Here is an 85993-nt window from a genome sequence, read left to right as displayed (position 1 = left end):
GATGTTGCTCAGTAAGGGGCTGATTGGGGAACCCTGAGGAACTCCTTTTCTACGCCTGTGCAGTTTTCCGTTGATCTGGATCGGTGCACGGAGCCATTTCCGGATAAGCCGGAGAGTAGTTGGGCATTTTACTCGCTGGTATATGAGTTGGAGAAGTGTGCAGTGATCTACTTCATCAAAGAATCCTTTGAGGTCAATATCCACTATGTCCTGATAGCCATCATTGATGTTTTTCAGGGCTTGTGTTACGGCCTTATGGATGTTCTTTTCGGGACGGAAGCCGTAGCTGTGTTCCTCGAACGTAAGTTCGTATTTGGTCATCAGCACCTGGCTTACCGCTTGTTGTAGCCACCTTTCTACTACTGTGGGAACTCCCAATAGTCTGGTCTTTCCGTTGCTCTTGGGGATTTCAACCCCCTTGATAGGTTTCGGTACATAGGTGTGGTTCAGGATGGATGTGGCAATCCTGTCCCTGTTGTTTTCCAGATAGGAAAACAATTCGGTGACCTTCATGCCGTCCACCCCTGCCGAACCCTTATTCCACACTACCTGTCGGTAGGCTTTGTAGAGGTTCTTACGGTTGAGTACTTTTTCTATCATAATAAATCTGTTAACCCTGTCCGCTTAAGATAGGGCTACACCAAAAAGGTGCTCCCCATCGAATTTGGACGTAATCCAGTGTTCAGTCCTTCGCTACCCAGTGAGACCTCTGTAGCTCTTACAGCTCGTTCCCGGTAACTACTATGACCTCGGCTGACTTCTCATCCTGTAACCCGTACAGGTCGAGATCTCCCCAGGTAAGGACATATTCCTTCCCCCAATATCCACTGGATCTACCAGACAGGTATTTGATGGTTTTCCACCCTTAGGACGTCGGTATGATGTGCTACCTCATCCAACCTGTCAGGCCTCAGTATCCAGTTCCTGTTCGTTGGAACCGGGGTTTGCAGTCTCGCTTCCTTCACTCCATGCTTCACAGCAAACGAGCTTGCGACTTGCTAGTGCTTCGGGGCGTTACCCCCGCACACAAGGGACTTTCACCCTTTGGAATAATTTGGTATCTTCGATACCAGATGCCCATGCTGGGCACACACAAGAGCTAAACTGCATTGAAACGCAGCTTAGCCAAAAGAGATGATTTATGGTGATAAATCTACAGCATACTTTGATTTTCAGTTCAGATTGAGATTCTGTAAATTTGAAATGGTTTAAAAATAATAAGATAGTTTAAATTGACACGATTAAAATCATCATTAAACACACAGGGCAATGATTATTTTAATCGTCAAAGATTCCCTGTCTGCCGACCTTTAAAAAACAAAAAATAAACACATGAAATCGAGCATGATGGAGGCGACACACAGAGGGATGATTATAAAGCATGCGAGATTCCATATGGCCGCTTAAAGACAATTATAAACATATGAAAATAAGTTCTCTGATTTTTCATTGACAGATGGAAATTCAAACTGGAACAATTTCGGCTTGATTTTCCCTATTTCTGATTTATATAATGGACAAATAGGAGCATAAAGATTGACTGTATGGTTTGCGTCTACAGCTTTTGGATAATACCTACAATCGAGCAACAAGGAGCTGCCAGAGTTACGGTCTTAATGAATTTATTTTTACCAAGGAATTAGTTTACTGACATGATAATGCCAAAAAATAAAAGCTTTCCCAGCAGAAAATACCAACGGCAAAGCAATACTGTTATTGAATCCGCAAAATTCCCCATCACCGCTTTAGCCAGTCAGACGCGGGTAAATTTCCCATTAAACGATTTTCCGTTTATTCACCGGAACATTGGGTGCATATTGCTCGTTTTTTTCGCATCCTTGCTGTGCGCATGTGCTCCGTCCAAAGTTCCTTCTGGTACGTTTTTTGACGGCCAGTCATTCAGGGGCTGGAATGCCCACACAGCATCGGTTTGGCGCATTAAGGATGGAGTCATTACGGGTGGCAGTTTGAAGGGGAATCCGCGCAACGAATTCCTAGCGACGGACAAGGTCTACAAAAACTTTCACCTGCGGCTCGAATACCGCCTTGTAGGCACAGAAGGATTCGTGAATGGTGGCGTACAGTTTCACAGCCGGCGAACCACCCATCCGGCGAACGAGATGAGTGGTTACCAGGCAGACATCGGTGCAGGCTACACGGGTTACCTCTATGATGAGTCTCGACGCAATCGCTTTTTGGCGGAAGCAGACTCTGATTTCGTTGCTTCGATTGAGCGGCCGGGCCAATGGAACCAATACGAAGTCATTGCCCGTGGCAAGCAGGTGACGATCATTCTCAACGGTCAGAGGACGATTACCTACCAGGAGCAGGAGGAAGCTATTCCGCTGGAAGGACACATCGCCTTGCAGATCCATGGCGACAGCAAGGCTGAAATCTCTTTCCGCAACCTGCATATTGAGGAGTTGGATGATACCGTCGTTCCTCCCAATGAGGCTATCCTGAGTCGTTTCGGAACCTTACAGGACCGGTTGCCGGTTCCTGCCTTCGAAGTGGGCAACTTCCAGTTGCAAGAAGATGATGTTGTCGTATTTGTAGGTCAGGAAAACTTTGTGCGTGAGCAAAGATCGGGCGAATTGGAGTCGCTGTTGGCGGCAGGTTTTGCCAGGCAACGGCCCCGTTTTCGTTCGATGGCCTGGGAAGGTGATGTGGTCTATGAGCAATGGCGTGACCTGAACTTCGGCGATTGGGGCGATCAATTGGATGCTGTGGGCGCTACGGTGATCCTGGCTCAATTCGGTCAGATGGAAGCACTGGATGGATCCGACCGACTGGCGGATTTCGAAGCAGCCTACCACCAATTGCTGGATCAATTTTCCCGCCGTACCCACAAGTTGGTGCTGGTGTCACCCATCCGTTTTGAAAAACCGCTTGCTTCCCATGCACCCGATCTTAGGGAAAGGAATGACGATCTTCAGATGTATGTGAAATCGATGGAAAAGATCGCAGCTCAACGCAATGCGCTATTCGTGGATCTGACCAGGATGCCTACCGGGAATCGGCTCACTGAGAATGGAATCCATCTGACACCGGAGGGACTGCGCCGGGTGAGCGCGGAAATTGCCAGGCAGTTGGATGTTGAAATCGGGGAGATACCTTCGGATCCGGTCCGTCAGGCCATCGTTCAGAAAAATCGCCTTTGGTTCGATTTTTGGCGACCGGCAAACTGGTCCTTTGTCTACGGAGATCGCGTGAATCAGATGTATGGGCAAGGTGCCGGGGCTGAGCCCTCGCTGCAGGTCGCTTTTGAGCAGCAGTTGCCACTTGTGGAAAAAGCAGATGGCGTTATTTATGATCGGATCGCAGGAAAAGAAGCACCGGTAGTATCGGTCGCTCCGGTGGTGTACAGTGAGATCGATGCGTTGACACCGGAAGAACAACTGGCGGGTTTCACGACCGCAGAGGGGTATTCGGTCAATCTGTTCGCTTCAGAGCTGGAAGGAGTAGTGAATCCCGTACAGTTCGCATGGGACGAGGAGGGAAGACTCTATGTCGCCTGTTCACCCTCCTACCCGCAGACCCTGGCCGGGATGCCTGCGCAGGATTACATTCAGGTCCTGGAGGATCGTGACCGTGACGGGGTAGCAGATAGCTCGTGGCGGTTTGCCGAAAACCTGAGCATGGTTCAAGGCATAGAACCGGGTGGAGATGGGGTCTACGTCTGCGACTTTGATCGAATTCTCTATCTCCGTGACACCGACGGGGACAAAAAGGCCGATGAGCGGGAGGTACTATTCTCAGGTTTCGGCGTAGGCGATACGCATCAAATGGTAAACAGCATTACGCATGGACCGGATGGGACACTGTGGTTCACCCAGGGGCTCCACGCCATTTCCCGCGTAGAGACCCCGCATGGAGTTGCCCGTCTGGACCGGGCCGGGGTTTGGCGATATCGCCCCCGCCGCCTGAAATTGGAGGGTTTCTTCGGAGGGGGAATGGCGGGCGCCAATTGCTGGGGCGTCGCGTTTGACGACTACGGCCAGGTATTTCACAAGACCGGAGACCGCCCGGAAGGTTATTGGACTGTGCCGGGTTTGGTTCCTTTTCCAGAACAAGACGATTCCCGCTACAAGGAAGATCCGAACACAGCCTACGAAAAGAACAATCCGGAGCAATATCACGATGTAGGACCTCTATTTGAGACCTCCCCTAAAACAACCTCCCTGGAAATCATTGGAACAGCAGCCATGCCCGAAGCGCTGCAAGGTGCGGCACTGATCGCCGGATACTTCGGATCGGTGGTGGAATTGCACCAATTCGAGGATGCTGGTTCCGGATTTGCTACCCAACAGCTTCCCAGATTGATCAGCTCGTCTGATAATTCCTTTCGCCCGGTGGATGTCTCTGTGGGGCCTGATGGGGCTATGTATGTGGCCGATTGGTTCAACCCGATCATTGGTCACTACCAGGCGAGCTATGCCGACCCACGACGTGACAAGTCACATGGCCGTATCTGGAGGATTACAGCGGATTCCAGGTCGTCCTTTAACTATCCCGATCTATCTGTAATGGATGAGGGCCAACTGCTTGCACTTCTGGATTCTCAGGAGCGATGGTTGCGCTACCAGGCGAAGCGCTTGCTTTTTTACCAGCCAACGGAAACGGTTGTGGCCGCAGCAGATGGGTTGGACCTTCAGGATCGGAAAGATCGGTTTCTCCTCGAATTGATCGGGGTCTACCAGGCCCATGAAACGGTCCGACCGGAGTTGCTCGATCGCCTGTTGCGGTCGGAGGATTTCCGGATTCGTGCCTATGGTGCCCGTGTGCTGGGAGACTGGGCATCGCGGCTGGAAGGTGGAGCGCTTGGTCGGTTACGGCAACTGGTTAATGATGCCCACCCCCGGGTCCGGTTGGAGGCAGTGATAGCCGCCAGCTACCTACGGGAGACCGCTGCGATCGAAGTGGTAACCGCAGCGCTCGAACATGAGTTGGACCCCTTTCTACAGTACGCGTTGAGGCAGAGTGCACGGTCCCTTCAGATTCTCTGGGAGACTCCTTTTCAGGAGGGGGAACTCCAGCCTGCGTCCAAGGTTCAGGAAAACTTTCTGCGGGAGCTGCTGGATCAGGGCCCTGCGCTCGTTTCAACTGGCGAAGCCTTGTATGAAAAGGCCTGCCTGTCATGCCATCAGCCGGGTGGTAAGGGTCTGCCAAAGGTATATCCACCCCTGCTAGGTTCGGAGCGGGTCACTGGAGACGAAACGAAGCTTATCAAAATCGTGCTCAATGGGCTTACCGGTCCCCTGGACGTAGCGGGAGAGCAATATGGTGCCGGAACCCAGTCCATTCCCATGCCTTCCATGGGTGGAATGAGCGATCAGGAGATCGCTGATGTCCTCACCTACATCCGCAAGGAATTTGGTGACGGATCACCCGCGGTTGCTCCCGAAACGGTTGCGAAAACCCGGGTGGAGGTCTCCGGACGAACCAGACCCTGGACTGCTCGGGAGCTGGACGAGTAAAAAGCCGTACGGGACAAGGACCTGGTTGCGACTTCAGTTTTGGAATGAGGGGCAGTTGGGGCCAATGCAAAAAAAGAGCACTGGCACCAATACGAAGCTAAAAGCAAGTGGGCGGAATACTTTTCATTTATCATTCATCTACAGGTACCTCTTTGACATATTGAACAATGGTCTGATAAGGCATTTTTTCTCCATATTTGGCTTTTAACTCCTGGTATTCAGCCGTATTTTTATCCTCCTCTTTTGGAACCAGAAACTCGGAATATTCCAGCTTTTTAACATCGAATTCATCTGTATCTTCCAGGTGAAAATCCCAGAACGATTTCATTACCTCTGCCCGGTAAACATCCGCTGTTAAAGGCTCAATCGAACTGGATGAGCTAAATTTTGAATTTTCGGAATTCTGCGAGCTGATGGTAATGCTCCTGCCTTCCATCTCAATTTTGTATTCTTTATTTAAATATGCTTTTTCAACCGTTGAAAGGTTACTTTCGCTGTAAGCGGAAAAATGTTTGCTGTGTTTTTTACCAAAAGCAACCACATCTTCATGAATAACCAGGTCCACCTCCGTCACTTTATATGCTTTCGTTGCATTTAGTATTTCAGCATCAGGATCCTGCTCTGATAAAGCCACACTGACGACAAAAGCCTCCACCTTATCACCATACCTGTCTTTTAAAATCCCATAGTTTTCAGTTGCACCAGCCTCCGGCTTTTCCAGCGGAACAAACCTTCCCGAAATCATAATTGGGGCATCTTTGCGCAAATCAAATCGGGTAAATGAACTTTCTCTTTTAAGTTCAAATACATCGGGATCATCCATTTGTTTAAATACCATGGGGCCGCGTTCCTTCTCCCCCTGAACCTGCCAAACCGCCAGTTCCTCGCCTTGCCTTTCAATCTTGTAAACCGGGCTTTTCATCTGTTGCTCCATTTGTGTTTTGCGCATTCCGTTCCATTGCACGGCTTTTTGATGGTTTTTCTCAAAAAATTCATCTACCACTTCATCGTTTTCAAATACTACTTCTCTCACCTCATAGTATTGGGCATTTATGAAAAAAGGTACTGTCAAGAAAACCATTAAAACGAGTGTCTGCTTCTTCATCATCAATTATTGGTTTTTGGTTGCACACAATTTTTAAAATAAAAAAAATAATGTTCTTTACCAACCCTAATCGAATGATGAAATCCTTGGCTCCATGCTGGAGAAATTTAAAAAAAAGAACTTTATGAATGCGTATTTGAACCAGTTACATACAAGATACTAGCCAGGATGCTAAGCTAACGGGTAGTTTTGGAAGCAACCTCTAAGTGGTTGTTATGGGTGTTTAAGCTTTTTTTCCCTGAAAAGGATTGGTGATTGATTCAGTTTGATTCTGAAAAATGAGCGATATTTTTTATAAAATCTCAAAAAACATAATTATATGTTTAAATATACGTAAATTGAAGCTAAATATTCTACTAATAAGAAAGGTGAATTCCTCAGAAAGTTCTGCTATTTTATATTCAGAAGGTGGGTAGGGTGTTATTTTTATTTCTGAGTAAGAACCCCTAAGTTAAAATGAGATGGGCTATAAAAATGAGTTGGCAGAAGCGAACAGAGAAATCGAATTTCTTTATCAGGAAAAAGAAAAAAGGGCGGGGGAGTTGCATATCGCTAATCTGGAGCTTATCTACCAAAATGAGGAAAAGGAAAAACGGGCGGATGAACTGGTATTAGCCAATCTGGAATTGGATTTCCAAAACGAGGAGAAAGAAAAGAGAGCAGATGAATTAATAACCGCTAACCTGGAATTGGACTTCCAAAACGAGGAGAAGAAGAAAAGGGCTGATGAATTAGCGATTGCTTACCTGGAACTTACTTTTCAAAATAGCGAAAAGGAAAGTAAAACCGAAGAATTGATCCTGGCAAACAAAAAGCTTTCGGTTCAAAAAGTCCAATTAGAAGATTTTTTCAATATTGTCTCTCACAACTTACGTGGCCCTTTGAACAATATTTTCATACTGGTGGATGATATTACCGAAACGAAAGAAGAATCAGAAGTTGCCACCCTTAAAGAACTTCTAAAAGGATCAACTGAAATCCTTAGGGATATCTTAGAAGAATTGATGGAATCTCTTCAGGTTAAATATGATTTAGAAATAAGATCAAAAAGAATTAACCTGAAAGCGTATTTTTTAAAAACATGTGCGGGCTTGAGAGGGGAAATAGAGCGTTCCAATGCACTGATTGAATGTGATTTTGATGAGTCGCTTTTTCTCTATTTTCCGCCTACCTATGTTCGGAGTATCATGCATAACCTGATTAGCAATTCATTGAAATACAAATCACCCTTACGTACGCCTCATATTTGCGTCAAAAGTAGACGAGAGGGAAATAAAATGGTACTTTCTGTTGCGGACAATGGATTGGGTATTGATTTAGACAATCATGGAAAGGACCTGTTCAAAATCCGAAAGGTTTTTCACACGCATCCAGACGCTAAAGGATTTGGTTTGTATATCACAAAATGTCAGATGGAGGCCATGGATGGCCGAATCTGGGCCGATAGTATCCCGCTGGTGGGCAGCACCTTTTATGTGGAGTTCAATAACCAACCTTGATGACCGTAATTTTACCGGCATATTCATATACTACGATAGATGCTACTCCTATTTTAAAAGCCATTATTGCGTTTTCTAGCGAACGCGCTGCGAATCAGGTAGGCAGGTTACAGATGTTTTTGAGAGACCGGTCCTGATAGCAATTAAGAGCTACCGGGATACAAAATCGGCCGGATGACTGAGATTAATCTCCTTAGTTGAAGGCTGTTTTCACAACAGAAAAATGCTCTTTTCGACAATCGTTAATGAAATAATTAGTAATATTAACTACTGATGCACAGGTGGATTTTGTGAGGGAGATCTATCCGGAGTTCGTTGTACAACCCTGATGTCCTTGGGTACCGGCAAATTTCAAGGACTTGTAGATGAAGGACCGGATGGCGAAAAAGTAGCGGAATTAGTGCCATTTGCTGCCTAATTAAAAAACGGTTGGGTCAATTAGTAGACAAAAAAACAATTTTTGAAAAATGAATAAAAAAGTAAAGGACTTTGGTCACTTTCAATGGATAGATATAGAAAATCCATTAGAGGAAAGTCTCACAGACCTTGAATTGCCTCTCCGTTTAGATATAAATTTTCTTGAAGACGCTCTTAAATCCGGGCATTTGCCTAAATTGGAAAATACGGCTGCCTATACCTTTATGATTCTCAGAGCCCATACGGCATCAGAAAATGAAAAAGCCATAGAAGTTGGTCAAATCAGTAATAAGATTGCCTTTTTTGTAAATAAGGAAGCGTTAATTACGATACATCGCGCTTCATTTTCTTTTTTGAACAATCTACCTGACAATTTTGACTCTTCAGAGGAATTGGTCTTGCATATTGTCAATGACTTACTTCAAACGTTTGAAGAACCCATCAAAACACAATCTGAAAGAATGGACGCATTAGAACAAAGTATTTTCCTTAAAGGAGGAGATAATCTGTCCATCGAAAAGCTCTATTTTGAAAAGTCTAAAGCAAGGTTAACCAAAAAACTATTGGTAATTATGCAGTCTGTATTCCATCACTTTAAGGTTGATGATTCTCTAAATACCAATCTGCAAGATATTAAGGATACCCTATTGGATTTAACATTACGAACGGAAGAGGTGGTAGACGACGCGAACGCCTTACTTAATTCATACATGACCTTCCAAGCCCAAAAAAGCAATGATGTAATGAGGTTGCTGACTGTATTTTCTGCGTTCTTCCTTCCTTTGACATTTATCGCAGGTGTTTACGGAATGAATTTTGAAAATATGCCCGAACTTCGCTGGGATTATGGGTATTTCCTGTCATTATTGGTAATGCTCATTATTGCTAGTGCCATTTTTATATGGTTCAAAAGGAAAAAAATAATTTGAATCCAGTAGAATCATGGAATCCATAAATGATCAAACATAGAAACCGGACGATTCATTATTAGCCCAGGTATGAAATCCTGCCTCCGGGCACCATCTAGTTTTTTTATCGAAAAAATGAGTGAAGAAGTAACAAATATTTTCTTACTTATCAAGTAATTTTTATGTGTTTAAAATTGTTTTTAGCGCCCTGACTCCCTTCGGTTAGATTTTATTTCATAAAATCAAATTTTACCAAACACTTTCACCAATAAATCAAAAGGAATTTGAAAGGCGGATCCTTGGTTTTATAAACAAACATAAAATCACCGGTATCGAAGTTGAAGTGACAGACGAAGACTAACTTTTAGTAGCTTCAAGTGCCATTATTCCAGTTTTTCATTTTCCATTTTGGGAGTATACCAATCTAAACGAAGTTTTGCTTTACCCTTTCGAATTTAATTCGTCATATGAGACTGCCGGGGAAAAAAGAAACACCATGGGGCAGGTAGGTTGGGGAGTTATGAATCGGAAAATGATCCTTTCTAAATCAGCTTTACATGAGGGATTTGAAAATGAATACTCGGAGAGTAATGTGGGCATACACGAGTTTGTACACCTGATAGACAAGTCGGATGGGGCTGTGGATGGTTTGCCTGAGGTGATACTGCAAAAGCAGTACGTCATACCCTGGTTAAAAATGATCCATCAGGAAATAGGAAAAATCAAAAAAAACCACTCAGATATATATCCTTATGGTTCATTCAGTGAAGCTGAGTTTTTTTCGGTGGTGGCAGAGTATTTTTTTAAACAACCAAAACACTTTGAGAAAAAGCATCCCGAGTTGTTTTGGATGATGGATAAAATGTTTCATTGTCAACATCAATAACAACCTCCGGCAGCAAACATAATTATGCTTCGCTCAAGGACGATTTTCTAAAATCTAATGCAGGGAAATTACAGAATAGAAAAGAAGTCAGGGAAGAATTAAGTATGTGACGAATTGGAAACCTTGAGCCCTTTCTTGATCTGCCACACACCCTTTCACCGGAGGAGGGAATTATCCGAAGGCAAGTGTTTGGCGATTTGGAAAAAAGTTCTCCTCAGCGACTCAATGAATGTTACCGTCAAGAGGTATTTTCTAAAATTCCATTCTGGGAAAAGGCACCTAAAAGAAGGGGAAACAGGATCATTCCAGCATCTCCTATGATGCTAAATACGTTATGGCAAATAGCGTTTCTATCCAATGGCTGACCTGTATGATTTATCGGAAAAAAGCTGAACCTAAGACTTCAAACAGGCAGTAAACCATAAGCATCGCCGTACTAACCTTCACATAGGTTTTTCCCTGAAGCCCTCAAAAGAAGGCCAGGAAAAAGAAGTAGGAGTAAACTGGAACCAATAGCCCCAATTTTTACTACTCCCAAAACCAGGCTGGCGCTGTTGCCTAAATAACTTATGGTTTGACTTTTCCAGTCGAAACAGGGAATAGGAGAGCTCAACCCGAAATTATATAATAAACTCCAAAAAAAAAGACCCCCCAAATGCTGATGGTGCCGGTTTTGATAATAATGGGTCTTGTCAAATTTATACCTACGATAATTTGTCATTAGTTGAGAGTCATCAGCCTCAGACAGTCACAAAAAAGTGACCAAATGTTCTTTTTGCTTCTAAAAAGAGACAACTAAAATGAATAAAGCCTGTGATTCATGTAATTTTTATTTTTTTTGTGTAACACTTTATCCTTTATAGCAATGAACTTTACGTTATAAACCTTAATGAAACAATGCTGAAGTTAGCAGGAGCGGTTTGTTTGTTAGCATTAAATCAGAGAACCAAATATAATTCACAAAGTACTAGTAGGGTAGAAAGCAGTACGGCAAATTTTTATTAAATTGTAGCGACGGGCAGGTTCTAAAACGTTATTGCGGATAAGGACGCTCACCGAAAACCATTAAATAAGTAGGTGCCAAAATGAGTAATTCTTTTGAACTGAATAATGAAGCGAATACCGGTAATATAACAAGCATACGCGGAAGTGTGGTCGATATCTGGTTTGACACTCATTTACCGGCTATCAACAGCTTATTGCTTACGGGAAAAGATATGCATATAAAAATGGAGGTTTATACCCAGCTGGACGCTCACCAGGTTCGTGCCATTGCATTAACACCTACGCAAGGCCTGGCCAGGGGTATGGAAGTGACCTCTACCAGGGAACAACTTTCCGTTCCTGTTGGAAAGCATATTTTAGGACGCATGTTTGATGTTTTTGGAAATACCATCGACCATGGGGAGCCATTAAAAGAGGGTAAGCGGAATTCTATTCATCAATCACCTCCTTCATTGTCCAGAAGATCCACGAAATCTGAAATTTTTATTACAGGAATTAAAGCAATAGATGTATTGATACCTTTGGAGCGAGGTGGAAAAGCTGGATTGTTCGGTGGGGCTGGTGTTGGTAAAACCGTATTGCTGACAGAGATGATTCACAATATGGTAGGACATGACAAAGGTATAAGCATGTTCTGTGGGATTGGAGAACGGTGCCGGGAAGGACAAGAACTCTATCACGAAATGAAGGATGCGGGCGTATTGGAGAATATGGTGCTATTGTTTGGTCAAATGAATGAGCCTCCGGGCGCACGTTTTCGGGTAGGACATGCAGCCTTGACGATGGCCGAGTATTTTCGGGACGAAGAGCACAGGGATGTACTCTTGCTTATCGACAATATTTTTCGGTTTATTCAGGCCGGTATGGAAGTTTCAGGATTAATGGGGCAAATGCCCTCCCGTCTGGGCTATCAACCTACCTTAGAGACAGAGTTATCAAAGCTTGAAGAACGGATCGCCAACACTGATTCAGGTGCTATTACTTCGATTCAAGCAGTGTATGTACCTGCAGATGATTTAACTGATCCGGCTGCTGTTCATACTTTTTCTCACCTTTCGGCATCGATTGTGCTTTCGAGAAAGAAAGCCAGTGAAGGACTTTATCCTGCCATAGATTTGTTACAATCGAATTCAAAAATGGCCACTCCGGGCATTATCGGGAAAAGACATTATCAATTGGCGCAGGCGATACGGAAGACATTGGCCCAATATGAAGAACTTAAAGATATTATAGCGATGCTGGGCATGGAGCAATTATCGAATAAAGATCATCGCATTGTCAACCGTGCCAGGCGTTTGGAACGGTTTCTTACACAACCTTTTTATACTACCGAACAATTCAGTGATATCAAGGGAAAAGAAGTTAGTTTAAATGATGCACTCGAGGGTTGCGAACGCATTCTTTCTGATGAGCTAAATGAAATCCCTGAAACCGCTTTTTATATGATTGGAACCATTGATGAGGCTTTAAAAACGGCCCCTTCCAAAGAAAAAGAGGGTACTGAGAATGTAGAAAAAGATGCTTCAATACACAAAGAAGTAAATACCACCGCATGACCATGCATCTAAAGATATTGCTCCCTTTTCGTGTATTTGAGGACATTCAGAACGTCCAGCGAATCGTCATGGAAACAAGTGAAGGTTCCTTTGGACTTTTACCTCAAAGGTTAGATTGTGTAGCAGCCCTGGTACCAGGGATTTTTACTTATGAAACAGAGAGCGAACACTATATTGCCATTGATGAAGGAGTGATGATAAAAGCAGGAGGAGAGGTATTGGTGTCGGTGCGTAATGCCATTCGCGGAGCAAGTCTTGAGGACCTGCACCAATCCGTAGAAAAGGAGTTTAAACGCCTCGACGAAAGTGAAAAAGAAATCCGAAGTTCAATGGTAAAGATGGAGAGTGGCTTCATTATGAGCCTTGAAAAACTTAGAGAAGATCGGCATGGTTGACACTGATAAAGGCAAGGTAAATGACTTAGGTCGCCGGGTCGGAGATAAGGCCCGCAGAAAAATAAAAGCAAAACGAGAAGGACACCGTGGTGTGTTGTCGGGTTTGGGAATGTTTGGACTAATTGGCTGGTCAATTGTTGTCCCAACACTTGCAGGAGCTGCAATGGGTATCTGGTTAGACCGGCAATATCCTCAAACTTTCTCCTGGACCTTGAGCTTATTGATTCTGGGTTTACTTATAGGATGCTTGCTTGCCTGGCAATGGGTGGAAAAAGAACATGAAGATATAAACGAAGAGGAACATGAATGAAACCCTTTTTATGATCATAGCACTGCTCACCGGAGTAGCCATGGGCATTCTTTTTTTTGGAGGGCTTTGGATTACCGTAAAGAAAGCCGTTTCGTCTAAGACACCCGCTCTGTGGTTTTTAGGAAGCTTTATTTTACGAATGGGAATCGCAATAGGGGGGTTTTACCTGATATTAAAAGGGGGAAACTGGCTTAGCGGCCTCATTTGTTTGGCTGGATTTATTGTTACCAGATATATTGTTATCCGCCATACCAGGGCTTATGATGAGAAAGTAAAATTTGTTACTAAAGACGAAAACGAAACAGTCCATGAAGCTTAGTCCCGATCAAACAATTTTCTGGGAATATGGATTATTTTCCCTCAATCTGACCATTGTTACGACCTGGGGAATTATGTTGCTATTGGTAATTTCGTCAATTCTCATCACCAGGAAGTTAAAAACGGAAATACGGATTTCGCGCTGGCAATGCTTTTTGGAAATGGTAGTGACGGGCATCAATCAACAAATCAAAGAAGTTGGGTTAAAGCAACCGGAACTTTATATTGGTTTCATAGGTACCCTATTTTTATTTATAGCCATGGCCAATCTTTTGATTATTTTCCCCTGGTATGAGCCTCCTACGGGATCACTTTCCACTACTGCGGCCCTTGCTATCTCAGTGCTCTTTGCTGTGCCTTTTTTTGGAATTGAGGAGCATGGCTTTTTGGGGTATTTAAGGTCCTATATCCAACCAACATTTATAATGCTGCCATTTAACATCATTAGCGAAATATCCCGTACGCTTGCCTTGACGATCCGCCTATTCGGAAACATCATGAGCGGTGGATTGATTGTCGCCGTTTTATTGAGTATTGCACCTTTCCTATTCCCCGTTGTTATGACCGTTTTGGGTCTTTTAACAGGAATGGTGCAAGCCTATATTTTTAGTATTTTGGCCACAGTTTATATCGCTGCTGCCATGAAAGAGAGTCAAAGAAAAACAAAAAAACAAATAACTATACAAAAGGAGGTAAATAATGGATAGTATAACGACAATTGCAATAACTTCAATGATAATGGCAGGATTTACTACAGGAATTGGATGTATGTTTCCTGCTTTAAGCGAAGGTAAGGCTGTGGCTGCCGCTTTAGGTTCTATCGCACAGCAACCCGATGCATCTCCGACAATCACCAGAACCTTATTTGTAGGGTTAGCCATGATCGAATCCACGGCCATCTATTGTTTTGTGCTATCGATGATTCTTATTTTTGCCAATCCATTTTGGAATCACATCACCGCAATATAATTCCATGGAAATTAATTGGTTTACCGTCATTGCGCAGATTATTAATTTTTTCATTTTAGTATGGCTGCTCAAAAAGTTTCTCTATAAGCCCATTTTGAAGGCAATAGATGAAAGAGAAAGCAAAATTGCGGCGCAATTGAAGGAGGCGGAAGTAAGAAAAGCCGAAGCAAAAAAAGAGCAACAAGAATTTCAGCAAAAGAATGTCAGGTTCGATCTGGAAAAGAAAGACCGGGCGGATAAGATGGTTTTAGAAACCAATGAAGAACGCCAAAAATTATTGGATCAGGCACGTAAGGATGCTGAGGCATTAGCTAAGCATCTGGAAAAGTCCGCAGAAGAAAAGCAGCTTAACCAATACAAGGAACTCAATCAAAAGATTAAAAAAGAAGTTTTTGCTGTTTCTCGGAAAACGCTGGAAGAACTTGCTTCGGTGGGCCTTGAAGAACAATTGACAAAAGTCTTTATCAAACGTCTGAACACATTAAAAGAGAAAGAGTTGAAACAATTGAAAGCGGCCTTTAAAGAAACATCTGATGCAATTTTGGTAAGAAGTGCTTTAGTTCTGCCTAAGAAACAACAAAATGAGTTGAAAAAAACAATTGATACGATATTAGAAGCTGATACCCCCTTAAGGTTTGAGGAAACTCCTGCATTGATTGGAGGGATTGAATTGAGCACGAATGAATACAAACTGGCATGGAGTATTTCGGAATACCTCCGTGCTTTCGAAAATGAGGTTTCTAAATAACGCGTTAAGTAGTAAGAAAACGCCAATGGTTGTAAACAAAATTGATCATACTGTCCCTGATGTTTTTACTCAATTACTTGAGGCCCGGAAAAAGTATACTTTCTCATTTGAACCGCGGGAAGTAGGTTATGTAACAAGCGTTTCTGCCGGTATTGTAAAAGTTTCTGGCTTACCAGCCGTAGGATTTGAAGAACTTTTACAATTTTCGGGAGACCTGTTTGGCATTGCTTATAATATTGATGAAGATGAAATTGGTGTGATCCTACTTGGTGATGACTCTTTATTAAATGTAGGCGATGAAGCGGAACGGACTGCGCGGGTAATGGATATTCCTGTAGGTAAAGAATTGATTGGAAGAATACTCAATCCACTGGGAAAAGCAGTGGACGGAGAAGGAGTTATACTACATGAGAAGCGACTTCCCATCGAGCGCACGGCGACAGCCATTATGGATCGCGCCATGGTATCTACACCCCTTCAAACGGGTTTGAAAGTTATTGATGCCCTGATTCCCATTGGTCGTGGACAGCGCGAATTGATTCTGGGAGACCGCCAAACAGGCAAAACAGCTATTGCCATAGATACCATCATCAATCAGGCTGACAAAAATGTAATTTGTGTTTATTGTGCTATTGGCCAGCGTGCTTCCACAGTAGCCAAGCTTATTGCCAACCTCAAGGAAAAAGGGGCCATGGAATATACTGTGGTAGTGGTTACAGAAGGAAACGATCCTCCGGGGTTGAAATACATTGCTCCTTATGCTGCTACCAGCATAGCAGAATATTTCATGGAGCAGGGGAATGATGTGCTAATTGTGTATGATGATCTCACCCATCACGCAAGAGCATATCGCGAATTATCATTGCTATTGAGAAGACCTCCAGGACGGGAAGCTTTTCCGGGAGATATTTTTTATATTCATTCCAGATTACTGGAACGATCTACGCATCTTAGCGAGGAACTGGGTGGCGGGTCCTTGACGGCATTGCCGATTATTGAAACTGAGGCCCAAAATATATCTGCTTATATTCCTACGAATCTTATTTCTATTACCGATGGGCAGATTTACCTATCACCTAAACTTTTTGAATTAGGTATTTTACCCGCAGTAGATGTAGGTAAATCAGTTTCTCGTGTTGGCGGTAAAGCACAGTTGCCGGGTTATCGTTCTGTAACTGGAAATCTGAAGCTCGCCTATGCCCAGTTTGAAGAGTTAGAAAACTATTCCCGCTTTGGTACACGACTGGATGAAGAGACCAGAAAAACCATAGAACATGGAAAAAGAATCCGAAGTTGGTTGGTACAGGAAAGGCTGCAACCCCTGTCTGTCGTAGAACAAATAGTGGTCCTGTTGGCATTGACTAAGGGTTATTTTGATACCATTCCCCTTGAAAAGACACGTGATGCCGAAGCAGCATTGCAGAAAGCCAGTGTAGAACTCGACGAAGGTATTATCACACGCATGTTTTCAAAAGACAAACTATCTGATGAAGATCAGGAGGCCATTTTGAAATTAGCTAACGAATCACTGGCTTCCTATCAAGAGGAATCGGGGTCTCCGGCAATCGAAACCACACAAAATAAGGAATAATGGATACCCTTGCCAATTTACAAAAGAAACTTAGCAGTGCAGAAGATTTGAAATCCGTGGTCCGTACCATGAAAGCAATGGCTGCTTCTAATATTGGACAATATGAATTGGCCGTCAGTTCTCTTGGCGAGTACAATAGAACAGTTGGTTTAGGCATTCTTGGCTATTTCAGAGAAAAACCAACAGTTGTCTTAAGTAACAAAGCGATTGTAGAAAGCAAAAAGGAGCGTCTGCATTGTGCAGTAGTTTTTGGGTCAGATCAGGGGCTGGTTGGACAGTTTAATGACATAATTGCTGAATTTGTGGCAGACTATTTGGCTGAATTACCGGGTAAGACAGAAATATGGGTTGTTGGCGAGCGTTTAGCGTCGAAATTACTGGACATGGGATACCCTCCCACCAAACGTTTTGTTTTGCCAGGTGCAGTGGAGGCGATCACGCCGCTGGTAAGTCAAATCCTGGTAAAAAGCGAGGAAAACATTGATAATGGACGATTCGAGGGGATCTACGTTTTTCATAACCAGCCAAAGAATGGTGTAGGCTATTCCCAGATGGTAGAACAATTATTACCATTGAATGAACAATGGAAACAGCGTTTTTTAAACCTTAAATGGCCGACAAATTTCATCCCTCAGGTAGCCGGTGGTATGAAAGATACGCTTTTAGCACTCATTCACGAATATCTTTTTTCTTCACTGTTCAAAGCATGCGCAGAATCTCTGGCAAGTGAAAATTCCAGCCGGTTGATTGCCATGCAACGTGCAGAGAAAAACATTGGCGAATTATTGGATAACCTGAATTACGAGTATCACCAACTGCGGCAAGGCTTAATCGATGCGGAGTTGTTTGATGTGATTGCTGGTTTCGAGGCGCTTAAAAAAAAGCGGTAGTTTGTGTTTCATACAAGACAAGAAATAGCTGAAACTGGGGCAAATATTAAGTCATCTTTTCAAACTATTATTCAAAAAGGGTTAAAGTTTACAGGGATTTAGTTCTAATAAAAACCATCAAATTATTGTATATTTAGGATAATTGAAAAAAGTAGCCAATGATACCCTGACTTTTTTCAAAAAGAATAAAGTGCTATGAAATTCAATTGACTATAAGTCATAGGTAGAATTATTTTTTCCGGCGATAATCGTGCGTGGTATTCTCAATGACTTTACTTAGACTGTCTTTTCTTCCGGTTAGACATAAGAGAATTACTTGTTGGATTAACAAGAATTATTTATGCCTACTATATGGATTATAAAAGAACAACTCCCAAAAAAATGAAGGAACAACTAACCGTATCATTTAACACGCCCTTTTTAAAAGAGAGTGCCATTGGCTTGGCCAAAATTCATAAGGCTTCAGCCACTTCCAACAATTTAAAACGGATTAAACCCATTCTGGAAGATTCCAAAGAGATACTTATCAAATACCATCCAACAAGTAGGAAAGGTGCTGTCAAGGGCAGCCTGTGAATCACCTGAGGCCCGGCCGTTCATATTACCCTGGAATGGGACCTGGTCAGTTGTTACCTAAGCCCTTGCCAGCTCCTCACAGGCTTTCACCAATACATCCAGCTCATCGAGCGTCGTATAGAGATTTGGGCTAATCCTACAGCCATGGACATTTGAACCGTCGATGGCAACGGTAAAAATTTTGTATTTTTCCATCAGGATTTTTGCAAAGTCTTGTGGTTTCAGGCCTTCAATGCCGACGTTTCCGATGCCACAATATCGCGCAGGATCCTCGGGCGTGTTTACAATTACCCCCGGGATATCCCTGACTTTGCTGGTCCAGTAAGTTTGCAAATACCGGAGGCGTTCTTCTTTTCTTTTACCGCCAATAGCATGATGGTAATCAATGGCATCGTTGATGGCCAGGTCGGTATAGGCCGGGTAGGTACCAATATGATTCAGGCGATGAATGTCGTTGGGGTCTCGCTCTCCTTCGGCAAGCAAGGGCCAGACATGCTCCGCATTCCCTTTCTTTACGTACAAGAGGCCGGCACCAAGCGGCGTGCTCAGCCATTTGTGCAGGCTGGACCCGTAATAGTCGCAGTTCAGATCGGGTAGGTTAAACTGGAAATGGGCAAAGGCATGCGCCCCGTCCACCAAAACCTGCACCCCTTTGCTATGCGCCATGTCACAAATCTTCCGTACGGGCAAGATCTGCCCTGTAATGTTGATCATGTGCGAGACCATTAGCAGCCGCGTCCTGGGGGTGATGGCAGCCGCGTAGAGCTCCACAATTTCTTCGTCGGATTGGGGCAGGTTCGGAACGGATACCACCTTGTTGACCACCCCGTACCGTTTGGCGGCCAATTTGAACTGATTCAACATGGCGCCGTAGTCCTGCTCGGCCATGACTGCCTCGTCTCCTTCCTTCCAATGAATGCCGGTAATGATCAAATCCAGGGACTCGGTGGCGTTTCGGGTGATGACCACCTCCTCGGGGCTGCAGCCTCCCAATTCCGCCAGGCGGGCAGTCGTGGCCGCTTTGTTTCCCTTCCGCTCGTTTCGCATGTACCAGGATCCCTGGTAATTTACCTCCCGCACGTGCCCGATTAAATTTTCAAGGGTTTCCTGTGGGACAAAGCAATAAAAGCCATTTTCCAGGTTGATGTAATCGGGTTTGAGCCGGTACCCGGCCCTGATTTCGGCCCAGAAGTCCTCGTTGGAGGCAAGTTGAGCGGGGGGTATATGCTCAAAACGGGTCAGGAGCTGGCCAAAGGAATTGACACCGGGGCTGGCCGTAGCACCCAGTGCCAAAAGGTTTTTCAGAAAGGTTCTTTTTCTCATCTTCTGGAACATTTGTATAAATGTAAGAAAAAAACGGCTAGGTGTAAAGGGAGTATTCCTCCCCTGGAAGGATTGAGGGTCTGGAAGTTATCCGGAGTTTGGGTAGGTGAAGCGGTTAAAAAAGCTGGTTTCTAAAAAAATTCAGTAGCGGTAATGCTCACTTTTACCAGTATTCCTGTGGCCAAGCGTAAACTCAAAAAAATCCATTTGGAGACATAATTTCATAAAAAAAACAAATAAAATTTGTTAATTGATCAAATTACAGAATATTTAACATTTTATAATTTACAATCAGAAACATGGTCATAGGCTGGAAACTGATCAAATAATTTTTTAGTGATTCATTATCGCGCACAGCGGATACCTCAGCCATTGGGATGATTATCATTGGGAGATCCGGGTTTAACTGGCTAAAATACCATACGTTTTAGATAAAATAAAGGACTGTTATTTTTTGCCGATCATTTAATTTTGAATTCTACTAACAAATTAAATAATTGTATTGTATAGAGAAATAATACAGGGTAAGCTTGTTCATTTGAATCTGAATTTAATTAAAAATAGGCAGTTCAAGTAGGGTTTGATACTGCCAATACTCTAGGCAGGGTTGCCAGGGATTTGTCCGTGTTACCGGGTGAAAAGTAGGTGCGCTGTTACCTCTAAATCCCGGATGGCAAAACCTGCTAAAAAGAAATGACTGAGGTTGCGTGCATGCTGAAGGCTGGATGGATACTGACCAGAATAGATGGATTTATTTTGAATTAATTAGGTTAATAAGTTAAGTGTCTGCTTTACAATCCGATTTTTCAGCATGTGCGGACTTTGGTTGGCTACAATTGATTCAAGAAAAAGAGCCCTGTCAACCTGAGTTCCATTTTAATGGATGGCAATTTGGTTCTTTTGAACGGTTTTTTGCTTGATTCCGGGCCTTTTTGGAAAAAAATATTCAACCCACTTCGGGGTTGCTAGAAGGATAGATTGGCTCCTAAACCCCGGGTTTCGCCCGGGGTTATTAGTGTTGAAGCCCTGCAGGCTTCGGATTCGAATAGGAGCTTGTTTCTTGGGAAATGATGTGGGGCTTCACTGCGTCTGATTGGGCTCAATTTGGATTGATCTTTCCAGATACCTTTCATGGTCGTTGTTAATTCCCATAAAGACACCAGGCCTGAAGGGCCTGAACAACAATAACCTTGAGTGCAACCCGCAGAAAGCTAGCAAAAACGAAGCTCCAACCCCGGTAGGGGTCGAACCTTTTTACGGAAAATAGATCGAACTTAGGTTGTCAGGTTTTGGAAACCTGAAAGGTTTTTTTTCTACTCTTTTAGAAACCGGATCCGGTCCGTAAATCCGCTGTTCTCCAACTTGATAATATACCAACCGGTTTTCAGGTGGGCTACCGGTAGGGGAAGTACCGTCTCGTTGGCGGGGAGTACATAGGTTCCTAGCACCTGCCCATCCACAGACAGCAGGGTCAATTGGCTGGGCTCCGGAAAGGCGCGTTTTACTTCCAGGGCAGCCAGGCCTATTGAGGGATTGGGGTTCAGGCTAACCTGGCTTTTGATTACAAAAAAAACCGCATTGGTAGTCAGCAACTGACCATCGGAACCTTTCACCACTGCGGACGTTTGGTAGGAGCCGGGAGGGAGCTGTTCCGGAAAGCTGTTCCAGGTGAGTTCATCGCTTTTTTCCCAGGATATATTTCCTAACTTTAGGTCTTGCGTCAAGGCGATGCTTTCCGCTCCATGTACCGGGCTGCCAGTCTTTAAAATCAATTTCACCTTCCCATCTGTTTCTTCTGAGCGTAAGCTGGCCTCTTGACGCAGCCGCAGGCTGCTTGGGGAAGATTTTCCCAGTTGGATAAGCAGTGGCTTGGAAGAGAGGGGCAGCAGCAGTTGCCCGTTTTCATACCTTACGGTAGCATTTTCCCCCTGTGGGTCCAATCCGGAAAGGTACCAGGCCGATGCTGCAGGTAATTCGTAGGGAAACGGATGGTTGACGGCCACAGAATCATCCCCGGTAACCGGTCTCCAGGCAATCAAGTGGCTGTCTTCACCGGCTTCATTGCGCAGCAGGTAAATATAGCCCTTTTCATCTTCCTTCAATACCTCCTGAAAACGCAGGTTGGCCATTCGGTTTTGAAGGGCCTCGGCAGCGATAAAAGATCGTTTTTCTTTAAAGTTGAAGTTGAGGGACTCCGTAAGGCCGGAGCGGTCGTAGTTTCGTTGGGAGTCCGTACTTTCCAAATCCACATTCGCATAGAAATACCAATGGGCCCGGTCAACGCCCATGCGGCTCAGCCAAAGCAGTCCTCTCACGGCATGCACGGCTTGGGAAATGGCCGATACGGCTTCGCTGTTGGAAGCGGTTTCATTGGCACTGGAAGCATCCCAGCCCCATTCGGTGACGTGGACCTCCTTGCCGGGCATGTTATGATCCCGGAAGCGCAGACCGGCAAAGAGTGCCCGCATCTCCGAAGCCGGATGCTCCGGGTGCACGGCCAGGCGAATTCCCGCTTCGTTTCGGATATAGCTGTACAGGTGCAGGTTGATGCCATCCAGGTAAGGAGCAGCGGCTTCCGATAGTTTGTAGCCCATGTAATTTTTGCTGATTCCAGCATTCCCGGCCTCGGGATTGGAGGCCTGAAGTGCCGCGGGCAGCACGGTCAGGGCCGGGTCGGCGGATTTCATGCCCTTTGCCATGCCCTCCAGGATAAGCCGGTACGTCTCATTGCTGTAATCCCAGGGTTCGTTGCCAATCTCCGCGGAACGGATAAGATCCAGGTTTCCCGGTCCGAAGGTGCCGGCAAAAGCCTGTCCCAGGGCCTCCGCCGATTCGTAGGGGCTATCCCAGTCGGTCTCCCGAAACCGGTCGAAGGTGTACGTCGCATCCACGGAAAACCCCTTGTTTTTCCAATCGGAATATTCCTGTTCCCATTGGGTCCATTTCAGGTGCACCTGCAGGTTGTCCGGATCATAGCTGGGGATCTGATCCGGATCCGGGGTATCCCAGTGGATGTTGTGGTAATTTCTGGCCTGGGAAGCCGCCCGGATAAATTTTTGGGCACCTTCGTCGGAGCCCTGCAGGTTGGGTACTTTTTTAGTTCCCCAGGCCCAGACGGTATTCAGGCCAAATAGCTCGCCGAAACTCCGGTCCTGTGGTTTTGGGGCAGGAGGGGGGCCATAGTTGCCGTATTCATCGTAAACGGTGATTTCCTGTATGGCAGCCTTTTTATAATTTTCATCGGCCAACTGTATTTCCAGCCTCAGGTAGCGGGCCGGGATAGGTTCGGGCAATTGGATCGTTTGGAAATCCAGGATGCTTGGGTCCAGGTCTTTCACCCCTACTAAGCTGTCGGGATGGTTTCCGAGGTACAATTTAGCTGAAATGGCTGTACCGGCACCGTTCCATTGCCGGGATCGGATCCAGGATACTTGCTTTGTCTCCCCCAGATCCATGGTTAGGTATTCGGTCAGGGGCTGGCTGTAGGCCGCGATTTCCTGAATGCTGAAGGCCGAAGGAGAACTCAAATAAACTTCGGTGACCTGGTCCAGTTCGACGGTAAACCGTTGGTGCCCACTGGTACCTACCGGATAGGAAAGGTCTTTCCTTTCTCCGTCGGCCGTGGTAAAACGTATGCTAATGGGTTCGCTGAAATGGTTCGAAATCCGCAATCCCAGCCGGTGAATGGGCAGGGAAGGAACCGAAAGGCGGTACCAGGCGAGGTTTTCACCTTCGGGTATTGAAATAATGGGCGTACTGTTTCCCAATAAACCATCGGTAGCTTTTTCGACAGAGGTCGCTCCGGATGCTTCTCCGGCCAGATGCAGGAGCACATTTTGCAGGGGATTGGAAACGTACCGGTCAGGCAGGGGATTATCGGATACCCAGGCCGTGGAAAAGTCATTGTCCAGGACCCTGGAGGCCTGATTCTGCTCTCCGGCTGCTGTGGAACTGGCAACTACGGTTGCCTCTGAGGACAGGGCGGGATAGAGACCGGCATGCGGATCCCATGTAACGGAGGGCGGGGGATTCGGGGCATTTTCCCCAAAGATTTCCAGTTCAAATACGGATACCTTCTTATAGTTTTCAGGTACCAGGGTATGGGCAATTCTAACGTACCGTGCTTTTATGGCCTGCGGAAATTCGGTCATGACAAGCGAAAGGTCCGTTGGGTTGAGGCTGCCTACCTGTACCAAGCTGTCCAGGTGGGTACCCATCAGCAGGGATGTTGCCGTGGCATTGCCCCAGCCGGCCCAGTGCTTGCTGTGGATTTGCTTTATCCATCGGTCCTGCTCCAGGTCAATGGTAAGGTATTCCACAGCGGCTTGCTCCAGGGCTGCCAGGTCATAGATAAAAAAGGGGGCAGTACTGGAAAGGCTGATGCTGACAATGTTGTCTACATCCGGCGTATAACGGATCGTGGCGTTGTTTTGGATGCGGGTGTAAAGCAGTGAGGTAAAATCTCCCGAGGTATCAAAAAGTTTGATTTCAACATCTTCCTGAAGGCCACCCAAACGCAGGCTCAACAGGTGGATTTTTTTTGGATCGGAGAAAACCAACGCTGCGGTTGCCTTGCCATCTATAAGGCCGATTTGAGGGGTATACGTGCCCAGTTTCCCATCGGTGGCATTGGCCAATAAGGTGCCTGAGGGGCTGTTCAGGGCTTGCCCCAACATAATATTTTGTTCCGGATTGCTGAAAAAAAGGTTTGGAAAGGGATTGGCCGATACCCAGGAGGTACTGAGATTGCCGTCAATGGCATTTTGTGCCGGGGCATTGGCTGCGGCCGAACTTGCGGTAACAGTCCCGGTCACTTTAACAAGCGGATTTTCTGCTGAAACGGCAAAAGAAGGGCTTTGGAAGAGCAGTAAAAGGCTAAGGAGGAGTAATCTAAAAGGCATAGGCTGACAGGAATAAGGAGGATAACCCTGCAAGTTAAATCAAATTCCCTGATGTTGGGATTGGTTTTTTTAAATGATTAGAAAATCTGTTGCCGATTGGCTATTGACTTTTTTAATTAAATGTTGTAACTTATTGATAGGTAGGTAACTATATATTCTGTTTTCCCCACACTAAACAACAGAGCTATGAAGATTGTACCCCTGCTACTCCCCCTATTCTTTTGTTTGTTTGTCACCTTTTCCCTTTCCACCAAACTACAAGCAAAAGAGGACCCCTCGTTTTGGAATTTACAAGAAATTTTAACGAGGGCTGAACAGCACCTGGCTGCCATTCAGTTACTCGCTGAAACGAATCCGACTGCCCTGGAGGCACAGTTGGACATCCTATCCGGAGAAACCTGCGCCGCAAATGCATTACGAATCTCCCGTCACGCGCTACTGGCTTACTCCGGTGATGAAGGTTGGGCAAAAGTATTTGAGATGACGAAAGATATGTTTGGGCCTTTGGTCAAGCCTTTTGGTTTGGATTTAGACCTGGTAGAGGACATTTCCGAGCTAATAGATTTACTAAATTCGGAAGATGAAGATGCATTTACAGAGGCATTGGCCCGATTAGTCGTCAGGAAAGTGGTAGAAGGCGGCATTGATCAACTTCCCGAAGCCTTCAATCAAGGCGTGAATGCCAATGAACTGGAAGCACCTTTTTCAGATTATCTTACCGATGAGGCCAAGCGTCGGGCGAAGGAGTTGTACGAATCCTACCTGTTCCCGGATGATAAAGAGTTATTCACCTACAGCTACGATCCTGGCAAAATCCAGGGTTGGGGTACTATAATCAACTTTATAGGAAATATAGCCGTTGGAGAAACGCAATGTCCGGTTACCGCTACCGGTACCCTGACCACTTACGAAACCGATGATGGGGATATCCCGGGAGTCACTATCACCGTCACTGGTAATTGCGATTGCAAGTGGCCCAAAGACGCCTTTCCGCGGACGCAATTGGATGATTTCACCGTTACTATATACCTTAGCTTGAGGAACAATGGAAATGGATATTCAGTCAACCCGAAAGAGATTGAGTATGAGGTAGAGGCGACCTGTTGTGGCGAAGATATCAGCTATCAAGATGATCCTTACACGTTTCTCTCCCCAGAATCGCTTCTGATTGGATCGCAAAGCAGTATTTGTTATGAAATCAACAACGACTCCCCGAATGAACTGATGTATACCATTGGAGCGAACGCGCAATATGCGCTATCGTCCAGTACGCTGTTAGGACTCGGTTTGGGATATAGCAATGATGCAACCTATGGCGAGGCCGATAATGTCCAAAGTACCAAGTTGGCTCTAATCAAACCTTCCTTTACCCTGCTACCTCCTTGCTTTGACCCAGAGGGCAGCGAAAAGAATTGGAGGCCGGCCATTAGAGCAAATTTACTTGCCGGAATAGGCAGTTATACCAATGATTTTGGTGGTTCGTCAACTATTCGGGATGATATCGTTCGATTCGGAGGATCTATTGACCCAGGCATCCTATTTAACCCCCGGAAGGGATTATACCTGGGCATGTACTTTCACTTATTCTCGTATTCGCAGACCCGGTTTAGTAATGAATTTACCGCAGAACCCTTTGTCGACAAGCAGTTTAAATTTGGCTTCAACAAACCTGGCTTGGGCATGGAGGTGTCATTTAGGTTTTAGATGGGTTGTGGGTCAAATGACTGTCTAACAAGTAGCTGATTAGACTTCGGCATCTCTTTTACCAATGCAGCTTCTTAGGTGCGGTTTTATGTCATGCCGGCTGGAAAGGGCAAGGGAATGTTCTGCTTTCCTGAGCAATTCGGTCTAAATTTAAAAAAGACTTGGCAAGTATGTAATTCATATAATTATTCGTGCCGGATCGTTTCGGACATGGTAATAAAATATCGGGCAAACTTGGTTTATTTTTAAATATTGACCAATTTGTACCAACCTGCAAGAGTTATGAAAAAAATCAAAAGAAAATATATCGTTGACGAGGACCAAAAAAAAGTGGCCGTACAAATTGATATCGCCGATTTTGAAAAAATAGAGCAGCTATTAGAAGATCATGCACTGGGAAAATTAATGGAGGAAAATGATTCTGCTGAAAATCTAGATTTAAAAGAAGCGAAAGCATATTACGATCAATTAAACAAAACCTGATTGGGTGACTGTCCGGATTAATAAAAAATTTTTAAAAGATTTGTCCAAAATCCCCGTAAGTGATCGGAATAGGATAGCCCAATTTGTTTTTTAGGAAAGTGAAATTGTTTCCGTAGAGCTGGAGGGAATTTTTGAGAAGCTAAAGGGATACCAAACTTTTTACCGGGTAAGATTTGGCAATTACAGGGTTGGGGTTAGTTATGAAAACGAAGTGTTGACATTTGAAAGAGTCCTTCACAGGAAAGATATATACCGGTTTTTTCCCTAAAAAATGAAGCTGTGATTTTACCTATTCATTTATCCCCCTTTGTTGGATTTTTATGCTGTAATCGGGTGGAGTCCAGATGTTGCAGGGTGTTCCATACCCTTTATGCGCCCTTACTTACAGGATGCCCCACTTTTTACTTTGTGCTGTAAACTGCTTCGATGAATTTTTGGCAGTTACACAGATTGGTATTTCAGTCAACATACTGTATAATTTTGTCAAAATAAAGGACACCTTTTTAAACACAAAACCCTAAACTTGAATATCCTTTTCAACCAATTAGGCAAAAGAGATTTTTGCTAACATTTATTTCCATGAAATCGAGCACGACTAGATCCTCACACACCAGGATCATTGTTAAAAATAGGAGATTCTCCCGAATCAAGTTAGAGATAGGTTATCACGACCTTTCGTGCGTGACGAATTATGATCGCTAAGAAACAATTATAATCACAATGAAACACTATTTTCCAAACGTATTTTTTGTCCTACTCATTGCTTTTTGTTCTGGCTGTGGGAATAGCAATAAATCGGAAAAACCAGGCAGGCAAAAAGAAAACTTTGATTTTGATTGGCGGTTTTCCAGGGGAGATTTTCCGGAAGCTTCGCAGCCGAATTTTGACGATAGTGAGTGGGAAGAAATCGATGTTCCCCATGATTGGGCGATTCTGGATGAATTTTCACCAGATAATCCTACGGGCAGGCCCGGGGGCTTTTCATCAGGAGGGGTGGGATGGTATAGAAAAACTTTTTTCTTAGGGGAAGAGGCTGCCGAGTCCAAAATTTCCATCGAATTTGGAGGAGTATATGAAAATAGTGAGGTCTGGATAAACGGGCATTACCTGGGACTTCGACCCTATGGCTATATCAGTTTTAACTACGATTTAACCCCATACCTGAATGCAAATGGAAACAATATCATTGCCGTGCGGGTAGACAATTCCCAACAGCCAAGCGCACGCTGGTATACCGGTTGCGGAATCAACAGGCACGTCTGGCTGGTTAAAACCAACAAATTGCATGTTGCCCGACATGGGGTTTTTGTAACCACTCCCCATGTCACCTCAGAAAGTGCCCAGGTAGCGATCCGTACCACCATCAAGAATGATTGGGAGCACGACGAGCCATTTCAGCTGGTTCAGGAACTGTACACTTCCAGCAATGAACTGGTTGACCAATCGGAAGTAACGGTCCAGGTGGATCCCGGGAAGGAAAAGACCTTCGACCAAAAATTAACCCTCCTTGAACCCGATCTATGGTCTCCCGATGATCCTACCCTCTATACCCTTAAGACCCTTTTGCGTCAAAAAGACTCCCCGATGGATGACCTACACACACCGGTAGGCATACGCTATTTCGAGTTTTCACCGGACAATGGATTCTCCTTAAATGGAGAAAGGATGAAAATGAAAGGCGTTAACATTCATGCGGATTTAGGGGCACTTGGTACGGCGTTAAACAATCGGGTGTTGGAACGCCGGCTGGAAATACTAAAAGATATGGGTTGCAATGCCATCCGGACGGCACATTATCCTCACTCGGAGGAATTGATGGAAATGTGTGACAGGATGGGCTTTATGGTGATGGACGAAGCCTTTGACGAATGGCTGGAGTCCTGGCCTTTTGGGGGAATAAAGCCGCCGAAAGGGAAAGCAAAATACGGGTACCACCTCCATTTTGACGAGTGGGCAGAAAAGGACCTTACCGAGTTGATCCGTAGAGACCGAAATCATCCGTCGGTCATTCTATGGAGTGTTGGAAATGAAATTCCAGACGCTTGCTTTGAAATAGGTACCGAGCGATTGAAAAAGTTAATGGGGGTCGTTAGAGAAGAAGACCCGACCCGCCCGATTACCGCAGGTATAACCCACATTCACCTGGCCAATGAAAGTGGATTTGCCTCCCAATTGGATGTAACTGGATACAACGGTGGAGGTGGCTCTGCGTTTATGTATGAAGCAGATAAGGAAACCTATCCGGATAGAATATTTTTGGCGACTGAAGTTCCCCATTCCTTCCAAACCAGGGGAGTGTACCGGACCCAGTCCTGGTACCGGGGACAAAATCCCCTCGGAGGAATAATGAAAGTTCCCAATCTTACGGAAGAGGAGGTCTTTACCGACGTGCCCAAACATTACAGTTCTTCCTATGACAATGCCATGGTACGGATAGGTGCGCGTGATTCCTGGAGGAGAACCCGGGATTTACCCTACATGGCAGGGGAGTTTCGCTGGACCGGGTTTGATTATTTGGGAGAATCTTTGATGGGTTGGCCGGCGAGATTCTGGAATTATGGAATCATAGACATGGCCGGATTTCCCAAGGACACCTATTTTTTCTATAAAAGCCAATGGACCGATGCACCGATGGTACACATCCTTCCTCATTGGAATTGGCTAGGCAAGGAGGGCGTGGAAATACCCGTGGTGGCCTATTCAAATGGTGAATCCGTGGAGTTGTTTCTGAACGGCAAATCGTTGGGAGAAAAGGAAATGGATGATAAGATGGACCTGGTTTGGCTGGTTCCTTATGAACCAGGGGTTTTGGTGGCTAAAGGCAAACGAAATGGTGAAGTGGTTTCGGAAATGGAAGTGGTGACTGCGGGAAGTCCGGCAAAAATTCAGCTTTTGGCCGACAGGCAAGCGATAAAAGCAGACAGGCAGAACGTGGTTCATGTGGAAGTAAACATTCTGGACAATAATAACCATTTCGTTCCCAATGCATCCAACAGGATTCAGTTTAAAATAGATGGCGAGGCAAGCATTATCGCAGTAGATAATGGAGATCCGTTAAATGAGGAAAGCTTTGATAACCTCTCACGTAAGGTTTTTAACGGAAAATGCCTGGTTATTGTAAAATCGAACGGAAAACCGGGAAAACTTACCTTAACCGCTGAAGCAGAAGGCTTGGAGGAAGCAGAAATAACGGTTCTTACCCGTTAAAGCCTATTCGAAAAAGTGTACCGAACAACCTGCGGGAAAAAACACTTACTCGCCGTCCGAAATTTGATCGATAGTAATGAATTTGGGGTAAACAAATCATAAATTTAGCATTATGCCCAAACCTATAAAAAAGAGAATGATGATAGGGACTTTTACCATGCCTGTGTTTGCCCTCCTTGGCCTGCTATTGCTCCTTTCCTGCAAGGAGCAGGCAAAGCGTCCCAATATCATTTTAATCCTCACCGACCAGCAAAGCGAAAGCATGATGAGCAGTTCGGGCAACCAGTACCTCTATACCCCGGCCATGGACTACATCGCCACCAATGGCATTCGTTTTACCCGGGCCTATGTTACCAATCCGGTATGTTCTCCGTCCCGGGTAAGTTTGATGACGGGAAGGTTTCCAGGCTTTTACAAAGACGCTGAAGGCAGGCAGGTAAGGAACAATGCAGGCGCTATGGATATCCCGGCCGACAGCCCGGAGGCATTGGGAGAAAATCTGGCCAGCTACTTAAAAAAAGCGGGGTACGATTTGGTGTATGGAGGCAAACAGCACCTTCCGCCATTCCTGGATCCGGATTTGCAGGGCTTTCATGTGCTCACCGAAGATGCCAGAGGGGAATTGGCTAGTAAGGCTGCCGACTACATCAGGGCCGATCACGATAATCCCTATTTTATGACCGTATCCCTGATCAACCCACATGACATTTGCTTTATGGCCATACGGGATTTTGCGGATTCCGCTTACCTTCAGCAATTGCAACGAAATTTTAAAGCGGAATTAACGCTGTTGGACAAAGCCCTGGAGTTGCCGGAAGGCGTCAGTCGGGAGGAATTTTTTGAACAGTACTGCCCACCCTTACCTCCCAATTTCGAACCCCAGGAAGACGAGGCAAAGGCCATTGAGTTGTTTTTGAACCGTGATCCCCGGTCCTTTCGCAGCGGAGCCCGGGAAGAATATACCGAAGAACAGTGGCGCATGCACCGCTGGGCCTATGCCCGGTTGACCGAAATGGTGGATGTGCACGTTCAGGAAATTTTGGATGCCTTGATTGAAAGCGGTAAAGAAGAAGAGACGCTGATCCTTTTCACCAGCGAGCACGGAGACAATGACGGCTCCCATCGATTGGAGCACAAAAACGTGCTGTACGAGGAGTCGGTTAAGGTTCCGTTTACAGCCATGTGGAAAGGACATATACCCGCTGGACAGGTAAATGACCGGCAACTGGTGTCGGTGGGCTTGGACTTATTACCTACTTTGGCGGACTATGCCGGCATCGCTGCCGAAACGGATCCGCGTGGCAGTAGTTTGCGTCCGCTTTTCGAGGGTGAAAAAGTGGAATGGCGGGAAAGCCTGGGGATTGAAGGGGAGATCAGCAGGGCGGTAATCCAGGAAGGGGGTATCAAATACATCCGATATGATGCAGCGGGATTTGAGGAGCGCCTGATGGACCTGAAGGAGGATCCCTACGAGACCACCCATTTTACCCAGGACCCGGCTTATTCGGAGCAGTTGGAAAAGATCCGGATTGAATTCGAGGAATATTGGTTTGAAGGTCATTAAAAGACAGAATGGATGTCCTATGTCCATTTGGTCGTACATTGAAAAGGGAAAAAAGAGGAAATATGACACAATTAAGAGGATGATGACAAACATCTGCTCAGACACATTTTACGGACAAAGAAGAATATTGCTTAAAGACCCAAATGGAACATTGGTAGATGTTTCTTCACCCATACCAAATTTCGACCATAAGTAAAACACGGGACGGCGGATTATTTCGTGACCATCTTGGTCATGGCGAAAAGAAACGTGCTCCTGAAAAACCCATAACCTAATGATTATGAAACAAATAGCTTCCATCTTACTTACCTGTCTATTTAATGTATGGCTTTTACCTGAAGTATGGGCTCAAAAAAGACCCAATATTCTCCTCATCATGGCGGACGATATGGGCTATTCAGATATGGGAAGCTTTGGGGGAGAGATATCCACCCCAAACCTGGACAGACTGGCCGAAGGAGGGATTAAATTTACCCAATTTTACAATGCGGCCAGGTGCTGTCCCACCCGCGCATCCTTACTCACCGGACTGTATCCCCATCAGGCAGGTATAGGCGGCATGACCAACGATCGGGGCGTTGCTTCGTACCGAGGCGACCTGAACAAGCAATGTGTTACCGTAGCCGAAACCCTAAAAGAGAGTGGTTACCGAACTTTTATGTCCGGAAAATGGCATGTGACCAAGCATGTGGATTTCTGGAGGACCTGGTTGACGGAGGATCAGAAAATACGAACATCCAAGGATAATTGGCCTGTACAGCGGGGTTTTGAGGAGTTTTTCGGTACCATCCATGGAGCCGGCTCTTATTACAATCCGGCTACCCTGACCCGAAACAATACCCCCATCACTGCCGGGGAAAACTTTTATTATACGGATGCCATCAGTGAGCATGCATCGGAGTTCATCAGAAACCTGGGAGATGCGGAGGAGGATGACAAGCCCTTTTTTGGCTACATCGCCTATACCGCTCCCCATTGGCCCCTTCATGCCTTGCCGGAGGACATCAAGAAATACAAGGGCAGGTATGACCAGGGATGGGATAAGGTACGGGAGGAGCGCATGGCCCGAATGACAGCGATGGGCCTGATTCCTCCCGAATGGAAATTGAGTGATAGGGATCCTGATAACCTTTCCTGGGAAGCAACCGAAGATAAGGAATGGTGGGCAGCTTGCATGGAAGTCTATGCAGCCATGGTAGACCGGATGGATCAGGGCATAGGAAAAATCATTCAGTCACTGGAAGCAACCGGACAATTGGACAATACCCTGATATTCTTTTTGCAGGATAATGGAGGTTGTCACGAAGTATTGACCGATAACTGGCCCAGATCCCTTCATTTCCCGGCTTTTCAGCGGGATGGAAGTCCCCTGCTCAGGGGCAATGATGTCAGTCAGATGCCCGGTCCGGAGAGCACCTATATGAGTTATGCTTCCGAGTGGGCAAATGTGAGTAATACCCCCTTTCGACTATACAAACACTATATCCACGAGGGAGGCATTGCTACACCCCTGATCGCCTACTGGCCGGAAGGTATTCAGCAAGCTTCCCGTACTACGGATCAACTGGGACATATCATCGATATCATGCCCACCATTGTAGAAGTAGCCGGAGCCAGTTATCCCGAGGAATACAAGGGAGAAAAGATCCAAGCCATGGAAGGGCAGAGTTTGGTGCCGGTGTTCCGAAATCAAAGGTTTGATCATCAGGCCATTGGATGGGAGCATGAAGGGAATAGGGGATTTAGGGATGGAAAATGGAAGTTGGTGGAGCGGAGAAATCCCGGGATCGCCTGGGAGCTTTACGATATGGAGAACGATCGCACGGAGCAAAACAATTTGGTGGAGGCGTACCCCGAAGTGGCCCAATCCATGATTCAAAAATACCAAACCTGGGCAGATCGGGTAGGGGTGGTGGATTGGCGAAAACCGTAGGATAATGGAGTTGCCGGCACGGGTAAGCGGAAAATAGGTCGAACTTAGGTTTTAAGGGCAATTTATGATATAATTTGGATAAAATATTGGATAGCCTACCACCAACATTTTTTTAGATTTACATCACAAGCTGGCCTTAATTTCTTCGCAGGAAAGGGACCGTCCCACCTGATCAGGTATTTTAAAATCCATAGGAGATGCAACTGGTTGAAAGATTTAGGAATAGAATTAAATGGGAGGCAAGCGGATTGAATAATCACCATTCAAAGCAATGAATAATCATATGAAAAGCATTCCGTTAAGCATATTATTAATTTTTGGTGTCCTGGCCAATTTAAATGCCCAAGACAGCTCAACACCACCAAATATAATATTGATCTTTGTTGACGACCTGGGCTATGGGGATCTGTCCGGCTATGGCTCGGTCTGGAACCAAACGCCGGAAATAGACAAAATGATGGCTGAAGGGCTGCGGTTTACCAATTTTTATGCAGGAGCACCCGTTTGCACCCCATCGCGCGCCGCATTGATGACGGGCTCCCTGGCAAGAAGGGTTGATCTAGACTTGGACGCAGAAAACCGGTGGGTACTTTTTCCTAAAGCATCAAAGGGCATTAACCCTGCAGAAAAAATTCTACCCGAGATTTTAAAAGAAGCCGGATATGCCACTGCCATTGTAGGCAAATGGCATCTGGGGGACCAACCGCAATACCTTCCTACCAAACATGGATTTGATTTTTGGTATGGCCTGCCTTATTCTAATGACATGGCCATAGGTGTAAATGATGAACCCATACTCCCCTTGATGAGAAATGAAGAAGTTGTAGAAAGAATCAAAGGAGGAGCGAAGAACAGAGAGCATCAGGCCACCTTAACGCAAAAATATACAGATGCAACCCTTAAATGGATAGAAGCGCATAAAGAACGGCCTTTCTTTCTCTACCTTTCCCATACCATGCCTCATGTTCCTGTGGCAGCACGGGAGGCATTTCATCAACGGACCAACCATCCCAATACTGCATTTGGAGGAAGTATTGCTGAAGTAAGTTGGTCTACCGGCCAGATAATGGAATACCTTAGAGAGAGGGAACTTTCGGAGAATACCCTGGTGATTTTTACCTCAGATAATGGAGGGGCCCAAAAATTTGGTTCAAGTAATGGGATATTAAAGGGAAGTAAAGGACAAACCTATGAAGGGGGGATTCGGGTACCTTTTCTGGCCTGGTGGCCGGGTAAAATCGAACCCGGCACAACCTGTCATGCACCAGCATCAGTTTTGGATTTATTGCCTACTTTTTCATCGATAGCCGGGGCAAGGCCTGATCTTTCGCCAAAAGGAGACGGCATGGATATCTCCGATTATTTTTTTAACCCGGATTCACTCCGAAACGACCGGCCTTTCTATTATTGGCATGCAGGTTACCTTATGGGTGTAAGGCTTGGAGATTGGAAGCTCAATTTGCTGGGCATCTTCAATGAGGAGGAGAAGGAAAACATTCGGAAGTCCACCTATAATATAACACAGTTTCCGGAAGACATCGAATTAATTAACCTTCGGAAGGATCCAGCTGAAACCACGGATGTTTCAAAAGATTTTCCAGAAGTGGTCGAAGCATTAAGGAAATTGGCGGACAAACAAATAGAAGCTCTCGGCCAATATGACCAGTACGGTCCGGAAGTGAGAAAAACACCGGTGGTGGATCGCCCTGTTTTTCTGATCGAATAAAAAGCAACTAAATTGATTGAGAAGATTTTTAAACCAGTTTTGGAATAATATACTGTTGATTGGGAGGAATTGGTCCTAATCCAAATCAACTGAGATAAAGTGAGTTCATTTTACCATTGTTTCTGAGTCGCTTTTTTAGTCAGTATGTTTTTTTACCCCTCCTATCACATGAAAAACCCTATATGAGGTTAAGATAGGATATTATTTGGTTAAGATGTTGGATGCTTTAACCTGCGCATCTTAATAGCTTTATAAATTCTTCACTTAACCTTATTGTTATGAGAACAAATTATACTTACACCTTTAGAAAACATGATACATGTTTTTATCTCAGAAAGTTATGGCAAAAGACCATTCCTGTCACAGGAGGGTTTTTTGGATATTGTTTGTCCCTGTTATTAGTATTCCAGGTAGCGGCAGCAGAATTGTCCCTTCCAAAAAGCAACATTAATGGGGAAAAAGAATTTGCAGGCAATGGTTTTGGATTGGATCTTCCCAATGTAAAGACCGGGGATGCTATCTCAGCTCGAATGGCAGACATTACCATTTCCGGAACGGTAAAGGATGATACCGGTGATCCCCTGCCCGGTGCATCCGTTACAGTGGCCGGTACTACTCTTGGAACGGTAACCGATATAGATGGGAAATATACGCTGGAAGTCGACGAAAATGCCACCGTGATATTTTCTTTTATAGGCTTCGAACCACAGGAGGTAGCAGTAGGAAACCGGTCAGAAATTAACATCACGCTACAGGCCAATGTATCTTCCCTGAATGAAGTCGTCGTCGTCGGCTACGGCACCAAAAAGAAGATCAATCTGACCGGGGCCGTTTCTACAGCGAGGGGAGAGGACATGGCAAACCGTCCGGTAACCAACGTGCAGCAGGCCATGCAAGGGCTGGTCAGTAACCTGGTCATTCAGCCCAATACCGCTGGAGGCGAGCCGGGTGCAGATATGGCCATGACCATCCGGGGCTTAGCCTCGTTTGAAGGAAATACGGCTCCCTTTGTTTTGGTGGATGGGGTTCCTATGGGTATCAACGACATCGACCCTAACGATATTGAATCCGTTTCTGTTTTAAAAGATGCCGCTTCCACCTCTATTTACGGTGCGCGGGCAGCTTATGGGGTTATCCTGATTACTACGAAAAAGGGGAGTAAAGGATCCCGAATTTCCTATTCCACAAATGCCGGTCTCAGTAGCCCCACCATATGGCCGAAGTTACAGGGAGGAACAGATTGGGCGCATGCTTTAAACGATGCCAGGACCAATTTTGGAGCCTCCCCATTTTATCCGGAGGAAGCCATTCAGCGCCTGGAACAAAATCTGGCCAATCCGGGTAGTGCCCCGGGCATGTTGCCGCTTGGTTCGGGCGATAATTGGGACCTAATGAATACGGGTACCAGAGGTGTGGCTAATGATGGTATCAGGGATTTGATCATGAAGGACAATTCTTTCAGAGTGAAACACAACCTGTCTGTTTCAGGTGGAAACGATAATGTTAATTATTATTTATCCAGTGGTTTTTATCAGGAAGACGGACTGTTGAGATTCGGTGACGAATCATTCAATCGATTTAATGTGGATGCTAAAATTGGTGCCAAGGTCACTGAATGGATGAACCTTGATCTATTTGTAAAATACAAATCTGAAAATGAGGATTTTCCCTGGAACCAGAACTTTGGACGCGCCTGGTACATGAACTGGATTGGAAAAATAAAATTTGGTACACCAGCCAAGTATCCCGGTACAGATATTTGGACCCAACAGACCAATGTGGAGGCCTGGAGGAGGGTTCGGCAAACGATCACAGATAACCAGCTGGTCCTTTCACCCAAAATAGAAATAAAGCCGATAGAAGGTTGGGTGACCACGGTACAGCTGAATTACACGTCCACTCAAGTGGAAGACACCAGAACGGCCTTGCAATACCCATGGGTCAGGCCTGGTGATGGTCCTAATTTTTCTGGTGGCGATATTGATTTCATACCGCAAAACAGGGAATCTACGGAATATCACAATGAGTTGAGGAGAAACACCTATCTCTCCCCTAATATCTATTCCTCCTACTCCAGGCTATTAGGAAGGCATGACCTGCAATTGATGGTGGGATATCAACAAGAGGAGTATACCTTCAGTAATTTAGGTGCGAGAAGCTTCTTCCTGCTGAGTGATGCCATTCCTTCGATCAGTACCTCAGTTGGGGATCAACTGGTGAATGACGGCATTGGACACTGGTCTACCCGAAGCTTTTTTGGAAGGTTTAATTATATTTTTGACGAAAAGTACCTGCTTGAAGTAAACATGCGGACGGATGGGTCCTCCCGGTTTGAAGAAGCTGAGCGATGGGGCGTATTTCCATCGGTATCGGCTGGATGGATACTTTCGGAAGAGAACTTCTTATCATCGACTGATTTATTCGACCTGTTAAAATTAAGAGGTTCGTACGGAACATTGGGTAATCAGGATGTGGCCAATTATTTATTCATTCCTACCATGCCGATCCAGCAAACCAATAACTGGTTATTTGGCAATCAGCGCGCCTGGACAGTTCGTGCTCCCAATCTGAATAGTGTGAATTTATCCTGGGAAACCGTATCCACCTTAGATCTTGGTATTGATGCATCCATACTCAACAACCGGTTAGGAGTTTCTTTTGGTGTATATGAAACCAGAACATCTGACCTGGTTGGACCGGGACAACCCCTGCCGGCCGTATTGGGATCAACTGTGCCAAAAAGGAACGAGGGAGAAATAAAAACACGGGGATGGGAACTGGAGCTTTCCTGGAAAAATCAGGTAAACCCGGATTTCCGATATGAAATCAGAGGGCAATTGGCTGATTACAGAAGCACCGTGGTGGATTATAACAATCCGAACGGTTTGTTGAACACCTTTTATCCCGGACAGGATCTCAATGAGATCTGGGGATACCGGTACGATGGACATTTTCAAACGGAGGCAGAAATAAACGAAGGGGTAGATCAGAGTTTTATTTATTCCGGCCTATGGAGAACAGGTGATTTCAGGTATAAAGATTTGAATGGTGATGGTAAAATCGATATTGGAGATAATACCGTTGGTAATCCTGGAGACCTTGAAATCATAGGAAATACCACTCCACGATTTACATACGGGTTGAACCTGAATGCCCAATGGAGGAACTTTGATGTTTCGGTGTTTTTCCAGGGAGTGGCCAAAAGGGATTGGACATTTGGTAACAGTTCTGTATTTAGGGGGCCTGCAGCAGGACCCATGCACAATAATGTCTTAGAGGGACATATGGACTACTGGCGTGATGAAACAAGTGTTTTAGGGGCAAATCCAGATGCTTATTTCCCAAGACCTTATGCCCAGTTCTTCGGCGAAAATGCGAAAAACTACGGTAGCCCTGTCGATCACCTGATTCAAAATGCGGCCTATTTAAGGCTTAAAAACCTACAGTTTGGCTATTCACTTCCTCAAAAAATTGCGGAAAAAGTGTTGCTGACCAGTGCCAGGATCTTTGTGTCGGGTGAAAACCTTTTAACCTTTACCGATTTGATGTTTTTTGACCCGGAGGCCCTTGCCGGAAGATGGTATGGTGCTGGGGACGCTTATCCATTGAGCACGACCATGTCTGCGGGTATAAACCTTAATTTCTAAAATAAGACGCCATGAAAAGAATATATTATATACTGATAGTTGCATTAGCAGGGAGCACATTGCTGCATTCCTGCCAAGATGATTTCCTGGAAAGATCACCACTTGACCAGATATCTGATCCGGAATTCTGGAACAGTCAATCCGATCTGGAGTTATTTCTTAATTCATTTTATGACTCCTTTCAGGGTTGGCCGGCCTCCGGTGGCGGAAAGGCACCTACAAAAGACGAGGGAACAGACTTTGCACTAGAGGGCCTCAATGCCTTTGGTGGCACGTTTACCCAACGAATGGATGGTGTATTGAATGTTCCGGGTTCTGGTGGCGGCTGGAGTTGGGGCAATATTCGAAACATCAACTACTTCCTTGCTAATGTTGATCGCGTTGAAGAGGGAGGTAGTATGAGAGACCATTATGTGGGTGAGGGACATTTTTTCAGGGCATGGTTTTACTTCGATATGTTTAAGGATTTTGGAGCATTACCCATCATTACCGTTCCCGTTACAGCCGAGGATGAAGACATTTTGTACGGCGCACGTGCCAACAGAACGGATGTTTTCGATTTTATTCTCAATGATATTGATATGGCCATCTCCAAAATGAATCCTAGTAGCCAACTGGCTACTCCCGGAACCCGTTTGAGTAAAGATATCGCTTTGTTATTTAAAGCAAGAGCGGCTTTATTTGCTGGTACATGGGAGAAATATCATCAGGGTTCTGTCTTTGCAGGACAAACGGATGGAAGCCAATATATAGAAGAAGCTGCAGCTGCTGCCAAGCAGATTATTGATGATGGGCATTTTTCCCTTGTCACAGGGGATAGCAGCAGCGTCTATTTTGAGCTCTTTAACCAGGTGGATTATGCCGGTAATCCGGAAGTGATTTTTTACCAACATTTTGATAGGGTAATTGGTGACAGCTTTAGTAATCAATTGTGGAACTGGCCCAACGGTTATGGATATACTTATGATGCGTCAAGGTTTTATTTGAGCAATGATGGGTTACCCATAGCTGTAAGCCCAAATTTCGTTGGAGATGAGACCTTAGATATTCTTGAAGAGAATCGCGATCCACGTCTTGCACAGACATTTATGGTGCCGGGAGATATCAGAAGAATACAAGGAACGGACACGCTTTATTTTGACACCCCGGACGTGGACAATAGTGGCACGGGTATAGAATCACAAAAGTTCCGGCACATCGTAGTAGATCCGTCCGTAGGCATAAATAATGGCAATGTAGATTATATATTTATGCGCTACGCCGAAGCATTGTTGATTTATGCTGAAGCGAAAGCTGAACTGGGTACCCTGACGCAGGCAGACGTTGACATGACAATCAATCAACTCAGGGACAGGGTAGGAATGCCTCACCTTATCTTAAATGACATCACTCCTGATCCCAACTGGCCGGATTACGGTTATCCATTGACCGACGTTTTACAAGAAATCAGAAGAGAACGCGTAGTTGAATTGTTTGCAGAAGGGTTTCGTTTTGACGATTTGATGCGTTGGAGAGCCCATGAGTACTGGATGGGAGAACGATTCGTAGGCACATTTGCTACTCCCGAATTAAGGGAAGTTTCTAATGTCCCGGTTAATGCTGACGGATTTTTTGATCCGTTCCGGGATAGGTTAAGTGGCCCGGACGGGGGGTATGGATTTGATCCGGAAAGGGACTATTTAAGACCTCTTCCTACCAATGAATTGACCTTAAATACCAACCTGGACCAGAATCCGGGCTGGTAAACACATCCCTTTTTCTACCTGGAAGAAGGGCCATCATCCCATCAATCCAGGTCAAAGGTCTTATAACCTGCGACCTGGATTGATTTTTCCGGTTTATTCCCCAAAAACATCCGGGATTATTCTCATTTTAATAGAAGGAAGGGGATACCATTGACGAACCTATTTCTCCACAGTATACTACTGGCGCTATGCAGCGGCAACTATTACAAGGTAATCATGGACCCGTAGCCTACCGTAACATAGTGGTAACGAAACGTTGATTAAAAATAGATAATGGATAGCATGACAAAATATGAATGATAGAAATAGTGTGTTCGATAGGAAGAGCAGCCAGCGGTATTCTAATTGTATTGAAAACCATCATTTGAAAAGTAGACATACCGAATGAATCGCACCATGAGAAAAAGAAAAATACCGTCTTTTGTTATCCCGCTTTTGAGTGGATTTGTCCTTATCCTGCTTACTTTCGGAACAGGGATCGGGCAGACGGAAAATCAGGTTTCAAAAGCCAATGAACCCATCGATGATTTCGAACCTAAGGTAGAACTAATGGGAAATCGGTTCCTGACTTTTGCCTCGGTGGTTCGGGTAAACCAAATCGAAACCACCCGTACCGAATCTCATGGCGTGGATGAGTCGGCCGTGCACAGTCCCCGCGAGGCCAGTGTCTTCCGGGAGGCCATTGAGAAAGCCTGGCCGGGAGCCAGAATGACCTGGGCCTTCAGTTGGCTTGCCCTGCAGGATGAGCGTCCAAACTACCACGAATTAAGGGAACTCATCGTCTCTTACCACAAAAAATACGGGGATGAAATCACATTTATACCGGGCGCCTATTTTTCTCCCATGTACAATTCCCGTGAGCAGACTAACCGCGACCTGCATGAAGGCTTGCAAATGGTCTCTGAGATGGTGGGTAATGGATACCGGCCCCTGGCCGTGATTGGTGGCTTTTTATCAGCCGAAAACCTCCGGTACCTGTCAGAAGAAGAAAACATACACGTCAGCCAGGGCACCATCTGGAGCCAATATGCGGTAGACAATGGGGATGGCGAGGGGTCTATTGTGTATCCCTATTATCCTTCTACCGAACATTTCAACAAGCCGGCCCAGGGAGAGGCCGATCTTATCGACTGTGTAAATCTTGATGGCTGGACTGTCGATTTTCTGAATGCAAGGTATCCCGGTGCCAGACGAATCGATGGCGTAAATTGTGGCAGCCGGATGGGGGTTGGGCCGATCGAGACGGTGATCCGATTGGGCACAGCACCCGGTGTGCGGCAGATGCTTGCCACCACGTCAACACACTTCGACAAGGGATTTGATTTGAATGGTTTTGCCTGGGTAACGTCCATTTGGGAACTTAGCCTGGTAGAAGCCCGAAAGCTATTCCCTGGCTATCAGGAACGAAATGGCATGGAAGGCCTGGACATCTGGCTGAGTGAAATCCGGAGGCGCTGGCCGGATGCAAAGGCCATCACGCATGGAGAATTCGGGATGCTTTGGCGGGAGCATTATAAAAACAACGATGAACTTGATTACCGTTTCGTTCACCGTGGATCAGGCATTTGTGGATCAGAACCGGAACTGGAGATTCGCTGGTTTATGAACAAGGATTTCCGAATGGCCACGCTCAGGGATTGGATTGCCCAAACGCCCGAAAAGTTGATCGATTTTACACGTTACGATCTGGAGGCGAAAGAACCTGCCGATGCAAAACCAGGCCAACCTATCCGAAACTGGAGCCTGATGAACCGCTTGAATCAAAAAGGTACCCGTCCACAGGACGTGCCCATGGATATAGAAGAATTGTATCCCGAAGAACAGGAGATGATCCAAAACAGATATCCGGTTTTGTTTAGGGAAGGGCACCCTCTGAGTATAAAATAAGGAATCAAAAGTATCGTGCCATGACATTTATGGCTAATGAGCCCTGGGCTGAAATGAGAAGGACCGACACTCCGCTGACTTTGCCCGGAAATTCTAAACTCATCCCAACTAAACTAAATTTTAAAAACCCGGAAAGGAATTTGCAAATTCCTCTCAACTAATTCTATTCGCTGTAATGAAAGCCATTTATTTTACCCTTATTATCTCGCTGACTTTTGTCTCATTTAATAGTTTCGGGCAGGAGATTTTCAAAGACAGTTTACAGAAGGATGTAAATCAGGTTACTGAGAAACTGATAACGAAATATGGAGATGAAAATTCAGAACGCATCGTTCGTGGTGTCAGGCACCTTTCTAATCTTTGGTTTGAAGAAAATGGGAATGGTGTTGAATTTCAGGAGTTTTGTCTGAAGCAGTTTATCCCTTCCGGTCCAGAGCTTGATAATGCGTTGCGAATTGCTGAACAACAATTTAGTGCCATCAATGGATACCAACGAGAACTCTCTCTGGCACTCGATTACCCATTGGTGACCATGACGCGACCTATCACTGAGCTGGACAGGTTTTTTAGCGATTCAAAAATTACGATTGATTTTTTCAAAAGCAAACTTGCCCTCGCCATCGCCCTCAATTTCCCCTATTATACCAATGAAGAAAAGGAAGCATTTGGGGCTAATTGGAGTCGAAAAAAGTGGGCAATGGTCAGATTGGGAGATAAATTTGATTTCAGGTCCGACCCGGATAAGGAGCCCGACCCCATGCCGATCCCCGATGAGCTTCGTGATTACACCACCCGCTACATTCTATCAATGGATCATGTGGTATCACCCGAACTTGAAGTTCTTTTTCCTGAAGGAACCCGGTTGAACAGTCACAATGGATTAAGGGATGAAATCAAAGGGCTCTACTTCAGGGATAATCCTCTGGAAAAGCAGCGCATCATAAGTACAATAGTGATGCATATCATCCATCAAACCATACCGGAATGCATGGTGGGAGAAACGGCTTATTATTGGGAACCCATAGCCAATAAGGTGTATCTGAAAGAAGGAGAAAATTTTATAGAAACAGATTTTAAGGACGAACCTGATAATAGATACAAAGTGTTGCATCACAACATGTTATCCAAGATGCGACAGGATGCCAAATATCCCGAAGGATCAACGTATTTGACCCGAACCTTTAAAAACGGTCAACTGAGTGAAGAAAAAATTGTTTCATTGCTGGAATCAGTTTTAAGCGCTACGGAAAAGAAAGCCGTAGCCTCGTTGATTGAAAAAAAGATTGGGAGAAAGTTAGAACCATTCGATATATGGTACACGGGATTCAGCGACAATACGAATTACAAAATGGATGAACTGGATCAACTGATCAAAGAAAAATATCCCACCCCAATGGCATTCCAGCAAGATCTACCCAACATCCTCAAAAGAATTGGTTTCCCGGATTTTGAAGCTGAATTTTTTGGCAATCAGGTTGTTGTTGATCCAATTCCCTCCGGAGGCCATGCCAATGCGCCACAAATGAAAGGCGCTAAAGCCCATTTGCGTATCCGTTTTGAAAAGGATGGCCTGGATTACAAAAATTACAGGGTGGGTATGCATGAAATCGGCCATACCATTCAGCAAAATGTTGGCACCTATATGTCTGATTATTATTTACTGAAAGGCATCCCAAGCAGCCCCTACACAGAGGCCATGGCGGATCTTATTGCGTACCGCAACTTGATTGCTTTGGGAATAAATGAGGAATACAGTGCCAGGGAAAAGCAGGACAATGCCTTGGCCGCATTTTGGTTTGTTTGTGAAATGGGATCCGAAGCGCTTCACGAGATCAGGGTTTGGCATTGGCTGTATGATCATCCGGATGCTACGGTTGAAGAGCTTAAGGCAGCAACCATTACGATTGCCAAGGATATCTGGAACCAGTATTTTGCAGAAATTTTTGGTGTAAGGGATGTCCCTATCTTAGCCATTTATAATCATTTCATTTCCGGGGCGCTCTATTTACACAGCTATCCTATTGGAAATATTGTCGTCATGCAATTGGAAGAGCAGTTTGAGGGAAAGGATTTTGCGACGGAAATGATACGAACATGCAAGATCGGTAAGCTTACACCTGATCTGTGGATGATTAAAGCAACAGGTGAACCTTTAAGTTCCAGACCACTATTGAGTGCCATGCGAAATGCGCTTGAAGCCTATAAATAACTTTTGTGCAAGGCTTTACGGCATCTCCGGAAAAATTGTAGAAAATTTAACCCCTAACTAAATACCTTATTATGTGTAGTAAAACCAGTAAATTTCTCCATCAAATAATCTTCCCTTTACTTTTATTAATTGGTTGCCTTACTTCTGTGCATGCCCAAAACAATAAATTACCGGCCGACACTTCTCTTGTCTCTTCCAATGAAGTAACGGTTAACGGGAAAAGAATACCCTATCAGGTTACAGTAGGTACTCAGCCGGTATACGGTAAAGATGGAGCACCTGATGCTGCGTTGTTTTATACCTATTACAAACGAAGTGATGTCGATCAGGTCGAGAATCGACCCATTGCATTCTCATTCAATGGAGGGCCGGGAGCTGCATCCCTATGGATGCATTTGGGTTATACAAGTCCGAAACGGCTGGAAATAAGTGATGAGGGATATCCCATACAACCCTATGGTGTCGTCGATAATCCCCATTCCATTATAGATGTGGCAGACATCGTTTATGTTGATCCAGTTAATACGGGTTTTTCACGCATATTGAACGACGGCAAGCGGGAAGATTTTTTTGGAGTGTATCAAGACATTACCTACCTGGCTGACTGGATTGACAATTTCCTATCACGACAAGGACGTTGGAGATCCCCAAAGTACCTGATTGGGGAGAGTTATTCGGCAACACGCGTAGCGGGCTTATCTGCTGAACTGCAAGACAAGCAGGGGATTTACCTCAACGGAGTAGTTATTGTTTCCGGGACCAAAATGGAACTTCCGATCGCAAGTAATGAAGTGCTTCAGTTGCCCAACTTTGCTGCGGTAGCCTGGTATCATAAGCAGCTACCTGAAGATTTACAGCAAAGAAGTCTTACGGATGTTCTCTCAGAAGTTGAAGCGTATGCCATAGAGGAATATTTACCGGCAGTCGAAAGAGGCGGATTTATTGATGAAGATCAGAAACAAGCGGTTGCGGAGAAATTAGCCCGGTATACAGGTCTCAAAAAGGAATTGATATTGGACCACAATCTGACAGTCTCCAGAAATGCTTTCAGAAAAGAGTTACTAAGGGATGAAGGATATTTCCTGGGTCTCTCGGATGCCCGGTACAAAGGTATCGATAAAATGGATGGGGGCGATTCCTTTACCGGAACTCCACCCGAGTCAGCTGCCTGGGATAATGCCTTCACTCCTGCAATTAATGCATATCTTCGAGATGATTTAAACTTTAAAACAGACCTGCAATACCATGTTTCCGGTGCTGTATTTCCCTGGCCCTGGGATAGATTTACGGATGGGACCGGGGAGAAATTGCGTAATGCCATGATGCAGAACCCCCATCTTGAAGTATTGTTTCAAGCAGGATATTACGATATGTTGGTCAATTATTTCAGACAAATGAATGGTATGTGGAAGCTTGATCCAAGCGGTAAAATGAAAGACCGTTTGCATTTTAACGTGTATGAAAGCGGTCACATGATGTATGTGAGGGAGGAAGATTTGGTAACGTCTACCAATGATCTCCGGGAGTTCATTCAACAATCAATCCCCCTGAAAGGTGAAGCGGCAGAGTATTGATGTAGCCTTTCTATCTCGGCCAACTTTTGCAACTAACTTAAAATTTTACCAATAGTCCGGCGAAACCAGATGACAGCATCCAATTACGGTGTTTTGATAAAAAAGGAATCGAGTTTATCAGCAAATTCTTCGCCAGTCACCTGTGCAGAAAGATAGTCAACATTCTTGTCGATGGTTTTTCTAAACCGCTCAAAAGAAACAGGCATTATCAAGCAATCATTCACATCCAGCCCAAACCTTTTTACCACCTATTCCTCATAAGCAATCACAAAACAGCTCCTCCAAATTTAATACAAATCCCTCAACAGCTTTTGAAGACACCATGTCCCCATGGGTAAAAATCTTCGAGGCATCATACCGTCCGTTGATTAAGGTATACACCAATAAAGTGCATTCATTCGGATGTATCACCCAGTATTCCTTGACACCCGATTCTTCATATACCTCATATTTATGTTGCAGCTCCTTCTTGTTATTGCCTGGAGATAGGACTTCGACTACTAAATCCGGCGCACCTAAGCAACCGGCCTCGTCGATTTTATGAGCATCACAAATCACGCAAATGTCCGGTTGCACTACCGTATCGATATCTTCGTTTCTTTTTGATTTTAGCGGAAGCCGGACATCAAAGGGAGCAATGAATACCTCACACTTTTTACCTCTTAGATAATTAGAGAACTCCACAAACACCTTCCCGGCAACCCGTTGGTGGATTACCCTAGTTGCAGCGGCTTGTCTGAATACCTTACCGCGAATCAACTCCACCATTTCATCTATCTGCCAGGTCAGGTAGTCAGCATAGGTATATTTTCCATATTCGGAAAATGGCTCTTCAACTTAGTTGGGAGTATCGTGATCATCCATAGTTTAAAAATAGGGAAATTAGTGAAAAATCAAAAACATGTCTTTCCTAATAAATAACTATTGGGAACTCGAGCGCGCTTCATTTTCGAATGATCCAATTTCTTGTCCCAAATCATTGATTACCTTCAATATGAATTTTGGCTGGATTAGATGGTTTGTTTGATAGATGGGGATTATTGGTAATCAGCTTCATCCTGAAATCTTCGTGTAGCTTGAATACTTAGCTATTTTCCTCGCATAGGCTAAACAAGCCAGGATATCTTCTTCTTCCAGCTTAGGATAATCCGCTAATATCTCATCATGGGTAGTTCCGGCTGATAACAGGTCAAGAATTAAATCTACTGTGTATCGTTTATTCCTAATGGTAGGTTTCCCATGGCAAATTTCGGGATTAACTGTAATTCTATTCAGTAGTTGATTTTCCATTTGTTAAAGTTACGAAATGTTCAATTAATTGGTTACTTGCTATGGTTAGCCTATCGGCAAAACCCTGCCTGGGAATAGTTTACAATTGCATCTTTTTATCCATCGCAATGAAGTCTAGAAAAACCCTTTTAAACCAGTCATTTGTAATGGCCTCCTTCTAGCTTTTCAATCCTGATCACAAATCAGGGCTGAAGAATATCGAACATTGATTCACCCATTGATTTCCCAATCAGAAAATAGGATGCTGCATTTCTATTCCAGTGATAGGACTGATTGGCTGGTGAATCTTCGACTTCACGCCAGAAATCTCTTGTTTCTACCACTTTAACATTGCCCATGAATTCCGGGAAATCTGCGACAGCCAGTTGGGCCTCCATCAAGGATAAGGCCCTTGGGTGGGTTTCATCCCAACCTGACATTCCTGTTGTGGCCATAACAAAAGGGAGTTTCGGTACACCAAGATCTTTTCGCACATCTTTGATAAACTGGATCATATTCTCCTTGTAGGCATCATTAGCGGCTTGATTGATCCGGTCATTCCATCCCTGATGCCAGCCAAAGCCCATAATTTCATACCCCTGACCTTTATAAGGAGGTACATAATCGCCCAAATTGCCCAGTACTTCGTTTACTATGGAAAGCATCTGCACATAATAATATCCGGTATCTCCAGGGGTAATTGGCCTATTTTTATACCCAGACTCACCTGCAGCACCCGGAGGAAAAAAATCAACGGCAAGGCTTTTACCTCCCCAGGCAGTTTTTATAATCAAAACGTCACCATCATAGTGATCTCCCATAACATTCCCAAACTCCAATTCCGGGCCGATTGTATTTTCATTGGCACCGTAGCCAACTGTCAATCCACCCGTATGAATTTTTTCCTGGTGGTTAAAGTAAATAAATACATCCTCCCGTACCTCCCAGTCACCTTTTTCATTTACCAGGTGCCGGTATTCTCCCTTTTTATCATTTTCAACCAAATAGTTCAGGTTTCCCCGATCTCCCTTTTCAACCTCCCCATGACCTACCATATTGGATTGTCCTGCAAGAATAAATACTTTTAAAGGCTCAGAGCTTTTCGGCTTAAATGCTGTGAAAAGTAATAGGCTAATTATGGACCCGAATAGACCAATTCTCAGAATATTTGCCGGATGTTTTTCCATTATTTAATAAGAGTAGCGTTTATTGATTGTATCGTTACCTGAATTCATATGCATTCAATTTGGAACTATGTGGCGGATCAAATTCCCCAAGCAGCTTTTTTAAAATTGTACCCTACCCAATTGGTCTAAATGAAGTTTACCGGGGCCCTGCCGGTAAATGGTTAAGCAAATACCTCACCATATAAAGCCTCAAATGCAGTGAAGTGCCTTTTCCCTCACTCAGACCATGATTTCGGTTGGGATAGGCCATATAGTCAAATGGCTTACCCAATTCGATCAGGCGATCCACCAGCCCCTCGGTAATTTCAAGGTGGGTGTTGGTTTCCCCTGTTCCGTGAATGATCAAAAGATCCCCCTTTAATCCTTCTGCGAAGTTTATTGGTGCCGATTTGCGGTATCCTTCAGGATTCACCTCAGGAGTTTTCATGTATATCTCCTGAAACCAGGCGTTGTAAAGATGCGGTTGTGCCTTAGGTGCAACAGCGATTCCCACATCATATACTTCCGGTTTACGAAACATTGCATTTAAGGTATTGGACCCGCCGCCGCTCCATCCCCAGATCCCTACCCGGCTAAGGTCAACATAGGGCCTGGTCCGCACTAATTCCTGTAATGCTGCTGCCTGTTCATCGCTTGACAGGGGACCTAAACTTCCGGCTACCGCCCTTCGCCATGCTGCTCCCTTTGGGGATGGGGTTCCCCGGTTGTCAAATGACACTACCAGATATCCCAGATCGGCGATAACACGGTGATAATCAGTCATGGCATGTCTCCAGGAATCCATTACCGTTTGCCCGTGAGGTTCGCCATAAACATACACAAAAACAGGGTATTTGGCAGCCGGATCAAAATCGGAAGGCTTGATCATCCAGGCATCCATAACCACGCCATTGCCTATATCAAGGCTTAAAAACTCTTTTGGCTGAGGATCCAGCAATTTGACTTTTTCATTGAGCTCAATGTTACCTTCAAGTACACGTTCCACTTTATGCTCCGGTAGACTGACAAGTTCCGTTACAGGAGGTGTATTTGCTGAAGAAAAAGTATGAAATGCCCAGTTCCCTTCAGGAGAGATCGTATAACTGTGCGTCCCCGGCTGATCTATTGGAGTTATCCTTTCCGCTTTTCCTTTTCCGTCCACCCGTGTCCGGTACAAATACTTTTGGGTCCCATTGTCAGGAGAGGCATAATAGTAAAACCACCCTTTATCCTCATCCATACCTGCCCTTCCGATGACATCATAATCTCCCGGTGTCAATAATATCTCTTTCTTTCCTTCAGAAGACATCAAATAGGCGTGTCTCCAGCCATCCTTTTCAGTTAGGACAATAAAATTGCGGGTATCAGTAATCCAATCCACTCCTCCGTTAGTTCGATAACTTGCTACCACCCATGCCGGATCAGATTCTTCGTAAATAGTACTTATACCTCCATTGTTTATGTCGGCAATCAAAAATTGTCTCTGGTCCCTGAATCGGCTTCTTTTTTCCACAAGTACCTCCTCCGAATTTCCTGCCCAGCTTACCTCTCCAAGATAATATCCTTCTTTTGGGATTGGTATTGGCAACCATCGGGTCTCTTGTCCTGATGTGTCCACAACACCCACCCGCAATACAGCAATGTCTCCCCCGACCCGTGCAAATCGCTGCTCTTTTATTTCCGGATAAGAAGGATCACCTGGAACCAAGGAAGTTCTTTTTCTCACCTCTTTCACATCGGATTGAACAAATGCGATATGCATACCATCAGGACTCCAGACAGCCCTGCCGTTGGTAACCGTTTCCGAATTGGCATCATACGTAATTCTGGTAGTATTTTTACTAATCAGGCTATACACATAAAGATCGCCCTGTTCAGTGTAGAGAATTTGGGTGCCATCCGGAGAAATACGGTTATTTGCTCCGGCCACAACTTTTTCATTGGCACCTGTTTTCCGATCCACCATCCAATAATCGGACCCGGTGTAATCGTCGTCCTTACCGGACATTTCTACTAAAATTTTGTCACCCTCCGAAGACAAAACATAGTTTTCAATGATAAAAGGGACTGAATAACCAAACCTGTCAAAATCCTCTGGGGAAATCAGTACTGTTCGCTTGCCCCCGGGCACATCATAATTCACCAGTGACTTTGCATCCTCTCCCGATAGATTTTCAAGTAGAAGGTAAGCCGAACCATCAGGAAGCCATTTTCCATTGAATGAATTGGGTGAAAAAATATTTTCTTCATAAATATCCTTCAGCTTCTCTTTAGTGGGCTCAGGGACTTCAACCTGACGATAAGTCTGGGATGAAATTGACTGACAGTTGGCGACATTCGAGAGTAGAGAGGCCTTTACCAGGAAAATCATTACAATTAAGAGTAATATTTTTACGTTTTTTATCATAATTTTCTCCAATTATGGGTTTCGGTTCCGAATGGACCCATTATTCCAATCCCTGTTTTGTAACTATAGGCACATATCCTACCTCCATACCCGCTGGTGGACTGACGATCAAGGCTGGGTCAACATCGGCTAACTCTCCTATCAAAGGTGGAGGCAGGTATTCCTGGTCTTTTTTCCAATGCTTGTGCAGCAGTTCCACCCTTCTTTGCATTTCTTCACGTGCTGCTTTACTCAAATCTGCATTGAGCAAGGCAGGTTGGTCGGCAAATCGATACCAGTAATAGGTAAGGGTACTGCCATCTCCCAGTTTTGCCTTGAAAGGCCCAGCTGCCGGGCCCGGGTTTTTCCAGCTGCTTTCTTCCTCCTCAGGTGTAACATAGGTAAGGGAGGGCCTGTCATCTTCAGCTCTATTAAAGCTCACATTATGGAGTCCTGTTTCAGCAGGAACATCACTCGGAGCCACTGCCACCCATTGCCCCATATCGTCCTCGCTGGATTTCTCCATTTTATAGTATTCAGGAAGTGTGATCAGGTCATGGCTATTTGTTTTTCTTTTTGTAATCAGGTCTCCTTCCCAGCGAACCCTTAAGGTAGCAGAATCAGTGACATTTGCGTCCATGTAGGAAGTAATATTCATTAAGGCACGTTTGTCCTTGGGAATATGCTCTCCGTAAAATTTCCAGTTAGACCTGACACCTTTGTTAAACTTCTGCATGAGCGCATGCTCCACATTTATTTTCCCATCAACAGCATCACCTCCGTCAAACCATGCTTCGACATCGTCCCAAAGGGACTCCTTTTTATAGACCATCAGGCGGTGAAGCAGATCCGAGTTGCCATCTGGCCCAGCCGGATATTGCGTCGGAGCCATACGTGCATACGTTTGACCGTTGGAGTCAGTGGCTTCATAGGAGTGAATATGCTGGGTTTCCATTTGAAAAGCCTTATTTGGTTCTGAGGGACGTTGATCTAAAAACAGTCCACTCAGACGAGGGTCTTCTACTGATGCTTGACTCCAGAAATATGGGGTAAAGAATGCCACGGGGCCCTTAAAATTTCCGGTATTTAAAAATAAGGTCCAGCACTGATTGCCAGTGGGTACAGCTGTACCTGCGGTGGTAGGTGTCGGCTTAGTCAGCGGTAAAGGCAGGTATCCGCTACCAAATAACTCACCACTGGTGCCTTGTTTGAGATTCAGACCATCAGGAGGCCAGAGTAGCCATGGACTCAGTTGAGCTACGCCGTATTTCCCTCTCGGATCGCTCCAGTCCCTTCCTCTACCTGCTCCCGGACCGTTGGCCCATCCGGCAAAATTAAGTTGTACACCGCCCATTATGAATTTAGGCGTTGTTGTTGCATACTCGGTATCACGCCACCAGCCAAGACCTCCTTCAATATCCGTATACAACTTTTCTACTGGCAAAGGCCCGTCATACTGCGGGTGCATCCAGGTACCAAACAAGCCTGATTGAAAACTCCTTCCTGAATATTCCCTTAATAAAGGCCAAGCCGCTGCATACATGGAGTAGCCTGCATTGTATGATTCATCAACCTTTTCCCTTTGAGTAATCATGTATCCGCCAACATTTGCCTTTCGGATCTTACTCTCGTAGGATTTATCTCTAGTATTCTGTGCAGTAACAGCGGTGAAAAAGAACAAGAGTATAAATGAAAGAACCAAAGACACTGTTCTGGTATCCGCCGGATTCTTACAACTAAAATAGGATAGGCATGTTCCTTTAGGCCGATGCCCATACAAGGAGTTTTTCTTAATTACAGTCATTTGATATTGTTTTTCTACCTACTGGGAAAATGGATGCTATATGCAAAGCAGAAGTTCATTATCCTATGACATTCATCAACGGAAGCAGGTAAAGGGTAATAAAAGCTTTTTGCGGGTTTATTAAATATACCGCCTCTTTTGGTTCTAACTATTTCCAATAACGGTTCAGAACTGAATAATCGACACCTGAAGCACCGCAGATCAGCAGAATTAATCTAAAAAAACCACTGAGTGAATATAGTAAATTCCTGCAAATTATTCGCAATAAATATGGGATAGTGCTTTTTCCTTTACATGGTTTTTTTATCGATTTACATTTCGGTTTTGAATGGGGACAGTAGGATGGTGATTCCAGTTAGGATCCGGCTTCGTGATGTGAAGGTTTTTCAGTTGTCAGCTTTGGGATGGCTATTTGAACAGTTAAAATACTACACATTTTGGTTAAAATACTGGATGCTTTCTCCGGTGCAACTTGATAAATTTATAGATTATTCATTAGCCTATTTGTTATGCAAACAATTTATTCTGGAAAAATTAACCTAAAAGACTCTTCCATGATAGGTGATTTCAGGTGTATTTACGAAACGGATGACAGCTTCCTGGTTAGGGCGGAGTCACTTATCGCCACCGGGGAAAGTGGCAATGCATCACATCTGAGATTTCTCAATGAAGCCGCAAAAGTCAGGTTGCCCCGTATTATTTTAAAAAATGCTGCTGAGAAGTCGATTGAGCTTATTCGTAATTCAAACCAATAATGGTCTGAAATTTTGTAAAAACCAGATAGGATGAAGGCTGCCCATAGAGGGATGCCCTCGAAGGTCGGGAACTTTCAGTAGAGAAGAGTTATGGTCCTTGAAAAGCAAATAGTAATCACATGAAATCGAGCATGACGCAATCGTCACACAAAGGGATGATTATAAATCATGCGAAGATTCCACCCCGATAAATCGGGACAAGTTCTGACCATTTAAAGACAATTATAAACACATGAAATCGAGCATGTCGCTAGCGACACACGGAGAGATGACTATCAAACATGCGAGATTCTCCCGATTAAGGATCGGGACAGGCATCTGACCATTTAGAGACAATTATAAACAGATGAAATTTAAGTTACTTATACCTCAACGATCCCTAAAGGGCATGTTACTATTTCTTCCGATTTTTTCAATCGCCATAAGTACATTGGCTCAGGGACCAGCCGGCTACCTGGAATGTGAACCGGAACAGTATTTTGTGGAGCCAACCAATGTTGCTTTTGGCAGCGATGGGAATTACAAATACCTGTTTAATCAGGTTGGGCCGATGGTTTTTTCACGGGGACAGTTTTTTGGAGGTCCGAGTTCGGCACAAGTGGAAGAAGCATGGTATCAAACGATCAGTAAAATGGATGTGGAGACCCCTTCCGCTAGTCTTAAACTGGCTTTTTCAAAACTTAAGAAGCATTTGACAGGGGAATCAGTACTTAGGCCAGAAGAGATTACCCTACAGGACTCCATTATTCAAGCCAATATTTCAGCGATTGGCATCAAAAAGGAAATCATTGAGCAGGCTTTTGACCTGGTAAGTACCTACGAGGAGACGGCCAGACCCTTATTCGATATCCAAGGAAAAAAAATAATGTTACCCAGGGAGGTACAGCCCGGTATGGAGATTCATTACACACTTTTTTATATCATGGATGCCATTACCCGCAGTTACAGTGCTGCAAAGCTGGAAGAATTTCCGCAGGTTTATCATGGAGCCAGGTTCAAGTCGGCGGCTTATTTTCCAGGAGAAGTTAATCCTCCAAAGGATCCGGATAATGTTTACCGGGTTAAGGTAAAAGCATCACAGAAACCAAACTGGGGAACGCCCATTTACTTTCACCAGGATGCCTATTCCCGCCGGCCTACAGGAACCTACGTAGCACCAGGCACGATTGTTAAAATTAAAGTACCTCCGGCAGTCGTAAACAAGGGGTATACCATCCGGGTTGGAACACATTTCTGGGATTTGCGGTACCGCAATAGAATGGCAAGACTTGACAGGGCAACCATCATCTATCCTGTGGTAGACGAAAACATCACGGTGGGTTCTCCCCTTGGCGGGAACATCTATTTTGAAGTCCCGGAAGGAAAAGAGGATGGCATCATCGAATTGGAAATCACCGGAGCTGTGCGGTCTCCTTATTTTTCTACAAGGGATTATAACCAAACAAGCCTTGAAGACTGGAAAGAAACCGAACGCCACCATCCCGGAGCCTGGGCCGATTTTGAATCAGACAAATTTCTCATGCAGGTGCCTTCCAGCTGGATTTATGATTTTGATGATCCCGAAACCATGCTCAACGACTATGACAGGGCCATGGATGCCGTCAGCGATCTGCTAGGCAAGCCCAGGTTGCAGGGAACGCATTTCATGTTCCGTCAGGTAGATGCAATCATGCGTGCAGGGGTGCATGCGCCGGGTTACCCGGAGATCAATGTCACCTATGACCCGACAGCAGAAACAAATGGTAAGGGAACTCAGGTAATGCTCCAATCACCTGTAAAGCAGCCATGGGTCATTTTCCATGAAATGGGACACTCACACGTTCCCTCGTTTTTTGAAAATGAAACAGAATCTATTGTCAACCTATTGCATGTAGCAGTTGCCAATCATGGATTTGGATTGGAGCTGGATTCTGCTTTCGGTTGGTCGATAAGTAATCGCCTGGATGTAGACCTGGACATGGCTGCTATCAATTTAATGGTAACGGAACCCTTCAGAAACAATCAGCCCTTGAACAGGGACCGCATGTCCTACCAGCACCGGGGGCATGGCAAATATGTGCAGGTGGTTCGCCTATTTGGATGGGATGCCCTGGGGGATATGTTTAAAAAAGTGAATGAGGATTATAACCGGGGAATTGTCATTAAAAAAACGCACCATCCTACCGATGAAAGAATTTTGCGGATGTCTGTTTCGGCAGGTGCCGATCTCCGCCCACTGCTGCACTTTTGGGGTAGGCCCCCGGAAAATGACAACACCTTGGCTGACAGCCTTGAAGCAGCCGGATTAAACCCATCCAGGGAAATTTTTGCAACACTGGAGCATTATAAATCCATCCTTCCCAAGACACTGGCACAGGCACAGGTACATGCGAAATTGATGTTTCCGAAAGAAGGACATCCTTCAGCGGATGGTCATGATCTGGAGCGGGACATGGCATTTATCTATTCAGATTGGGATGAAGCATACGCGGCACAATCTATTGAGCAGATTAAACGGATCCAGACGCTTTATTTTCCGGAAAACTGGTTAAGGGACTAATAAATGATAAAAACGTGTTTAGGCAGAATAAATCATAAGTAGGAGCGGGAATTTTGAATAATAATAAAAATAGACCAATGAAAGCGTTACAATTAATGGTAAATAAAACAATTGGCCTGTGCTGGTCATTTCTGGTATTGCTTACCGTATCCTGCCGGGAGTCCCCTAAAAACCGGCCGGATTGTGGACTTTGCGAGGATACGGAGGCCGAATGGATACAGGTGGCAGAACAGCTTCCTGAAAGTGATTCCCTTTTTTATTTAACTCGCCCGGCCCCACTTTTCAGAAAGGAGTTTAACCTGACCGATCATATTGACAGCGCAAAGCTCTTCATTACATCAGCCGGCTACTACAAGGCGAGTATCAATGGACAGCCCATCGGGAAAAATATACTGGATCCCGCCTGGACGGACTACAGCAAGCGGATTTACTTCACGGAATACGATTTAACCTCCCAGATTAAAGAAGGAGACAATTGCCTGGGTGTAAGCCTGGGAAACGGCTTCTACAATCCCCTTCCACTGAGAAAATGGGGCAGAAGAAATCCCAGAGAAGATTTACAGGTAGGTAAGCCTACCTTTATTGCAAGGCTACTTATTTTTTATCAGGATGGTACCCGCAAAGAAATTCATTCCGATGATTCCTGGAAATATAACTACGGCCCGCTGCTCAAAAACAGTGTGTACATCGGGGTAGCTTATGACCAACGACAGGAAATAGACGGATGGGATACTCCCGGCTTTGATGATGAGGCCTGGCAGGCAGCACAGACAGGCAAGGGACCCGGTGGCAGGCTGCAAGCTGCCTTTTTCCCTCCGGTTCAGGTAAGGGAGGAGATTAGCCCTGACTCGATTTATACCCAGGAAGAAGGAGTTTATATGGTGGATATGGGGGTGAACTTCACCGGAACTTACCGGATAAAACTATCCGGGAACCCGGGGGATACCGTAAGCCTGAGGTTTGGAGAAAGGGTATATGAAGACGGCTCGCTCAATCCCATGACCACTGTGGTAGGTCAGATAAAAAGGGAAGGAATAGGTGGTCCCGGTGCCCCTGAAGTGGCCTGGCAGACGAGCAGTTTCATACTGGGGGATACCCCTGCCTGGTTTAGTCCTGACTTTACGTACCATACCTTCCGGTACATGGAAATCAAAGGACTAAAGGAACCACCCCGGCTTTCAGACATCACCGGGCTGTATTTCCACACGCAGGTAGACCGGGAAAATCAGTTTACCAGTTCCAATGCCTTGCTCAATGATATTCAAGAGGCGACCGAAAGGACCTTTTTATCCAACCTGATCAGTGTTCAGTCTGATTGTGCCGTGAGGGAAAAGTTTGGATATGGAGGGGACCTCAATGCTACCAGTGAATCCTTTATTTACAATTTTGATATGAAGGACTTTTATCGAAAGACAGTTTACGACTGGGTGGATGCCATGAATGATTCGACTTTTGTGGATACGGCTCCCTATGCCGGGATTAAATATTGTGGGATCAGCTGGGAATCTGCTTTCCTGATCACCCAGTATTACCTCTACCTCTATTACAACGATACCGATCTGGTGGAGGAACTTTATGAGCTAAACCTTCAATGGATGGAAAAAGCAGGCAGAATCCATCCGGAAGGGCTGGTCGACGCCGGTTTGAGCGACCATGAATCCCTGGAGCCCGTGCCGGTACAACTGACAGGTACCGCCCATTACCTGCAATGTGCCCGTATCATGAAAACATTTGCCGCAAAGATGGGGGATAAGCAAAATGAGGAGCATTTCGGAGCATTGGCAGAAAATCTGAAAAATCAGATCAAGGCGACCTTTTGGGAGCAGCCGGTGGTAGAAGAAATAAACAAGCAAACCTTGTTTTCCACCTTGCTGTACCATGATATCATTCCCGAACAGGATCTGGATGCAGCCCGAGACTCTCTGGTACAGGCAGTTCAAAACGGACCTTCGGGACATTTCAATACCGGTATTTTTGGGACCAAATACGTTCTGGAAACCCTCTCTGAGCATGCTTCTATCAATGAGGTATATGCTATCGTAAACAGTACCCAATATCCGGGTTGGGGTCATATGATAGAAAGGGGGGCCACAACCATTTGGGAAACCTGGAAGGAAAGTGATAACACTTTCACCAATTGCCATCCCATGTTTGGTTCGGTGACCGAGTGGTATTTCCGTTGGCTGGGTGGGATTCGTCCTGATCCGGATTATCCGGGGTTTCGGGAATTTGTACTGGCACCCCGGGTACCGGATAAATTGGAGTCCATAGCTACCGAATACCATTCCCCTTATGGGGAAATCGTCTCCAATTGGAAGAAAGGGTCATCGGGAGAGGTTACCTATGAACTGAAGATCCCCACTGGTAGTAGCGCCCGGGTTTCTCTGGAGGTTGAGCCTGACCAGAAATTGCTCCTGGAGAGAATGGAGCAAGGCTTTAATCCTGAAAATATCAATGGCCTGGCATCCGGAAATTTTAAACTGGAAGCAGGAACCTATACCATACGCATTTCCAGCTAAGCATTTTCCTGACCCGGGAGAAACAAGACTGGAAATCAGGTGTAAAAATGATATCTTGAAATTTCCCAAGAAAAAAAGTTTTCATCAGTAAATCAAAAAATAAGGATGTATAAAAAAACCAGTACCAGTTATCCCCTTTTGTTATTACTCATTTGGGTGATTTTTTCCTGCGGTGACCCGGTTGAAAAAAAGCAAACGGATTACCATCCCACCAATGTTTTATTGATCACCGCTGACGACCTGAATTACAATTCTGTTGGTGTTTATGGTTGTACGGTGTCTGATATTACTCCAAATCTGGACAAGCTGGCTGGAGAAGGCATGCGTTTTACCAATGCATTCGTGAATATAGCTGTTTGCCAACCCTCCCGTCAGTCCATCATGACAGGCAGGTATCCCCACACCAATGGTGCGCTGGCCTTCGATCCCATAGATGAGGCTGTTCCTACCCTGCAGGAGCAGCTTACCAGAGCAGGATACCTGAATGGGATTTTGGGAAAGGAAATACACCTGAAACCTACCGAAAAATTTTCCTGGGATTATTATGTCCGCGAAGGTGACCTGTCATCAGGCCTGGGTATAGGCAGGGACCCGGATTTGTATTACCAACATGCCATGGCATTTTTCAACAAGTCGAGGAAAGAAGACAAGCCCTTTTTTCTGATGGCCAATAGCCATGACCCCCACCGACCGTTTGCCGGTAGTGAGCAGGAAAAAAGGCTGTGGGGAGATGACTTGCCGGTAGTTACCCGAACCATCCAGCCGGAGGAGGTTACAGTGCCGGAATTTCTGCCAGACCTGCCTGAAATCAGGCGTGAAATAGCGGAGTATTATACCTCGGTTTACCGCCTGGACCAGACCGTTGGTGCTCTGATGCAGGCCCTTGACGATTCCGGCATGGCAGAAAATACAATGGTCATGTTTATCAGTGATAATGGCATGGCTTTGCCCTTTGCCAAGTCAAACTGTTACCTGAATAGCAACAAGACCCCATGGATCGTCAGCTGGCCAGGTGAAATCCCGGGAGGAAAAGTGGATAGCACCCATTTTATTTCAGGAATTGATTTTATGCCTACCATCCTTCATGCCCTCCACTTACCGGTGGTCCCGGATATGGATGGTACTTCTTTTCTTCCGGTACTAAAGGGCAAAACCCAAAAAAACAGGACCCGGGTATTCACCGAATTTCACCGCATTTTTGCCGGAATAGATTATTCCATGCGCTGCGTACAGGAGGGTGATTATGGCTATATCGTCAATTTCTGGAGTGACGGGGAACACCAAATCCGGGGGGATGCTGCCAGTGGAAGGACCTATGCGGCCATGAAAGAAGCAGCGGCAGAAGATGCAGCAGTAGCAGAGCGGCTGCAGATGTATGACTATCGCGTTCCCGAAGAGCTCTATGATTTTGCTAAAGATCCTGATGGACTTAACAACCTGATGGATGATCCGGCCTACCAGGAGATTGCCGCTAGGTTAAAGGATCAGCTCCTCAGAGAAATGAAGCGCACCAATGATCATTTGGCGGGTGATTTTGAGGAGGGATTTTTTTGAGAGAATGAGGGAAAATATTTTGCCTCTACAGGGCTTGAGTGTGCTACGGTAGTTTTGGTGTAATGGCTCATGCGGTTTTTAGCATGAACCGCAGGTTGAATTCCGGATAGCCTACTTGCTTGATCGCTGGTATTCAAAAAATATTGAAATGCTGCTTGTCTCCTTATCCGAAATGATTAATTTGAAAGCGGAATGAAAAGAGTAGGGCTTGGTGGAGCTGGTAATTGCAATAACATACCCCGGAAGTATACAGATCCAGCAAACTAATTGTGGACAGGTATACCTTTGGTTGTTAGATACGCAAGTTAGAGCCAATGACTGTCAACGGAGACATTTGAAATTCATTAAAAAAAAAATGGCTTTCAAAAAAAGTCACAAAAGACACCCCCAAAGGAAATTGAAAAGGCGAGTAAGTTGATGGACCAATACTTTGCCGAAAAAGAATCCGAAAACAAGAAAAGAAAAAAGCAATGAATACAAAAAGCTGAAAAACCATAAAAGATGATGTGTATGGAATGAAAGGCACATCACGAAGAGACGAACTTGAAAGAGATTTTGAATCATTTAAGATCGGGGTATTATTAAAGAAAGCCAGGGAGGACAGGAATTTGACTCAGGAGCAATTGGCGGAATTAGTAGACAAGAAAAGAACCTACATTTCAAGAGTCGAAAATAACGGAAGTAACCTGACACTTAAAACACTCTTCGACATAGTAGAAAAAGGATTGGGAGGAAAAGTCAAAATTTCCATTGAAGTTTGAAAACCAAATATGCGCTATTACATCACCTTGGATCCAGCGGGGTTTTTATTAAGCACTCTTAATAATACTCGGTCAGGACAGAAAGAAAAGGGCTCCGAATATGCCCACCGCCTCCAAGCTTCAAACTGCGTGTGGCTTGAATCATTCCCAAGGGAATGGATGCTTTGAAATGGATGGAAGACCTTTGGAGATCCAAAGGATAGGCCTTCCGATGGCAGCTTGCCGGAGCAGCCATCAAACCACCTTACGCTGCATTTAGCGCAAACGCTGGAGTGGTGGACGGTTAAGGAAAAACGGGGACAGCGATCCCTGTAAAGGAGTACTGATGGAGCTGAATGGGAATAACCCAGTGATAAAGCCTCGGGAAAGCAAATCACGAGGCGAAACTTTTCTCCATTACCCGACCATATTTCAGCTAAAGTTAAAGATTTACCCTCCTGATAATTTTTTAACCATTAACCCTTATCTTCCCGATATGTTATTACAAGGGGTAGATTGGCTGATTTTGGTTTTGTTTTTCATCCTTTCTTTGGGTATAGGCTTGTATAGCTCCAGGAAGTCAGCCAAAAACATCAATGAGTTTTTTAAGGCCGGAGGCAACTTGCCCTGGTGGGTTTTGGGGACTTCCATGGTGGCCACCACCTTTTCCACAGATACACCCAACCTGGTAACCGATATCGTCCGGAAAAATGGCATTTCAGGCAACTGGGTATGGTGGAGTTTTTTGCTGACGGGCATGCTCACGGTGTTTTTCTTTGCCAAACTCTGGAAGAGATCCGGAGTACTGACGGATATTGAATTTTACGAATTGAGGTACAGTGGCAAGGCAGCTTCCTTTCTCAGGGGCTTTCGGGCCATCTATCTGGGTGTTTTCTTTAACATCGTCATCATTTCAGGCGTATCCCTGGCGGCTATCAAAATCGGGACTGTCTTGCTGGGAATCAGTCCCATGGCCACCCTGATGGTTTCAGGCCTGGTCACGGTGATCTATAGCTCCCTGGGAGGATTAAGGGGGGTTGTATTTACGGATTTTATCCAGTTTATTTTATCCCTGGCAGGTGCCACGGCCGCCGCCTGGATAGCCGTAAATCATCCTGCAGTAGGAGGTTTGGAAAATTTGGTAAACCATGAAATGCTGGTGGAGAAGCTGAATTTTATACCCGATTTTTCCAATACGGAGATATTCCTCACCGTGTTTTTGATACCGCTGTTTATCCAATGGTGGTCGGTATGGTATCCCGGCTCTGAACCTGGAGGGGGCGGTTTTATTGTTCAGCGGATGTTGGCGGCAAAAGACGAAAAAAACGCCCTTTCTTCCGTCATGTTTTTTACCATAGTCCATTATGCCATCCGTCCCTGGCCCTGGATCATTGTGGCCTTGTGCAGTATCATTGTTTTCCCTGATTTGCAGGCCCTGCAACAGGCCTTCCCGGGTGTTGACCCTTCGATTGTTCAGGATGATATGGCTTATCCGGCCATGCTATCCTTTATGCCGGTGGGGATTATGGGCCTGGTGGTGACTTCTTTGGTGGCGGCCTACATGTCCACCCTGTCCACGATGCTGAACCTGGGTTCTTCCTATGTGGTCAATGATTTTTACCTGAGATTTATTCGTCCCGGTGCTTCACAAAAGCACCTGATTGCCATAGGCCGGCTTTCTACGGTACTGATCATGGTATTGGGAGGTTATGTGGCCCTGCAGTTGGAAAATGCCCTGCAGACTTTTGGGATTTTGTTGCAGATTGGAGCAGGTACGGGATTGATTTATATTTTGAGGTGGTATTGGTGGCGGATCAATGCCCTGAGTGAGATCGTGGCGATGGCAGTTTCCTTTTTGATAGCCCTGTATTTTGCTTGTCTTCACGATCATTTTTTTGATCCATTGTCCAATTCCGCAGAGTTGATTACCGGTGTCCTGATTACCACAGCCAGTTGGATCCTGGTATCATTTCTGACACCTGCTACGGATAAAGGGGTGTTGAAGGCCTTTGTCCGCAAAACTAATGCCCCTGGTCCGGGATGGAAAAGGGTTTACGGATGGATGAAGGTAATGGGAGAACGTGCAGCTGTTTCCGGTTATTTTGATTTTCAGGCGGCGGTATTGGCATTTGCTTCGGGTATTACAGGCGTCTATGCCTTTTTGTTTGGCACCGGTAGTTTTTTATTGGGAAATCCGCTCCAGGGTTTGCTGTTGATGCTGCTCGCCGGGTTGGGTTTCGGGGCATTGGTCTTTCTGAGAAAAAGGTTTCACTAGCACCAATTGAAAGCAGACAAATCGGATCCAGGGTATCCCGGGAATGTGATGCTGTATCCATTTCCTTTTCCTAAAAAAATCGAAAGCCATGTAGCAATATAGGGTTTCCCTTCGTCCAATACATAGAGGCTAAACGGGTAAATTCAGGTGCTTTAGAAAATTATTTATAGGTGATTTACCCATGGCTAATTTAGCAGCTCATCGTAGGAATGTGTCCTGCTGGAGGAAGTCATGAAGGATTAATTATTTTCAAAAACTAATTTGATTTTAGTTAATTCAATTAAATTTGCAAAAATTTTCAGGTTATTGTTTTGTTAATTTACGGTGTTGATCAAATGAAAAATTTTATTTTTATACTTTTCTTTTTTGGTTTAAACCTACCTGGTCTAGCCCAAAAAATAACCATTAGCGGCACCATCAAAGAACAGGGCACGGGCGAGCACCTGATAGGAGCGAATATTTATGATAAAATTTCGCAAAAAGGTACAGTAGCCAACCAGTTTGGTTTCTACAGCTATACCACTTCCAGTGACAGTCTTGACCTGTTTTTTAGTTTTGTTGGCTTTCAGACCCGGCATGTCAGGTTAAAAGCATCCAAAGATACGGTGATCAACCTGAGTTTGATACCTGATGGCAACCTGGAGGAAGTAGTGGTGTCTGCAGCTGAAATGGACCAGATCCAGGAAGTGAGCCGGATGAGTTCCATCAACGTTCCGATCAAGCAAATCAAGGAATTGCCGGCCCTGATGGGAGAGGTGGATGTATTTAAAGTATTACAGTTGCTGCCCGGAGTGCAATCGGGTACTGAGGGAGGAAGCGGCCTGTATGTCAGGGGAGGGGGACCTGACCAAAACCTGATCCTGCTGGACGGAGTTCCGGTTTACAATGCTTCCCATCTTTTCGGCTTCTTCTCCATCTTCAATGCCGATGCCATCAATAATGTGGAGTTGATCAAAGGGGGCTTCCCTTCAAGATATGGTGGCCGGTTATCTTCTGTGATTGACGTAAGCATGAAAGAAGGCAACATGCAGGAATTTAAAGGAGAAGGTTCTATTGGCTTGATTGCCTCCAAGGTGACTGTGGAAGGACCCATCAAAAAAGATCAGACATCCTTTATCTTTTCAGCCAGGAGAACCTATCTGGATATCCTGGCCAGACCCATCATCAAGGCGGCCACCCAAGGAGATGAGAATGTAGGCTATTATTTTTATGACCTGAACGGCAAAATCAACCATGTGGTCAACGATAAAAACAGGCTGTACCTGAGTGTTTATTCAGGAGACGACAAGGCTTATTCCAGATACAAGGACTTCTATGTCAATAACAATGAAAGGACGGATTACGATGAAGAGTTCGGCCTGAAATGGGGTAATTTCATCACCGCTCTGCGTTGGAACAATGTCATCAACAGCCGATTGTTCAGCAACCATACCTTCACCCATAGCCGCTACAAGTTTGACCTGTTTAGTAATTATGAGGAGAAAATCACGGGAGCTGGTGTCAATGAAACCAATGTTTACTCGGAGCAGTATTTTTCAGGCATCCGGGATTGGGCGGTCAAATCCGATTTCGACTATATTCCCAACCCGGACCATTATATACGGTTTGGTACCAATGTGATTTTCCATAAGTTTTCTCCGGGGGTATATGCCAGCAAAAGCAGCGAAGCAGAAAATGACCTGAGATTGGGTGCGGATGAACTCAATTCTCTGGAATATGCCCTGTATGCAGAAGATGATATCAATCTCAGTTCCAGGTTAAAAGCCAACCTGGGACTACATTATTCCGGTTTCCTTACTGAAGACCAACATTACAACAGCCTGCAGCCAAGGATTGCAGCCAGGTACCTGGTCAATTCAAGCACCTCTCTGAAAGCTTCCTTTGTAACCATGACCCAGTTTATTCACCTGTTGACCAATGCAGGATTGGGTCTGCCCACCGACTTGTGGGTGCCGGCCACCCCAAATATTGGACCTCAGGAAGCCATGCAGGTGGCTTTGGGAGGAGTACGTAATTTCAAGGGTTTTGAAATAACGCTGGAAGCTTACTACAAAACCATGGATGGATTGATTGAATACAAGGATGGAGCCACTTACCTCAACCTGGATGAGGACTGGCAGGACAAGGTAGCTGTAGGTGAGGGCAGGAGCTATGGGGCCGAATTCCTGGTTCAGCGAAAAGTTGGAAAGGTCTCCGGATGGTTGGGATATACCCTTTCCAATACCGAGAGGAGATTTGATGAGGTTAATTTTGGCGAATGGTTTCCCTACAAGTATGACCGCAGGCATGATGTAAGTTTTGCCCTCACCCATGAGTGGAGGGACAATAAGGATTTTTCCCTGGCCTGGGTCTATGGTACCGGCAATGCGGTTTCTCTACCTACGCAGCGCTACGAGGGATTGGAGGTAAGCAGGTTTGGAGGTTTTTCCAGGCCCAACGTAGAATATTACGAAAGCAGGAATAATTTCAGGAACAGGGATTACCACCGGCTGGATTTGAGTTTCAGCTGGTGGAAAACCAAAAGCTGGGGGGAAAGAAAATGGACCCTGGGCATTTATAATGTATACAATCGCATGAATCCATTCTTTATGGACCTGGGCAGTGACAATCAGGGCAACCGGAAAGTGATGCAATACAGCCTTTTTCCCGTTATCCCTTCCTTTTCCTATAGTTTTAAATTCTAATGTATGGCTGTTCCACAAACATTTAAAATTTTCCGATTTCTGGTGATCCTTGCGGTTCTTTTTATCTATTCCTCCTGTGAGACCACGGTGGATATTGATATTCCTTTCGAGAAGCCCCAGGTTACGGTCAATTCCATTCTTGCACACAATACCTTTCCAAAAGTGCGGGTAACCTACAGTAAGCATATTCTGGATAACAATTGGGAGTTTGAGCCCGTTAGGGATGCTGAGGTAAAGCTGATCCACCAGGGAGAAACTTATCCGCTCAGTTTTGATGAAGCCACCGGAGAGCACATTAGCCTGGACCACATGATTGTGGAGGGGAATGAATACAAGATTGAAGTGCTGGTAGCGGGATATGAGCCGGTCACTGCCACCGAGATTATTCCAATAAGGGTTCCCATCAAAAACCTCGTATATCAAGGTCAGGTACAGGTGGATTCCTGGTCATCAAGGGATGATATTCAGTTGACTTTTGATGACCCTGCTGGGGAAAACTATTATGAGATTTCAGCCCAATATTACAGAACGTATACTTACACGGATCAGGACGGCAATTTGGTATATTATGAAGACAATTATCCCCTATATCTGGAGCCTAAAAACCCCAGTTATGAAAAGGATTTTAATACGGATGGGGAGTTGTTGATTGATGACAAATTATTTGATGGCAGTGAGGCCAAAATCGATTTGTTTATTGATGGCTCTTATTTCACCGAAGACATGGATGGTGAAGTGTCATTTACCCTGAAGGCGGTGACAAGGAATTACTACCTGTTTCATTCTACCTACGGCCTGCAATGGTGGAACGATGGGGATCCTTTTGCCCAGCCGGTGCAGGTCTATTCCAATATCTCGAATGGCATAGGTATCGTTATGGGGGAGAGTATTTCGGTAAAGCGAATGGAGGAGTGATAGGCTGAGGTTGGTTAAAAAAGTGCACCACAGATTACTCAGATTAACACAGATAACCAGGATTTGCTATCCTGCTTTCGTAAACAAATTGGAATTGTAGCGTATTCCGGTACCATGAACTTTCAAAATTCCAAACCCCGCAGCTCCTCGGGAGAATTGATGGTGGTTTCTGCAAAATGCAAACTCCAGCCCATGGTTTTGGTAAGGATATAAATTCTGGATAACTCCGTAAGTAATCGTTCCCTGGCGTCGGATTTCAGGTCAGATTGATTGATTTTTTCCTCCAGGATATTGTTGATGCGTTCCTTGATTTTGTTGTAATCCGCTGCACCAAACTTATTGAAATAATCCTGGCTGATATCGTAGTACTGCAAGTCGGGGTAAATATTGACTTCTGGTTCAGGTATACTTGTAATCCGGACCTGTCGAAGCTCAGGATCAATTTCCGTTTGAATCTGGCGCAGGTCATAACCAATGGTGACCTTTGCATTGACAATTACCAGGGCTTTCTTATTGGCAGAGAAAATATCGAAGTAATTTCTGCGGGTATTTTGATAGCTTAAAATCTGCGAGAAATGACCCTCAGTTACGATAAGCTTTCCTACTTGTTTGATTTCCTGCTCAAGTAAAGCAGTATTGAGCTGTAATTCTTCCTTTTCATTCTTCTCCTTTACAAAGTAAAAGATCATTAAGAATAATAAAATTGCCGTAACTATTCCGGCCAGAAACCTGTACATAACTCCTGTCTATAGGTTGAAAATAGATACCATAAAACCGCTGTAAATCCGGAAGGTAAACGGAATTCAGAGCTCCCGGGTTTGGGATTGAACCTGCATTGGTCCAGTGAACCGGAAAGCGTGCGGATTATCGTCAGGCAACAAAATAAAGTAGAATTGGCTTGGCTTCCTACAAAGCTGCTTTGAAAGAGAGATTTTCTTTAAATCAAGCATCAAATCAACTTATTGGAATAATCATTTTAAAAAAAGCATTACATTGGATATCTTAGTACCATTGCCCATTTCAATAACCTCAAAAAATCAGATATGCAGGACTTTCCATGGTTTAAATTTTACCCAAAAGCTGTTCCCACTACCATAGACCCCGATGAATTCAGTTGCGTGGTAGATTTGTTTGAAGAAAGCATCCAGAAATATGGGGATGCGGTAGCTTATGAATGCATGGGTAAGACCATCTCATTCAATGAGTTGGATAAATTATCCAGGCATTTTGCCTCTTTTTTGCAGCAGGAGCTTAAAATGGAAAAGGGAGATAGGATTGGGATTCAGATGCCCAACCTGCTACAATATCCGGTGGCCATGTTTGGTGCCCTGAGGGCGGGGCTGATTGTGGTGAATACCAATCCGCTCTATACTGCCTCAGAAATGAAGCATCAATTTTCAGATGCGGGGGTCAAGACGGTCATCATTCTGGCAAATTTTGCCCACAACCTGGAGAAAATTCATAAAGAATTGGGAATCAAACATGTTGTGGTTACTGAAATTGGTGACCTCCTTGGGGGCTTAAAGGGGACCATTGTCAATCTGGTGGTTAAATACATCAAGAAAATGGTGCCTGCCTATTCCCTGCCCGGAGCCTGGACCTTCAATAAAGCCCTGGCCGCAGGGGAAAATAAAACCCTTGAAAAACCAACTTTAAAATCGGAAGATCTGGCCTTTTTGCAATATACCGGAGGCACGACCGGGGTGTCCAAAGGAGCCATGCTGAGCCATGGGAACATTGTGGCCAACATGCAGCAGATTTCTGCCTGGATGAAACCCAAACTCAAAGAGCGGGAGGAAACCGTTATTACCGCCTTGCCTTTATACCATATTTTTGCATTGACGGTCAATTGCCTGGCCATGATGAAGATTGGTGCCCACAATGTGTTGATCACCAATCCCCGGGATATGCCAGGATTTTGCAAAGAGCTAAAAAAACACCGCTTCAGTGTATTTACCGGAGTGAATACCCTTTTCAATGGATTGCTCAATCAGGCTGCTTTTCGGGACCTTGATTTTGGCTCGTTGAAGATCGCCGTAGGAGGGGGGATGGCCGTGCAAAAATCTGTGGCCAGGCGCTGGAAAGAAGTTACCGGTACGCCCTTGGCGGAGGGTTATGGCCTGACAGAAACTTCTCCTGTGGTCTCCTGTAATCCAATAGATGGCACAGAAAGGTTAGGTACCATAGGCGTACCATTACCCAATACGGAAGTCAAAATTGTAGATGATGAAGGAAAATCATTGGCTTTGGGTGAAAGGGGAGAATTGTGTGTCAAAGGTCCGCAGGTCATGCCTGGCTACTGGCAGCGACCTGAAGATACAGAAAATGCTTTTTATGGGGAATGGTTTAAAACCGGGGACATAGCGGTTCAGGATGAGGATGGCTTTTTACAGATTGTTGACCGGAAAAAGGAAATGATTTTGGTCTCTGGCTTCAATGTGTACCCCAACGAGGTAGAAGATGCCCTGGCCGCTCATGATGCCGTCAATGAGGTAGGTGTAATCGGAATTCCGGATGAAAAATCTACCGAAAAGGTGGTGGCCTATGTGGTAAAGAATGACAATGCCCTGACCGCAGCGGAATTGATTGAATTCAGCAGAGAAAACCTCACCAGCTATAAGGTGCCCAAGGAAATTTATTTTGTCGATGAGCTTCCCAAATCCAACGTGGGTAAGATTCTGAGGCGGGTAATCCGGGAAAACCATGAAAAAAACAACTGATCAGGCCAATTTTGGACCATCTTCTATGCTTTTGATGACCCTGGCGGGATTTCCTCCCGCCAGTACATCTGAAGGAATATCTTTGGTAACCACTGATCCTGCAGCAATGATGCTGCGATCGCCAATGCTCACTCCAGGGCAAATGATCGCCCCGCCGCCGACCCATACATCGGATCCAATGGTGACAGGTTTACCAAATTCCAGCAGGCTGCCCCTGATCTTCGCATTGACGGGATGGGTGGCAGCATAAATCTGCACATTTGGCCCAAACAAGCAACGGTCACCGATGGTGACCTGAGTGACGTCCAGGATGACACAGTTAAAATTGAAAAAAACCTGGTCCCCTACATGGATGTTGTACCCATAGTCGCAGAAAAAGGGTGGCTCCAGACCAAAATCCTGGCCTTTACTCCCGAGCAGTTCTTCCAGGACTTCATTCCTCTTCTGTAATTCATCGGGGAAGCTGTCATTCAATGCTTTCAGTAGTCGCCGGGCATGTAGCCTCTCCCGGGATAAGGTTTCATCGGAAGCAAGGTATAATTCTCCTGCCAACATTTTTTCTTTTTCGGATTTCATTTCAGGAGGGTTTTGAGCTGCTTCAGGTGTCTTTTCTCATGGTTTAGAATGATTTCAAAAGCATCATCCAGGGTATAAAAAATCCAGCGGCTTGCAGGAGAAGTGATCATGATGTTTTGATCCAGTAATGGATCCAGTTGCTGTATATATCCGGAGAGTTCATCCTGTTGCCTGTAAAACTCCACCAATAAGTCGTTGTTGTAATTGGATCCTGAGGGTTCCCAGGTTGGAAATGTTTTGGTTTTCGTTGGTTTTTTGGTGGCAGCCAATATCAGTTTCCCCATCTGATGCCCAATGAAGGGGATTTTCGATATAAGGGGGCTCCTGTGGGTTTTTGCGATCAGCTGATCAAATATGGGGAAATAGGAGGTATTGACCAAAACCAGGTGATGGATGATTTCCAGGGGGCTCCAGTGATTCGGATCTGGTTTTTGGTTCAACCTGGTTAAATCAAACGAACTGAGCAATTTTTCAAATTCCCAGTTGGTTTGTGTCAACTCCATTTGCCAGGTATCGGCTTTTTCTTTCATTGATTTTAAAATTAATAAGTTGGTCTAATCCCTCTACAGGACCGATTTTAATGATCATAAACCAACTAATAAAGTTTAATATTAATCATTAGCAGGCAGTAATTCAAGAAAGAAATTAAAACATTCCATTTTGATTTTCCCAACTATTGCCTTTATTTAAAGCCTTAATCATGTATGCCATTGTAGATATTGAAACCACCGGTGGGTTTTCTGCCAACAACAGAATCATTGAAATTGCTGTGGTTTTTCATGATGGGCAAAAAATAACCGGACACTATGAAAGGTTGTTGGACCCCTGCCGCTCTGTGCCTGGTTTTATCACCGGGCTGACGGGTATTGACTCCGGAATGCTGGAAGGTGCGCCGACTTTTGCCCAGGTAGCAGACGAATTGCTGGAACTGCTGGAAGGTAAAATCTTTGTGGCACACAATGTGTCATTCGATTATAATTTTATCAAAAGGGAATTTGAGCAGGTGAATAAGGTGTTCAAGCCTAAACGCTTGTGTACGGTCAGGCTTAGTAGAAAGATCTTCCCCGGTTTGAAAAGTTATAGCCTGGGCAGGCTGTGTGAATCAAGGGGCATACAGGTCAATGACAGGCACCGGGCTCTGGGCGACGCCTGGGCAACGGCCATACTTTTCGGACAGCTGCTTCAGGCAGATGAGCTGGAAGAAATCAGCCAATCGGTCAAAGGAAGAAATAAGTCGCTCAGCTTGCCGCCGAATATCAGCCAGGAACAATTCGAACAATTGCCTCAAGCGACCGGTGTCTATTATTTTCATGATAAAATTGGCAAGGTGATTTATGTAGGAAAAGCCCTCAACATAAAAAGTAGGTTTATGGGGCATTTTACCGGTAAATCCAAAATTAACCTGAAGTCTGAAATTTTTGATGTGAGTTATGAATTGACCGGTAGTGAGTTGCTGGCCTTACTGTTGGAAGCGATGGAAATCAAAAGACTTTGGCCCAAGTATAACCGCTCCCTGAAAGTCAGGTCTGTTTCCTGGGGGATTTATTCCTACTTGGACCAGGAAGGATATACAAGGTTTCAAATCAATAAAATTTTCCCGGGAGTAAAACCGCTGATGACTTTTAGTCACCATGCGGAAGCCTGGAAGCACCTGTCAGATAAAATTGAATCGTTTGATCTTTGCCCTAAACTGAGTGGCATTCAAAAAACATCAGAGGCCTGTTATGATTTTCAGTTTGGTAAATGCAAGGGTGCCTGCTGCGGAATGGAATCCTTCGATGTATATAACCAACGGGCAGATTGCGCTTTTGAAAATAGTTTTGGAGAAGGGGAGCGGTTTCTGATTAAAGATAAGGGAAGGCGGCCCGAGGAGGATGCAGTCCTGCTTTTTGAAGAAGGTTTTTTGGCGGCATTTGGCTATATTGAAACGGCCCTTGATTTCGATCATGTTCAGGAAGTAGTAGCATGCCTGAAGCCGGTAAAAAGAGTTGCCGAGACGCGGCTTTTGCTCCAATCATTTATCAGCAGATTTTCAACGGAGCATATTATTCATTTAGGCCCCGATTGAATTTCCATTACCTGCAATAAATTGTACCTTTAACTTAAAATAACCAATAAAATCTATGAAATTAAACGATCAGGACCCATTGTTACCTTATCAGCCTGAGCCAGACAGGTATGCATCCATGAAATACAGAAGATGCGGAAAAAGTGGTCTGGACCTGCCCATGATTTCTTTAGGCCTGTGGCACAATTTTGGACACAGTGATGATTTCAGGAATGGACGCAATATCCTGAGAACAGCCTTTGACCTGGGGATTACCCACTTTGATCTGGCCAACAACTATGGTCCTCCGTATGGATCTGCCGAAGAGAATTTTGGGCGGATCTTTGAGAAGGATTTCAAAGCCCTGAGAGATGAATTGATCATTTCATCCAAAGCAGGTTGGGATATGTGGCCCGGGCCTTATGGCAACTTTGGCTCTAAGAAATACCTGATTGCCAGCCTGGATCAAAGCCTGAAAAGGATGGGATTGGACTATGTGGATATTTTTTACCACCACCGGCCTGACCCCAAGACACCTTTGGAAGAAACCATGGGAGCCCTGGATCTGATGGTTCGGCAGGGCAAGGCATTGTATGTAGGCATTTCCCAATACAATGCAGCAGATACCGCCAAAGCATCGCAGCTATTAAAAGAAATGGGAACGCCCTGTCTGATCCACCAGCCTCGCTACAGCATGATGGACAGATGGGTAGAGGATGGATTGTTGGATACTTTGGAATCGGAGGGAATCGGAGCGATTGCCTTTTCACCATTGGAGCAGGGTGTACTGACTAATAAATACCTGAAAGGTTTTCCCGAAGATTCCAGAGCCGTTCGTGATGGCAGGTACCTGGATACTGAAAAGATAACGCCGGAATTGTTGGCCAAGGTAGAAAAGCTGAATGAAATAGCCAGGGAACGGGGGCAAAGCCTGGCCCAAATGGCCATCGCCTGGTTATTGAAAGACAAGCGGATCACTTCGGTATTGGTAGGGGTTAGCAGGGCTTCACAGCTCAAGGATAATGCAGACAGTTTGAACAAGCTCGAATTTTCGAATGCCGAACTCGGTGAAATTGAAAAGATTATAAGCAAAATGTAGAAATGACAAATTACCTTCATTTTATAGGCTGGGCTGTCCTTCCTACAGGTTGGTTGCCGCTAGGTTTTTATGCTTTTGCATGTTTGGATATTTGTGAAAAATTTTAAAAAAGTCCTGCCTGTTTGACAATTTACCGAAATCATTTTAATTGACCCTGTACATATAGCTAGTGTACAGGGTTTTATTTTTCCAATAAAAATCATCCAATTGGCTAAAAAAACTGATCATCGGTATATTTTTTGTTTTAAACTTTGTATATTGTCTATGTACCCAAATGACCAAAGTTATGAAAAAGCAGCTAACCATATGGCTAATCGCCTTATTTACAAGTTTCAGTTTATATGGACAGGAACAGCAATATGTAGTCCTTGAGTTTATCAAGGTCGAGCCCAACCGGGTGTTGGATTACCTGGAATACAAGGAATTTCTGGCCCAGGTTCACAAAGTATCCAAAGAAGAAGGGCATATCAATGGCTGGGATTTATGGTCCCTGCAGTCCGGATCAGATTTGGAGGGAGAAAATTTTCAGTATGTGACCGTAACCTATTATAGCGACCCCGTAAAAATGATGAATGGGAACGATACGGATCAACTGGTCAATAATGCCATCAAGGCCTTTCCAGAAATGAGTGTTACAGAAGCCACAAAAAAAATCAGTGATGCCATGGATATGCGGGATCTGGCAGTTAGAAGTTATATGGTGGAGGTGGCCAGAACGGACGATAGTTTTGATTTCCAGCCTGGTATACTTGCTTCCTTTGACCTGATGAAGGCGGTAGAAGGTAAATTTCAGGAATACGAAAGAGCGGAACAAGAAGTTTTTTTGCCCCACCATCAAAGAAAAATCAATGCCGACCTGATGGAAAATTGGTGCTTTCTAAGGACTGCCTTACCAACCGGGAGTGAAGCCAAGTCCACACACATGACCATGAATGTTTATTCGGATTACCTGCAGTTTTTTAATTCCATGGAGTTTGAGGACATGGAAATTACCGCTGAGCAACAGCAGGCAGTGGAGGCAGGCCTTAATTCTCGTGATCAGAAATGGGTGTATCTGGCCACCCTGGAATCTTTGGTGAGATAAATCTAGGGATGGGAGAACGATGTTTCAGGAGGGATTGAATACTTCGTTTTTCCATCCAAAATACCTGCAGCAAAGAACCATTAAAAAATTCAGTCCTGTATGAAAAATGATCAATAGTAAGATAGCCAGGAGTGGTACGCCCAAAATCTGATACGGCCAGGTATAAGTCCAAACCCCCAGGTTGATGGTGATGATTTCACCATAGGTTGGAAATATCATGGCGACCAAAATGGTAAGGATCAGTTTTCCGGAAATGTTTGCTGTGCCTGTTGCCCGAAACAAGTCTTTTTCAATTTGGTAGATAAAGGTAAAGGCCAGTGCCCAGGCAAAAGGAAGCCAATAAGGGAATGATTTATCCGGACCTAAATCATGGTATTCCCAATAGCCAAAATAAATTCCCCATAGCTCGCAGCAAACTCCTAAAAGTCCACTGAGAATCGTTCCAATCAGGTAAATGTACTTGTCCTCAGCAGTTGCTTTCCATTTTTTGACCAGGGAGTAGACCAGGTAGGCTGCCAAAAAAAGAGCCACCCAGTCATCTTGCGGATAAAGGAAACCAATAAATAATCCCGCCAGGGTTAATTTCAGTATATTTTTACCGAGGATTATTCCTAAACTCGTTTGACTGTTCGTTTTTATTGCTGTTTTCAAGGTGTTGGGTTTAGCTCAAAAGTAAAAAAAATATGGGATTAGTTTTTGAAGTCCCATGATTTCAAAAGATTTTCCATTTTAATCACTCCTGTACCGGCTTTTTCTTCTATGGGAAACAGGTTTTCCATTGGGTACAGCGAGGGTATTTTGGGATCAATGATGAATTTCGGGATAGTAGCTGCCACATAATCTATCAATCCGGCAGCAGGATAAACGAGCATGGAGGTTCCGATTACAGCCAGGGCATCAGCCTGTTGGACCGCAGCAACGGCTTCTGTCATTTTGGGCACGGGTTCGCCAAACCAAACTACAAAAGGCCTCAATTGAGATCCTTTTTCACATTTATCTCCGAGTTTTAATTCCCACCCCTCTATGGGATAGGTGATTTCCGGGTCTATGCTGCTTTGGGATTTGCACAATTCCCCATGAAGATGAATGATCTGAGAAGAGCCCGCTTTTTCATGCAGGTCATCCACGTTTTGGGTGATGATGGTCACCTCATAGCTGCTTTCAAATGCCGCCAGTTTCAAGTGGGCCTGGTTGGGCTTGGCTTTCAAACAGGCTTTTCTTCTTTGGTTGTAAAAATCCAGTACCAACTCCCTGTTTCTCTGCCAGCCTTCCGGTGTGGCTACATCCCTTACATCATGTCCCTCCCAAAGACCATCGTCATCCCTAAAAGTCTTAATGCCGCTTTCGGCCGAGATACCAGCCCCGGTCAGCACCACTAACTTCCGTTTTTCTTGTTCATCCATGAATCTTATTTCTTTCTTTCTTCAAAGTTAAAATAAGATTTGAATTTCTACCATTCGATCTTCTTTTCTTGGGCTTTTGTTGCTGCCTCTGACCAGCAGGGCTCCCGCTTGGATCTGAATTTTTTCCGCCAAAATGCCTGAATTTTCTTTTAAGGCTTCCGCCACAGCCTGAGAACGCCTGTCGATCAATGCCATATTGTAGGCGATACTACCAGTGTGATCCGCAAATCCCTTTATCGTAACGGTGGCTTCCGGATATTCTTGCAGGGTGGCAGCAATAGATGCCAGTTTTTCCAAGGCCGATTCCGAAAGTCCACTTTGCTCCTTTTCGAAATAAATCACTGCATAGCTGACAGGCAGTTCATACGAAACCGTCTGGGCCACTTCATCTTCTTGTACTGAGAAAACGGTAAAGCCAGGGGCGGCTATATCCCATAATGGGCTGTTTGGACGAAAATTTGAGGTTACACGCTGGGGATCCAGGCGCAGGCCGTAGGATGAATTTCTTTCCTGTACTTTGGGAAAGGTGTAGGCCATGCTGGTACTTAGCCCTGTGCTATCCGCAAGCAGGGGTAAGGCAGCAGGTCTGCCCAGAGCAGGAACTGCCAGGATGGGCAAATACCTCGTTTTATTAATATTTGGCGGGGATGATTTTTGAGTAGACCTATAAGTCTGAGGGATCTGTTCCGGATGGTAGCCCAGATGATCTCTTTCGGTATAGCTGTCGTATGTTGTTGGTGGGGGATTATTGTAGATCACCCTGTACTGATTTTCAGGAGGCGGAGTAGAAAACATCGATTGGCCTGGTTCTGAACTTTCCCGATCAGGGTAATTATACCCCGATACTGTCTGTTCTTCCCGATCCGATGCGGTCGCATCTCCTTCTCTGTTCTGTTTGGGAAAGGAGGTGGAGGGGGAATCCTGGCTGATTAGCAAAGTATCCCGATTAATGATTTCTGTAGATTGATCAGTTTTCGAGTCCGGATTTGGCGTCCTTTTTTCTTCCCTGCTTTGAGCAGGAGTAGAGGAGGGGCTGATCACATTGGCCCGGTAGGCTTTTTTTGCCGGAATGAAGCTAAATTTCAATCCCATCCGGTGATTGAAGACCCAATCAAGAGGAGGGACATCAGGGTTTTCCGGAATACCATTGTGGTTTAAAATGTCCGATGCTGGATCTGCATTTTCAAATAAATGAAGGTTTCCCTGCATGCCCGATTGGATGAATAATTCCAGTTGGTTGGTGGCCTTTAGTCTGATCCCTATTCCTCCTGTCCAATACAGTTGGTTGGTTGAAAAATTGACCGCTTCATTAGGGCTGATTTCAAGCAGGGAAGAGAGGGTGTTTGGTTCGGGGCTTTCTCCCTTCCTGTACAGCCATCCTGCGCCCAGGCTCAGGTATGGAGCCAGCTTCGCATTTTCCCTTATTATTTTTCCATTGTCGGCTCTGAATACCAGGGATGAACCTAGGTTTACCACCGATGCCTGATAATCCCGGCTTTGTCCGGTACCATCAGGTCCGGTACCGCTAAAACTGCTGCTGCCTTTGAATGTTGATTCTCCGCCCAGAAATGCCAGGCCCAGTCCGGGGCTCAATCGCTTTTCCAGGCTTAGGGTCCAGTTTCTCTCCGGATGTAAAGGAAGGTTTAAGGCATAAATTTGTGTTATACCGGAAATTTTTTTTATTTGGTCCGGCATGAGGGAATGGCTATACCCGATGCCCAATCCCAGTCTCCATTGATAAGGCGAAAGCTGTGCATGACTTTCCACACCCATAAGAAGAAAGGTTAGAACCAGGATTACTATGCTGCTGTTTTTCATGGGAGGTCTATTTGTTCAGTCCCAACCAAAGATTAAACTCTACACTGAAACCTATAAATGGGTAAAGGGTAATGTTTTCTATATTGGTGTTTACATCAGAGGAGGTCAGTACAGTACCTGCATTGAATCTCAGGATCCTGAATATACGGTAACCTAAACCCACATAAACAGGCCGGCCGACAAGCGGCCCGCTGATTTCGGTTTGGTTGCTATCCTGCATATTGGAGAAAAACACGCCGGTAGATACGGAAGCATTTCCTAGAAATCGCGTAAAACTCCTGTTTCCAAGTGGCACAGAAATACCGGCAAAGGCAGAAGTACCATAATCCAGGTTATTAAAACCCCCATTAAAGTAGGTTCCGGCATACCCCAGATTAAGGGGGAGGTAAAATGGCTTTTTCTCCGTTGGATAATTTTCCAGTTCCCTGATATCCACCAGCATCAGGAGATTTGCCCGGAGATATTGGTCCACCTCTGCATGAAGCAGGTCTATCAGCTCCTTTTTCAATTGGGCGGTGTATTGGGCCTGCCCTTCATTGTCCGGGTCCGGATTTTTAGACAAGAGATTAAACCTTGCCCCTTTCAATTTTACTCCCTGAAACTGTTCAATTTTGATTTTGACCATATCGCTGAAGCCCTGAAATTCCTGTTCCAGCGGGTGGGTATAGTTTTGCATGCCCTGGAGGACCACTTGGTCCAGGTGGGTCAACATGGCCTTGGGGTTGGTGAGGGCACTGATGCCCCGTTTATTGGCGATAAAATTGGCATTGACATAGCTTTCAAGATTGGTATGTAGGGCATCTTGCAAGGCAGCCATTTCATTAGTATCAGCCTGGCTATAATAGTAAAATCTTAAGGTGTAATTCTCGCTGCTTCGAAGAGGGTAGGCGACAAATACTTCATAATTTTGAGGGTCGCTCCCGTAGGCAGCCTTCCAGGAATAGGAATCCGCCAGATTTTCATTTTTTTTGCTTTTAAAAATTTTAAGTTCCACACGTTTGATCCCATCAGGAAGGTTACCTTGTATGTAAAAAGGCGCTTCAGAAGGCAGGGGGCGACCACCGTTGATTTGGTTACTTTCGGGAGAAAAACTAATGGATTGATCTTGTGCCATGGCAGGCAAAGAAAGCAATGAAAGAAAGAATAAAATTTTTTTCATTAGAATAAATATTAGTTGATTAAATCAGGAGTCGGTACCTGCATGGATGCAATTCACTAACAAAAGTAAACATACACAAAAATTGATCCCTTTTTAAATTCAGATCTTCCGTTGGTCCTTACCAAAAACGCCCTGAACATGCGCTATAAAACAATAAAACCAGTAGGATGCGCTTTTGTTAGCTCAGAGAGGATGGTTTATGTAAATTGAATGCCTGGAAAAGGTCGGTCTAAGGGCTGAGAATTCTGGTAATCAAAACATTAAAAAAGTAAAATATGTAAAAAAAAAGTTGCCCCAGATTGTGAGGCAACTTTTTGTGCATGTAATTTAACAGGCTGTTACAATTCTTTCACCCGGATATCTTTAAAATAAACAATATCTCCATGGCCTAAAAATCCAATATGACCTTTTTCGCGGAACAGGCCGGGATGTTCCCTGCCATCCAGGGTGCCGTTTTCTTTGGCATCTGCGATATTGACATCCAGAATTTTGTTATCGTTTAGGATAACCTGAATCTGATCCCCTTTGACGATCACTCTTTGCTGGTTCCATTCGCCTACGGGGTTTAGGTGCCCTTTTTCAGCAGCAGCCACGCCATAAAGAGAACCGTGGTATTGATAGGGTTTCAGCTCGCTGTAAATTTCAGCCGTGTCATCCAAAATCTGAAGCTCCATTCCTGCATAGGCTGCATCCCCTTCCAACGGCGCTCTGATACCCAATCCGTTATTAGCTCCCGGAGTAAGCTTAAACGCAAAGCGGAATTCAAAATCTGCGTATTCCTTTTCAGTCAGGAGATTTCCCTGTCCGCCTCTACCCGGATAGATGGCCAATACGCCATTTTCTGCCACATAATCGGTTTTGTTACCGGTCCATTTGTCCAGGTTGGTCCCATCAAACAACACTTCAAATCCTTCATTTTTTTCTTCTTCGCTCAATTCAAACTTTGGAGCACCAATTAATTCCCGGATATAAATATCCCGGTAGGCCACATAGGTCCCGTGTGCCTGGAGTTCAATCTGGCCCTCGGGAAATAGGGCTTGCTCCCGGTCCCAGTAGTTTTCCAGGGGAACTTCATCCACTACCAGTTCTCCGTTCAAATAGACGGTTACCTTTTCTCCCTGCATTTTAATGTGAAAGGTGTTCCATTCGCCAACGGGGTTATCTGCTACTTTCAGGGGTTTGCTGGGATATTTTTGGTTGTTGTACAGTCCTCCTGAACCTACTTCGGCACCTACATCCGTCCTGGCGGGGTCCCATATTTGGACCTGAGGTGTGCCCCTGAGGTAAATGCCTGCATCGCCTTCTTCAGTGATTTTCCAGTCTACAAACATTTCAAAATCCCCATAATCTTTGGTAGCGGCAATATTCTGCCCTTCTCCAAGGAATACCAGGAGTCCATCTTCTGCTTTCCAGCCCTTCTCCATCATTTCGTTGGCCTTGGCCTGTTCCCTGTTGAATGCGCTTTCGCTCATGGCTGCTCGTTGGATGGGATTGCTGAATACCCCTTTCCAGCCTTCCAGGTTTTCACCATTGAACATTGAATAATACCCTTTGCCTTCAGGCATTTCATCCAGGTATTTCTGAAGCGAGGTTTTGTAATACTGACTGTCCTGTCCGCTGATTACCTCGATTGTTTTTTCAACAATTTCCCTGACCTTATCTCCATAAATGGTTTCGTTATTCAGGACGATATTCATGATCGCCCGGGCGGCACTTTGCTGGAAGGATGCTTCCTCCTGGTAGTCTGCCGCTACAAGCAAAGCCTGGAAGGTGGGGTAATTACCTATTTGATCGAGTGCAGCCAGGATGGTTTCATTTTTTTCTGCCAGTTCAAGGGCATTCCTCAGCATCAGTATTTTTTGTGCATCAGGACTTTCCACAGATGGTACGAGACGAATATAACCCATCAGGGCATCTTCTCTTTGAGTACTTTTTTCAGAATTTCTGGCAATGTGGAGCAGGGGTGCTGTGGCCCTGGCATCAGCTGCCTCATTCAAAGCAGCAACCACGGCTTGTTTTTGCCGATCATTCCCGTTTTCATAGATGTCCTGCAATTTATCCAGGGCCATTTCTCCTCCGGTTTTGGCCAGGACTTTGTACAGGTACATTTGCTTATCCAGGTCAAGATCCGGAAGCAAATCCATTGCCCAACTGGTTTCTGAAACTGCATCTCCTTTTTGAGCATTGGCAACAATGATGGCTTCCTGAATTTTTTCCAGGTTTGCCGGAGAAGATTCATTCCTTAATAAACCCACTAGCTGATCCAGGTCTTCAGGGCTAGCCATGGCGGATAAGGCGGTCAAGGCAGCTTCTTTTACAGTAGATTCACTGCTTTTGGCAGCATTCAATACCACTTCTATTTGGTCTTCTGCAGCTCTTGAGGCCAGCAATTCCAACAGCAATATTTTATTTTCCGAACTGGCCTCAGGGATTCTGGAAGCAAATGCTGCCGTCACATTGTCTCCATCCATGCTTTTTAAAGCGGTAAGCAATGCTTCTGTTTCTGCTTCTCCTGCTGTTCCCAACTTGTCAAGCAAGGTTTCAAGAGTCAGGTTTTCACCGGAGGATACCACAGCAGCAATCGCTGCCATCCGGACGATTTCTGCCTCACTATCCAGGTAGGGAGAAATGGCGAGGGCTACGTCCTCATTCTTTACATTACCCATCCTCTGTATAATAGCAGCCTTAGCTTCTGTTGATCCTTTTTCCAAGGTTTTTTTCCAAAGGTCCAGTTCAGCAAGCAAACTTTTATCAGAAAGGAGTTTCAGGGCAGTTCCCCTGTATCGAAATTGCTCCTCCAGGGCAGCTCTGGTAAGCCATTTGGATGCTTTATCTGGATTAAATTTCACCATCAAACCCAAGGCACCGGCTTTGGTATGAAAATGTGCTTCGGTATTGGTCTTCTTGTGCAGTCTATTAGCCAGCTTAAAGGCAGTTTTGGTATGGCCTTTTTCTCCCAGATTATCGATATACCTCAGGTAAAGGGCAGCTGCATTACTTGGGTCATAGGTAAAGCCGGCACTTTCTGCAGCGGCATAAAGGGTTTTGGCACTGCCCGGATCGGCAATATTGGCCAATGCATAAAGACTGACTTTCTTTACTGATGGGTCTGGAGCGTCCACAAAGCCAGTAATCTCCTCCAAAGCTTCCTGACTGCCAAAGTCCCCCAGGGCTTCGATAAAATTCATCTGTAATGCTTCATTTTCTGCAGATCCCAAGGCCAGAATAAGCGCTCTTTCCGCAGAACTTGAGCCGATGTTGGCCATGATCCGGGCGGCAATACCTGACAGGCGCTCGTCCTGGAGGTAGGGTTCTACATAAGGCACTGCATCCTCTTTGGCTATCCACTTGAATTGGGTCAGTAAGAAGTGTTTGGATTCAGGATCTTGCACTTCGTCCAGGGCCTTTCCGTAAGCCTGAACGGCCATTCGTGCCAGGTCTGCCTGCTCAGGGTTACTGGCATAAAAGGCAAATCCTGCCAATGCATATTCCAGTTTTTCGTTATTTGCTCCGGGCTTCAGCATGGCCGCCATCTGGCTGATACCTTCCTCTCCCAAATCTTCCATTTGTTGCATGGCTGTTTCCAGGTTTTGGGCATTAGTGGCGGGAAAACGGTTGAGCAAATCTGCTATTTTGGTAGCAATGGTCCGGCCATCGTCCAATTGATTTTGCGCCAGTCCGACAAATACCTGCCCAAACAATAAGGCAAGTATCAGGGTGGTTTTATAAATAGATTGTTTTTGCATGGTACTGCTTGGATTCCTTTTATTTATTAATTGGATCATATGGTGTAAGGTGCCCTCATGGGTTGATCAATGAGCCTGTTCGCTCCTTCATCATTGAGAAATTGCTGCTTATCAGGGTCAAATTCCAGGTTTCTTCCCAGTCTTAAAGCCACCAGGCCCATATTGACCAGGGTGCAGGAGCGGTGTCCGTTTTGCTCGTTCAAAGCAAACTTTTTCCGGTTTTTGACGGCATCCACAAAGTCTGTCACCTGGGGATCGGGGTCTGGAAACTGAGCCAGCTTTCTTTCCATGTTGGGGATATCAGATTTAAAACCCCTGTAAAGCTTTCCATTGGGACCTTCTATGTAAGGTGCTTCGGTGGTACCTTCGCCATCAAGTATGATCTGGCAGCCATCAGCGTAGGTGTAGGTGATTTTTCTCCAGGTACCTACCGCATCCGGATGTTGTTGAGGAGCATCGATTTCAACTTTTACCGGATTGGTTTGATCCTTGCCCAGGAAATATTGAATGGGATCCATATAGTGCTGGCCCATATCGCCTAATCCACCACCGTCATAATCCCAATAGCCCCTGAAGGTTCCGTGGGTTCGGTGTTCATGATAGGGTTTGAAAGGCGCAGGACCAAGCCAGCGCTCGTAGTCCAGCTCTTTGGGTACCGGCATACTTCCCAGGCCGGTCTTTCCTACCCAGTAAAATTTCCAGTCAAAACCGGTCAGCTTCCCTACGGTAACTTTCAGCGGCCAGCCCAGCATGCCGGAATCAACCAGCTTCTTGATGTTTTTCACTTCCGTATTCATGCCATAAAAATTGGCATCGAAACGAAACCAGGTGTTCAAGCGAAAAATATTCCCATGTTGTTTGACCGCTTCCACTACTTTTTTGCCCTCTCCAATGGTTCTGGTCATGGGTTTTTCACACCAGATGTCTTTCCCTTCTCTGGCGGCATCTACTGCCATGATCCCATGCCAATGAGGCGGGGTGGCGATATGAACAATATCCACTTCCGGTAATTGGATCAACTCCCGGTAATCTGAAAAAGTCTTGACTCCTTTTCCCAATGTTTCCTGAGCGATCCCGATATGTCTGGTATCTACATCACAAATGGCTACAGTTTTGGTGCCTGCATAATTGAAGTGGCCTCTCCCCATACCCCCTACACCAATAATGCCTTTGGTGAGTTGGTCGCTGGGAGCCAGGTGACCTTTTCCCAACACGTGCCTTGGCACGATGCTGATGCCCCCCAAAGCCAAAAGACTTCCTTTGAGAAAAGTCCTTCTGGAATTTTTTGAATTACGATCCATATTTATTTAAAATTTTTTTATATCAACCCGTGAATATATTTCCTTGAAAAAGGATTAACAAATAAAATGGGACATAGGGTAATATATTGCTGTAAATAAATTCATGAAATGTAAATTGGAATGGTTTTGGTACTACTTTTTGTAGTTTTTATCTAAAATTAATGTCATGAAGAACCCAAAACAAAAAAACAAGACAACGGAAGATTTTGAAGACAACAGTTTTGACCGTGCACAGGAAGAAGCTCAGGATGGCCAGGGACCAAAGTCCAAAAATAAACCATCCAAAAAGGAAGCAGATAAAAAATCCAAAGATGATTTGATGAGAGCCAGGGAAGCGGATAAGGAGTGGAGCAGTGAAAGTGATCAATTCAGAAGGGATAACGCCTGAATCTAAAAGGTTATGAGCAAAAATAAACGGCCCCAAATTAAAAATGAAGAGCAGTATGAAGCCCTGAGGGACCAGGGTTACAGCAAGGAAAAGTCTGCCCGTATTGCCAACACACCTGATGGTCTGGCCGGGAAAAAAGGAGGAAAGGCTCCTCCCTATGAGGATTGGACCAAGGATGAGTTGTACCAGAAAGCAAAAGATATAGGTCTTTCGGGAATCAGTAAACTACGCAAACAGGAATTGATTGATAAGTTGAGGTCGCATTGAGAATAGGCTATTGTTGTTGTTCCTTTTCTCTGGCCTCCTCTTCCGCTTTCCTTTTTTTCATGGCCTTTCTCCAAAAGAAAAACATTACAATCACCAGGGCAGGAAGGATCACAAATATGACCAGGTTACTGGTGTCGCTAAGGTCTACCGGGCCCCTGGGTTGGGGAATGTCAGGTTGCATCTGTGCGGTTGCAGGAAAGGCTAAAATCAAAGATAAAATGATCCCCAGAAGACCGGGTTTTAGTGGATTTGGAATACGTATCATGGGTTCATTTAAACAAATAGCAGGCCAAACCCGGGAATATAAGCGGTCTATTTCAATATTGTAGTAAATCCGCAATACCATTCTATATTCAACCGATTTTAAAGGGTAAAAGCTGTCAGGGTTCAGCTATTCAAAGTTTGGTTTTGGTTGACTATCAACCAAGACCTGAAAGGTTTGCGGTTTTTTGATGTATTGCTTTACATCCATAATCGGTGCCGACCTAAAATTTGATCTCCTGAAGAGTTTAAACGCTCAAGGTCTGGCATCATACTATAAGCAGCGGATGGAGAACTGTCCCGGCAAATGATCAACAGTACCGTAGCCTTCTGAATACAGGTGCATCTGGATTGCTTAGCCAAGCTCCTTGAGTAAGCCCTCCAAATCCAACCGTCTGGTATACATTTCCAGAGAGCCGTCCTCCTTTACCGGCCACTGTTCTTTGGGCCGGTCCCAGTACAATTCTACCCCATTGCTGTCAGGATCATCCAGGTACAGGGCTTCGGATACCCCATGATCTGCTGCCCCGGTTAAAGGGTAATCCGCTTTCCCCAACCGGCGAAAAATGGTGGCAAGGTCTTTTCTGGTGGGATAGAGAATGGCTGTATGGAAAAGTCCCGCAGTATTTTTGGGAGCAGGTCCTGCATTTTTACTAAACCAGGTATTCAATCCGATATGGTGGTGGTACCCACCAGCCGAAATAAAGACGGCATCTTCTCCATACCTGCTGGTAATTTCAAATCCCAATAGTCCACAATAAAAGTCTAATGAGCGTTGAATGTCGGCTACTTTCAGGTGTACATGTCCGATGCCCGTGCCTGCCGGGATTTTATAGGTTTTTTCAGAGGTAGATGACACTTTCATTGGTGTTTCTTTAAATTTTCTGCCACGTGATAGGAAAGCCAGCTTTCGAAAGAAAGGCTTTTTTGGGATTTGTTTTAGCCATAGTGAGGAAATCCGCTCA

Annotated in this window: 57 protein-coding genes and 2 pseudogenes; 39 read left to right on the top strand and 20 right to left on the bottom strand. The window is 45.0% G+C overall.

The window, feature by feature from the left end; translation table 11 throughout:
• A partial coding sequence (locus GL182_RS08035) for a reverse transcriptase domain-containing protein (protein WP_240469735.1) occupies window positions 1-600 on the bottom strand: 600 nt, incomplete at its 3' end.
• Between the two features lie 1058 nt (window positions 601-1658).
• Between GL182_RS08035 and GL182_RS08030 the strand changes: the two genes are divergently transcribed.
• The gene (locus GL182_RS08030; RefSeq protein WP_163379110.1) at window positions 1659-5477 is read left to right on the top strand and encodes a PVC-type heme-binding CxxCH protein; all 3819 of its coding nucleotides are present in this window, start codon (window positions 1659-1661) and stop codon (window positions 5475-5477) included.
• 130 nt (window positions 5478-5607) lie between these two features.
• Here GL182_RS08030 and GL182_RS08025 read toward each other — a convergent pair whose 3' ends face one another.
• Complete coding sequence (locus GL182_RS08025) at window positions 5608-6585, bottom strand: hypothetical protein (protein WP_163379109.1); 978 nt, start codon at window positions 6583-6585, stop codon at window positions 5608-5610.
• 458 nt (window positions 6586-7043) lie between these two features.
• Between GL182_RS08025 and GL182_RS08020 the strand changes: the two genes are divergently transcribed.
• From GL182_RS08020 to GL182_RS07960, 13 genes and pseudogenes are all read left to right on the top strand, one after another.
• Entirely contained in the window at window positions 7044-8081 is a 1038-nt protein-coding gene (locus tag GL182_RS08020; protein WP_163379108.1) for a sensor histidine kinase, read from the top strand.
• Between the two features lie 467 nt (window positions 8082-8548).
• Window positions 8549-9427 carry a CorA family divalent cation transporter gene (locus tag GL182_RS08015; RefSeq protein WP_163379107.1) on the top strand — a complete coding sequence of 293 codons (879 nt, stop codon included), beginning with the start codon at window positions 8549-8551 and terminating at the stop codon, window positions 9425-9427.
• 352 nt (window positions 9428-9779) lie between these two features.
• Window positions 9780-10292, top strand: a pseudogene (locus GL182_RS08010) (zinc-dependent peptidase); the annotation flags it as partial.
• A gap of 1085 nt (window positions 10293-11377) precedes the next feature.
• Entirely contained in the window at window positions 11378-12853 is a 1476-nt protein-coding gene (gene atpD / locus GL182_RS08005; protein ID WP_163379106.1) for a F0F1 ATP synthase subunit beta, read from the top strand.
• Between the two features lie 2 nt (window positions 12854-12855).
• Window positions 12856-13248: a F0F1 ATP synthase subunit epsilon gene (locus GL182_RS08000; protein WP_163379158.1), complete on the top strand. Its 393-nt coding sequence runs from the start codon at window positions 12856-12858 to the stop codon at window positions 13246-13248.
• Window positions 13217-13558 carry an AtpZ/AtpI family protein gene (locus GL182_RS07995; RefSeq protein ID WP_240469734.1) on the top strand — a complete coding sequence of 114 codons (342 nt, stop codon included), beginning with the start codon at window positions 13217-13219 and terminating at the stop codon, window positions 13556-13558. The genes GL182_RS08000 and GL182_RS07995 overlap by 32 nt, the downstream gene beginning before the upstream one ends.
• Window positions 13551-13877 carry an ATP synthase subunit I gene (locus tag GL182_RS07990; protein ID WP_163379104.1) on the top strand — a complete coding sequence of 109 codons (327 nt, stop codon included), beginning with the start codon at window positions 13551-13553 and terminating at the stop codon, window positions 13875-13877. The genes GL182_RS07995 and GL182_RS07990 overlap by 8 nt, the downstream gene beginning before the upstream one ends.
• Window positions 13867-14583: a F0F1 ATP synthase subunit A gene (locus tag GL182_RS07985; protein WP_163379103.1), complete on the top strand. Its 717-nt coding sequence runs from the start codon at window positions 13867-13869 to the stop codon at window positions 14581-14583. Before GL182_RS07990 ends, GL182_RS07985 begins: the two co-directional genes overlap by 11 nt.
• The gene (locus tag GL182_RS07980) at window positions 14576-14845 is read left to right on the top strand and encodes a F0F1 ATP synthase subunit C (protein WP_163379102.1); all 270 of its coding nucleotides are present in this window, start codon (window positions 14576-14578) and stop codon (window positions 14843-14845) included. The genes GL182_RS07985 and GL182_RS07980 overlap by 8 nt, the downstream gene beginning before the upstream one ends.
• Window positions 14846-14849: 4 nt before the next feature.
• Entirely contained in the window at window positions 14850-15593 is a 744-nt protein-coding gene (locus tag GL182_RS07975) for a F0F1 ATP synthase subunit B (RefSeq protein WP_163379101.1), read from the top strand.
• Between the two features lie 25 nt (window positions 15594-15618).
• Window positions 15619-17184, top strand: a complete 1566-nt coding sequence (locus GL182_RS07970; RefSeq protein ID WP_163379100.1) for an alternate F1F0 ATPase, F1 subunit alpha — start codon at window positions 15619-15621, stop codon at window positions 17182-17184.
• Entirely contained in the window at window positions 17184-18074 is an 891-nt protein-coding gene (locus tag GL182_RS07965; RefSeq protein WP_163379099.1) for a F0F1 ATP synthase subunit gamma, read from the top strand. Before GL182_RS07970 ends, GL182_RS07965 begins: the two co-directional genes overlap by 1 nt.
• Before the next feature lie 381 nt (window positions 18075-18455).
• Window positions 18456-18650: a hypothetical protein gene (locus tag GL182_RS07960; RefSeq protein WP_163379098.1), complete on the top strand. Its 195-nt coding sequence runs from the start codon at window positions 18456-18458 to the stop codon at window positions 18648-18650.
• A 57-nt stretch (window positions 18651-18707) separates the two neighbouring features.
• Here the strand turns inward: GL182_RS07960 and GL182_RS07955 are convergent, their stop codons facing one another.
• Together GL182_RS07955 and GL182_RS07950 are read right to left on the bottom strand one after the other, a co-directional pair.
• Window positions 18708-19973: an aminotransferase class V-fold PLP-dependent enzyme gene (locus GL182_RS07955; protein WP_163379097.1), complete on the bottom strand. Its 1266-nt coding sequence runs from the start codon at window positions 19971-19973 to the stop codon at window positions 18708-18710.
• Window positions 19974-21286: 1313 nt separating this feature from the next.
• Entirely contained in the window at window positions 21287-24874 is a 3588-nt protein-coding gene (locus GL182_RS07950; protein WP_163379096.1) for a T9SS type A sorting domain-containing protein, read from the bottom strand.
• A 186-nt stretch (window positions 24875-25060) separates the two neighbouring features.
• Between GL182_RS07950 and GL182_RS07945 the strand changes: the two genes are divergently transcribed.
• From GL182_RS07945 to GL182_RS07895, 11 genes are all read left to right on the top strand, one after another.
• A complete protein-coding gene (locus tag GL182_RS07945) occupies window positions 25061-26578 on the top strand; it encodes a hypothetical protein (protein WP_163379095.1) in 1518 nt (505 codons plus the stop codon).
• 282 nt (window positions 26579-26860) lie between these two features.
• Window positions 26861-27061, top strand: coding sequence for a hypothetical protein (locus GL182_RS07940; protein ID WP_163379094.1), 201 nt, complete (start codon window positions 26861-26863; stop codon window positions 27059-27061).
• Window positions 27062-27781: 720 nt separating this feature from the next.
• Window positions 27782-30268 (top strand): glycoside hydrolase family 2 TIM barrel-domain containing protein, encoded by a 2487-nt coding sequence (locus GL182_RS07935; protein ID WP_163379093.1) that lies wholly within the window; start codon window positions 27782-27784, stop codon window positions 30266-30268.
• Between the two features lie 112 nt (window positions 30269-30380).
• Entirely contained in the window at window positions 30381-31832 is a 1452-nt protein-coding gene (locus tag GL182_RS07930) for a sulfatase (RefSeq protein WP_163379092.1), read from the top strand.
• Between the two features lie 280 nt (window positions 31833-32112).
• The gene (locus GL182_RS07925) at window positions 32113-33765 is read left to right on the top strand and encodes an arylsulfatase (RefSeq protein WP_163379091.1); all 1653 of its coding nucleotides are present in this window, start codon (window positions 32113-32115) and stop codon (window positions 33763-33765) included.
• Window positions 33766-34048: 283 nt separating this feature from the next.
• Window positions 34049-35491, top strand: a complete 1443-nt coding sequence (locus GL182_RS07920) for a sulfatase (RefSeq protein ID WP_163379090.1) — start codon at window positions 34049-34051, stop codon at window positions 35489-35491.
• A 278-nt stretch (window positions 35492-35769) separates the two neighbouring features.
• Window positions 35770-39138 carry a SusC/RagA family TonB-linked outer membrane protein gene (locus GL182_RS07915; protein ID WP_163379089.1) on the top strand — a complete coding sequence of 1123 codons (3369 nt, stop codon included), beginning with the start codon at window positions 35770-35772 and terminating at the stop codon, window positions 39136-39138.
• Between the two features lie 11 nt (window positions 39139-39149).
• Window positions 39150-40883, top strand: a complete 1734-nt coding sequence (locus GL182_RS07910; protein ID WP_163379088.1) for a RagB/SusD family nutrient uptake outer membrane protein — start codon at window positions 39150-39152, stop codon at window positions 40881-40883.
• Between the two features lie 396 nt (window positions 40884-41279).
• Window positions 41280-42770 carry a DUF3863 domain-containing protein gene (locus tag GL182_RS07905; protein WP_163379087.1) on the top strand — a complete coding sequence of 497 codons (1491 nt, stop codon included), beginning with the start codon at window positions 41280-41282 and terminating at the stop codon, window positions 42768-42770.
• 175 nt (window positions 42771-42945) lie between these two features.
• Complete coding sequence (locus tag GL182_RS07900) at window positions 42946-44979, top strand: carboxypeptidase M32 (protein WP_163379086.1); 2034 nt, start codon at window positions 42946-42948, stop codon at window positions 44977-44979.
• A gap of 71 nt (window positions 44980-45050) precedes the next feature.
• Window positions 45051-46553: a S10 family peptidase gene (locus GL182_RS07895; RefSeq protein ID WP_163379085.1), complete on the top strand. Its 1503-nt coding sequence runs from the start codon at window positions 45051-45053 to the stop codon at window positions 46551-46553.
• A gap of 255 nt (window positions 46554-46808) precedes the next feature.
• On the opposite strand, the pseudogene GL182_RS07890 reads toward GL182_RS07895, so the two are convergent.
• From GL182_RS07890 to GL182_RS07870, 5 genes and pseudogenes are all read right to left on the bottom strand, one after another.
• A pseudogene (locus GL182_RS07890) lies at window positions 46809-47390 on the bottom strand (Uma2 family endonuclease); the annotation flags it as partial.
• 216 nt (window positions 47391-47606) lie between these two features.
• A complete protein-coding gene (locus tag GL182_RS07885; RefSeq protein WP_154858005.1) occupies window positions 47607-47843 on the bottom strand; it encodes a DUF433 domain-containing protein in 237 nt (78 codons plus the stop codon).
• A 182-nt stretch (window positions 47844-48025) separates the two neighbouring features.
• On the bottom strand, window positions 48026-49009 hold the full coding sequence (locus GL182_RS07880) for a sialate O-acetylesterase (protein WP_163379084.1): 984 nt from the start codon (window positions 49007-49009) through the stop codon (window positions 48026-48028).
• 136 nt (window positions 49010-49145) lie between these two features.
• Window positions 49146-51395 carry a S9 family peptidase gene (locus tag GL182_RS07875; protein ID WP_240469733.1) on the bottom strand — a complete coding sequence of 750 codons (2250 nt, stop codon included), beginning with the start codon at window positions 51393-51395 and terminating at the stop codon, window positions 49146-49148.
• 40 nt (window positions 51396-51435) lie between these two features.
• Window positions 51436-53178: a hypothetical protein gene (locus GL182_RS07870; RefSeq protein ID WP_205603602.1), complete on the bottom strand. Its 1743-nt coding sequence runs from the start codon at window positions 53176-53178 to the stop codon at window positions 51436-51438.
• A gap of 509 nt (window positions 53179-53687) precedes the next feature.
• On the opposite strand from GL182_RS07870, the gene GL182_RS07865 reads away from it, so the two are divergent.
• From GL182_RS07865 to GL182_RS07830, 8 genes are all read left to right on the top strand, one after another.
• The gene (locus GL182_RS07865; RefSeq protein WP_163379083.1) at window positions 53688-53933 is read left to right on the top strand and encodes a hypothetical protein; all 246 of its coding nucleotides are present in this window, start codon (window positions 53688-53690) and stop codon (window positions 53931-53933) included.
• Between the two features lie 346 nt (window positions 53934-54279).
• Window positions 54280-56472: a M60 family metallopeptidase gene (locus tag GL182_RS07860; protein WP_163379082.1), complete on the top strand. Its 2193-nt coding sequence runs from the start codon at window positions 54280-54282 to the stop codon at window positions 56470-56472.
• Between the two features lie 77 nt (window positions 56473-56549).
• On the top strand, window positions 56550-58991 hold the full coding sequence (locus GL182_RS07855) for a family 78 glycoside hydrolase catalytic domain (RefSeq protein ID WP_240469732.1): 2442 nt from the start codon (window positions 56550-56552) through the stop codon (window positions 58989-58991).
• Between the two features lie 105 nt (window positions 58992-59096).
• A complete protein-coding gene (locus GL182_RS07850) occupies window positions 59097-60545 on the top strand; it encodes a sulfatase (RefSeq protein WP_163379081.1) in 1449 nt (482 codons plus the stop codon).
• A 515-nt stretch (window positions 60546-61060) separates the two neighbouring features.
• Window positions 61061-61306: a helix-turn-helix domain-containing protein gene (locus GL182_RS07845; RefSeq protein ID WP_163379080.1), complete on the top strand. Its 246-nt coding sequence runs from the start codon at window positions 61061-61063 to the stop codon at window positions 61304-61306.
• A 475-nt stretch (window positions 61307-61781) separates the two neighbouring features.
• Window positions 61782-63560, top strand: coding sequence for a sodium:solute symporter family protein (locus GL182_RS07840; protein WP_163379079.1), 1779 nt, complete (start codon window positions 61782-61784; stop codon window positions 63558-63560).
• A 335-nt stretch (window positions 63561-63895) separates the two neighbouring features.
• The gene (locus tag GL182_RS07835) at window positions 63896-66244 is read left to right on the top strand and encodes a TonB-dependent receptor (protein WP_163379078.1); all 2349 of its coding nucleotides are present in this window, start codon (window positions 63896-63898) and stop codon (window positions 66242-66244) included.
• Between the two features lie 3 nt (window positions 66245-66247).
• Window positions 66248-67159: a DUF4249 domain-containing protein gene (locus GL182_RS07830; RefSeq protein WP_163379077.1), complete on the top strand. Its 912-nt coding sequence runs from the start codon at window positions 66248-66250 to the stop codon at window positions 67157-67159.
• Between the two features lie 122 nt (window positions 67160-67281).
• Here the strand turns inward: GL182_RS07830 and GL182_RS07825 are convergent, their stop codons facing one another.
• Window positions 67282-67848 (bottom strand): DUF4230 domain-containing protein, encoded by a 567-nt coding sequence (locus GL182_RS07825; RefSeq protein ID WP_240469731.1) that lies wholly within the window; start codon window positions 67846-67848, stop codon window positions 67282-67284.
• A 354-nt stretch (window positions 67849-68202) separates the two neighbouring features.
• On the opposite strand from GL182_RS07825, the gene GL182_RS07820 reads away from it, so the two are divergent.
• Complete coding sequence (locus GL182_RS07820; RefSeq protein WP_163379075.1) at window positions 68203-69879, top strand: AMP-binding protein; 1677 nt, start codon at window positions 68203-68205, stop codon at window positions 69877-69879.
• Here the strand turns inward: GL182_RS07820 and GL182_RS07815 are convergent, their stop codons facing one another.
• Together GL182_RS07815 and GL182_RS07810 are read right to left on the bottom strand one after the other, a co-directional pair.
• The gene (locus GL182_RS07815) at window positions 69880-70455 is read right to left on the bottom strand and encodes a sugar O-acetyltransferase (protein WP_163379074.1); all 576 of its coding nucleotides are present in this window, start codon (window positions 70453-70455) and stop codon (window positions 69880-69882) included.
• Complete coding sequence (locus tag GL182_RS07810) at window positions 70452-70985, bottom strand: DinB family protein (RefSeq protein ID WP_163379073.1); 534 nt, start codon at window positions 70983-70985, stop codon at window positions 70452-70454. The genes GL182_RS07815 and GL182_RS07810 overlap by 4 nt, the downstream gene beginning before the upstream one ends.
• A gap of 170 nt (window positions 70986-71155) precedes the next feature.
• On the opposite strand from GL182_RS07810, the gene GL182_RS07805 reads away from it, so the two are divergent.
• From GL182_RS07805 to GL182_RS07795, 3 genes are all read left to right on the top strand, one after another.
• Complete coding sequence (locus tag GL182_RS07805) at window positions 71156-72523, top strand: exonuclease domain-containing protein (RefSeq protein ID WP_205603601.1); 1368 nt, start codon at window positions 71156-71158, stop codon at window positions 72521-72523.
• 55 nt (window positions 72524-72578) lie between these two features.
• Complete coding sequence (mgrA, locus tag GL182_RS07800; RefSeq protein WP_163379072.1) at window positions 72579-73601, top strand: L-glyceraldehyde 3-phosphate reductase; 1023 nt, start codon at window positions 72579-72581, stop codon at window positions 73599-73601.
• 286 nt (window positions 73602-73887) lie between these two features.
• Complete coding sequence (locus GL182_RS07795; protein ID WP_163379071.1) at window positions 73888-74685, top strand: hypothetical protein; 798 nt, start codon at window positions 73888-73890, stop codon at window positions 74683-74685.
• A gap of 24 nt (window positions 74686-74709) precedes the next feature.
• Here GL182_RS07795 and GL182_RS07790 read toward each other — a convergent pair whose 3' ends face one another.
• From GL182_RS07790 to GL182_RS07765, 6 genes are all read right to left on the bottom strand, one after another.
• Window positions 74710-75336, bottom strand: coding sequence for a hypothetical protein (locus GL182_RS07790; RefSeq protein WP_163379070.1), 627 nt, complete (start codon window positions 75334-75336; stop codon window positions 74710-74712).
• A 38-nt stretch (window positions 75337-75374) separates the two neighbouring features.
• Window positions 75375-76088, bottom strand: a complete 714-nt coding sequence (locus GL182_RS07785; protein WP_163379069.1) for a Sir2 family NAD-dependent protein deacetylase — start codon at window positions 76086-76088, stop codon at window positions 75375-75377.
• Window positions 76089-76115: 27 nt separating this feature from the next.
• Complete coding sequence (locus tag GL182_RS07780; protein WP_163379068.1) at window positions 76116-77906, bottom strand: OmpA family protein; 1791 nt, start codon at window positions 77904-77906, stop codon at window positions 76116-76118.
• Window positions 77907-77913: 7 nt separating this feature from the next.
• A complete protein-coding gene (locus GL182_RS07775; protein ID WP_163379067.1) occupies window positions 77914-79065 on the bottom strand; it encodes a hypothetical protein in 1152 nt (383 codons plus the stop codon).
• A 338-nt stretch (window positions 79066-79403) separates the two neighbouring features.
• Window positions 79404-82811, bottom strand: a complete 3408-nt coding sequence (locus GL182_RS07770) for a DUF1080 domain-containing protein (protein ID WP_163379066.1) — start codon at window positions 82809-82811, stop codon at window positions 79404-79406.
• 35 nt (window positions 82812-82846) lie between these two features.
• The gene (locus GL182_RS07765; protein WP_163379065.1) at window positions 82847-84112 is read right to left on the bottom strand and encodes a Gfo/Idh/MocA family oxidoreductase; all 1266 of its coding nucleotides are present in this window, start codon (window positions 84110-84112) and stop codon (window positions 82847-82849) included.
• A 166-nt stretch (window positions 84113-84278) separates the two neighbouring features.
• On the opposite strand from GL182_RS07765, the gene GL182_RS07760 reads away from it, so the two are divergent.
• Both GL182_RS07760 and GL182_RS07755 read left to right on the top strand, forming a co-directional pair.
• Window positions 84279-84500, top strand: coding sequence for a hypothetical protein (locus tag GL182_RS07760; protein WP_163379064.1), 222 nt, complete (start codon window positions 84279-84281; stop codon window positions 84498-84500).
• Window positions 84501-84512: 12 nt separating this feature from the next.
• Window positions 84513-84767, top strand: coding sequence for a Rho termination factor N-terminal domain-containing protein (locus GL182_RS07755; protein WP_163379063.1), 255 nt, complete (start codon window positions 84513-84515; stop codon window positions 84765-84767).
• Window positions 84768-84774: 7 nt separating this feature from the next.
• Here the strand turns inward: GL182_RS07755 and GL182_RS07750 are convergent, their stop codons facing one another.
• Together GL182_RS07750 and GL182_RS07745 are read right to left on the bottom strand one after the other, a co-directional pair.
• A complete protein-coding gene (locus GL182_RS07750; protein WP_163379062.1) occupies window positions 84775-85032 on the bottom strand; it encodes a hypothetical protein in 258 nt (85 codons plus the stop codon).
• A 351-nt stretch (window positions 85033-85383) separates the two neighbouring features.
• Window positions 85384-85893, bottom strand: a complete 510-nt coding sequence (locus GL182_RS07745) for a VOC family protein (RefSeq protein ID WP_163379061.1) — start codon at window positions 85891-85893, stop codon at window positions 85384-85386.
• Between the last annotated feature and the right edge of the window lie 100 nt (window positions 85894-85993).

This window comes from Cyclobacterium sp. SYSU L10401, from assembly GCF_010993705.1.
Classification (GTDB): Bacteria; Bacteroidota; Bacteroidia; order Cytophagales; family Cyclobacteriaceae; genus Cyclobacterium.
This window is presented reverse-complemented; position numbering and strand designations above follow the sequence as displayed.

Bases quoted from the DNA above. Each gene is read 5' to 3' on its own strand.
- GL182_RS08030 (WP_163379110.1), top strand. From the start codon at position 1,659: ATGCCAAAAAATAAAAGCTTTCCCAGCAGAAAATACCAACGGCAAAGC.
- GL182_RS08025 (WP_163379109.1), bottom strand. From the start codon at position 6,585: ATGATGAAGAAGCAGACACTCGTTTTAATGGTTTTCTTGACAGTACCT.
- GL182_RS08020 (WP_163379108.1), top strand. From the start codon at position 7,044: ATGGGCTATAAAAATGAGTTGGCAGAAGCGAACAGAGAAATCGAATTT.
- GL182_RS08015 (WP_163379107.1), top strand. From the start codon at position 8,549: ATGAATAAAAAAGTAAAGGACTTTGGTCACTTTCAATGGATAGATATA.
- atpD (WP_163379106.1), top strand. From the start codon at position 11,378: ATGAGTAATTCTTTTGAACTGAATAATGAAGCGAATACCGGTAATATA.
- GL182_RS08000 (WP_163379158.1), top strand. From the start codon at position 12,856: ATGCATCTAAAGATATTGCTCCCTTTTCGTGTATTTGAGGACATTCAG.
- GL182_RS07990 (WP_163379104.1), top strand. From the start codon at position 13,551: ATGAATGAAACCCTTTTTATGATCATAGCACTGCTCACCGGAGTAGCC.
- GL182_RS07985 (WP_163379103.1), top strand. From the start codon at position 13,867: ATGAAGCTTAGTCCCGATCAAACAATTTTCTGGGAATATGGATTATTT.
- GL182_RS07980 (WP_163379102.1), top strand. From the start codon at position 14,576: ATGGATAGTATAACGACAATTGCAATAACTTCAATGATAATGGCAGGA.
- GL182_RS07975 (WP_163379101.1), top strand. From the start codon at position 14,850: ATGGAAATTAATTGGTTTACCGTCATTGCGCAGATTATTAATTTTTTC.
- GL182_RS07970 (WP_163379100.1), top strand. From the start codon at position 15,619: ATGGTTGTAAACAAAATTGATCATACTGTCCCTGATGTTTTTACTCAA.
- GL182_RS07965 (WP_163379099.1), top strand. From the start codon at position 17,184: ATGGATACCCTTGCCAATTTACAAAAGAAACTTAGCAGTGCAGAAGAT.
- GL182_RS07960 (WP_163379098.1), top strand. From the start codon at position 18,456: ATGAAGGAACAACTAACCGTATCATTTAACACGCCCTTTTTAAAAGAG.
- GL182_RS07955 (WP_163379097.1), bottom strand. From the start codon at position 19,973: ATGAGAAAAAGAACCTTTCTGAAAAACCTTTTGGCACTGGGTGCTACG.
- GL182_RS07950 (WP_163379096.1), bottom strand. From the start codon at position 24,874: ATGCCTTTTAGATTACTCCTCCTTAGCCTTTTACTGCTCTTCCAAAGC.
- GL182_RS07945 (WP_163379095.1), top strand. From the start codon at position 25,061: ATGAAGATTGTACCCCTGCTACTCCCCCTATTCTTTTGTTTGTTTGTC.
- GL182_RS07940 (WP_163379094.1), top strand. From the start codon at position 26,861: ATGAAAAAAATCAAAAGAAAATATATCGTTGACGAGGACCAAAAAAAA.
- GL182_RS07935 (WP_163379093.1), top strand. From the start codon at position 27,782: ATGAAACACTATTTTCCAAACGTATTTTTTGTCCTACTCATTGCTTTT.
- GL182_RS07930 (WP_163379092.1), top strand. From the start codon at position 30,381: ATGCCCAAACCTATAAAAAAGAGAATGATGATAGGGACTTTTACCATG.
- GL182_RS07925 (WP_163379091.1), top strand. From the start codon at position 32,113: ATGAAACAAATAGCTTCCATCTTACTTACCTGTCTATTTAATGTATGG.
- GL182_RS07920 (WP_163379090.1), top strand. From the start codon at position 34,049: ATGAAAAGCATTCCGTTAAGCATATTATTAATTTTTGGTGTCCTGGCC.
- GL182_RS07915 (WP_163379089.1), top strand. From the start codon at position 35,770: ATGAGAACAAATTATACTTACACCTTTAGAAAACATGATACATGTTTT.
- GL182_RS07910 (WP_163379088.1), top strand. From the start codon at position 39,150: ATGAAAAGAATATATTATATACTGATAGTTGCATTAGCAGGGAGCACA.
- GL182_RS07905 (WP_163379087.1), top strand. From the start codon at position 41,280: ATGAGAAAAAGAAAAATACCGTCTTTTGTTATCCCGCTTTTGAGTGGA.
- GL182_RS07900 (WP_163379086.1), top strand. From the start codon at position 42,946: ATGAAAGCCATTTATTTTACCCTTATTATCTCGCTGACTTTTGTCTCA.
- GL182_RS07895 (WP_163379085.1), top strand. From the start codon at position 45,051: ATGTGTAGTAAAACCAGTAAATTTCTCCATCAAATAATCTTCCCTTTA.
- GL182_RS07885 (WP_154858005.1), bottom strand. From the start codon at position 47,843: ATGGAAAATCAACTACTGAATAGAATTACAGTTAATCCCGAAATTTGC.
- GL182_RS07880 (WP_163379084.1), bottom strand. From the start codon at position 49,009: ATGGAAAAACATCCGGCAAATATTCTGAGAATTGGTCTATTCGGGTCC.
- GL182_RS07875 (WP_240469733.1), bottom strand. From the start codon at position 51,395: ATGATAAAAAACGTAAAAATATTACTCTTAATTGTAATGATTTTCCTG.
- GL182_RS07870 (WP_205603602.1), bottom strand. From the start codon at position 53,178: ATGACTGTAATTAAGAAAAACTCCTTGTATGGGCATCGGCCTAAAGGA.
- GL182_RS07865 (WP_163379083.1), top strand. From the start codon at position 53,688: ATGCAAACAATTTATTCTGGAAAAATTAACCTAAAAGACTCTTCCATG.
- GL182_RS07860 (WP_163379082.1), top strand. From the start codon at position 54,280: ATGAAATTTAAGTTACTTATACCTCAACGATCCCTAAAGGGCATGTTA.
- GL182_RS07855 (WP_240469732.1), top strand. From the start codon at position 56,550: ATGAAAGCGTTACAATTAATGGTAAATAAAACAATTGGCCTGTGCTGG.
- GL182_RS07850 (WP_163379081.1), top strand. From the start codon at position 59,097: ATGTATAAAAAAACCAGTACCAGTTATCCCCTTTTGTTATTACTCATT.
- GL182_RS07845 (WP_163379080.1), top strand. From the start codon at position 61,061: ATGAAAGGCACATCACGAAGAGACGAACTTGAAAGAGATTTTGAATCA.
- GL182_RS07840 (WP_163379079.1), top strand. From the start codon at position 61,782: ATGTTATTACAAGGGGTAGATTGGCTGATTTTGGTTTTGTTTTTCATC.
- GL182_RS07835 (WP_163379078.1), top strand. From the start codon at position 63,896: ATGAAAAATTTTATTTTTATACTTTTCTTTTTTGGTTTAAACCTACCT.
- GL182_RS07830 (WP_163379077.1), top strand. From the start codon at position 66,248: ATGGCTGTTCCACAAACATTTAAAATTTTCCGATTTCTGGTGATCCTT.
- GL182_RS07825 (WP_240469731.1), bottom strand. From the start codon at position 67,848: ATGATCTTTTACTTTGTAAAGGAGAAGAATGAAAAGGAAGAATTACAG.
- GL182_RS07820 (WP_163379075.1), top strand. From the start codon at position 68,203: ATGCAGGACTTTCCATGGTTTAAATTTTACCCAAAAGCTGTTCCCACT.
- GL182_RS07815 (WP_163379074.1), bottom strand. From the start codon at position 70,455: ATGAAATCCGAAAAAGAAAAAATGTTGGCAGGAGAATTATACCTTGCT.
- GL182_RS07810 (WP_163379073.1), bottom strand. From the start codon at position 70,985: ATGAAAGAAAAAGCCGATACCTGGCAAATGGAGTTGACACAAACCAAC.
- GL182_RS07805 (WP_205603601.1), top strand. From the start codon at position 71,156: ATGTATGCCATTGTAGATATTGAAACCACCGGTGGGTTTTCTGCCAAC.
- mgrA (WP_163379072.1), top strand. From the start codon at position 72,579: ATGAAATTAAACGATCAGGACCCATTGTTACCTTATCAGCCTGAGCCA.
- GL182_RS07795 (WP_163379071.1), top strand. From the start codon at position 73,888: ATGAAAAAGCAGCTAACCATATGGCTAATCGCCTTATTTACAAGTTTC.
- GL182_RS07785 (WP_163379069.1), bottom strand. From the start codon at position 76,088: ATGGATGAACAAGAAAAACGGAAGTTAGTGGTGCTGACCGGGGCTGGT.
- GL182_RS07780 (WP_163379068.1), bottom strand. From the start codon at position 77,906: ATGAAAAACAGCAGCATAGTAATCCTGGTTCTAACCTTTCTTCTTATG.
- GL182_RS07775 (WP_163379067.1), bottom strand. From the start codon at position 79,065: ATGAAAAAAATTTTATTCTTTCTTTCATTGCTTTCTTTGCCTGCCATG.
- GL182_RS07770 (WP_163379066.1), bottom strand. From the start codon at position 82,811: ATGCAAAAACAATCTATTTATAAAACCACCCTGATACTTGCCTTATTG.
- GL182_RS07765 (WP_163379065.1), bottom strand. From the start codon at position 84,112: ATGGATCGTAATTCAAAAAATTCCAGAAGGACTTTTCTCAAAGGAAGT.
- GL182_RS07760 (WP_163379064.1), top strand. From the start codon at position 84,279: ATGAAGAACCCAAAACAAAAAAACAAGACAACGGAAGATTTTGAAGAC.
- GL182_RS07755 (WP_163379063.1), top strand. From the start codon at position 84,513: ATGAGCAAAAATAAACGGCCCCAAATTAAAAATGAAGAGCAGTATGAA.
- GL182_RS07750 (WP_163379062.1), bottom strand. From the start codon at position 85,032: ATGATACGTATTCCAAATCCACTAAAACCCGGTCTTCTGGGGATCATT.
- GL182_RS07745 (WP_163379061.1), bottom strand. From the start codon at position 85,893: ATGAAAGTGTCATCTACCTCTGAAAAAACCTATAAAATCCCGGCAGGC.